Raw genomic sequence first — 115343 nt, forward strand, 5'->3', positions numbered from 1 at the left:
AAAATCTAATGCGAACACAAAAGGCATGGCAAGAAGGACAAATGTTTGCCTTACTGCCAGCTAATGCCATACTCGACATCTTCCCCGCAGATAGTCCTGTAACCGCTACTTATATGCAGATGGTTACAGAAGAGGAAAGAAGAAATGGTATCATATATAAAGTACAAGGGTTCAATATACTAATTCGCTCATCTGTATTCACAATGACTGAGAGTAAAGAATTTAAAGGGTTTGGCTCTGTGGTAAACAATAGCGATTCTGAAGCCGCTATTTTCTGGAACAAAAACATGGTAGAAAAAGCCTATGGAGATATAGAAACTTTCGACAGAGAGAGAGACCCTCAATATTACGGGGATATTTACTCGTTCCTTGTGAGAATGGGAGGAAGAGCCAAGAGAAAGGATTTTGAAGGCGTTGCGGTACTAAAACAAGCTAACGCTTAATAATAACCAATTGCAGGGATTATTCCCTTAGTCCCTGCATTTAAAAACTAATAACCTATGAGAACTATTAAGTATATCGTTTTGCATTGTACGGCAACTTCTCAAACAACCACCATTGAAAGTATTAAAGGCTTTTGGAGAGAAAAACTTGGGTGGAAAAATGTAGGCTATCACTACATTATTAAACCCGACGGGGAAATCGTCCAGCTTGCGGATTTAAATACCATTACTAATGGGGTAAAAGGGCATAACCGATATAGTGTTCATATTGCATATATCGGTGGCGTGGAAAAAGGAAAGGCGGTTGATAACCGAACCTTGCAACAGAAAGCCTCGCAAGTAAAACTTTTAAGAGAGCTACAAGCGAAATTTCCAACCGCAGAAATTCTCGGACATCGGGATTTATCGCCTGACTTGAATGGTGACGGGATTATCTCCCCTCACGAGTGGACGAAAGAATGCCCCAGTTTTGACACAAGAAAGTGGCTTAAAGAAATCAATTTTTAATTATGAAAACGCACCTACCACAACCTTTTGAACAAGAAGACATAAGGAAAGACCCTAAAGCGGTTGTGATAGGACTTTTAATAGGCTTGCTTCTAATGTTCGGTAGTGTGATAGGTGTATTATTCAATCGGCGAGAAGAGGTAGATGAAAATTGTAAAGACAGGATATTCAAACTATACGACACTATTCTAGTTGAAAGAAATAAACGAATATACTTCTATGAACGGATGATTTTCTACCAAAAAGAAAACAAACGACTGCAAAAACAGGACAGCCTAATAAAAAGCAATACAGAACCGCTAATCAACAAAATTTACAAATATGAAAAGTAAAATTTTTATCATCATTTTATCTCTACTCCTTGGTTTTAGTGTGTTTTTACACATTCAAAGAGAACGGGCAATTGGCAAACAAGAGCAACAAATTTCGGAGCTTATAGAGCATTCGTATAAAAATGAAATTATAAATCATTATTACCGAGATAGCATTAAGCACACGGTATTCAAAGAGAAAGTCGTGGAGACCACGAATGAGAAGCAACTCGCTATCGGCAAAACCTACGCAGATAGCCTAGAGCAAGCACTTAAAATGTCCATCAAAAAGATAGACCAAGTAAGTAAGATAAATGCCGAGCTAATAGCTCGCTTGCAACTGCGTGAGTTTACTCAGCCTAATGGCGATAAGGTATTAACCCATAAAGATAAATACCTCAATCTAAACTATTATCCACAAACGGATAGTATAGATTTCAGATACAATATTAGGCTGAATGAAGCCCGCTACAAAGACCGAAAATGGCTATTCGGGAAAACCAACTACTACATAGATGTTTTTTCTGATGACCCGAGGGTACATATTAACGGACTGAAAAGCTACCGCATTAGGGGACAGCCCTTACCTCGCTGGGGGCTAGGCGTACACGCTGGCTACGGAATATCCATAAACAATGGGATATTCAAGACTACGCCCGTCATAGGGCTAGGTATCAATTATAATTTAATCAACTTTTAAAAAAATAAACATCGTGAGCAAATTAAAATCAATAACAATCGCATCAAGTATTGCCGAATTTGCAAAAGCAGAGGCAGAAAAGATTTTTAAAAATTATCCCGAGTTAGAAGAAGTTTATATTACCTCAGATTTGCAAGGTTTCAAAGAACTTGAAAAGGCGGAAAACCAAGCGACTTACCTAACGGATAAAAAGGTGCATTACTTCCAGCGAAAAGACCTTAGTCAGCCGTCTGAAATTGTAAAAATTGATGTTGAACCGACGGATATTCCAAAAATTTTAGATGAGGAAAATTCGGACGACAACGCACCGCAAGACACGGATTTAGATAATACCAAAGACACGGCAACTAAAACCGAAGAACAGGAAAGAGCCGAGCTAATGGCAAAATATGAAGCCAAGCACGGAAAGAAAGCCCCGCATAATATTGGACTTGAAAAGTTAAGAGCTTCAGTAGAAGACTAATTTAAAAACTATTTAAAAATCATTTAAAACTAATAACATGGCAGAAAAAGCATTATATGGTCTTAAGACTATCAAAATTGGAGATGTAGTAAACGAAAACTACAATGCCACAGGACAATGCTCTCACGGCGTTTAAAACTTATAGAGATAGCTTTGAGATGACGGAAGAAGAAGGCTCTTTGTCTGAAGAATTTTGCGACCAAAGCGATGAACCTATAGTTATATTTCAGGAAAAAGGAAAGCGAGATATAAAAGTAAGTACCTACAATTATACGGCTGAATTTATCAAATCTGTAAAGGGCGGTACAGTATTATCAGGCGAATGGAAAGAGGGCGACAATACCGCAATTTTCAAAGCATTACAAATCGAAGCAGACACGGGACATCTCATCAAATGCCCTAAGACACAGGTTTTTGCACGACTAAACTTAAAACTAAAGAAAAAAGAAGTCGCATTACTTGAAATTACCTTTAAACCATTAGCAAAAATTTCAATCAAACAACCTGCATAATGGAGCAATTCACAGAAATTAAAGCAGCTAAACTATTATTGAAAAGGGGCGTGGAGTTAATGCTCCCTGCTCCTTTTTTTCTCAGGCTGTTTGGCAAAAAGCAAATCAAACTAACGCTAAAAACGCCCACTTTGCAAAGTCAGTTGGCTATATCAGAAGCGTTTTTGCAAACAGGTATTTTCCTCAAAGAAGACGAAATTTCTATGCAAAAAGCGTTGGAAATTCTATCCAATCACGGCGTACGCATCACGGAAATCGTGGCAATGGCTATCCGAAACGAAACCAAAATAAACTGGAAAGTTCGCTGGCTGGCTAAGCGATTAAGAAAAAACATAAACACAGAGGAAATGTCCTATTTATTTAGTCTTTTGGTGGCATTTAGCGGTGTGCAGGATTTTACAAATACTATCAGGTTGATACAGGAGACGAGGATAACGAAACCCATGAACCTGAGTCCGACGGAGAAAACGAGTTAAAAAGCGATAGCTTTCATAGCGTTTTTGGGTTTGTAGGCTATTGTTGCCACAAACTACACATGAGTAAAAAGGAAGTCCTGCAAAGCACTTTTGCCGAATTAAATATGATGCTGACTGATGCTCCAAAGGTTCAATATAAGAAAAAAGAACCTAAAAGGCTAAAAAACATTAACGAGTTAGCCGAGTGGCTGGGAGCGGAAGAAATAGAAACAGAATAACGATGAGTGATTTAGAGCCTATAAAATTAGATTTTACCGTGAATAATAGCGTCGTCTTTGAAGAATTTGCAAAGATGGTTAAGGCTGCACAGGAGCAAACTAAAAGTGTGGATAATGCTCAGTCAAAATTTAAAGAGTATATCAACACGCAATTGTCGGCATCGGGAGCTTTGTCTCAATCTGCCCAATTGACCGATGCTCAAACCAAAGCCCTCCAACGCCACGCTGAAACGATAGATTATTTGAAAGGTCAAATCGCTAATACTTTTGACCCTACGCAGTTAGGTGTGTATAATTATCAACTAAGCCAAGCCCAACAGGCTATTAATTCTATATTAGAATCGGCAAATAATAAAGCGGCGTTGATAGACACTGCCGAAATGGAAAAAGCGAACCAAAAACTCCAAGAGGCTGAGCGATTATTAGACCAAATTTCGGATAAAACATTCACACCCCCGTTTGCTTCTCCCGAAGAGTTGGAAGTGCTTAGCACGGAAATCAACAACGCTAACGACGAGTTGGAACAATTGGGCATTGTGATAGATTTTATCTCGGCGAAAATGGGAACCATGGACAGTGGTTCTCAGGCGTTCAAAGATTTAGAGAAAGACATTGCAACAGCAAACCAAATGCTTGGAAGACTGCCTCAATCGTACGACACGGCAGGCAATAGCATTGACCAAATGACCGATGTTCTCAAAGAGTTTCAAAATCAACTCAACGCTGAAACTGACCCCGAAAAAATAAAGATTCTCAATCAAAATATAGAGAATTTAGAAAACAGTATCAAAAAGCTGAAAAATGCAGGAAAAGAGGGTTTTGATGACTTTGGGAATAAGCTGGAAGAAAACAGAGAAAAGGCGGTCAGTCTCCAAACGGAACTGGAGAATTTAGTGCAATCTATGGCACGCCTCCGTATGGCAGGAAAGCAAAAATCCGACGAATATGAGGCATTGAAAAGTAGAGCCATAGAAGCAAGAGCAGCTATTGCCTCTACAAACCAAGAAATCAACGCCTCGGCATCTTCAACAAGTGGTTTAGACACTTTGATAAGAGCAACCTCTGCTGTAGCTTCGGGGTATTCTTTAGCTCAAAGTACAGCCGCCTTATTTGGTGCAGAAAACGAAGAAGTAGAGCAAAGTATTATGAAAATTACCGCTGCAATGTCTGCTCTTCAGTCATTACAGCAGATACAAGCAGAACTAAAAAAGTCTGATAGTCTTGCTACTATAGCACAGACGAAAGCTCAAGGTTTATACACGGCGGTAGTCGGGAGCAGTACAGGTGCTTTGAAAATTTTTCGTATTGCTTTAGCGAGTACAGGGATAGGTTTAATAATCATTCTCCTAGCTTCGCTGGTTGCAAATTGGGATAAAGTCACAGCAAGTATTAAAAAATCGTTTCCTGCCCTTAATAGCTTCGGGGATAAACTGGATAATATGAAAGCCTATGTTATGGGCTTTCTCAATGCCTTTTTGTCTCTGTCAAAAACGGTGCTAGATACTCTTTTAAAAATTAAAAATGTCGGTTTTAAAGGAGCTTTAAACAATCTTAAAAATGCAAAATCGGAAGCAGAAAAAGCATTTGAGAATGGCAAACAGAATAGCTTAAACGCATCGGCACAAGACAAGAAAAATGCTCAGCTTGAAAAAAGTTTAGAAATATACGATAAGGAAACCGAAAGACTAGAACACTTAACAGGTAAAAAACAGTATGATAGAAGAGAAAAATCTATCAAAGCTCAACTAAGACTTGTTGATAAAGGTTCTAAGGAAGAGGCAGAACTTATCCATAAAAAAAATCTGTTGCTGGCAGATAAGGAAAAAGAACGAAACGACGAGGCTAAAAAACAAGCGGACAAAAGACAGAAAGAGGCAGAAAAAGCAGCTAAAAAAGCCGAGCAATTGGCAAGACAAGAAGCCGAAGCGAGAAAATCGGCGTTAAATAGTATTGCCCAAGCTGAACGGGAATATCAAAAGTCCCGTATGATAGCTACGGATAAAGAAATCGCCGATATACAAGATAAATACGCCAAACTTCGAGCCGAAGCCCAAAAAGCAAAACTTGGGGCAATGGATATGATGCGTATTGATAACCTAGAAAAAGCAGAAACCAAAAGCGTAACCGAGAAACATGCCAATGAGCAATTTTTCAAAGAACTAGAAGAGCAAAAAGAATTGTTCGCAGCTTATGAGGTATTTAAAACCAAAGTAGGCAAAGAAGAGGCAGACAAACGCTATCAAAATGAATTGTTGGCGTTCGAGAATTACGGTGCTTTGCTAGATGCGGAAATGGAAAAAATAAAAGCATTAGGCGATGCTTTGACGCCTGAACAATTCCAAAAGTTAGAAAAGCTACAAAGTGAAAAGAAATCGTACGACAAAGACAAAAACAAAGAAGCGGAGCAAAAGTACGCAGAGGCTTACAATTCCCTATTGTCGTTTGATGACAAACGCCGAGCGATAGATAAGAAATATCAACAAGATAAGGTTCTATTGACCCAAATTACAGATGAGAAAGTAAGACAGGCTAAGTTAGCAGAGCTGGAGTTTCAGAAAAAGGCTGCATTAGATGCTGTGAATACAGAGGCGTACGATAGAGAAACTATCATGCAACGCCTCTCTGAAAATCTGATGGGCATTACTAGAAGAGAGCTAAACAGTAGAATAGCCTCGCTAGAGGAATATTTGGAGAAAGCAGGAGACCATTTAGACGAAACCCAAAAAGAGTTTGTGCAAAACGAACTTAAAAAAGCTAAAGCGGTAAGAGCGACCACCGATGTCGGCGTAGAGGAAAAAGTACTGTTGCAAGAAAAAGAAGCGATACTCAAACGCATTACTGATTTACAATCTAAAGGCATTACCAATGTATCCGATGAGCTGAAACAACTCGAAGAGGTCAATATGAAATTAAAGGATATTCTCGCTAAGAAATTTGCGAAAGTATCCGAGGTTGCAGGGCAGTTAGGTGGAGCTTTTTCAGAGCTAGGTGGAGCATTGAAAGAATATGATGAGGGACTTGGCGACACGGTAGAAACCATGGGAGAACTCCTTAATGTAGCGAGTGATGTTGCGGGAGCATTGGCGGACTTTGCTTCGGGACCCCAAGGGATTGTTAGTGGTATTATGAAAACCATCAAAGCCATTACCTCTATATTTTCTATTGGTGCAAAAGCACGAGAGAGTGAAAGAAAAGCCCAAGAGCAAATTAAAAAATATCATGATGAGATTTTTCAGTCGCAACTGAATTATAATTCTGAATTAAGAAAACGGGTTGCCGAAGAGGTAAAGCTGAACGACCTATACAAATCCCGAGTTACAAATATCCGAGAGGAGTTGGAAGCCAATCGAAAAAATGCGGAGAGTATAAAAAAAGACCAAGAAGCGGTTTTTAAAAGGCTTTTGAATGCCAGAACGGTTACAGGTATGCACACGGAAAAATACGGTGGTTTTCTAGGTATTGGTAGAAAAACTAGAGCCGTAGAAGAAACTAGCAGTGTTGCAAAACTGCTAGGGATAGGAAAATGGGTAGAAAAAGAAATTGTCAAAATAGCAGGTTGGTCTTTAAAAATAAAAGTGTTTGAACCTGGAGAAGTTGAACTTACAGATAAAATATTTAAGGATTTAGAAAAACTCAATGCCGAAAAACCGCTCACAGGTGATGCCAAAACAGCCTACGAGCAATTAAAAAAATTGCGAGATGAGTACGGTTCAATTGAGGCAGCCGATAGAGAATTAAAAAAACAACTCCGAGAAGCTATAACAGGTACTACTGCAGACAGCCTAGCCGATAGTATCAAACAGGGCATAGCTTCGGGAAAAAAGTCTTTTGCAGATTTTGCGGACGATATTGAGGGCTTTTTACGAAATGCCGTTTTAGCAGGTTTAGAAACCGATGTGTTTAGAAAGAAAACACAGGAGCTACACGAAGTAATGGAAGAAATGTTACAAGATGGCGTAATTACATCGGAAGAAAGAGAGCGATTTAATCAGCTTTATATGGCAATGGTTGAAGAGCAAAGGCAAAAAGTAGAAATACTTAACCAAGCAGGTATTGGTGTTATTAAAGACCAAGAGCGTCTAAATTCTTTACAAGGAGCCATAAAAGGGGCTTCACAGGAAAGTATAGATATTCTTTCGGGGCATTTCGCAGGCGTAAGGCTTCATGTGATAGAAATAGTTAAAATGATGAAATCTAACGGTACCAGCGGACTGGAAAAGCTATCAAAGCTGATAGAAATACAAATGAATATTGAAAGAAACACCCGAAAAACAGCAGAAAATACGGAAAAGCTGCACGATATAGATGAGGGTATTTCTAAGGTAGAAAAAGCAATCAAAGGCAACGGCAACGATGCTAAAGGTTTAGGGTTTTAAAATAGTTTAAAATGGATTTTAAAGATAAATTAAACAACATTCTTCTCAGTAATATAGGCGTGGTCATTATGACAGGCACAGAGGAATTGCTCGCTTTTCCCGAAAGAAAAGAAGTAATGGAGAATGATTGGGCAGAAGAAAACGGCGGAGATTATGACCTCTCTTCTCCTAAATTTAAAGACAAAGAGGTAACGCTTAAAATGGCAATTTTAGCAGATGATAATGTTCAGTTTTGGCAGTATTATAACACACTATTTGCCGAGTTGAAAAAAGAGGGGGAATTGTCGCTCTATGTCTTTGACCACGACCAAACCTACAAGGTGTTTTATAAAAAGTCTGGAAACTTTAAAAAAGTTTTAAAACGCCTTAAAAATGTAGAAAAAGTGTTTGTGAAATTTGATTTAACCTTTAAAGTTTTGTTCTGATGTTCATAGTTACGAGAAATAATAGCATCGTTGCACCAATAAAAGCGAAAGGTACAGTTGTCGAAAAATTATTTGGTGAGGAAACTGTTACGATGGATTTTAGCCTGCCTCATTTCGTTCTTTTCCGCATAGGCGATGCCGTGGAGGTTTATGGCAAAACTTATTACATCTCACAGGAGCCTGTGGTTAATAAAAAAAGCACAAAGGAGTATGTTTATAGTTTAGTCTTTAACGGCGAAAAATATCGCCTTGCCGAAGTACAATATTTTTTCTATGATGAAAACAACGAACTTAATATTTCGGAATTTTCTATCACGGCAACCGCTCAAAAAATGGTAGAGCTTTTAGTGGCTAATGCCAACCGAACGCAAACAGGCTGGAGCGTTGGAAGGATAGACAGCACCGAAACTAAAACAATAGATTTCAGCGATTATAATTGCCTCGCAGCTCTTACCCGTATAGCGGAGGATTTTGGTTTGGAGTTTTGGGTAGATGCAGATAAGTCTATCCATTTAGAGGAAAGAAAAAAGGTGTCTGGTTACACTTTGGAATATGGCAAAAGCAAAGGACTGAAAGGTATTACCCGAAATCCTTACACAGAGAGTAGCTTAGTTACTCGTCTGTATGCAAGAGGTTCTTCCCGAAATATCCCGAAGAACTACCGCAATGGGCAAAAAGTCCTGCGTATGCCAGTGCCTTTTTTGGAAAAAAATACCGATAAATATGGGATTATAGAACATACACAACCTTTTGAGGATATTTACCCAAAGCGTGTGGGCACCGTTACACAAGTATATGCAGATAACCCTTTAAAGTTCTCGGATAGCACTTTAGATTTTGATTTAAACGAATATAACGAATACGGAAATACTATAATACAAAAGGGTATATCGGCAAAAGTTATCTTTCAAACGGGCGATTTAGCAGGGTACACTTTGGAGGTTAAAGAGTACGGTTTTGATAGTGCAAGCAAAACATTCACACTGCTAAAAAATCAAGATGAAAAGTCTTTTGATATTCCAAGCGATACTTTCCGTCCGCAAGTGGGCGATAAGTATATTATCATTGACATTGCGATGTCTAAATCTTATGTAGATAATGCAGAGCAAGAGCTCCAAGCTGCTGCACAAGAATATTTAGATAAAAATAGCAAACAGCGATTTATCTATGCTGTAGAACCTGACCCTATTTATCTGAAAAAAATAAATTTCAATTTGAAGCTGGGACATACCATACAGTTTAAAGATTCAGATTTTGGATTAGATGATGATATTAGAGTAATCAGCATTACCCGAGATATTAACAACCCTTACGATATTAGTTTTGAAATAGCGGAACAAGCAACTATCACGCAAATTGTAAGAAATTACATCGAAAAAGAAAAAGCCCAAACGGCAATCAAAAAACAACAAAAGTACAATGCCGAAATGGCTCGCCGTTCTTTTTTGTTTGCCGAAGAAATTAAAAACAATGTGTTTGACAATGAGGGGTATTTTGATGCTCAAAAGATAAAGCCTTTAAGCATAGAAACGGGTATGCTTTCGGTGGGTTCTCGTATGCAACAGTTTTCGCTTCCAAATATTGCTCTAAGTATTACGAGCGACAATAAACGCCTACACAACACAGCGGGGCAAATGGTGCATCTAACGATAGACCCAAATGCCCCGAGGACTTGGAATTTAGCGGAAAATACGACGGTTCAGTTTAGCGACAATTTCAATTTTATTTATATCAAGGCGGACAAAATAGGTTCTAATGCAACCATAGTCGTAACCGAACAAAAAATCCTATTTGATAGCGACCCTATATTTTATTTTTTCTTGGCTGGCAATGTATCGTCAATTATTAACGGCGTTAGGCGTATCAAAACCAGTTACGGCTACACGCAAATAACACCTAGCGAAATAACCACGGGACGAATAACTAGCCCAAACGGTAGTAACTACATAGACCTAAAACAAGACGGTATAGAAATAAACGCCAAAGTTACTTTTGCGAGTAATAGCCCTGCGATAAAACAAGTAGTAGATGCTGTAAGTGTAGGAGGCGTAAACCTAGCTCGCAATACTGAATTTAAAAACGGTGGAGAACATTGGAGCAAAGGGTATCCACAAGCAGAGTTTCTACCTAATGAAAGGAGCGTTAAAATAACCTCGATAGATGGACAAGTTTACAATCAAATAGACCAAAATATAAAATGTGAGAAAAACACAGAATATACAATATCAGCCTTTGTTAAGGGGATAGGTTCAGCTTTTTTCTACGCATTAGAAATGAAAGAGAACGGCACTCATACGACTGTTTATTCTGATAATTACAGAGAGTTCCCTGTTAATTCAGAATATAAATATGTGAACTTTACGATAAGTACACAGTCTGACACTGCCTATTTCATCTTTATACTCAGAGCGTTTAGCAACAATACAGTTTGGTTTAAAGATGTAAAAGTAGAAAAAGGTAATAAAGCGACCGATTGGTCGCCCAATCCTAAAGATATAGAAGCTGAAATAATTACAATCGCAGAAGCAAAATCTAATTTAGCGAGAATACAAGCAGAGGCTCATGCTGACAATATAGTAACCGCCGAAGAACAAGCGAGAATAAACGAAGCTAAGGCGAAATTAGAGGAAGCAAAAGCTCACGCACAAGCATTGGTTACAACTCATAGAAACGAGGTTATCAGTAAGTTTGATAGCCTTGGTACAATGGCGTGGGAAAATTATATCGAAAAGGCAATGCTCGGCAACACAATTGTGCAAGGAGGCTATATCAAAACAGAGTTACTAAACGCTTCGGCAATAGTGAGTAACGGCGGAGGAGCCACAACATCTCAACTTAATAATGCTATCAATGGAGTAATTGTTGGTGGTCGAAATCTAGCTCGCAATACTGAATTTAAAAACGGTGGAGAACATTGGAGCAAAGGGTATCCACAAGCAGAGTTTCTACCTAATGAAAGAGCAGTTAAGATAACCTCAATAGATGGACAAGATTACAATCAAATAGACCAAAATATAAAATGTGAGAAAAACACAGAATATACAATATCAGCCTTTGTTAAGGGGATAGGTTCTGCCTTTTTCTACGCATTAGAAATGAAAGAAAATGGTACTTATACGGCTGTTTATTCTGATAATTACAGAGTATTTCCTATAAATTCAGAATACAAATATGTAAAATTTACAATAAGGACACAGTCTGACACTGCTTATTTCATCTTTATACTAAGAGCATTTAGCAACAATACAGTTTGGTTTAAAGATGTAAAAGTGGAAAAAGGTAATAAAGCGACCGATTGGTCGCCCAATCCACAGGATATAGAAACTCTATTTGCTAACCTTCAACAAGGGATAAGCAATATGCAAACCTCTTTGTCTGATGTAAAGACTAAAACAGACAACTTCGCTTCTATTCAAGGCGGGTTGATGATGGCTAATTTAATGAGTGTAGGAAGCAACCAAGCTAATCAAAACGCTTTTATTTCGGGAATAACCGACGAGGGAGCAATGAGCGTCAGGTTTGGAGCAGGTAGCAATTATGCCAATAAGCATAACGCTCCATTTAGGGTGCTAGATAATGGTAAAATGATAGCCAAAGATGCAGATATTACAGGGAGAATAACAGCCACAGGGGGGAATATAGGAGATTGGGAAATAAACGGCTCTTCTTTTAGGTCTTCTAGTATTGGAAGCAACGACTCGTGGGCTCAATATTCGAGTTACGCATTTTTTTCTCCAGAAACTTTTTTAATCAGAAAAAATGGCTCGGAGCGAGGAGAAACTAAAGAAGTGATGATGGGTATTACATCTAGTATATCCACGGGGTCAGAAGGAGCTGCTGCTGCAATAAAAAGCAACATTAAAAAAACTCAATACGACTTTGACAGAGATAATGTGGCACTAAGACTAGAGGCTAAAAATGGGGTTACAAATACCGCTTTAGATATTTTGAATGGAGATATTCGTGTGGGTGGAGAGGTAGGATATACAGGAGAATTATTTTTGGGGGGAGTATGGCTTACCATTAGAAAAGGTATAATAACAAATTATTCATAATAATAACTTTTAAAAACAATAAAACTATGAAAACAAAACAATTACAAAAGGTAAATGAGAGCGTGGCTACCACCCTAATGGAGACTATTGGGGAAAAGCAAATTTACTACCAATATGGAACGGATTACAACAACAAAACTCCTCAATCCGTCAATTTCACAACCCAATTACAAGATGGGAAGACCTTATCGGGAACCTACTCTAAAGGTGGTGGATTGTCCCTGAATGGGCAAGGCGTAAATAATGTAGAAGATTTGCAGGTAGTCAATACCGCCTTTGCCACTATCTTAGAAATAATAAACGGCTTTGAAGTTTCAGAAGAAGAAGTAAAAGATGGTGGTAGTCAATAAATATTTAGTACCGAGAGGGTACACCGCAATGGCGGTGTTTCCTTTCATCTTTCTGAAAAATAAGGAGTATCAAAAAAACAAGTACCTCCTAAACCACGAGAGAATACATCTAAGACAGCAATTAGAGTTACTGATTTTGCCTTTTTTCGTTTGGTATGGGCTAAACTACCTATGGAACTTAATAAAGTACAAGAACCATAGAGAAGCCTATCGGAATATCATATTTGAACAAGAGGCTTATGAGAATCAAAACGATTTAGAGTATTTGAAAAACCGAAAACTTTGGCAATTTTTAAAGTTGTTTTAAAAAGGTTTTAAAACGTCGAGGGTGGAAAGAATATCCGCCTTACAACAAAGGCGAGTATCCAATTGAATGGATAAGAGACAAAGAAAAAATAAAGAAAAACCTAATCAAAATGATAGAGGAAATTTAAACACTATTCAAACGGAACTTAAAATAAAGATAAAAAATAGGCTCTAATGTAATCATCAGAGCTTTATTTTTTTTTGGACATTTCGTTTGAAAAAAATGTATTTTTCGTTTTGCCGATTATATAAGTGTTATTTCTTGTCCGTTATCTTTGAGTTTAAATACTCTCTTTAATTCTGTCGTTAATAACATAATTTCTATTTTTTAAGGTTAATTATTCCGTTGCAAATAAGTCGGGTTGAAAGAGTGCTGTAAGCTCCTTTCTACGCTTTCTAATCTTTTCAGCATATTCGGGATATTCTTCCACACTTGGCAACTTTGTCCACGCTTCTCTCGGTTTTCCTTGTTCTGCAAGTTCCTCTACCTTTTCCATAAGTTCCTTGTATTTCTTATCTCGCTTTTCTTTCTCTTTCTTTTCCTTATCTGCTTTTTCCTTTTCCATTGCCGATTGCCTTTGAGCTTCTTCTTGTGCCTTTAAGTAACTCTCCATATTTACCATAAGTTTTGAGGTGCTTTCAATTGGCGGTGTAATGGTTGCAAAAAACTGCTCGTCCAATTCTTCGGCTGTACCTTTGATTGTTAGCGGTGGGATAAGGTGCTTCGCCTTATCGCCACACGCATCATTGTTCAATAATATGGATATTACTATGTTTTCAGTATCTTTTTTAATCGTTAGATTGAGTGTCCCCTCAATTTCTAATCCTGCTATTTGTTTAAAAAAATTTGTATTCATTGTTTCTAAATTTTAAATTACTTTGTACTCTTCAATCATATATTCTACTTCTTCGTCAAACCCTTGTGTTTGCTTCTTATTTTTAAGCATATACAAATCGGATTTTGATAGTTCTTTGCGGTATCTCTCCCTGCTAATTTCAGCAATTAATTCAATGGCTTTTTGAAAGTTGTCCGTAACATATTCTATTGTCTTACTTTCATTGCTGTGCCATTTGTCGGTTGTGAAAATGATATATGCGTTTTTCATATTATTGAGGTTTCTAAGTGGGTTATTTTATCTATTGGATACCCTTTGTCTGTGAATTGGTAATTTTCTTCCGCAAACATTTGTATAATGTATTCATCAGCGGTTAATCTTTCGTATTCTTTTTGTAGTTCTTTGTATAAATGTTGGTTCAAATCATTTAAAACACTTTCCACCCATTTCAATAGTTTTTCAACTTGATACTCAATGTGTGGGTATTCCTTACTATCATCGTTAAAAGTGTACTCCCAATCAAAGTGCAGATAATAATATCGGTGTCTGTTATAGGTCTTAAAATAAATATCTATATATCCGTTTTGGATAAGATTAAGCACTCTTTTATCCATATCCAAAACATCAAAATTAAACTCTTGATTGGGGGCATAATCTTTCCATTTTTCAGCTTTAACGGCTTGTATAAATTTCCTTATATCAAGTATGTTACACGCAAAACTACTTCCGTCGCCTTGTGAATAGAAACCACTGAAAAAGATTTCGGACGGATTTATATCAATCTCCAATATTGAGCATATCACCACAAAATCAAAGTAAGTATTTTGCCACCACCAATGGCTATCGACCTCTTTGTATCGGTACTTGTCTAATACCTGCTCTTGGACTTCTTTGTCTAACTCCTCGTATTTGTAAATTTGTATCGTGATTGTGTTCATAATTTTACTCTTTAACTGTTCAAAATTTTTGTTAATTCCATTTCAGCTGTCCAAAATTCCTCGCCCGTATGCTTCCCGTGAGCGGTATAGTATATATTTCCATATCGGTCAAGTTTCAATCGGTAACAATTTAAAGTGCTTTGAGGGGCTGAAAATTGTTCTTGTTCTTCATTCTCTAACTCCACAAAAGTCCAATCCGTATCACCTAATAAACTCTCTAAATTTGAGGTTGGTTCTTCTGTTAGTTTCGGTTGTGTGGTCTTGTAAAAATCCACAAAGGTATCTCGGTAATTAACCGACAAAAAACAATCATCATTCTCTATATTGTCCAACACTTTAAGGCGTTGGGCTTGTTGCTCTTTCCACCCTTGCGAAATAGTTATAATCGCAAAGTCGCAACTATCCCACTCGCTGCCTGTGTAGGCTCTTACTAAAATATGCCTTGTTGGTGTGTGTGATTTTTTCATTGCTTTATGGTTTATAAAGGCGGTTACTATGATATAACCGCCTTTGGGTTAGTATTTAATTTTTCGTTATCCTCTGTTAGTTGTAACTAAACATCTCGGCTCCGTGTTCTGCAAAAACATTACAAAGGTCAAAGGCTTTTTGTCCTCTGCTTTGTGCAGTTCCGCCCATTACTAAGGATTTTAATTTGCTTTCATCGTCCTTGTAATTACATACATTTTGATAGTACCCAGTAACGGCGTTGTATGCACCGAACAAAGTTCCTTTCGTGGTTTCCATTTGTTGGCTATCGCTGACCATTGCATACATAAAAGCATCATCTACGGTATTTTTAAACACGGTTGATAGTTCATCGGTGTTACCTTTTTTCAAGTGTTCTAAGGTTTCTTTATTAGGACACAAAGCCAATTCTATTAACTTTCGTACTTCTCGGTCGTTTACTCGGATTTTTGCCCACTCGTTAAATGTTCCCTCTAATCGGTCGCTTAACTTATTGGCTAATCCCATAACCTTGTGAGCGTTGGCTAATCGCTGTTTTGCCCCTGATGTATGACGGATACGAACCACATTATTCATATTTTTAAATGCAGCGTTCAGCGTATTTTGACACACTATTCGGATAGGCGTAAAGGCGGCTGTAATACTTCCACTTCCATCGTGGCTTGTGGTTAAAAAAATGTACTTTTCAGTTACATCATCACCATTGCCCACTCGGATATAACTTGGTAATTTGGCGGTTATAAAAATCTTCTCGCCTTTGCCTAAAGCCCCAGCGGTTTCGTACAAAATTCCATTGCCACCTCCGACAATCTCATCGAAAAAGGCGAATGCCTCGTGGTTTTGTACGACTTGGTAGTCTTTACCTACTACGCCCAAAATCTCATTGTTATCATCTCGCATCGTGGCAAAGGCGTTCGGCACTTCGATTTCGCTGTCGTAAAACTCTATTCCCTGCTCGGTGGTTTTCAATCCCTTACCCTTAGTGTATAAAGGCTCTTTGCTGACTTCAAAGTCTAATCCTGCGTGTCTTATCGCTTCTGCACTTGTTGGGTGTTCGCTTACGATTTGCCCCAATCCGTGCCACGCTTTTTCCTTTACGCTGAAAAAACTGTACTTTCCTGTTCTGCTGTTGTAATTAATGTTATGTGCCATTGTTCTAAAATTTAAATGTTCTTAAATTGTTTTGTTCGTCTGTTAATTAAAATGGTAAATCGTCTTCGGTTTCCTCCAACGGTTGTGGTGTTCCCTGTCCGTTAGTTGTTTCCGTGTTCTGTCTTTGTCCACTTGCGTGTAACTTGATTTTTGAGGTGTGAAAATTAAGCCCCGCTTTGGGTTCTCCGTCCTTGCTAAGCCACGCCCTTGCACTCACTCGCCCAGTGAGTTCAACCAAAGCTCCTTTGGTTAATATCTTGGCTACATTTGTACCTTGCCAATACGCACAATCAAAAAAAGCAGTCTGTTGTATGTCTTCGCCTTGTTTGTTACGATAGTGATTGTTTACGGCGATTGAAAAGTTTACTACTTTTCTGTCGTTAGGAAGGGCTTTCACCTCCGCATCTCTTGTTAATCGTCCTGTGATGTTCATTTTGTTTAATTTTAATTGTTAATTACTCGTTTGTTACGCTCTGCCCACGCTTTGCTCTCTTGCCAGGCTGTGTTGAAATTTTTTATTATTCGGTAATGAGAGGAAGAGCTGTTTCGTTTAAAATCCATTACTAATAAATCTACTTTTGTATGTTTCATATTGACCTTTTTTTTATTCGTCTAAAGAGCCGGAATATGCTGGTTTCGTTTCGAGGGCTTATAAAAAGTAGTGTTTAGCCTCCACAAGGTTTTTCAAAAAAATACGCTCCTTGGAGGAAGATTTTTTTGAAAACCCGTAGGGCTTGACCTTGTGGAGGCGTTAAGAACACGGAAATACTTTTGCCCTTCGAGTACGAAACCAGCATTACGGCTATTTAACTCTCGAAAAAAAAGGTGGAAATAGGAAGTGAAATACAAAAGACAAATTCGGTAATGGGTACAATCGAAAGGATAAGCTCTGCATCGATTACCGAATATTTTTTTATTACTAAGACTCGTTGTGCATTTTAAATAATACTGATTTTTAGATGATTTAATTTTCTTTGGAAGATAAATTTATTGATATATTGAATAACCGTTGCGGCGGTTATTTTACTGATTATCCTTGTTTTAAAGCCTTCAAAAGTTTTAGCATTGTTTCTTTTAATCATAAATTGGTCGCAAAGTTGAGAGAAAAATGTCTCAATTCGTTTTCGCTTTTTCTTGTACAATGAAAATTGAGGAATATAATCTTTCTGATTACTTCTCATTGGTGTATCTAATTTAATATTAGCATAGTTAAATAAATCTATTTGAACTTTTGCTGATAAATAGCCTCTATCTCCAATTAAAGTACAGTTTCGCATTTGCTCACCACTATCTTTTAAATAGTGGATGTCGTGAACGGATGCAGGGCTTATATCAAAATTCTTAATCACACCATTTAAAGAACATACTGCGTGTAGTTTATAGCCATAGAAATATAATTTCTGTGAAGCACAATAACCATATGTTGGTGAAGAATAGGATTGCTCTTTACAAATTTTTGAACGAGTAGAACGAGCGTTTTCACAAACTTTCATTGGCATGCTATCAACGATAAAAATATCTTCAAACTCATTGAACTCCATCGAAATACGCTGTCTAATTTGCTCTGTTTGTAGGGATAGTCTTCGTTTTCGCTTATTGTAAACACTTCTTTCAATTTTGTTTATCAGAGAGTTTGGCAATTTTCTAAATAACTGTAATTCGCTATCAATACTCAAGTATTCAGCAGTAATATTAAGGCTTATGACTTCTAAATCGCTCATTTTAGGTGTTCTTCTCTGATAACTAATCAGTTGATTTTCTGAAAAAAGTCCTAAAACTTCCAAAATTCTTTCATATATTTGCTCTAAGTTGTTCATTTATATCGTTTTATAGCAAAAACAATATACTGATTTTCAGTCTAATAAACAACTCTTGTTTTTTTCATTTCATAATGCACAACGGGTTACTAAGGTTTATTTCTAAATAAAATTACCGCTACAAAACAGGAAAAAAGGGAATGTTTTGTAGCGGTAGTTAGGGTAAGTATAAAAATTCTTGGTAGCTCTTATAGGGTTTTTCACAGGAAAATCATAATAATGTGCTACTAAGAATAAAACACATCATTTTTAAGTATAACTCAAAGATAAATTCTGCAACTTTTGTGAAGCTAACTCCATATCTTTACTAATCTTTGTATTTGTAATTTTTGCATAAATTTCTGTGGTATGAATATGTTTATGTCCAAGCATTTTACTGATACTTTCTATTGGAATATCTTCAGTCAGCATCAAGGTGGCAAAGCTATGTCTTGCCCAATGGAAGGTAATGGGTTTATCTCGAAAAATTCCACATTCATTCATAATTATTTTGAGATATTTATTACAGGTACTATTACTCGGTACGGGAAGTAATGCACCATTTTTTCCTAAGCCTTCATACTTCTTTAAAATCATTTCTGGAATTTCCAATACTCGGACATTACAAGGTATTTTTGATTTTTGTCGTCGTTTGATGAGCCACTTATGACCATCAAAGAACTCTTGCAAATGGACAGAACTAAGTTGGTATATATCAATATATGAAAAACCTGTAAAACAACTAAAAAGGGCTAAATCCCTAACTAATTCTATGAGCTTTTTCATTCTTTCAGAAAAATCATCACAAGGTGTGTATTCAATGAGTTTTATAATCTCTGATTTTAAGAGATAACCTCTATCTTTTGGTACAAGTGTATTTTTATAGTGCCGAAAAGGATTAACAATAATAATGTTGTCATTTAAAGCTCTTTTTATGGTTCGTAAAAGCGGTCCCATATTACCATAAATACTATTGTGGTCTAACCCTCTCTCTATTCTAAGATAATAGTCATAATCATCAATAAAGGTTTTGTCAAGCTCTATCAATTCTATATCGTCTCTGTGAAGTTTTTCTTTAAGAAATCGTTCTAAATTTCCATAGGCATTTTTATGAGTATTATAACTTCCTGGGGCTCTCAATTTCTTCTCAACTTTGAGTTCAAAATCTTTGAGTAAACCCTGAAAGCATTTTAATAAGGTGTGCCCCGAATGTTCTCTGCCTAAATATCTATCTTTTACTTTTTTTGCAGTTACATACCCCTCGTATTTTAGCATATCGCTATAAATATTCTGGATATTGGTTTCAATGGCTTTTAATTTTTTGTTGATTTACTTAGCTTCGTCGGTTTTTCCGCAAACCTGACTGTTTTGCAAATCCAACGAAGGAGATAAACTCAACTTGGTAGAAAAGGGTTCATTTTTTCCGTTAATGGTAATCCTTGCCATAATGGGAATAGTTCCATCGGCTTTCGGATTTTTTCTTTTTAGGTAAAACAATACTGTGAATGTTGTTCTTTTGGTCTGTTTCATCACTCCATATTTTATAGTTACTAAATTAGTTTCTATTGAGTAACAATGAAAGATGAAATTTTACGCAAATTACTGAAATATAACCTCTTTAATGAAAAACTTTCTATACAAATCAAGTAACTGATAAGTAACTCAACTTTGTCATTTGAGGTCAAATCTCAGTAAATCACAGTCTGCAAGTTAAAGGTAAATAAACAATTAATCTCTTATTTTACAACTAATTATGATTTTTTTTTCATAATTTTGCTTTTTGACTAAATGTTTATTTTAAATTTTAGATAAAAGTGTTCTAAAGTTTACTTTATCATCTATAATTTTTCTTAGGTCTTCCACAGATACTCTTTCTTGTTTCATTGTATCTCTTTCTCTAAGAGTTACTGTATTATCATTAAGTGAATCATGGTCTACAGTAATGCAGAAAGGTGTACCTATGGCATCTTGTCTTCTGTAGCGCTTACCAATACTATCTTTTTCTTCAAAGATAACATTAAAGTCGTACTTTAATTCGTTGAAGATTTTTTCTGCAAATTCTGGCAGCCCGTCTTTTTTAACTAATGGCAAAATAGCCGCTTTTACAGGAGCTAGAGCTGGAGGTAAAGACAATACTGTTCTTGTAGAACCATCTTCTAAGGCCTCTTCTTTAAGAGAGCTAGAGAACACTGCTAGGAACATTCTATCTAATCCCACAGAAGTTTCTACCACATAAGGCACATAGCTTTCGCTTCTTTCTGGGTCAAAATATTGCAATTTTCTACCAGAGAATTTCTCGTGTGCAGAAAGGTCAAAGTCTGTTCTTGAGTGGATACCTTCCAACTCTTTAAATCCGAATGGGAACTTAAATTCTATGTCTGCTGCTGCATTAGCATAATGAGCTAGTTTTTCGTGGTCATGGAACTTGTAATTTTCCGTACCTAATCCAAGTGCCAAATGCCAATTAAGTCGTTTTTGTTTCCATTCTTCGTAGAATGACAATTCTGTCCCTGGAGCTACAAAAAATTGCATTTCCATTTGTTCAAACTCTCTCATACGGAAGATAAATTGCCTCGCTACAATTTCATTTCTAAACGCCTTTCCGATTTGAGCAATCCCAAAAGGTAGCTTATGTCTAGAAGTTTTCTGTACATTAGAGAAGTTTACGAAAATACCTTGTGCTGTCTCTGGTCTTAGGTAAAGCTCCATGGCGTTTTCTGCGGAAGCTCCTAGTTTAGTCCCAAACATTAGGTTAAACTGTCTTACTTCTGTCCAGTTTTTAGAGCCAGTATCAGGGTCTGCTATTTCTAGCTCTTCTATAAGGGCTTTAACATCAGCTAAATCATTATTATCAAGAGATTTAGCCATTCTAGTAAGAATACTTTTCTGTCTTTCTCTGTATTCTAGAACTCTAGGGTTGGTATTTACAAATTGTTCCTCGTCAAAATCAGCACCAAATCTTTTTTTTGTTTTGGCTATTTCTTTCTGCGCCTTATCTTCTAATTTTGCACAATAGTCTTCTATAAGCACATCGGCTCTAAATCTTTTCTTGGAATCTTTGTTGTCTATCAAAGGGTCGTTGAAAGAGTCCACGTGCCCAGAAGCTTTCCATGTAGTAGGATGCATTAGAATAGCAGAGTCTAACCCAACAATGTTTTCATTAAGTTGAGTCATGGCTTTCCACCAATATTGCTTAATATTATTTTTTAGTTCGGCACCATTTTGCCCATAATCATAAACAGCAGATAGTCCGTCGTATATTTCACTAGACGGAAAAATAAACCCATATTCTTTAGCGTGGGATACCACTTTCTTAAAATCGTCTTCTTGCTTAGCCATAATATTTAGAATATACCTGCAAAAATAACTTTTTTAATTTTAATTTTGAGGTAAAATCAAATTCTATTTGATAAAAATGGATTGATATTTAAAAATGGAAAATAGATTTGGCAATATTCCAAGCAGATTCAAAATGGAGCATATTCTGCTTAATTTCTATCTTTTCTAAATTCATAAAGTTGAAAAGCTGTTCTGTAGGCATATTTCCTACAAGGTCATCTTTAGCCATTGGGCAGCCTCCTATCCCTTTTATAGCTGAATCAAATCGTCTGCAGCCTTTATCATACGCAGCCTTTAGTTTAATGTAAGAATCTTCGTATCTGTTATGAAAATGAGCACCAAAGCTAATATCAGGGTGATTCGCAGGAATTTTATCAAATAAAAGTGTAATGCTTTCCGCAGTGGCTACCCCTGTGGTATCCGAAAGTAATATATTTCTGACTCCTATTTCCGAAAATCGGTTCGCCCAAAAGGCAACATCTTCCCATTTCCAATCTTCTCCGTATGGATTTCCGAATGCCATAGAAAAGTAGAGGTTAAGTGTTTTATTCTCAGATTTTACCATTTCTAAGATGGTTTCCACTTGATTGAATGCTTCCTCTTGATCTTTGTTGGTGTTTCTAAACTGAAAGGTTTCGGATATAGAAAAAGGAAATCCCAAAATGTCTACATTGGCATGAGAAAGTGCCTTTTCTGCCCCTGTTATGTTAGCTACAATAACGGATAGCTTGGTGTTTGATAAAGACTTATCTATATTATCCAGTACTTCCCCAGAGTCCGCCATTTGTGGAATGGCTTTAGGAGAAACAAAGCTACCACAGTCCAACACATCAAACCCTACCTCCATTAAGCTATTAAGGTAATTGATTTTTGTATCTGTTGGAATAAACTCACTCCAACCTTGCATGGCATCTCGTGGACATTCTGTTAGAAACATAATTTTGGTTTAGGAGATAAACTCTAGTTTCCAAATATAATAAAAACTTTTTAAAAGTAAATTTTATTTTAATATTTTGATAATCATTTGTTTATTGTATTTTAGAGTTGGGTTGACTTTCAAGATTACAATGGAATTTTGAAGATATATAATGGTTTTTGTCTGATAATATTTACCTTTGTGTATTATGTTTGAAGATTTTAAACCCACACTAAAAATCCTATTAAGATTTTTATTAGTTTATTTAGTCTTGCTGGGAGTTTATCAGTTTTATTTAAATACTCAAGAAGGTTTAGATGGCTTGTCAATACATATAGCCAACCAATGTACTTTGATACAGAATAACATAGGGTATCCATCACAAGCCATACCTCAACCAGAACATAATACTTTGTGGTATTATGTAGGTGGGGAGTATGTGTCTAGAATGGTGGAAGGTTGTAATGCTGTATCTGTAATAATACTTTTTATAGCATTTATTTTTGCATTTTATAGAGGTTTTAATACTTTTATTTTTGTTTTTGCAGGAGTTATATTTCTGTATATCATAAACATACTTAGGATTGTTGGAATAAATGTAGTGCTACTTGAATATCCATCTTATGGTAAAGCTGCCCATGATTATATATTCCCTGCGATTATTTACGGAAGTGTGGTTTTATTATGGATTATTTGGATTAAATTTTTTGTACTGAAAGATGAAGTTCAAAGGTAATCTTGTATTTGTTATACTCGGTATTATTGGTTTAATAGGGGTTCGTTTTTTAGAAGAAACTCTATTTTATGATCCTTTTTTAATCTATTTCAAAATGATGGATGGAGCCAAAGTATTCCCCGTTTTTCAGTGGGGAAAACTTGTTTTAGGACATCTTTTTAGGCTGATACTTAATCTACTTTTTTCGCTAATCATTGTTTATTTTCTTTTTAAAGATAAAACAAAGACAATGTTAGCTTGTGTTTTAATGTTATTAGTTTTTTTGATTACTTTCCCTATTTATCTCTATCTAGTTTATACAGAATTCGACTCAGGATTGCTTTTAGCTTTTTATGTTCGTAGGTTTGTTATTCAACCTATAATTTTATTGCTCATCATTCCAATGTTTTATTATATGGATGTGAAGAACAAGAATTAAATTACAAAACAAAAAGGCTTATCTAATTTATTACAGATAAGCCTTTTTTATAATTTATAAACTATTCTACATTTTCCACTCGTGTAATTTCAGGAACTTTTTCTTTAACTGTATTTTCTACGCCTAGCTTCATTGTGGAGAAACTTACAGGACACCCAGAGCAGTTACCTAGTAATTTCACATAGACTACAGTGTCTTCTATTTTGATGAGCTCTATATCTCCACCATCTTTATTAAGAAAAGGACGAATACTTTCTAAAGCATTTTCTACTCTTACTTCTATACTATTATTTTCCATCTTTATTTTAACTCTTTAAAAATATAATATGGTAATTAATTTTTTTGGGAACATCCTGCCATAGTAGTTATTTTAACGGCTTCTGTAGGAGGTAGATTTTTATTTCTTTCCACTAAGCTCTCTACCATTTTCTGAGTGGTTTCTGTATAGATTTCTGCAATTTTAGAACCATCTTGCAAAGCTGCTGGCCTTCCTACATCGCCAGCTTCTCTTATACTTTGGATTAGAGGAATTTCGCCCAGTACAGGTATGCCTAAATCTTCCGCCATATATTGTGCTCCTTGTTTACCAAAGATATAATACTTATTATCAGGCAATTCTTCTGGTGTGAAATAAGCCATATTCTCTATTAAACCTAAAACTGGAATATTGATACTTTCCATTTGGAACATTGCAATACCTTTCTTAACATCTGCAAGAGCAATATGTTGTGGGGTGCTTACAATAACAGCTCCTGTTACAGGTACTTCTTGTATGATAGAAAGATGAATATCTCCCGTTCCTGGAGGTAGGTCTATCAATAAGAAATCTAATTCGCCCCAAGCAGCATCTCTTAGCATTTGGTTGAGAGCTTTTGCAGCCATAGGTCCTCTCCATACTACCGCTTGATTAGCTCCAGAAAAATAACCGATGGATAACATTTTAACCCCATAATTTTCAATCGGCTTCATTAGGTTTCTGCCGTTTTCTTCAACAGAAATAGGTTTTTGCCCTTCGGTATCAAACATGGTAGGTACAGATGGGCCATAGATGTCTGCATCTAGTAAACCTACTTTAAAGCCCATTTTGACCAAAGATATTGCAAGGTTAGCAGCTACTGTAGACTTTCCTACACCTCCTTTTCCAGAGGCAATAGCGATGATGTTTTTTATGCCTGGGATTTCCTTACCTTTGATTTGATTAAGCTGAGCTTCCGAAGGTTCAGGAGAAACGATTTTCAACTTTAAAACAATCTCTTCCCCAAACTCAGATGCAAAAGCTTGTTTCATTGCTGCTTCTAGCTTTTTTTTCTCGTGCATTGCTGGAGAATGTGCCGTCATATCAATATAAACATCATTACCCATAACCTGAACATTATTCACCAAGTCATCTACCTCAACCTCTTTTAAAAAAGCTAATACTCTATCTTTTTTTATCATTATTTTCTTTTTAGGAATACAAATTTAAGGATTTATTTTTTGTAAGTGTTTTTCTTTTTATATGTTTTCTGTAGGTGCGTCTAGTTGTCCTTCCCATTTAGAGACAGCGGAAGTTGCTAGTGCATTACCCAGTACATTAGTCATACTTCTTCCCATATCACAAAAATGGTCTATTGGTAATATGAGAGCAATGCCCTCTGGTGGAATTCCGAACATAGAACAGGTAGCTACAATAATTACTAAACTAGCTCTAGGCACACCTGCAATACCTTTGGAAGTAAGCATAAGTACCAAAAGCATCGTGATTTGTTGCCCTATAGACATATCTACTCCATAAATCTGAGCAATAAAGATAGACGCAAAGGTCATATACATCATACTCCCATCCAAATTAAACGAATACCCTAAAGGTAGTATAAAGGAGACTATTCTATTGTTTGCTCCAAACTTTTCTAGTTCTTCTACAAGTTTCGGAAAAACAGCCTCTGAGCTTGTAGTTGAAAATGCAATAAGTAATGGTTCTTTGATTCTCTTTAATAAATCAAACAATCTGTTCCCAAGTATTAAATAACCAACGGCACATAGGACTAGCCAAAGGATACCCAATGCAAAGAAAAAGTCTCTTAAGTAAACTGCATAAACCATAAATATCTCAAAACCATTAGTAGCAACAACTGCGGCAATAGCACCTAGTACTCCCAATGGAGCTACCCACATAATGTAACCCACCATTTTAAGAATGGCATGAGCACAAATATCAAAAGCCTTTATAATTGGTTTAGAATGAGCTTCTCCTAACTGAGAAAGAGCCACCCCAAACATTATTGAAAATACTACGATTTGCAATACTTCATTAGTGGCAAAAGCTTCAAATAAACTTTTAGGAATAATATGCTTTACAAAATCTTCTAGTGAGAAGCCTTTACTGTTATTTACGATTTCTGCCGCCGCACTTGCATCTTGTACTGGGAGTTGAGTTACTTTACCTGGTTCTAGCCAATTTACAAATACAAGCCCTATCATTAGAGAAACTAAAGAAGCCGTTAAAAACCACAACATTGCTTTAGTACCTACTCTACCTATCATTTTTATATCACTCATTTTAGCAATACCCACTACCAAAGTGGTGAATACAAGCGGAGCAATAATCATCTGAACAAGTCTGATAAAAATGGTCCCTAGCAATTTTATGTTTTTGGAAAAGCCTTCTGCACTATCTGGATATTGCAAATGAACAAATCCGCCTAATCCGATTCCTATAATAAGCCCTAGTAATATTGCTATAAAAAGTTTATTTTGTCCTTTCATCTATAATGATTTTTTAGGTTGGAATGCAAATATAAACTTTTTTGGAGACTTAAATTAAAAACCCTTTCTCAGAAATATCTAAGAAAGGGTCATCAAATTATCTAGATTATTTTATCTAAGCTTTAAGGTATCTTGTGTAAGCGTAACCTTCTTCACCATCCTTAGTTTTTACTTTCCACCAATCGTTGGAAGTCATCTCTACTAAAGTTACAGCTTCTCCTTTTGCTGCTTTACCTACAACTTCAGCTTCCGTAGAAGGTTCTTTACGAAGGTTAAGATTAGAGCTTTCTGTGATTACAGTAAGGCTAGCTCCTACTTCTAAACCTTTTACTTGAACATCAATATTGATATCTGAAGCTGTGAAACTTGGGTCAATAGCACCAAGGGCATTCCATACTAAATCTTTAGCTGCTGTAGATTGTGTACTACCACTAATGTATAGAATTCCGTCTTGCTCTTTTACAGATAAGTCTTGTACTCCTGCGTTTTGTGCAGCAGCTACTACACTTGAATATTTATCAGTTAATGACATGGTATTTTAATTATTTTACGGTAAGTTGGTTATTGTATTTTCCTATTTTAAGAGCGTCTACAGACTCTTTTATCTTTCTAGCATCTGAAGAAGATACATTTCCTGTTAGTGTAAGCTCTCCATTTACATCTTCTACTTTCACGCTAGGGAAATCTTTAGTAGCATCTTTTACTTTTTGTAAAACTACGGCATCTACTTGATTTACTGTCACTGCAGGCTCTGGTGTTTCTATGGTAGTCATGTCGTGAACATCTTTAATACCAGGTATTGCTTTTAAAGACGCTATCATTTGGTCTTTTTCTGCTTGACTAGCAAATACACCGCTTAAATGAGCTTGCCCATCTTTTACCTCAACTGAAGCCTGAGGGTTTGCTTTAACTACTTCTGTAGCTTTGGTAGAAAGTTCTGCGTCGTTAGGTTTTTTCTTACACGAAACTGCCGTAAAAGACACTAAAATAGCTAATGCTGCTGTTTGAAAAATTTTTTTCATAAATTTTTAATGATTTTTAAAGTTTGTAAATTATAACAAATTTATACTTAGTTTTGCAAGTGTTATGCCAAAACGAAGATATAACTCCAAAGTTAGAAAAAAAAATAACATAAGCAAGAGAAATAAGAAAAAGATTTACAGGTGGCTGCTACTACTCGTAATGTCTGTAGCTCTTATTGGTACAGGTATTTATATCAAAAATAAAGTCTTTTTCTATTATGCTATGTATTTTAAAAAGCATCAGCATAAGAAACTAGAGAATTCCATTACAGAAACTAAACGAATAAATACTATCATTACTGAGTATCAGGATAAGGTATTTGGTATGGATATATCTCATTATCAAAGAAAAGAAGATATAGAGTGGGATAGCTTAAGCATTGCAAATGATGCTATAAATATTGATTTTATTGTGTTAAGAGCTACAATGGGAAATGGTTCTAAGGACAAACATTTTGAATATTTTTGGACTCAAACAAAAAAATATAATTATACAAGAGGAGCTTATCATTTTTATCGCCCAGATGAGGATCCTGTTTTACAAGCTAATAATTTTTTAGACCAAGTGAAGCTAGAAAAAGGAGATCTTCGTCCTGTGCTAGATATAGAAAAAATACCTAGGAAAAAATCTGTAAAACAGTATAAAGAAGACATAAAGACTTGGCTTAAAATAGTAGAAGAAGCCTACGGAACTAAACCTATTATCTATACCTATTATCATTTTTATAAAGACTATTTAAGAGGTGATTTTGAGGGTTATCCTCTATGGTTAGCTAATTACAATCATGTTTTAGTACCTTCGGAAGAAGATAATTGGTTGTTTTGGCAGTTTACAGAAAAAGGCATTGTAAAAGGCATCAATGTAAAAGTAGATCTCAATGTCTTCAACGGAAATTCTTGGGAGTTTGATAAAATGAAATTAGATTAGATTCAATCAAAAAAAGGAAGGTAACTCCACGGAGTTACCTTCCTTTTTTAATGAAAAACTATATTAGATTAGTGCGTTTTATTATAAGCTAATTCTTACACCCACATTTACAAATCTTGGCATACCTGGTCTATATCCTGAAGGGTTAAGAGAAGATAAATAAGTTTGGTTAAGTAAATTTTGAGCGTTAGTATAAACAGTTGCATTTCTATTTACTTTATAAGAAATAGAAACATCTAGTATGTTCATAGACGGAACTAGGTTAGCTTCTGGTATAGACCCTTGCCAAACCTTATTGCTAAAATCACCTCTGTATCTCCAGATAGCAGAAAGTCTAAAGTTTTTGATGTTAGCTCCTACTTCTATACTTAGTTGTTCTTTAGGAATAAATGGTAGAGCATCACCTTCTTTAATTGTTCCAAATACTTGAGATTGGAAATCTTTCTTAAAGGAAGAATCTACATAAGTATAATTTACAGAAACTGGGAAGTTAATTTCACTATCTTTTCCGCTGATGGTGTATCTTAACTGTGCTTCTATACCTCTTATCAATACTTCTCCTGCATTGTATAAATCGCCTTGTCCTGTGTTGCCACCCATAACATTGGTATCTGCACCTAGTAGGTTAGAATAATCGTTGATATAGCCTATCAATTCAGCGTCTACAAAGTTGTTATTAAATCTTGTTCCTAGTTCGTAGTTCCAGCTTCTTTCTTCTTTTTGTCCTTGCTGAATTCCTGGAGGCGAAAACCCTTTGTGAACACTACCGAATACTTTTAAACCATCATTTATTTTATAAAGTAAGGATAACCCTGGTATCCAAGACTCTACTTTGTTAATCGTAGTTTTTAAATCTTTACCCGTTCTATCTGCATCAGAACGCCCATAGTTTCTTTGTCTTAGAGTGATATTTTCATATCTTACCCCTGCAGTGGCAACAAGAGCTCCAAACTCTTGTTGATATTGAACATAAGATGCTGTAGCATTAGCATCTTCTATTCTATTGTCTTGAGAGCCTGCACTTCCTCGTTTTTTTAGTGCTAAACCTTGTGATGTAGAAAGATATTCATCATCTGCTTGAAAACGGTCTTGGCTGTCGTAGTGGTATCTTGCTCCAAAGCGAACCATACCTGTTTTTCCTAAATGATAATGCCCATTGAACTGAAGTCCTTGTGAAATATAGTCTCTATCATTATGTCTTATATAGATAGTATTATCTGCATTATAAGCTCCTTTTAAAGCTAACATTTCGTTAGAGTTATCAGCCATTTCTAAAGCATTAGAAAGCCCTACTTTGTTACCTCCAGCTTTAACATCATTCACTTTGTACCAATTTCTTGTAACCTCATTTCTATAAGCATCAAAATTTAAGTGAAGTTTTTTGCTAGGTTCTATCTGATAAGATAGCAAATATTGTCGCTGATTGATTTCTATATTATCTAACTCTGATGATAAGTAACGCTGGTAAGCATTTTTATTGAAGTCCTCTTTAGAAATTCCCATATAGGTTTCGTTAGAGTTTTGTCTAGAAGCCTGAAGCTTAAACTGAAGTTTATTAGGGATAGCCGCATCAGAATTATCGTACAACAATTTTATCATACCATCATTAAGTCTGAACCCCGTATTTTTACCATTCGGAAGTTCTTTAAACCCATCTGAGTTATTGGTGAAATATTCTACTAAATATCCGAATTTACCAATTTTATCTCCTACATGAGTATACACTTTATAGGTGTTGAAATTACCGTAAGAAGCATTTAAAAACCCTGAAAATTTATTAGGTACTTGAGTAGAAAGCATATTCATACTCCCTCCGATGGTATTGGGACCATACATAATTTGTCCACTACTTTTAAGAATTTCTACACCAGCCATTCTTCCCATGGTAGGGAAGTAGTAAGCCGCAGGTGCTACATAAGGCGCAGGTGCTGCTAAGACACCGTCTTCCATTAAATTGATAGACGAGCTCCTAAGCGAAGAAGCACCTCTAATAATAATGTTAGGACGCAATCCAAAACCTTCCTCTTCTACCACATGTATCCCTGTTTTACCCATAAGTACACGGTTAGCATCAGAGTAGTTATATTTCTGTAATTCTTTAGTGCCAATATAGGTAAAAGAACTTGCTTTTTCGTTCTTATCTTTATTGGTGAAAATAGTTTGAGATTGAATAACAACCTCATCTATATTTCTAGATTTTATAGAATCAGTTTCCTGAGCGAATGAAGCTACTGAAACTAACATTATAAGAGGTAAAAGTTGTTTTTTCATTATACTTTATTTAGAATTGTTAAAAGTTTTGACAAAGGTATAATATCTGAGTAATTACGCAAAATTTATTTAGGATAATTCTAAATAAAGAAAGTTTGTTGTATTTAATTTATTGAAAATCAATGATTTTTCAACTAATGATTTTTATCATATCTTTATATAACAAGATGGGGCTATCTCACAGAGATAGCCCCATCTTGTTATTTTTAAATAAAATTATTTTACTTCTTTGCAGTAGGTTGAGATAGTTTGTTTAAAGCATCTACTATCTGCATATCTATATTACCTATAGCTACAGGGCTAGCCACTTTACCATCTTTATCTATTACCACAGCACTCGGTAATTTAAATCCATAAATACCAAATTTATCAGCAACTTCAGAGTTCATACCGTTTTTAGCATACAAACTTTCCACTTTTAATCCTTTAAACATAGCGGCTTCAGTCTTTTTGAATTGGTCTTCAGTATCATCTAGATTTATCATTACCAAATTAACCTTACCTCCATATTGAGTTGCAAGTTGCTTTACAGAAGGAGTAAGACTTTCGGATACATAAGGATTCCAAGAAGCATAAAATACTAAAACGCTTGGTTTACCCTCATATTTAGATAAACTCACTTTTTCTCCTTTATTATTAACTAAATCAACGCTAGGAGCTTTCTGCCCAACTTCAATACCTTGTATAGCGAGTTTAACTTTTTCTAACTCTTTTTTTATTTGGCTGTCTTTAATAGACTTATTAACCACTTCCATTACTTGCTTAATTCTTGGGTGTTGAGGTTGCAAATCGTATTGTGTTGCAACGAAAGCAATTAGGTGGTCTTTCGTGTACTGGTCAATATCTTTCTTACCTTCTAGATATTTAACAAAGGCTTCTGTAGTAGAGATTTCTTTGTTTTGAAGCGTATTCATAAAGTTGGTAAAACCTTCTTGATTCTTAATGAGTAGGAAGCTTCTATAAGTAGGCAGAGTTTTTATCCATTTCTTCTCATCTCCTTTTAGACTATCTTGATATTTTGTAAATTCAGCCGAAGGCTTGAAACTAGGGTTTCCAGTAGCCGCACCATGCATAGCCGCATATTGTTCGGTAATCATTAGAAGGGTTACTTTCATCTCGCTTGATTTCCATTCTACCACTTCGGAGTCTGGTTTTGTTTTAGACTTAACCTCTTCTATTTTTTTATCTACATCTGTTTGTATTTTTTTAACTGCTGCAATGAACTCTTTTTCAGACTTAGACATAAGTTGCATATCTATTTTGCTCATGTAGTCCTCTATATAAGATTGCATTTGAGTAAGGAATTCATTGTTTTTTTCGCCATCTCCTAAGATTTTCATTTTTCTAGGAAATTCTGTAGCGTCAGCCGTAATTTTAATATTATCTCCTTTTTTAAGATAAATAAAATTCATCTGCCTTGCATAGGTTATTAGATAGATGCCGCCTTCCTCTATTTTTGGAGTTGCGGAAAAGTTGCCTTTAGCATCTACTCCTATATTCATAATAGGCAACGAACTGGCACTAGATACATTGATGAGTTCTATCCTATCCAAAGGAGAAGCATTTTTAAGCGTTCCCGAAATTTGAACTTCATTTTTAGAACAAGATACCATTAGAATGGCAAAAAGTACTAACAAAAGATATTTTTTCATAGATATAAATGATTATTTTTTACAATCACAAAGGTAGTTAATAAAACTCGGTTAAAAAATAAGTAAAGGAAATTAACATTCATTTTAACAGAATATTATCCTGATTAGTGATTGGGAATTTCAACAAAAAAGATTCACAAAAAGTAAATTAACTATTATTGTATTTGATTATTTTCATAAAATATATTTTTGTAACAATTAAGGATTTAATTTTATGTTTAAAAAATACATTTCCACTATAGCCCTATCGTTATTTGTACACATTGATGCACAAGTATATAAAAACGATTCGTTACGCGGAAGTTTTACTTATCTATTGAAGTCGAAACCTAATAATCTTTATCCTGAAACTCTTTATCAAGAGTTATTTTCTCTTCAAGTTAGTGATAATCGCTCATTTTTTATTAGTGAAAATTTACTAAAGTACGATTCTATTTTTACTAGTGAGATGAATACAGCTATCAGAGATGGTTCAAAATCTATTAATTTTAGTGGTAAGTCATTTCCAAAAACAAATTCTAAATTTCTAGTCGTACAAGAAAATGATAAAACTATTTTCTATGGAACTGTAGGAACTTCTGTTCTTGCTTACCAAGAACCTAAAATCAATAGTTGGAAATTAGTTGATGAAACAAAGATAGTTAACTCTTTTAGCTGTAAAAAAGCTGAGTTAAGATTTAAGGGTAGAGACTGGATTGCTTGGTACTCTACTGAAATTCCTTTCCCTTATGGACCTTATAAGTTTGGAGGGTTACCAGGTCTGATTATAAAAATGACGGACAAAAAAGAAGAGTATGATTTTGAGTTAGTAGAATCATTACCCGGTCGAGATTTAAAAGGAAAGGTAATAGGTATAAACAAAAAACGCTATGATAATTTTATATCTGTTACAAAGCAGGAGTTAGAGGTTGCGAAAGATAGTTTTAGGAAGAACTTATTACAATCAATGAAAAATGATGGTGTTGTTCTCTCACCTGAACAAACCACTGCATTGAGAGAAAAACAAAAAAGAGATAAGTTGGAAAAGAAAGGATACAATCCCATTGAGTTAGAAAATTAGTACATTATTGATAAAAATAAGTCTATTACATTGTAATAGACTTATTTTTTATAAACCTCTTCATCTAGTAGCTTTTGGAAATAATCTTGCAAAAGCTGTCTTTGTTTTTGGGTGAGTTGTGCTTCTGGGTGTTGTGCTACATAGCCTTTTAGTGGCATTTCGTGGCGTTTTATAGTTTCTATACTTCCTTCCAAAGCTCCTTTTTTTAGATACTCATTATAAGTATTCCACACGGAGAAGTTAAGGTGCTTTCTTCCTTCGTTAATATGGTGTTTTATGCTCCAAGATATAGGTGCAATGTAGGCATAGCTAGGGTATTTGGTTTCGTTGGAATGGCAGTCGTAACAAGCTTTTTTTAAAAGCACTTCTACCTCTTTAGGCGTATTTTCCATCCTTACGAAATTATCCTTTTCGTTTACTGGAGGGTTAGTGCGGTCTATTGGGATAAGTTGTATCAGTAACAGACCTAATACAGTCCACAAAGCTATTTTAAATATTTTTCTCATTAGTTTTCTTTCTAGTTGTTTTCGGTTGCTGATACTTCTTGCTTAGGAAGTTCCCAATCTTCTACCAAATCCCATAACTGTCTGGCTTCTATTTTCTTAGGGAAAACAAAGTAATCTTCGGCAGGGGTATTAGTCGTTAAGTCGGCAGTATCCCAAATGCCGTTACCGTTATTATCTACCAAAATTCTTATATAATAAGTATCAGGTTTTAATTCTGTAAATTTATGTTCCGCTTCGGTAGTTTTTCTACTAGATAATATTTTGTTTTGCTGGTCTAGAAGCTCTATCCAAAAGGGAGCAGACGGCTTATTTTTAATCCTTATTGTTACAGAACCATAGTTTTGGGGCGTGTCTGCCTCAAACTCAAAAACATAAGGCTTAACATTAGACTTATAGAAAGAATTTACGCTTTCCTTTGGAATAAACAGACGGTATTTTTTTTCTTTTTGAAAATCACTTTCAATAATGATGGTATTGGGTGAAGTTTCGGCTATTTTTGCTTTAAAAGGTTGTTGATGAGTAGAATCTACCTTTAGTTCCCATTGTTGGGTGTTGAGTTCTTTTAACTCCATATTAGCTGTAATCCTAAATGGGTGATTGGGCGGAAGTAAATGCCCCTCATTATTTTTAAGAGTAAATTCCTCCTTAGGATTGGTACGATAGAATATCTGAACGGTATCTTTTTTAACTTTGGTATCATAACTGAATTTAAGATTAGTCCCTTGGGTGGAGCTTAAATTTTCCTTTTGGGCATCAAACCAAACTCTTACAGAATCTGAAAACTTCTGATGAGAAACTTTATAATCTTGTACCAGACCTGTAATTTCCTTCACTTCTACTTTTTCGGGTTTCCCTTCAAAAAGGAGCAGGAGACCTCCGTCTATGGCTTTTATTTCTTTGTATTTTACTTCTTTTTTAGGTGGATAAAGCGTGAGTTTAAGCCCAGAAATACCTTTAGTAACATTAAGTTCATCTTTAATAAAACCTAGATTTTCTTTGCCTTTATCATATACAGAGTTCATATTCTCATCATCAAAAGTGATGACTTTATACTTGCCTTGAGCCAAATACTCCAACTCAAAATAGCCGTCTTTATCAGCTTTAGTAATGTAGTAAGGTTTTTCTCTAAAATTGATACTATCCGAAGCCTTATAAAGCCCCACTACTATATTAGATTTAGATTGAGCTTCACTGTTAGGAGTAGATAGAGCATTTTGTGCCGTTCCTGCAAGGTAGAGACTATCTAATTTTTCCCCAGTAGAAAAAGCAAAATTAAAATATGGCAAAATATTACCTTCGTTATTATCTACAATGGAATTACCAAAATTAAAACTGTAAGTGGTATTGGCTTGTAGAGTATCTCCCCACTGTATCAATACATATTTGTTGGCAAGATTAGAGGGGATAATCTTCTTTATATTTTTAATAGGAGGCGAAATAATGAGCTGCTTTTGAATATCTTTTAAATTAACATATTCATCAAAATCTAGTCTTAGCTCTCTTATAAGTACAGGCACTTTGGTTCTAGAACTATCTATATTAGCTCCTAAAAAACGAGGGGCTAAAGTGTCCTTATTGCCACCCACAGGAGCACCTACCCTGGCACAAGAGTGTACTATAAAACTAATAATAAGCAGAAAAAAAACTTTTTTCATTTTCTTTTATTTAGGCAAAAGTAAGGTTTTTAAACAAGATGAATGCTTAAAATATTTCTTCGTGAAAGTCTTCTATTTTAGAAACTTCCACAATTTTTATATTGTGTTTTTTCTTTGGTATTTTATTTTGTTTAGAAACAAATATCTTATGATAGCCTAATTTTTCGGCTTCGGAGATGCGTTTTTCTATTTGTGGCACAGGACGAATTTCTCCACTAAGACCAATTTCCCCAGCAAAACAATAATGCTCCGATACTGCAATATCCTCGTTGGAAGATAAGATAGCGGCAACTACAGCCAAATCTAGAGCGGGGTCGTCCGTTTTAATACCTCCAGTAATATTTAAAAATACATCTTTAGCCCCAAGTTGAAAGCCAGAACGTTTCTCCAAAACCGCCAAAAGCATATTGAGCCTTTTAGCATCAAAACCCGTAGAACTTCTCTGTGGTGTACCATACACCGCTGTACTTACGAGGGCTTGTATTTCTAGCAACATAGGGCGGTTACCTTCTAGCGTTACTGCCACCGCATTACCTGAAAACTCTTCGGATTTTTTGGTAATAAGCACTTCCGAAGGATTTTTAATTTCTTTCAATCCTGCTGAAATCATCTCATAAATACCAATCTCCGCAGTAGAACCAAAACGATTTTTATTTGCTCTTAAAAGTCTAAATAAGTGGTTTCTATCACCATCAAAATTAAGAACTACATCTACCATATGCTCCAACACTTTTGGTCCCGCTATTTGTCCATCTTTAGTAATATGTCCCACTAAAAAAACAGGCGTGTTAGTCGCTTTTGCAAATTTTATAACTTCCGAAGCACATTCTCTAATCTGAGACACTGTACCTGGGGAACTCTCCATCACCTGCGAATGTAAGGTTTGTATAGAGTCCACAATCATAAAATCGGGCTGAAGTTTTTTGGCTTCGTGTAAGATTTTCTCTATTGAAGTTTCAGTGTATAAAAAACAATTCGGATTTTGGAATTCCGTTAATCTATCTGCTCTCATTTTGATTTGAGAGGCACTTTCTTCCCCAGAAACATAGAGGATTTTTTTCTTCATTTTAAGGGCTAATTGCAACAGTAATGTAGATTTCCCTATACCTGGTTCGCCTCCGATAAGAGTTACCGAACCTAAAACAATACCGCCACCCAAAACTCTGTTAAGTTCTTCGCTTGGAGTTTTAATGCGTTGTTCAGCTTGTGTTTCTACTTCTATGATATTGATGAGGTGTTGCCTTCCAAAATCTCCTGCATAATTTTTAGAGGTTGTTTTTTCTGCAATCTCTTCCACTAAGGTATTCCATTGTCCACAATTTTGGCATTGCCCGTGCCATTTGGAATGTTGTGAACCACAATTCTGACAATAATATACTGTTTTTAATTTAGCCACTTCTGAATGTCTATTAAAAATGAAACCGCAATTTACAAAATAAATTTTCTTAAATTAGCACAGTGTAGAATATAAATCTAAAGTCAATAAAAATGGAAGCTTTTGTAAATTCAGAAATAAAAAATCATATTGCATATATTACTTTTGGAACGCCTAAAAGCAACTCTTTGCCAGGGCATATTTTAGAACAATTAGCTCAAACTATTTTATCCGAAGGAGCGAAAGAAGAAATAAAGGCAATATTACTTAAATCTCACGGAGAGAAAGCATTTTGTGCAGGTGCGAGCTTTGATGAGCTACTAGAAATTGATAATTTAGAATCTTCTAAAAGATTTTTTGGAGGTTTTGCTAAGGTACTAAATGCTATGAAGAATTGTGGCAAAATAGTAGTTGTAAGAGTTCAGGGTAAGGTTACAGGTGGCGGCGTGGGCATTGCTTGTGCGGCAGACTATTGTTTTGCTACAAAAGAGTCAGCTTTAGCACTTACAGAAATCAATTTAGGTATTGGTCCATTCGTTATTGGTCCATTTGTAGAGCGAAAGATAGGAAAATCACAGTTTTCTGCAATGTCTTTAGATACGGAGTTTAGAAGTGCCGAATGGGCGGAAAGAAATCACATCTACCATAACATTTCGGAAAATATAGCTTCTATGGACGAAAAACTAGATGCGTTTTTGAAACAGTTGTCAGAAAGGAGTGCAGATGCGTTGGCTCTCATTAAAAAAGTCTCTTGGGAAGGTACAGAGCATTTTGATAGTATTTTGCCTGACCGAATTTTAATGAGTGCAAGTCTAGTATTAAAGGCTACTGCAAAAGAAAATATACAAAAGATTAAAGCACGATTAGCTAAAAAATAAAAAAAGCTACCTGCCTAGGGTAGCTTTAAATTTACTATAAGAAAGGTTCTTTACATTCGTTGAACTCTTTTATAAGTCTTTTAAATACTTCATCTACCGAGATAATGTTGTCTATGAGGGCAGAAACTTGTCCTATTTCAAGTTCGCCTTCGTCTAAATCGCCTTCAAACATGCCTTTCTTGGCTCTTGCTCTACCTAGAGCTTGTTTTAGGGTTTCTGTATCCCTTCCATTTTCATAAAGTTTTTCTAGGTCGTGGAAGAATTTGTTTTTTAGCAATCTAACGGGAGCAAGTTCTTTCAAAGTAAGTTGAGTGTCTCCCTCTTTAGCCTCCACTATTTTTTGTTTAAATGCCTCATGAGAACTCGCCTCTGTTGTGGCTGCAAATCTAGAGCCGATTTGTACACCATCTGCTCCAAGTATCATGGCAGCTTTTATCTGTTGTCCTGTGGCGATGCCTCCTGCAGCAATAAGGGGAGTACTGATATGTTTTCTCACATTAGGGATAAGGCAGAAAGTGGTAGTCTCGTCTCTGCCGTTATGTCCACCAGCTTCAAATCCTTCAGCAACAACAGCATCTACACCAGCTTCTTCACATTTTATTGCAAATTTTAGAGAAGAAACCACGTGAGCTACTTTTATACCTTCTTTTTGTAAAGTTTCGGTGTAAGTTTTCGGATTTCCTGCTGAGGTAAATACGATTTTAATCTGCTCTTCCATAATAATATTGATGATTTCATCTAAGTTAGGATAAAGCATAGGAATATTAACGCCAAAAGGCTTATTGGTGGCTTTTTTGCATTTTTGGAGGTGTTCTCTTAAGACATCAGGGTACATACTTCCTGCACCAATCAGTCCGAGACCTCCTGCGTTAGAAACGGCAGAGGCTAACCGCCAACCGCTATGCCATACCATACCACCTTGTATAATAGGGTATTGTATATTGAAAAGTTTTGAAATTCTATTTTTCATATTTGAAAGTTAAGAACTATCGCAAAGATAATGAAAAAAGCTACTTCAATTGAAGTAGCTTTAGTTTTTAAAACCCGTTGTGCATTATGAAATGAAAAAAACAAGAGTTGTTTATTAGACTGAAAATCAGTATATTGTTTTTGCTATAAAACGATATAAATGAACAACATAGAGCAAATATATGAAAGAATTTTGGAAGTTTTAGGACTTTTTTCAGAAAATCAACTGATTAGTTATCAGAGAAGAACACCTAAAATGAGCGATTTAGAAGTCATAAGTCTTAATATTACTGCTGAATACTTGAGTATTGATAGCGAATTACAGTTCTTTAGAAAATTGCCAAACTCTCTGATAAACAAAATTGAAAGAAGTGTTTACAATAAGCGAAAACGAAGACTATCCCTACAAACAGAGCAAATTAGACAGCGTATTTCGATGGAGTTCAATGAGTTTGAAGATATTTTTATCGTTGATAGCATGCCAATGAAAGTTTGTGAAAACGCTCGTTCTACTCGTTCAAAAATTTGTAAAGAGCAATCCTATTCTTCACCAACATATGGTTATTGTGCTTCACAGAAATTATATTTCTATGGCTATAAACTACACGCAGTATGTTCTTTAAATGGTGTGATTAAGAATTTTGATATAAGCCCTGCATCCGTTCACGACATCCACTATTTAAAAGATAGTGGTGAGCAAATGCGAAACTGTACTTTAATTGGAGATAGAGGCTATTTATCAGCAAAAGTTCAAATAGATTTATTTAACTATGCTAATATTAAATTAGATACACCAATGAGAAGTAATCAGAAAGATTATATTCCTCAATTTTCATTGTACAAGAAAAAGCGAAAACGAATTGAGACATTTTTCTCTCAACTTTGCGACCAATTTATGATTAAAAGAAACTATGCTAAAACTTTTGAAGGCTTTAAAACAAGGATAATCAGTAAAATAACCGCCGCAACGGTTATTCAATATATCAATAAATTTATCTTCCAAAGAAAATTAAATCATCTAAAAATCAGTATTATTTAAAATGCACAACGAGTTTTTTAAAATAAAATGTTTAATCTGTTATTTTAAAGTAATGTTGTCTAGCTGCATAGTTGTAGTTACAGTAGTAGTACCAGCATATTCAAAGATGATGTAACCTTTTCCTGTAATAGGGATAGTAAATTCCCCACTGTTTACCCAATCTACTGCGTAGCCATTAACATTCCCTTTTGAGAAAGTAAATTTAGAAGTAATATCTACTAAGTCTGCTTTGTTTACTTCTCCACCAGGAGTGTATTTTGTTGTGTAATATACTTTAAGAGCTTCCCCAGTGTAGTAACCGTCTTTTGTCTGGAAAGAAAGTTTAGAAGTTCCTGTAAATTCAGCAGGAACAATAAAGTAAGCATTTACATTTGTATTAGACTTAAATGAACTTATTTGGATATAGTTGTTGCCACTAAAAGCTTTTTGCTCCCAGAAGCGGTTTTCAAGTACAGAGTAGTTGATGTACTTAGAGTCTGCAATTCTTTTGAAATTGGTAGCTGTAGTAACATTATCAAAAGTTTCTGCTATACTTTTGCTATATACAGGTGCATCACCGCCTAAAACATTTTTAGCACTTACAAATCTATCTTGTTCAAATTTAACATCGTTTAAATCACGGATGTAGAATTGCCATGTAGAGTTATATTTGCTAACAACTACTGTAATGTCTCCGCTCTTGGTAGGTAAAGTAGTTCCTGCGAAGCGTGCAAACCCACTGTTTCTAACGATTACAGAGTTGTCTTGTTTATCTACTAAAGTTCTATCAACGGTTTGGTTATTAACAGCGTCTGCGTAGGTTACCTTACCATCAGCTTCGGCAAACTGTACATTTTTAATAGTAACTAAAGTGTTAATATATTCATCTTTCATAGCATCTGCGATAGAGTTTACCACTCTAGGAGTAATAGTTTTAATATCCATGGTATTACCACCACAAACGCCAGTAATGAAGTTTCTCATGTTACCTTCTGGTATTTGCCCAGTAGGGTTTACATATCCTAATTTAACAACACCTCTGTCTATACCTACAGAAAGACCATTAGCTTTAACTCTTACATGAGATCCTACTGGATAGTCTGTGTATAGAAAAGTTTTATTGATAGCCACTTGGATACCTGCAGTAGGGTTTTCTGGGCTATCTTGTATGGTTAGTTGTTTGTAGAAGTTACCACCTTCGTCAGAAGAAACTACATATCCTTCAAAGATTACAGGAGCATCATTTGTTCCATTAGGAACAACATAATTACTCACGAAGTTAACAGGAGTTGGTGCTAATGCTTTAAAATCTTTAATGGTAATGTTAGCTTCAGCAAACTGATTGCTACATTGGATTGCAGGTGTATCGAATTTGTCGTCTTGCACGCAAGAAGTTAATGCTCCAAAACCAGATAAAGCTATTAACGAAATTTTTAAGTATGTTGTTGTTTTCATTTTTATTGTATTAAAATTGTTAAAAATAAAATTTAGAATCTTACCTGTAGGTTGATAAAATAGTTTCTACCTTGAGTAAAGAAATATCTAGGTGCAAAATTAGGATACTCTCTATCGTAGTCTCTTCTAAAGTCTGCAAAGTTTACATTTCTTGTCTGTTCAAAACCACCAGTAGCATATTTGGTATTGTCAAGCACATTGTTTACGGTAGCACTAACAAGCACATAATACTTACCTAACATCCAAGACTTACCAGCGTTGATATTGAAGAAGTAAGCTACAGGAAGTTTAACTTGAGCACTTACTCGTCTATATTCTTGCTCAGATATACCAGCGTATGGCGTTCCTGTTGCAGGGTTGTTAACAAAGAAATCGGAACGAATTAAAGGTGAAGGGTCAAGGAAGTTATTGCCAAGATAGTTCCAGTTAGCACCTACCCACCAGTATTTTGGAGAGCTATACTTTATTCCTAAAGAGTAAGCCTCTTGAGGAGTGCCTCCTTGTCTAAAGTTTTTAATGTAAGAAGTTCCGTAACTAGTGTATAACTTACCGTTAGGGAATAGCCCAACCGCATCTGAAGCAAAATATACTTCAGGATTGTTAGTATAAGTGTACTTACCGTAGTTTGCGATACCATTAACAGTAATTGTTGGGGTAACTTTAACCTCTACACCTAACTCTCCACCCATGTTTCTACGGTTTACATTAGACATTACTTGGGTTACAAATGCACTTCTAGCACTAGTCGCATTACCTTCGCTGTCTACACCATCTAGCTTGATTCCGTCAGCAAAGAAACGTTGTACATTAGTGTCATTTTGAGTGTCAATAAGGAATGCTGTTGCTCTCACTTTAACAAAAGGAGAGGATACCATGTAACTAATATCATTAGCAGCTACCACAGCACTTCTAATATTAGGTGCAATAGCACTGTTAGCTCTTGCATTGATGAATAAATTGTTTAGGTAAGGAGCTTGAGAATAGTAAGCACCGTTATACACTAAGAAATGTCTACCGTCTAACTTGTAGATTAATTGACCTTTTAAGCCGAAATTCCAGTAGTCTTGGTTTTCGGATTTTCCTAATGCATCTTTGTAAAGATAGTGGTTAAAATGCCCTTCTCTATTATTAGTGATGTAAGCCGCTAGGGCAGATACGAAAATATCAAAATTACCTGTGCTAAATTTCAAAGCAGGGTTTATCTTAGTTTCTTGTCTTCGGAAAGTGTAGTCATAACCTATTTTATCGCCTACTTTTTTATGAGTGTTTTCTTCTCCTTCGTTGAATAAACCTGAAAGTTTAGGTTGGTTAGTAGCAGCAAAAGGATCTCCGTTAAGAGCATATTGTGCTCCAAGTAAATCTTTTACTTCTCTGTATTGGTCTGATGAGTAATTTCTGTAAGAAGCGTTGATGAATAGCTGAGTCTTGTCAGAAAAATTATGAACAAAATGAGTTCCTACATTCCAAACTTTGTCATCATTAACATCATTAACTAGAAAATAAACCGCTTGTTCTCTATTTCTATTAGCGAGGTAAAGCTTATCCCAATTTATTTGAGTGTAATTTTGGTCATTACTTTCCCATCTGTTTTTGGTTATTTCTAGTTGAGCTATGTCGGAGTCGCTAGGGTTAGCTAATCCCGCAAAGTAGCTAGGAAGGTTTCTATAATATAGAGGTGATGGGTTCTGAGCGTTGTACCAATCTAGCCTAGAAGCCTTGTCTTTACCAAATTGGTAGGAAAGAGTAGTCCAAAGTTGAGACTTATTACTTATCTTCCAATAATCAGTAAGTTGCAATATTGGTTGAAATCCTTGTCTTACTCTTTCACTTCTTTTTTCGCCATCTTGCCAGCCCCAGTAAGCGTTGTAGTGTACGCCATTATAATCTATTACTTCTTGGGTATTAGGGCTAGCGGTACTTCTACGATACGGAGAACCTATTAAGTTTAAAGTAAGGGTATGTTTATCATTTACTTTTTTCTCAATTCCTAGGTAAGCTCCATAAGCATCATAAAAAGTACCTTCTTGTATACCTTCCTGTGCCCATCTTCTAGCTCCCATTATGGTAAAAGCCCAACCTTTTTTATTCATTCCAGAAGAATATCTTAAGGAAGTTCTGTTACGATAGTTTCTGTTGGTAAGAGATTGGGTAAATTGGAAACCTTTGCGGTATTCACTTGCTTTCATATTTTTGTAGACCACAGAGCCAATACCTCCAAAAGCGTATTCAGAAGGGGAATGGTTTACTGCAATTTCAGGGTATCTTGTAATTTCATTAAGACCGCCCCAGTTGCCATAATCTACATTACCATTATCAGCATTTTCCATAGAGATACCATTCATCATAACCTCACTTCTTCTACCATCTATACCCCTAGGTCTGAACCAATAGAAACCTAAATCAAAAGCAGCAATATTACTAAACACATCTCTAGAAGATTGTAATAGTCCTAATGTCGCTTGTGAGGAAGATTCGTCCATATTGCTATTGTCGTCCAGTAAAACTACTCCCAATTCTGAGTTTTTAAGGTTGGAAAATAGAGTAATAACTCCCAAATCTTTCCTTTTTTCGTTTTCAAAGACATCAAACTCTAGAACTTTTGTTTCATAATTAGGTTGGGTTACCACCATTTGGTAATGTCCTGGTTTTAAGTCTACAAATTGGAAATATCCAATTTTGTCTGCCTTTACATCGTCATTGGCTTCCCTTAGGTCAGCTACTGCGTTTTCGATGGGTTTTCCATCAGCATCTTTTACATATGCATAGACTGTAGTCTGTGCATAGTAGTAAGATGCGGGTAATAGGCAGAACATAGAGACTAATGATAATTTCTTAATCATAACATTCTTTTTTTCTTAATTTATCTTTTGAATAAAACGATTATTCAATCCACAAAATTAAGTCAATTTTTTGACAAGTTTTGATGAAATTAAGAATTTTTAACATCTGATATTTATCACGAGTATGTGAGATTGCTTTAGGGCAAGGGGTTTGTCCCTAATAATGTTTTATGTATTGTTAATTAAAATTAATTTTAACTTAGTGTTCACTTCAAAATCACTAATTTTGCTCAAAATTAGAATCTAGGTTTAAAAACTTATTTAAAAATAAATGAAAATGAAAAAGATATTTTCTCTCTTAACATTGGGACTTTTTTTAACCAGTTTTTCTCAAACAGGTAAGCTGAGAAGAATGGCAACGGTGGGTTTCTATAATGTGGAAAACCTTTGGGATACCATTCAGTCGGCAGATTATATAGATGGAACGCTGCCGCCTAATCACCCTCGTTTTCATAGAAGTGTGCCAATAGATTCGGTAAAGTATTTGGAGCGTGAGGACTATAAAGGGGAGTGGTCGGACTCTAAACTGGTAGGTAAAAAAGTGGTTCGTTTTCAGGGTTCTTCAGAAGAATTTACACCTAAGAGTGCCAAAAATTACAACACGAGTATTTATAATCAAAAATTAACCAACGCTGCTAGAGTTATTTCCGAGTTAGGAGCTTCGGTTACCAAGACAGCTCCAGTAGTAGTGGGACTTCTTGAGGTGGAGAACCGTCAGGTAGTGGAAGATTTGGTAAAACAACCTGCGTTAAAAAGATACGATTACGGAGTAATTCATTATAACTCTTATGATTATAGAGGTATAGATGTGGCTCTCATTTATCAGAAAAGAAGATTTAGCCCTACTTACAGCACTAAAAAAGAACTCAAAATATACAATGAAGAGGGTAGAAGAGAGTATACTCGTGATTTGTTAGTGGTTTCAGGATATTTAGATGGCGAAAAGGTTGCTTTTTTTGTTAATCACTGGCCATCTAGGAGAGGTGGTGAAGCAGTTTCTCTTCCTAAGAGGAATGCTGCCGCTCAGCTGCTAAGAGAACAGATGGATAGCGTAAGAGCTCTAGATGCTAATACCAAACTAATAGCAATGGGTGACTTTAATGATGACCCTATTAGTAGTAGTTTTAAAAATTATTTAAAAACGGTAGGGAGTGCTAAAGAACTTAGCCCAGAGTATCCTTATTTAAACTTGATGTACCCGCTATTTAAGAAAGGGGTGGCATCTTTGGCATATCGTGATGCTCCCAACTTGTTCGACCAAATAATTGTTTCAGAAAATTTAATCAACCCAAAAGATGCTTCTTATTCTATTTTTAGAACAGAAGTTTATGCACCTGCTTACCTTATCAATAAAGAAGGTAGCTTTAAAGGGTATCCGTTCCGTTCTTGGAATGGGGATAAATTCACGGGAGGATATAGTGACCACTTCCCAGTATTTACTATATTGTCCAAGGAAGTTAATTAGAAAGTTTATAACATATTGCGAAGGAGGTTGTCTTAGTTTAGGGCAACCTCTTTTTTGTTTTCATAAAAACTATTATCTTTAAGGACTAAAAAAATAGGAAACCTATGGATTTGCAATTCAACAAAAATGAAGACCTTAACCGATTGAAGCTTTCAGAAATCAATCAGTTATTAGCTAAAATAAAGAAAGGAGGAGGAGAGAAACGCTTAGAAAAACTCAGAAGTGAGGGTAAAATGACGGCTAGAGAGCGTATAGATTACCTCTTAGATGATAATAAAGATAGTATAGAGATAGGGGCGTTTGCAGGGTTTGAAATGTATGAAGAGCATGGTGGCTGCCCTAGTGCTGGTGTGGTGGTTAAGATAGGATATGTTTCTGGTAAGCAATGTATTGTGGTAGCTAATGATGCTTCGGTAAAGGCTGGGGCGTGGTTTCCAATTACGGGTAAGAAAAATCTTAGAGCTCAAGAAATTGCGATGGAAAACCGTTTGCCTATTATCTATTTGGTAGATTCGGCAGGAGTTTATCTGCCTATGCAAGACGAAATTTTTCCTGATAAAGAGCATTTCGGAAGGATATTTAGAAATAATGCCAAAATGAGTGCTATGGGGATTATTCAAATCTCTGCAGTGATGGGAAGTTGTGTTGCAGGAGGAGCGTATTTACCTATTATGAGTGATGAAGCGATGATTGTAGATAAAACAGGTTCTATATTTTTAGCGGGAAGTTATCTAGTAAAAGCAGCGATAGGAGAAAGTATAGACAACGAAACTTTGGGGGGAGCTACTACGCATTGTTCTATTTCTGGAGTTACCGACTATAAAGCTAAAGATGATAAAGATGCTTTGGATAGAATTAAAAACATAATGAAATCTATCGGAGATTTTGAAAAGGCAGGGTTTGACCGAACGGAAAGCTTTTTGCCAAAAGAAAGTCCTGAAAATATATTTGGTATTATACCTGCAGCTAGATCAGAACAATACGATACTTATGAAATTATAAAATGTCTAGTAGATAAATCGGAGTATGAGGAGTATAAGCCAGATTATGGTAAATCTATTATATGTGCTACGGCAAGAATAGATGGTTGGAGTGTAGGGATTGTAGCTAACCAAAGGAAATTGGTAAAAAGTGGTAAGGGAGAAATGCAGTTCGGAGGTGTTATCTATTCTGATTCTGCGGACAAAGCAACCCGATTTATTGCCAATTGTAACCAAAGGAAAATTCCATTGGTATTTTTGCAAGATGTAACAGGTTTTATGGTAGGGTCTAAATCAGAGCACGGTGGTATTATAAAAGATGGTGCTAAAATGGTAAATGCGGTGTCTAATTCTGTGGTGCCTAAGTTTACCATTATTACAGGTAACTCGTATGGAGCAGGTAACTATGCGATGTGCGGTAAGGCTTACGATCCTCGTCTTATCGTGGCTTGGCCTTGGGCAGACCTTGCGGTAATGGGTGGGGCTCAAGCGGCTAAAGTATTAGCACAAATACAAGAAGCTACACTTAGAAAGAAAGGTAAGGAAATTACCGAAGAAGACCGAAACGAAATTTTACAAGAAATATCTAAAAAATATCAAAAACAAACTGAAGCTACTTATGCAGCTGCAAGGTTGTGGACAGATGCCATCATTAGTCCGTTAGATACTAGAAAATGGATTTCTATGGGGATAGAAGCGGCTAATCATTCGCCTATTACAGAGAAATTTAATTTAGGTGTTATTCAGGTGTAATGAATAAGGAAAAGAAAAAGCTATTTAGAAAAGTAAATACAACTACCTACGGTGTTCGTCATAACTTTGGACAAGATTATAATAGAAGAGATGAAAGTCAACAAGGTGGTAAAGGAAAAATGAAGAGAGGTGTAGAAAGGGGATTAGACTATACGCCGCTCTTTAGATTTTTGCTATCAAAAGTAGGTTCAGATTGGAACAGTGTCTTTAATGAGGCTAAATCACGACTTGATAAAACTGAACCTATCTTTTGGATGGTGGCACTAACGGAGAATGAAAAGCAAGATTTTGTGAGGACAGGAGAGTCTAGTTATTTCTCGGGCTTATTTGTTGATGAAAACAATATTTTGCAAGAATGTACGCCCGAATTAAATAAATCTAATATGCAAAAATTTTGCAATTGTTGTACTCATACTTGTTAATGGTGAGGTGTACTGAATTCATTACTAGATAATTAAGTAATATTTTGTTTGGTTGAATTGATTTTTTGCTTAATTTGGTATCCTGTATCAGTTTGTTTATCAAAGTGAAAAAGCAAATTCTTTTTAGCCTCTTTATAAGTTTTTCATTAGGTGTCTTTTTGCAAGACCTTAATGGGTTCTCGTGGCAACAGCTCAATCTTATAGCTACATTAGGAGTTATTAGCCTTGGGTTAATTTGGTTAAAAGTGGATTGGTTAGTTCGGGGCAGAATATGGTTACTTAATATCTTTTTTCTTTGTTTTGGGGTATTTACTCATTACCTTAATTCGGAAAAATCAGTTTTGCCGAGTGTTTCTAAAAAGGAAGAACTTGTTTTTAAAATTGAACAAAAGCTAAATTCAACGGCTAAAAATAAACGCTATGAAATAACAGCATTTCATCAAAATCAACCTTTTAAAGCAGTTTTATCTGCGCCAAAAGATTTGGAAGAATTGGATTATAAGCACTACTATCAATCTCAACTTAGTTTATATCCGTTGGAGTCTTCCAAGAATAATTACCAGTTTGATTATGCCAAATATCAAGCGAGGAAAGCTGTTTATTATAAGGCTTATGCCAAAGATTTACACAAAGCGCCAAAATCAGAGCTTACTTTCTCCGAAAAAATGAAACAATGGCGACTGGAACTCCTTAGCAATATAGATAAAAACGAAAAACTTTCACAACAAACTAGAGCTTTCCTAAAAGGAATTGTTTTAGCTGATAGAACGGAGGTAGATGCGGAAACTAATACTAATTTTAGGAGAAGTGGTTTAACGCATGTTTTAGCCATTTCTGGGTCGCATATTGCAATTATCTTTGGGGTTATCTATATGCTACTGAGTTTGACTGTGCCAGCAAAATTTAGGACAGGTGTAATATTGTTTAGTTTGGTGTTAATTTGGGTTTTTGCTTGGTTTATCGGTTGGGGGAGTTCTGTTGTTAGGTCTTGTATTATGCTCACTGTTTATTTTGGTTTTGTTCTTTTGCAAAGAAAACCTCAAGTTTTAGACGCTTTAGCCTTAGCAGGGCTGGGTATTCTGATGGTAGATACACAAGAACTATTTTCAGTAGGGTTTCAGTTGAGTTTTTCTGCGGTGTTGGGGATTTATTGGTTTAATAAACCTATCATTCGTCTTTTTCCAAATCCTAGAAACAAAATTCAAAAACTATTACTTTATACTTTTACAATGTCTACAGCGGCACAGCTTGGGACTATGCCTATTGTGATTTATTATTTCCACCAGTATTCGGCGTGGTCTATTTTGGCTAATCTTGTAGTACTTCCTTTAATGGAATTTGTGATTATACTATCGTTTTTAATGACAATCGTTTTTGGTTTAGGAGTTTATTGGAGTTGGTTATCTTTTGCTTATGATTGGCTAATTAAAGCCTTGCTATGGCTGATAGGCTTCTTTGGTAAAATAGAGTTAGGGTATTTTCAAGATATACCGTTGAGTGTTTGGGAGATGGGAGTTTTGGCGGTAAGGCTTTATTTTCTAAGAGAAATATTGGTTCGGTTTAGATGGAGAGGTTTTATGAAGTTGATGTTTTCTGTACTTTTATTTTTCGGGATTAAAATGGGGCTAGATGTTAGAGCTTATCACGATAAAGAAGCGAGGTGGCATAACCATTATCACACTAAGGTATTTTCTGTTTTGGATAAAGGAAAAGTGTATTTTTGGGTGTCAGATAAAGACAATTTAGAAGTGTTAGAAAGTTATCTCATAAAACCTTATGTGATTTCTAAAAGAGCTGAAAGCTATAAAGTAAAGATGATGTCTGAAGAAATAAATGAGGTTATTTTTAATGGAAAAAGATATCCGTCCCAATAGTCTTTATGGTGTGTTAAATATTTTATTTAGAAAGATTATAAACTATGTATTTCTGATGTTTCTCATTTTTAAGAAACTTAACATTTTTTTAACTTTGTGAAAATTTAAAATAATAAACTCAATATGGCAGGTTTAACAAGTTCTACGATTGGTAGAAAGTATGCAATGGCACTATCAGCAATATTTTTGTTAGTGTTTTTAGTGATGCACCTTTCGGTTAATATGCTTTCCGTTTTTAGCGAGAGTGCGTTTAACCAAGCGTCTTATTTTATGGGATACAATCCTTTTGTACAATTTTTAATGCAGCCAATTTTGATTTTTGCTGTGTTTTTTCATTTTGTGATGGGGTTTGTATTAGAGGCTAAAAATAACAAAGCCAGACCTGTGAAATACGCAGTGAATGGTGCTAAGGCTAACTCTTCGTGGATGTCTAGAAATATGATTATTTCTGGAGCAGTTATTTTGGCATTTTTAGCACTTCATATGTATGATTTTTGGGTGCATGAGATGACTTACAAGTACATTCCTGGAGAAGGAGACCCTAGTGATGTTGCTCGTTTTTGGGAAGAATTACACGAGAAGTTTTCTAATCCTATTAGAGTGGCTTTTTATGTGGTTTCTTTTGTGCTTTTAGGGTTACACTTAGCACACGGTTTCCAATCTTCGTTCCAATCTATAGGTGCTAGACACCCTAAGTATACACCTTGTATTATGGCTTTAGGGAAGTGGTATTCTATCCTTATCCCACTAGGTTTTATATTTGTGGCAGTATTTCATTTCGTAACTCAATAAAATTTAGATTTTAAGTTCTTATCATAATTTAAAATTTAAATCATTTAATTTAAAATATCTAAAAATGAGTATATTAGATTCTAAAATTCCAGCAGGTCCATTAGCGGACAAGTGGAAAAATCATAAAAATCACATGAACCTAGTAGCCCCTAACAACCGTGATAAGATAGATGTTATCGTGGTAGGAACAGGGTTGGCAGGTGGTTCTGCTGCTGCTACTTTAGCAGAGCAGGGGTATAATGTGAAAGCATTTTGTTATCAAGATTCTCCTAGAAGAGCTCACTCTATTGCGGCTCAAGGAGGTATTAACGCTGCTAAAAACTATCAGGGAGATGGAGATTCTATCTACCGATTATTCTACGATACTATTAAAGGGGGAGACTACCGTGCTAGAGAGGCTAATGTTTATCGTCTAGCGGAAGTTTCAGCTAATATTATAGACCAATGTGTTTCTCAAGGGGTTCCTTTTGGAAGAGATTACGGAGGTCAGTTAGATAACCGTTCTTTCGGTGGGGTTCAAGTAAAGAGAACTTTCTATGCTAAAGGACAAACAGGTCAGCAGCTTCTATTAGGAGCTTATTCTGCGATGAGTCGTCAGATAGGTAAGGGTAGAATTAAAATGTACAACCGTCATGAAATGATGGAGTTGGTAATTGTTGACGGAAAGGCAAGAGGAATTATTGCAAGAAACTTAGTAACTGGAGAGATAGAAAGACACTCTGCACACGCAGTAGTCATTGCTACTGGAGGTTATGGTAATGTTTATTTCCTTTCTACAAATGCTATGGGGTCTAATTGTTCTGCAGCTTGGAAAATCCATAAGAAAGGAGCTTACTTTGCAAACCCTTGTTTCGTTCAGATACACCCTACTTGTATTCCTGTTCACGGGACACAGCAATCTAAATTGACGTTGATGTCTGAGTCTTTAAGAAACTCTGGTAGAATATGGGTTCCTAAAAAGATAGAAGATGCTGTAGCCATCAGAGAAGGTAAACTAAGACCTGAAAATATCAAAGAAGAAGATAGAGATTATTATTTGGAGAGAAGATATCCAGCGTTTGGTAACTTAGTGCCTCGTGATGTGGCTTCTAGAGCGGCTAAAGAGCGTTGTGATGCTGGTTTTGGTATCGAAAATAACGAAACTAAAGAAGGTGTTTACCTAGACTTCTCTACCGAAATCATAAAGAAAGGTAAGGAAGCGGCTTTAGAAAGAAATCTCCATAATCCTACAGAGCAACAAATCTACGATTTAGGTAAAGCTTGGGTAGAAGAAAAGTACGGAAACTTATTCCAAATGTATGAAAAAATTACAGCGGATAACCCGTACAAAACACCAATGAAGATTTATCCAGCGGTGCACTATTCTATGGGTGGCGTTTGGGTAGATTATAACTTAATGTCTACAATACCAGGTTGTTTCGTGATTGGAGAGGCTAACTTCTCAGACCACGGTGCTAATAGACTTGGAGCTTCTGCTCTAATGCAAGGTTTAGCGGATGGGTACTTCGTATTGCCTTATACAATTGCAGATTATCTTTCTGCGGATATTAGAACGGGGCAAATTCCTACAGATACACCAGCTTTTGAACAAGCAGAGAAAGAGATACAAGAGAAAGTTAATTTCTTCATCAATAATAACGGAACTCACTCTGTAGATTATTTCCACAAAAAATTAGGAAATGTAATGTGGAACAAGGTGGGTATGGCTAGAAACGAGCAAGGTTTGAAGGAAGCTATCCAAGAAATTGAAGAAATTAGAAAAGATTTCTGGCAAAATGTAAGAGTTCCAGGTGAAGCTAACGGTATGAATCCTGAACTAGAAAAGGCATTCCGTGTAGCAGATTTCTTAGAGCTAGGTCAGCTTATGGCAATGGATGCACTTAACAGAAATGAATCTTGCGGAGGACACTTCCGTGAAGAATACTCTACTCCAGACGGAGAAGCACAGAGAGATGATGAGAACTATAAGTATGCCGCAGTTTGGGAATACAAAGGAGAAGACATCAATCAGGAAGTCTTACACAAAGAAGAACTGGTTTACGAGAATATAGAAGTGAAAACAAGAAGTTATAAATAATCTCCAATAAAAACGATAATAAAATGAGTGCAAAAAAAGGATTAAACCTGACTCTAAAAATTTGGAGACAGAAAAATAATAAATCAAAAGGGCAATTTGAAACTTATAAGATTTCTGATGTTTCTCCTGATTCGTCATTCTTGGAGATGTTAGATATGCTCAATGAAAATTTAGTAAACGAAGGTAAAGAGCCTGTTGCTTTTGACCACGACTGCCGTGAGGGTATTTGCGGTATGTGTTCGTTATACATCAATGGTAGAGCTCATGGTCCTGATACAGGGATTACTACCTGCCAGTTACACATGAGAATGTTTAAAGATGGTGAAACTATTCATATAGAGCCATGGAGAAGTGCTGCTTTCCCAGTAATTAAAGACTTGGTAGTAGATAGAAGTGCCTTTGATAGAATTATGGCTGCAGGAGGATTTATCTCTGTAAATACTTCTGGTAACACTACTGATGCTAACAGTATCCCTGTGCCTAAAGAAGATGCAGATAAAGCAATGGATGCAGCGGCTTGTATAGGATGTGGTGCTTGTGTGGCAACGTGTAAAAACGGTTCTGCAATGCTATTTGTGGGAGCTAAAGTATCTCAGTATGCACTATTGCCACAAGGTAGAGTAGAGGCTAAGAGAAGAGTTCTTAAAATGGTAGCAGCTATGGACGAGGAAGGCTTTGGTAACTGTTCTAACACTGGAGCTTGTGAAGTAGAATGTCCTAAAGGAATTTCTCTTGAAAACATTGCAAGAATGAACAGAGAGTTCTTATGTGCAACACTATCTAGTGCAGAATAAGACTTACAGTTTATTAGAATAAAATAAAATCGCTTTTTGTTATGAAAAGCGATTTTTTTATGAGGTTATCTATTATATTTGTTCTGTGGAGCAGTTTTACAGAAAAATCATACATATAGATATGGACGCTTTCTATGCCTCGGTGGAGCAACGAGATTTCCCTGAGCTTGAAGGGAAACCAGTGGTGGTAGGAGGAGGGCATAGAGGAGTTGTGGCGGCTGCAAGTTACGAAGCGAGAAAATACGGTGTGAGGTCAGCGATGTCTAGTGTTGTAGCAAAGAAAAAATGCCCACAGATAATTTTTGTTAAACCTAGATTTCATAGGTATAAAGAAATTTCTGAACAAATAAGAGCCATCTTTTTTGAATATACCGATTTGGTAGAGCCTCTTTCACTAGACGAGGCATATTTAGATGTCACCCATAACAAAAAGGGCATAGATTCGGCTAATCTAATAGCTAAAGAAATAAGACGAAAGATATTTGAAACTACTGGACTTACAGCCTCGGCGGGGATTTCGGTAAATAAATTTTTGGCTAAGGTAGCCTCCGACATCAATAAACCTAACGGACAGAAAACAATTCACCCAACTAAAGTGCTTTCCTTCTTAGAAAATCTTCCCATAGAACGGTTTTATGGGATAGGAAATGTAACGGCAAACAAAATGTACCAACTAGGAATTTACAAAGGCAAAGATTTAAAAGAAAAATCTCTAGAATATTTGGTAACTCACTTTGGAAAAATGGGAGGGCGTTATTATGATATTGTCAGGGGTGTACATAGAAGCGAAGTTAAACCTCATAGGATTGCCAAAAGTGTAGGGGTAGAACATACTTATGCAGACGATATTGATACCGAGAAGGATATAGATAAGCAATTGATGAGATTAGCCCAAGAATTATACAGAAGGATAGAGAAAAAGAAAGTTAAAGGTAAATCATTGACTCTTAAAATAAAGTATAAAGATTTTTCACTTTTTACGCGTTCCAAAACTCAAGATTTGTATTTTGAAACAGAGGAAGAAATATACCAAATTGCTCGCTTTTTGTGGAGTCTTCGTCCTTATGATAAAGCGATTCGGCTTTTAGGGTTATCCTTGTCTAGTTTGAATACGCCGTCTCAGAAAAAAGTTTATGTGCAACTCAAAATTCCATTTAATGATTTGTAATTCAGTTGATTGTTTATATTGATTAGAAGAGGTGATGAATAAGATATTATTGTAGTCTAATTCTTTTTTGTATTTTTGGGGTAAATTATATTAACAATGGCAAAGACTGAAACAACAAGTCCTAACGATGATAAAAAGAAGGCATTAGCAGCCGTATTAGAAAAACTAGATAAAACCTACGGTAAAGGTACCGTTATGAAACTAGGTGATGGTACGGTAGACCATAATATAGAGGTGATTCCGTCAGGTTCTTTAGGGCTAGATTTAGCTTTAGGGGTAGGCGGTTATCCTAAGGGGAGAATAGTAGAAATCTACGGTCCAGAATCTTCTGGTAAAACTACATTAACGCTTCACGCAATTGCGGAAGCTCAAAAAGCAGGGGGAACAGCAGCATTTATAGATGCAGAACATGCTTTTGATATGCACTATGCCGAAAAATTAGGCATCAATCTAGAAGAGCTTATTGTGTCTCAACCAGATAATGGAGAGCAGGCGTTAGAAATTGCAGATAGCCTTATCCGTTCTGGAGGTGTGGATATTGTGGTGGTAGACTCTGTGGCAGCACTTACGCCTAAAGCAGAGATTGATGGAGATATGGGGGATTCTAAAATGGGGCTTCACGCAAGACTAATGTCTCAAGCACTTAGAAAATTAACTTCTTCTATTTCTAAAACAAAATGTACTGTAATTTTCATCAACCAGTTGAGAGATAAAATTGGAGTAATGTTTGGTAGTCTTGAAACAACAACGGGAGGTAACGCTCTTAAATTCTATGCTTCGGTAAGGATAGATATCAGACGTTCGTTGAGTGATACAGGTAAAATTAAAGACAAATCTGGCGAAGTTATAGGAAACCGAACTAAAGTAAAAGTGGTTAAAAACAAAGTAGCTCCACCATTTAAGAGTGCTGAGTTTGATATTATGTATGGGGAAGGTGTGTCTAAAGTTGGTGAGATTTTAGATGTGGCTACAGATTTAGATATTATCCAAAAGAGTGGTTCTTGGTTCAGTTATCAGGATACAAAGCTAGGGCAGGGGCGTGATACGGTGAAAGACCTCATTAAGGATAATCCTGAACTTGCAGAAGAGCTAGAAGCAAAAATCAGAGAAAAATTACAAGCTAAGTAGTATTAAATTAAAATAAAGCTAAAAACTCCGGTAGTAAAATCATCGGAGTTTTTTTATGTTTGATGAGGACTTTATTTAGGATAAATCTTTCATTAAGATTGTCCACATCGTTCATTTATTATAACTTTGCACAAACCTAAACTAATGAGTAAAAAAAATACTAAATACATCTTTGTTACAGGAGGTGTTACATCTTCACTAGGAAAGGGCATTATATCTGCATCACTAGGCTTATTACTAAAATCCAGAGGCTTTAAAGTAACTATTCAAAAGTTAGACCCTTACATCAATATAGATCCAGGTACTCTTAACCCTTATGAACACGGCGAGTGCTATGTAACCGAAGATGGTGCAGAAACCGATTTAGATTTGGGACATTATGAGAGATTTTTGGACGCACCAACTTCTCAAAATAACAATGTAACTACGGGACGTATTTACCAAACCGTTATAGAGAAAGAGAGAAAGGGAGATTTCTTGGGCAAAACAGTGCAAGTAATTCCGCATATTACCAATGAAATTAAACGCAGAATTAAAATCCTTGCTCAAAAGAACTACGATATTATTATCACCGAAATAGGTGGTACTGTGGGAGATATAGAGTCTTTGCCCTACATAGAGTCTGTAAGACAGCTCAAGTGGGAGTTAGGAGAACATAATTCAATGGTAATCCATTTAACGCTTTTGCCTTATTTAGCAGCGAGTGGTGAACTTAAAACTAAACCTTCCCAACATTCCGTGAGACAGCTTATGGAAAGTGGTATTCAGGCAGATGTGCTGGTATGTCGTTCGGAGCATAAAATCCCGAAAGATGTTCGTGCTAAGCTAGCTCAATTTTGTAATGTGCCTAGCGATAATGTGATAGAGTGTATGGATGCTGAAACCATCTATCAAGTTCCAATAGAACTACAGAAACAAAAATTTGATGAGGTGGTTCTAAAAGCTCTAGACCTTAAAAACGATACTGAGGCTGATTTAAAAAGTTGGAAAACATTTTTAAAGAAATATAAAAATCCTAAAAAATCAGTAGAGATAGCATTAGTAGGTAAGTATGTGTCTTTACAAGATTCTTATAAATCTATAGCGGAAGCATTTATACACGCTGGAGCAGATTTGGAGACGGAAGTTAATATCCGTTGGGTATACAGTGGAGATTTAGAGGAAGGAGAGGTTTCAGAAATCCTTAAAGGGGTAGATGCTATGCTGATAGCTCCTGGGTTTGGAGATAGAGGTATAGAAGGTAAAATTCTTGCAGCCCAATATGCAAGAGAACATAAAATTCCTCTTCTAGGAATTTGTTTAGGAATGCAGATTATGACGATTGAATTTGCTAGAAATGTACTGGGCTACGAAAAGGCTAACTCTATGGAGTTTGATACTACTACGGCTTACCCTGTGATTTCCCTAATGGAAGAACAAAAGAATGTAGTGGAAAAAGGTGGTACGATGAGACTTGGAGCTTGGAAATGTACACTTAAATCAGGTTATAAATTGGCGGAGATTTATGATAGCAAAAACATTTCAGAGCGTCATCGTCATCGTTATGAGTTCAATAGTGAATTTAAAAAAGACTATGAAGACAAAGGTCTAGTTCCTACAGGATTCAATCCAGATACAGGCTTAGTGGAAGCATTAGAACTTAACGGGCATCCGTTCTATGTTGGAGTGCAGTATCACCCAGAGTATAAGAGTACTGTAGCAACACCGCACCCATTGTTTAAAGCTTTGGTAAAAGCCGCGGTTGAACATAAAGGGAAGTAATTAAATTAAAAAAACTTAAATTCGCAGTCTGAAAAAAAGGAACATTCCTTTAGTAAAATTTCTAACTGAAAAATATATTTATTGATGATGCAACAGAATAATGGATTAGACAAAAATCAGTTAATTGGTTTTGTGGTATTTACTCTATTTTTATTAGGAGTAATGCTATACTTTCAAAAGCAACAGACTGAGCAGGAGCAACAACAGGTTGCCACAGAGCAGAAGGCGGGAGCTACTAATAATATTGTAAAAGCAACCAATCTTCCTGTTAAAGCTAACGAAATACAAAAAGTAAGTCTTAAAAATGATAAAATCTCGGTAGAGTTTAGTGGACTTGGAGGTCAGATTTCCTCTCTATTGATGAATAATTATAAAGCTTACAATAAGAAAACTAACCAAAATGACTTGCCATTATATCTTATAGAGCGTAATAATTCTTCGTATGGTTTTAAATTTAAAGATAAATCAGGCAAAGAAATTAATACCAAAGATTTGGTGTTTACGCCTCAAGTTAATGGGAATACAGTAACTATGACGAGTGCTTTAAACGGTGGTGCTGTTGTACAGTTTATTTATACTTTAAAAGATTATCAGGTTGATTTTCAAGTGGCGACTAAAGGGTTGTCGTCTATCGTTTCTGGAGGTAAAGCAAGTTTTGTTTGGAATTACACACCTAAAGAACAGGAAAAAGGTAGAGCTCAGGAGCAACAGCATACAGAATTTGTTTATGCTTTTAATAACTATAAAAGCACTGACTATGATGCTAGAACTTCTATGGACGAAACCAAAGAAGTTTTAAATTGGTTAGCGGTTAAACAGCAGTTTTTTACACCTATTATAGAAGCCAAAAACGGGTTTAAAAACTCCACAGGACATCAGGATATGATTGAGGAAGGGGAATATCTTAAGAAATTTGATTTCAACGGAGAGTTGGAAATTACAGGAGGAGAATTTAATCAAAGTTTTTCGTGGTACTTTTTGCCGTTGGATTTAAAATTATTAAAGACTTTTGATAAGAACTTTGATGAAATTATTCCGCTGGGGTGGTCTTTTATAGGAACAATGAACCGTTGGATATTTATCCCGATGTATAATATGATTTCATCTTGGGGAATAGCTGCTGGTTGGGTAATTTTCCTAATGACGATTTTGGTTAAAGTGGTACTTTCTCCAATTATGTACAAACAACATAAGTTGAGTGCAATGATGAAAGTGATTCGTCCTGAAATAGAGGAAGTAAATGCCAAACTCAAAGACGCCGATCCAATGAAGAAGCAACAAGCAGTGATGGAGGTGTATAGAAAGGCTGGTGTTAATCAGTTAGCAGGGTGTTTACCAGCATTGTTACAAATTCCTATATTCTATGCACTATTCCGTTTCTTCCCTAATATGTTAGATTTAAGAGGGAAAGGCTTTTGGTTTGCAACCGATTTAACAGCTTATGATGATTTAATAAAGTTGCCATTCCATATTCCATTTTTGGGAGAGCATATTAGTATTTTTGCTTTGGCTTGTACAGCAGTATTATTGATATATACAGTGATGACGGCAGGTAATATGCAACAACCAACGCAGGAAGGTATGCCTAATATGAAGCCTTTGATGTATATTTTCCCAGTAATGTTCTTATTCTTCTTGAACTCTGCGGCATCAGGATTATCTTGGTATTACTTTGTGTCTAATGGTATCAATATTATCATTATCCTAGTGATTAAGTACTGGATTTTAGATGAAAAAACAATCCATGCACAGATTCAAGCCAACAAAGCGAAGCCTAAAAAGGAAGGAAAGTTCCAAAAAAGGATGCGTGAAATGATGGAAAAAGCTCAAGAACAACAAAGATTGCAGGAGCAACAGAGAGCTAAACGCAAGTAAAAGTAAATTTAGAAATAGTATAAATAACCTCAAAATCATCGATTTTGAGGTTATTTTTTTGTTAACAAATTGTTAAATAAAAAATATGATTTTTATCATATGTTTAATTATAGTCTAATCTGAAAGATTTTCGGTGATATATGGTAGGACCTAGTTTATTAAGCGCCTCTCGGTGTTGTTTAGTAGCATAGCCAAAGTTCTTATTCCAGCCATATTCAGGATACTCTTCATGGAGTTTAATCATAATATGATCTCTATAATTTTTGGCTAAAATAGAAGCTGCAGCAATAGATAAAACCTTAGAATCCCCTTTTATAATACACTCGTGTGGTGTAAAAGGATAGGGTTTAAACCTATTGCCATCTACTAAAATAAGTTCTGGGCGAATGGCTAGTTTGTCCAAAGCAAGATGCATAGCGTGTATACTTGCATTTAGAATATTATGTTCATCAATAAAAGCAGGAGAGAGTTCTGCTATAGCGTAATCTAAAGCATTATTTTTAATATACAAATCAAGTTCATTTCTTGTTTTAAAACTAAGTTTTTTGGAGTCATTGATGAGGTTTTGCTCAAAATTTTCATCTAAAATAACAGCTGCTGCAACCACAGGACCACATAGACATCCTCTCCCAGCTTCATCGCAGCCCGCTTCTATATAATTTTTAGTCCATTTTTTTGCTAATTTCATAAAATTTAATTAAATGTAAAATATGTAATTGTTGATTATACAAAATTAAACTTTTTTTTAAGAAATTTTAACTTACTTATTGTGTATGTTAAGATAATGTTATAAAATTGTTCAGTGAAAAATTTATTTTGATATGAAGAAATTAACAACAAGCGTTTTAGCTGTAGTTCTTACTTCATCTTTTGTAACAGTAGATGCACAGAAGGTAAAGAAAGACTCTGCTAAAACTACCGAAATTGAAGGAGTGGTAATGACTGCTCTGGGGATTAAAAGAGAGAAAAAAGCTATAGGCTACGCGGCTCAAGAAGTAAAAGGCGATGTGATTTCTAGTGCAAATCAACAGAATGCTTTAAGTGCATTATCTGGAAATGTAGCAGGGGTACAAGTAACAGCACCTTCTTCTATGGGAGGTTCTTCTAGAATTTTGGTAAGAGGAGCTGGTTCTGTAACAGGAGATAATAGACCTTTAATTGTGGTAGATGGTGTTCCTTTAGATAATGGAAATTACAATAGCTCTAACGCGCAGAGAGGTGCTGGAGGGAGAGACTATGGTGATGCTACTGCAGATATCAACCCTGATGATATAGAAAGTGTAACTGTTCTAAAAGGTGGACCTGCAGCTGCCTTGTATGGAAATAGAGGGGGTAATGGGGTTATTTTGTATACTACGAAATCCGCAAAAAGAGGAAGAACAGAACTTAATTTCAAAACTGGTATTTCTGTTGAGAAAATTTATCTGTACCCTAATCTCCAAAAACTTTATGGTGGAGGATCTTCGGATACTTTTGAAAAGGTAAATATCAATGGTGTAGATTACAATATTGCAGACTACGCTACTGATGAAAGCTGGGGGCCAAAATATGATGCAAACTTAATGTATTTGCCTTGGTATGCGTTTGACCCAGAATTTAAGAGTGATTACCTAAAATTAGTACCTTGGGTTTCTCCTAAACATGATGTAGATTCATTCTTTAAAACAGGGGTGACTTACTCTAATTCCTTTTCCGTATCAAAATCCTTTAGCGATACTAATGTTAGATTATCTTATTCTAATAACAAAACGGAAGGGATAGTTCCTAATTCTGAATTGAAGAAAAATAATCTTAGTTTTAATTTTAATTCCAAACTATCTGATGATTTAAAAGTAGATGGTGGTTTGAATTATGTACTAACAGAAGGATATAATAGACCAGAACAAGGATATAGCGGTAATTCCGTAGGACAAAAGTTCTTCCAATGGGGGCAACGTCAGCTTGATATGTCTAAGTTAAGAGATTATAAATTAGCTAATGGTACCCAAAGAAGCTGGAATAGATCCTCTTGGGATAATGCTAGACCTGAGTATTCTGATAACCCTTATTGGATTATAAATGAAAATATCTCTACCGATAAGCGTCATCGTTTCTTTGGAAACGTGGGGCTTACTTACAATATTACGGATAAATTATATTTTGTAGGTAAGGCATATGGGGATATGTATACACTTAGAGTAACAGATAGAGTAGCTGTTGGTTCAAAAGAGGAACCTTTTTTCTCTGATATACAAAGAACGCTTTCAGACTATATTTATGAGGGAAGATTACATTTTGATACAAAATTTGCTTCTGATTTTAGTTTAAATTCTTTTATTGGAGCATCAAGAAGAAATGCAAGATATAACTCTGTTTCTGGAACTACTGTAGGTGGATTAGTTCAGGCGAATTATTATTCTTTGGCTAATAGTGTTGAAGTACCGAGAGCTAATAATTATGAATCTTGGAGAAGAACTAATAGTGTATTTGGATTAGTTTCATTAGGGTTTAAAGATATGCTTTTCGTGGAAGCTACTGGTAGAAATGACTGGTTCTCTACTACTAAAGCTCCCGTATTCTATCCATCTATAACAGGAAGTTTCGTGTTCTCTTCATTGTTTAAATCAAGCTGGTTATCTTATGGTAAAATAAGAGCGGGTTGGGCAAAAGCAGGAAATGATACAGACCCTTATAGATTAGAAACTTATGCTGATGTAAGAACTACCTTCCAAGGTAGTCCGAGATATTCTAATCCGAATACATTTAATGATCCTAACTTAAAACCAGAGGTAAAAGTTACAAAAGAAGTAGGGATTGAAATGAGATTATTGAAAAATAGAATAGGATTTGATGTGACGCTTTATGATGCTATTACAGACGATCTCATTACCCCGTTGGCAGTAGATCCAGCAACAGGTTTTGCTTATAAATTCATCAATGGTGGTAGAATGCAGAATAAAGGTATAGAAGCAAGTGTTACAGTTACCCCTATAAAGAGTAGTAACTTCTCTTGGGATATAACTTGGAATTTTGCTAAAAACAACAACAAATTACTAAGTCTATATGAAGATGTTAAGAATTACCAGATTACAACTGCTCCGTTTAGAGCTAAGTTGTATGCTGTAGTAGGAGAAACTTTTGGACAAATTTGGGGAACAGACTATACCTACGATGCCAACGGAAACAAAATTATCAGAGCTGATGGTCTTTATAAAGAATCTAATATAAAATCTTTAGGATCTGTAATTCCAGATTACAATATGGGGTTCAGAAACAATTTCAGATATAAGAACTTTAATCTATCTTTCTTAGTTGATATTCAAAAAGGAGGTAAGTATTTTTCTACTTCCCATATGTGGGGAATGTATTCTGGTATGTTAGAAGAATCTGCTGCTAATGGAATTAGAGAAAACGGAATAGTTCTTAAGGGTGTCTTGGAAGATGGCTCTGTAAATACTAAGAATGTAACAGCTGAGACTTATGCAAAGGCATTCTATAATACGGTAGATGCACAGAACGTATTTGATGCTAGTTATATTAAGCTCAGAGATGTTACTCTTTCCTATGATCTTCCTAAAAATGTTATTGGTCCATTTAAAGGAGTTACTGTTGGAGCTTTTGCAAGAAATCTATTCGCTTGGGGCTTAGATTGGAAAGGTATGGATCCAGAGATGGCTTCTTATGGTAGTGGTAATGTACAAGGTATAGAAGGAGGTTCCCTACCATCTACGAGAACTTATGGTGTTAATTTACAAGTTAAATTTTAATTAAGAACAAAAAATGAAAAAGATAATTTTAGCGATCATTACGCTTTCAGTAATACCTATTACAAATAGCTGTAGACAGGATTTTGAAGCAATTAATACAAGTCCTAACAGTCCGCAGTCTTCTCTATCTTATGCTCTATTTAATAGTGCAAATAAGGAACTAATGGATGGAATGAGAGGTGGTTTTCCATCAGGAAGAGTAGCTCTACCTTGGGTACAATATTCTGCTCAAAGAAACTATACGGAAGAAGATAAATTTCAATATCGTCTTACTAGTGGAGATGCTTTCTGGAATACATTCTACTTAACGGCTCAGGATTACAAAAACATCATTACCTTAAATGAAGATCCTAAAACTAAGGACGAAATGTCCCAATATGGTTCTAATAAAAACCAAATAGCAGCTGCAAGGATTATGCTATCCTATGTATTCTCTAATTTGGTGGATCGTTTTGGTGATGTCCCTTATTATTCTTATGGGAATAAAGATACAGATTTTCAGGCTTTAGATATAAATAATGTAACACCAAAATTTGCATCACAAGAGAAAATCTATGCTGATATTCTAAAGGAATTAAAAGAAGCATCAGAAATGATTGATCTTAACAACCCTGTATTCAATCAAGGAGATGTATTATTTGGTTCACCAGAAAAAATGAAAAAATTTGCAAATTCATTAAGGTTAAGAATTGCTAATAGAGTAAAAGGAGTGGTATCAGGTGCAGATGGACATATTAGGGATGCAATCGCAAGTGGAGTAATGGAATCTAATGACGATAGCGTAGGTTTGAAGTACGAGAACAATAAAACTAATCCTTCGCCTATGTATAGTGCTTTTTTTGTGGATAATAGGGCTGATTTTGGTGTGTCAAATACCTTTGTAGAATTACTAAAAGGAGAAAGAGGAAATTTTGGTTTAGACCCGAGATTACAAAAATACGCTGCTCCAAACAATGTGAGAATTGAGGCGGTAGGTGCTAACTCTTATGCAGAATCTGATGATTTAAGTCTTTATAAAGGTATGCCATACGGACTCCCAGCAAACGGTTGGACTGCTTCTCAGAGAAGTTCTTCATCGTTTTTTAGCTCTAATGTTCTAAAGGCGGATTATACAGAAATGCTTATGGAATATTCAGAAGTTTGTTTCATTCTTTCAGAAGTAAATGGCTGGGATAATGATTGGTATAAAAAAGGAGTGAAAGCTTCTATGGATAAGTGGGGAGTTACTTCAGCTAAATCTACTGCGTTCGTGGCATCTTTACCAGTTGCAAATAAAGCTAATGTGTTGAACCAAAAGTATATAGCTCTATATATGCAGCCACAAGAAGCTTGGAGTGAATATAGAAGAACAGGATACCCTGACACTCTTCTAAAAGTAGGCGAATCTCATGCTCTAAATGCTCCATATAAAACGAAAGTAAATGGTGTAGAAACTACTTATACATCTTATACTTTTAATTCTCTAGTACCTGGACTTACGGACTTGCCAGCGAGGTTATACTATCCAGCACAGCCTCAAACTCTAAATACAGAGAATTATAAAGCGGCCTCTACTGCAATAGGTGGAGATAAAATGGATACTAAGCTAATTTGGGATAAAAACTAAATAAGTTCTTTTCACATTCATAAAAACCACCTTTCGGGGTGGTTTTTTATTTGTGTATATTTGCAGAGTTAAAACAAACAAGTAATGGATATTAAAGAATATATAAAAGAAAGTATTGCTCAAGTTGTAGAGTCTGTATATGGGCTCCAAAATATAACTTTGGAAGTACAAGAAAATAAAACAGATTTTGAGGGAGATTTTACGGTAGTGATATTTCCTTTGGTTAAACAGCTTAAGAAGAGCCCAGATGCATTAGGGCAAGAGATAGGCGAGGCTTTAATAAATTCTAGTGATTTTGTAGAAGGCTTTAATGTAGTTAAAGGTTTTCTTAATCTTAAAGTCAAAAATAAATATTTCATAGAAAGTTTTAAAGCAGAAGAGCGAAACTTTGGAACAGTTACATCGAAGAACCAAACGGTAATGGTGGAGTATTCTTCCCCTAATACTAATAAACCACTCCATTTAGGGCATATTAGAAATATTCTTTTGGGTTATTCAGTCGCTCAAATATTGAAAGAAGCAGGATATGAAGTTATCAAAACTCAAATTGTTAATGATAGAGGAATCCATATTTGTAAGTCTATGTTGGCGTGGGAAAAGTTTGGTAATGGCGAGACTCCTGCTGATTCAGGATTGAAAGGAGATAAACTAGTAGGGAATTACTATGTTAAATTTGACCAAGAATACAAGAAAGAAATCCAACATCTTGTAGAAGATGGCTTAGGAGAAGACGAAGCTAAAAAGCAAGCTCCAATTTTTGTGGAAGCACAAAAGATGCTTCTAGATTGGGAGCAAGAAAATCCTCAGGTGCGTGAGTTGTGGCAGAAGATGAACCAATGGGTTTACGATGGTTTTGGAGAAACATATAAAAGATTAGGCGTTGATTTTGACCAAATCCAATATGAGAGTAATACCTATATATTAGGAAAAGATTTGATACAAGAAGGACTTGCTAAAGGAGTACTGTATCAGAAAGAGGACGGCTCAGTATGGTGTGATTTATCTGACGAAGGTTTAGACCAAAAGCTATTATTGCGTAGTGACGGTACTTCTGTGTATATGACGCAGGATTTAGGAACAGCGGTGGAACGCTTCAAACAAAACGATATACAAAAACTGATTTACACCGTAGGAAACGAGCAAGACTATCACTTCCAAGTGCTATTTAAAATCTTGAAAAAACTAGGCTACGATTGGGCAGAGCATCTGTACCACCTTTCTTATGGAATGGTGGAATTGCCACATGGAAAGATGAAATCAAGAGAGGGAACAGTGGTAGATGCAGACGATTTAATGCAGGAAATGTACCTCACGGCTAAAGAAAAAGCTCAGGAACTAGGGAAGCTGGAACACTTGCCAGAAGAAGATAAGGAGCGTTCTTACGAGATTGTAGGACAGGGAGCTCTTAAGTACTATATGCTTAAAGTGGATCCTAAGAAGAAGATGTTGTTTAATCCAGAGGAGAGTATAGACTTTAATGGTAATACAGGACCATTTATCCAATATACTTATGCGAGAATCCAATCGTTGTTAGAGAAAGCAGGTTATGAACCACAGGATTTAGCAGATGATATAGAAATCAATGCTTATGAAAAAGAGCTTATAACGCATTTGGGTAACTTTAAAACAGTAGTTTCTAAGGCGGCAGAGACGCTTAGTCCAGCACAATTGGCTAATTATATTTATGATTTAGTAAAGTCGTATAACTCTTTTTATCAGAATAATCCTATCCTTAATCAGGAAGATGCAGCGGTTAAAAACTTGCGTTTGAAATTGTCTGCTCTTACTGCGAAAACCATTAAGAGAGGTTTAGAATTACTAGGCATTGGTGTGGTAAATAGAATGTAAATAAGGATTAAAACTAATAATAAAGCCTCACAAATTTGTGAGGCTTTTGTTTTTTAGGCATTCTCTAAAAACTGTTCAAAAGAAGAACTGACCGATACTGTACCGTCTGCTTCTATTTTATTGAGCTTTAATGTTTCTATTTTATTGACGGAACTTTGGTCAAAAGGTTTCTTTACCCTTACATAATTTTCCGTAAAACCGAACATCATACCGTCTTTATTTTCGTGTTCCCAAAGGATAGGCAATGTTTTTCCAAGTTGAGACTGATAAAAAGCCATCTTTTTCTTCTCGGATAGAATCCTAAGCATTTTGTTTCTCTTTTTTCTTTCGGAGATAGGCACTACGCCGTCCATTGCTACGGCTTCGGTATTCTCCCTTTCAGAATAAGTAAAAATGTGGAGGTAAGAGATAGGCAACTCATTTAGGAAATGGTAGGTCTCTAAAAAACGCTCTTCCGTTTCTCCAGGGAAGCCCACTATTACATCTACCCCGATAGCAGCGTTAGGCATTACAGATTTTATGGTGTCTATTCTATCTCTGTACAGCTTAGTGAGGTAGCGGCGTTTCATTCTTTTGAGGAGCTCATCACTACCAGATTGCAACGGAATATGAAAATGAGGCACAAACCTTTTACTTTGGGCAACCAGTTCTATACTTTCATTTTTTAATAAGTTGGGTTCTATAGACGAAATTCTAATACGTTCAATCCCTTCCACTTTGTCCAACTCTGTGATGAGGTCTAGAAAAGTATGCTCGTGTTTCTTATTACCAAATTCTCCTTTGCCATAATCACCAATATTTACTCCTGTTAAAACAATTTCCTTGATGTCTTTAGCCGCAATTTCTTGAGCGTTTTTAATCACATTCTCTATAGTGTCAGACCTAGAAATACCTCGTGCTAGAGGTATGGTGCAGTAAGTACACTTATAGTCGCAGCCGTCTTGTACCTTTAGAAAGGCTCTCGTGCGGTCTCCTATGGAATAAGAACCAATGAAAAAATCGGCTTCTTCTATTTCGCAAGAATGAACGATACCCTTGTTGTGAGTTTTTTCTAAATCTTCTAAATAGCTTAAAATATTGAACTTCTCCTTGGCTCCCAATACCAAATCGACACCCTCTATTTTAGAAATTTCTTCGGGCTTTAGCTGAGCGTAACAACCTACAATCACCACCAATCCTTCGGGGTTGGCTTTCATAGCTCGCTTTACATGTATTTTGCACTCACGGTCGGCATTTTCTGTTACCGAACAGGTATTGATTACATAGACATCGGCTCTGTCATCAAAGCTTACTTTCTGGTAACCCGCATCAGACAGTTGTCTGGCGATGGTGGAAGTTTCAGCGAAATTAAGTTTACAGCCTAAAGTATGGTAAGCCGCTGTTTTAGAATTAGTACTCATGACAAAAATTAAGTCTGCAAATTTAGTGATTTTTATATAGATAAAAACTATCCGTAGCTGGGATACTTTAAGAGAGTAGAGAGGTTTTAACTTGAGATGTGGTAAATTTTTTAGAGAATAAAATCTCTCTAAAAACTTGTGTACTTTAACAAAAGGTTATAAGTTTGCTTCATATTTATGCTGCACCATATCAATTACATACAAGAAAATGCAAAAAAACTACACAAAAATTTGGTACTTCCAAATAATTGTGTAAACACACACACACACATACACACACACACAACAAGTAGTTTCGTGGGTATGTGTCCGATTATTTAGAAAATTACTTAGACTTTTATCGTTAAAACAAAATATTATTCCGCTAACTTTTGTTGGGGGCTTTTCGTGTTTATACTATTCTAATTTTAGCTTTCATCAATATCTACTAAAAGCACCATTGTTTTGTCTTAAAACATGGTCGTTCTTGTTGGGTGCTTTTAGTGTTCAGAAAGGGAGCTTTTGCTTTCTTTCTGCTTTAGCCTTTCCTCTCGTTTTGTGTGTGTTTAGAGAGGGAAGGCGTTTTTTAAGGTTAGAGGTTAGATATGAGAGATTAGATTTTAGATAACCATTGAACATTAACAATTAACCATTAAATACTAGAATTTATGCCAATTAAGTACAAAGTCATTCAGAAAGGGCAACCAGGAGTTGCTGGTGGAGGCGAGAAAAAATATTATGCCTCTGCCAATGTAGTCAGCGAAAAAACTTTAGCAGGTCTGACTAAAGACATTGAGAAAATTTCAACAGTAAGCGGAGCGGACATCAGAGCGGTGTTTTACGCTTTGGTAGATGTGATGCAGTCTTCTCCAGCCGAAGGGCAGATTATCCGTTTAGGCGAACTGGGTAGTATGCGAGTGAGCATCAGTAGCGAGGGTAAAGCTAAGGAAGAGGAAGTAACCTCAGCAGCTATTAAAAATGCAAAGGTGATATTTACCCCAGGTTCTGACCTAAAAAAGATGCTGGCAACGCTAAGCTACGAAAAGCTCTAGCAGAGGGTAATAAAACCGCACGCGTGAAAAAAAAATCCGCAGGCGTGCGGTTGGGCAACCACAGGCGTGCAAATTTAAACGAGACGCTTGCGGTTTTAAGCCTAAAGGAAATCAAGTAAAAAACGGTTACGAGAAAATAAATTATTAACAACTTTAAAATTAAATTTTATGAAAACAGCAGCTACAAAATTAAGTGTACTTGCCTTTTTAGGTTTAGGATTAGCAGCTTACGGACAAAGTGGAAAAGTAGGGGTTAATACCTCCTCACCTAGAGCTACTTTAGATGTTCACCCTAGTGCTACTAACAGTCAAGATAACTCCAAGACTAACGAGGGTATTTTAGCTCCGAAATTAAGTAAAACTCGTGTGGCAAGTATTGAGGCTCCCGTAGAAGGAACTTTAGTCTATGTAATAGATGACGCTACTAAGGTCAATGGGACTATAAATGCCTACACAGGTGCAGACTCTAAAGTAGCTAAAATTACAGAAAAAGGTTATTACTAACCCGTTGTGCATTATGAAATGAAAAAAACAAGAGTTGTTTATTAGACTGAAAATCAGTATATTGTTTTTGCTATAAAACGATATAAATGAACAACATAGAGCAAATATATGAAAGAATTTTGGAAGTTTTAGGACTTTTTTCAGAAAATCAACTGATTAGTTATCAGAGAAGAACACCTAAAATGAGCGATTTAGAAGTCATAAGTCTTAATATTACTGCTGAATACTTGAGTATTGATAGCGAATTACAGTTATTTAGAAAATTGCCAAACTCTCTGATAAACAAAATTGAAAGAAGTGTTTACAATAAGCGAAAACGAAGACTATCCCTACAAACAGAGCAAATTAGACAACGTATTTCGATGGAGTTCAATGAGTTTGAAGATATTTTTATCGTTGATAGCATGCCAATGAAAGTTTGTGAAAACGCTCGTTCTACTCGTTCAAAAATTTGTAAAGAGCAATCCTATTCTTCACCAACATATGGTTATTGTGCTTCACAGAAATTATATTTCTATGGCTATAAACTACACGCAGTATGTTCTTTAAATGGTGTGATTAAGAATTTTGATATAAGCCCTGCATCCGTTCACGACATCCACTATTTAAAAGATATTGGTGAGCAAATGCGAAACTGTACTTTAATTGGAGATAGAGGCTATTTATCAGCAAAAGTTCAAATAGATTTATTTAACTATGCTAATATTAAATTAGATACACCAATGAGAAGTAATCAGAAAGATTATATTCCTCAATTTTCATTGTACAAGAAAAAGCGAAAACGAATTGAGACATTTTTCTCTCAACTTTGCGACCAATTTATGATTAAAAGAAACTATGCTAAAACTTTTGAAGGCTTTAAAACAAGGATAATCAGTAAAATAACCGCCGCAACGGTTATTCAATATATCAATAAATTTATCTTCCAAAGAAAATTAAATCATCTAAAAATCAGTATTATTTAAAATGCACAACGAGTTATTACTATTACAATGGTACGGAGTGGGTGAAAAGTGCATCAGGAAGCCTAGACCAAGAGTGGATACATAATGGCATAGATGCTATTTATGCGAAAAAAGCAAAAGGTAATAACCCTTCTAACATTTTTGAAATATTAGATAATGGCAAGGTTTATATTAATCAGGGAGGAGTCGATTGGACTACACTTGTAAATGATAGCGGGCAGCCTACTTTATCCGCAAATCCAAGAGGAAATAATCTTAACTCTGTTTTTCAAAGTAGTGACATACTCCCTTTAAACACTTTAGGAATTGATTATAACAATAGTGGTGGAAGGGGTTATGTTTTTAATTCATTGACTTCTATATTGAAAGAGAATCATACTACCTCTTCTGATGGAGTGAGTAATTTAAAATCCTACACAGGGTCGTCATATAGTTTGATTAATAACGATTTAACTTCCCGTATACTTAGTCAATCTGCAGTTTTTTTCTCATCTTCAATGGGTAGAAGTTCAACAGGGCGTATTGATGAGTTAAGAGGTGTTCTTGCTCAAGCAAGTAATAATTCTTCTGGACATGGATATGTTATATCAGGTGTTCATTCAGATGCTAGTGTTGGTGGAGAAGTAGGTGCTACCGCAAGAGAATTGAGAGGGGTGTATGGTGCAGGTTATCAGCAATATAATGCTAGTGCAGATATTATTAAAGGAGGTCATTTTTATGGTCTTTCTCGATGGACATCTAACCCAACCGAACAAATTATAGGTGTATATGCTGAAGCTTCAAACAGTAAAGAGAAAGGTCTATACCCTGGTCAAATTGAAGGTACTGCCAATGTAACTAATAGAATGGCAGGAGGGGTTTTTCTATCTACAGCTAGAGCAAATGCAACTTATAATAGTATTTTTGGAACTCATACAGTTAATATCGTTGAGAATGATGCAACTGTGTCAACAGGAATGATAGCTTCGCTTAATAGGAATGAAATTAAAAACACTACCCCTCACAATTTTGTTTTTGGAGGAATGTTTGAAAATGTTTTAGCAGGTACTGGTGTCGTGACTAATTTGTCGGGAGTAGTTTCAAGGTTGTTGTCGCAGAAAGTTAATCAATCGGTTGGTGCTTATATGGCATTTCGTTCGGATCTTGGATCTACAGGAGCTATAAATTTACAAGGATCAATAGATAATTATTATGATTTTTATACATCATCAGCACCTACTCAAGCGAAAAATAAGTATGGCTTTTATATACAAGGAGATAACAAAATAAATTTTTTAGAAGGTTCTCTAGGTGTTGGAACTGCAGCTCCAACCGAAAAACTAGAAGTTGCGGGTAATGTAAAAGCTACAGGCTTTATAGGAGCTAATGCCGCTATCTTCCCAGACTATGTATTCCAAAAGTATTATACAGGTACTTCTAGTCTCAAGGCAGACTATAGCTTTAAAACCCTTAGCCAAGTAGAAGATTTTGTAAAGACCAATGGGCATTTGCCAGGATATAAGTCCGCCGCAGAAATTAAAAAGCAAGGTTATATAGACCTTATGGCAACTCAGCTTACCAATGTAGAGAAGATAGAAGAGCTTTACTTACACCTTTTAGAAAAAGACAAAGAAGTAAAAGCACTCAAAGCAGAAATTACAGAGCTTAAATCTTTAGTAAAAGACCTATTGGCTAAGTAACTTTATAGGTTCAAAACCAAAATTCCCTCCAAATGGAGGGAATTTTATTATTGTAAAAAGGTTAGTGTTAACTGCCTTTTTTTGCCTTTATCATCATTTCTAGGGCGTCCCACATTTCGGCAGGGATTTGTTCTAACATATTAAATTCCCCAGCACCTTGTAGCCATTCGCCACCGTCTATGGTAATTACTTCTCCATTGATGTAAGCCGAGAAATCAGAAACCAAATAAGCCGCAAGGTTTGCCAACTCTTGATGTTCGCCTACTCTTCGTAGAGGAACTTTTTTTCTCATGTCAAACTTCTCAGCAAGATCTCCTGGTAGTAAGCGTTCCCATGCTCCTTTGGTAGGGAAAGGTCCTGGTGCTATCGCGTTAAATCTAATGCCATATTTTGCCCATTCCACAGCAAGGCTTCTTGTCATTGCCAATACACCTGCCTTTGCACAAGCCGAAGGTACTACATAGCCAGAGCCTGTCCAAGAATAAGTGGTAACAATATTAAGTACAGTTCCTTTTTGTTTTTCTTCAATCCAATGCTTGCCAATAGATAGAGTACAGTTTTTAGTTCCTTTTAATACAATATCAATAATGACATCAAAGGCGTTGGCAGATAACCTTTCGGTAGGCGAGATAAAGTTCCCCGCAGCATTATTTACTAAAATATCTATCTTTCCAAAAGTTTTTAGGACTTCCGTTTTCATTGCTTCTACTTCATCGTAATTTCTAACATCACAAGAGAGTGGCAATACTGTACCGCCAGTAGCTTTTTCTAGTTCTGTAGCTGTGTTTTTTAGTTTGTCTAAATCTCTAGAAGTAATGACCACTTTAGCCCCTAATTCTAAGAAATATTTTGACATGGCTTTTCCTAATCCGCTACCACCACCTGTTACAATGGCTACTTTATCTTTAAGAGCATTCTCTTTGAGCATAGAATCTGTATAGTTCATTTTGAATTAAATTTAGGTCTAAAGTTAAATAAAATCTTTTAGAGTAAAGGACAAAAAAAGCCGAAACAATTATGTTTCGACTTCTTTTGCCTTAAGCGGAGGATTAGTCTAGTATCCAAAGATTTCTTCCAAACTTAGCTTTTTAAGTTCGCCTAATTTCTTCATATCTTCTTCTTTAACCTTATCTTTAGATGCTACAATAGCATAGGTGTAAGGTTGGTTAGCAAGATAATTTTGATGGAAATTTTTTAAATCTGCAAAGTTGATTTTATCAACAGTTTGGTAGATAACTTTTCTAATATCCTCTTTTAATCCTAGTCTTTGAGTTTCCAAATAATTAAAGATGATACCGTCTTGTGTAATGCGTTCGGTTTCTATATCTTTTTTGGTTTGTCCTTTAGCTAGGTTAAGGTTTTCTGGAAGTTCTGGGAGCTTGTTAAGTAGCTCGTTCATAGAAGCGGTTGCCTCGTTGAACTTGTCTGACTGGCTACCTACATATCCTAATAAAGTGTACTTCTCTTCTTTTTTGCTTGGCTGAACATAGTAAGCAAAGGTGCTGTAAGCTAAAGCCTTACTCTCTCTAATGGTTTGGAATACAATGGCACCCATACCACCACCAAAGTAATTATTGAATACCTTTACCAAGGCGGTTTTGTTAGGGTCGTAGAGGTCTGTATTTCTAATCCATCTAGTCTCAGCTTGAACCATATCATAATCAGCAAATAAAACTTGATTTTTATCCTGTTTTACTTGTGTAAATACCTTTGCAGGGTTTGGTTTTGCCAAAGTGCTTGGCATCTTATGGAGTTTACTCAATTTGTTTACAAGTACATTTAGTTTTTCAGGACCGTAGTAAATAATGGTTTGCTCGTAGCTGTTGAGTTGTTTAATTCTCGCCACAAGTTCATCAGCGGTGATTTTGTTAAGCTCATCGTCTGAAAGCACATAGTTGAATTTGTTGTCCGCTCCATAAGTAGCATAGCTAGTAAGCCCTTGTAAGATAGCATTTTTGTTAAGTTTAGCATCTTTTCTCCCTTTCATAAGCCTCGCTTTTAGGTTAGTAAGAGCAGTTTCGTCAGGTTTAGCATTAAGAACTAAATCTTCATATAGGCTTACCGCTTGGTCAAAATTTTCTTGTAAACCTTCTATTGTAACGGTGGTGTATTCCTCTCCTGTAGATACTTTAAAGCTACTAGCGATTTTGTAAAACTCTTTAGAAATAGCTTCGGAAGATTTCTTATCTGTTCCTAAAAATTGAATGTATTGTGAAGCGATAGATTGCTTTAAATCGTTAAGACTTCCTATCTTATAACGATACATCAATCTGAAAAGACTATTGTCTTGATTAGGTACATAAAGCACTTCTGCTTGTGCAAGTTTAGATTTTTTAAGGTCTTTGTTGTAGTCTAAAAATACAGGTTTAGAACTATTGCTCGGCATAGAAGCAACTATCTTCACAAAATCACTTTGTTTATCAGCATTAGTTTCTACTGGAGTGATTTCAGGCTTTTCTATCTTGATGCTTTCAGGTTTTTCTCCTTTTCTTTTAAGTACTGCAACATAGTTATTTCCTAAATATTTGTTAGCGAAATCTACCACCTGCTGTTTTGTGATTTTAGAAAGATTGTTAACATAAGCCACTTGGTCTTTCCAATCTAGTTCGGAAGTGAAGGCGTCCATTAGAACGCTAGCACGGTCGCCGTAGTTTTCAGAATCTTTGATTTTCATCTTCTTCATATTATTTACGATAGAAGTGATGAGTTGGTCATCAAAGTTTCCTTTTTTCAAATTATCGATTTCGTTAAGTACCAAATCTTTTACTTCTTCTAAAGATTGTCCAGAGGTAGGTTTAGCACTAATGTAAAGTACACCGTGGTCTATAAGCAAAAAAGAGAACGCTCCTGCGGAAAGAAGTTTTTGTTTTTTTACAAGGTTGAGGTCTAGTAATCCCGCTTTACCATTGGTTAAAATCTGTCCTACCAAATCAGCTAACAGAACATCTTTATCTTTATTGCCTGGAAGGCGGAAGCCCATAGTAAGACCTTCTGCATCAGGACCTACAATTTCTTTAATAATAGGTTGATTGGTAGGTGTTTCTGGAGAGAATGTGTATTTAGGCACAGGGCTGTATTTCATATAACCAAAACTTTGGTCTATTTTCTTAATCACTTCGTCTGGATTAAAATCTCCCGACATAATGATGCCCATATTGTTAGGCACATAGTAAGTGTTAAAGTATTTTCTAATCTCTACTAAAGAAGGGTTTTTAAGGTGTTCCACAGTACCGATAGTGGTTTGCTTACCGTAGTTGTGGTTTTTAAATAAGTTAGCGAAAAGAGTTTCAAAAACTTTACTGCCATCGCTGTCTAGACTTCGGTTTTTCTCTTCATAAACAGCTTCCAACTCAGTATGGAATATCCTTAAAATAGGGTTTCTAAATCTTTCCGCTTGTACCTTTAAATATTTGTCCAATGAACTGCTAGGTACATCATCTGTGTAAACCGTCTGTTCAAAACTTGTAAAGGCATTTGTGTTTTGAGCTCCCATAGCAGACATCATTTTGTCGTACTCGTTGGCAATGGCAAACTTGGCAGCTACTCCAGAAATAGAGTCTATTTTTCGGTAGATGGCTTTTCTTTTAACCTCATCAGTTGTTTTATTGTACTGTTCGTACAACGCATCTATTTTATCAAGCTCTACTTTTTCTTTCGTCCAATCTAACGAACCGTATTTATCAGTACCCTTAAACATCATATGCTCTAGGTAATGAGCTAGGCCTGTGTTGGTAGCAGGGTCTGTTTTACTTCCCGCTTTTATCGCAATGTAGCATTGAATTCTAGGGTCTTTAGGCGTAGGGCTAAGAATTACAGTCAGTCCGTTTTTTAGAGTGTAGAAACGGGCTTTCATTGGGTCGCTGGTAACATACTTGTAGTCGTATCCAGCAGACGAAGCACTTTTCCATTCGTAATTTTGGGCAAATATCCCTAACGATAGGAAAAGCATCAAGAGGATAAATGATTTTTTCAATCTCATAATGAATAATTTAGTTTTATTGTTTTTTTATTAAAGTTTAGTTTCTATCAAATAAAAGTCTTTCTCCGTGTTTAGTAGAGGAAACTTCTCCATTGTGATAAGCTAAATGCCCATTAACAAAGGTATGAGTGATTTTGGAATGAAAAGTTTCGCCTTCTAACGGACTCCAACCACAATGATAAAGTATATTTTCTTTGGAAACTGTTTGTTCAGCGTTTAAATCTACCAAGACTAAATCTGCCTTATAGCCCTCTCTTATAAAGCCTCTCTTTTCTATTTGGAAAATGATGGCTGGATTGTGGCACATCTTCTCCACAATGGTTTCTAGACTTACCTTTCCTTTTTTATGGTACTCTAACATCGTTTGCAAAGAGTGCTGTACAAGAGGTGCTCCCGAAGGACATTGTGTGTAAGGTTTTTGTTTTTCGTCTAAGGTGTGTGGGGCGTGGTCTGTTGCTATCACATCTATTCTACCATCGAGCAGCGCTTCCCATAAGCCGTCTTTATCTTGTTTAGTTTTAACGGCAGGATTCCATTTGATAAGACTACCTTTAGTTTCATAGTCTTCATTAGTAAAATGAAGATGATGTACACAAACTTCTGAAGTTATTTTTTTGTCTTTTAGAGGAGTCATATTATCTAATAATATGGTCTCTTTAGCGGTTGATAAATGGTAAATATGCAGTCTTGCACCTGTTTTTTGAGCGAGTTCTACGGCTTTAGCTGATGAAATAAAACAAGCCTCTTCGCTCCTGATGAGATGGTGGTATTTTACAGGAATATCATCGCCAAATTTGGTTTTGTAGTCTTCTGTATTTTTACGAATGGTAGTTTCGTCTTCACAATGTACACAAATAGGCATCTTAACTTTGGAGAAAATTTCTTCTAAAATTTCTGGATTATCCACCAGCATATTTCCTGTAGAAGAACCTAAGAAAAGTTTTATAGCAGCTACATTTTTAGGATTAGTTTTTAGGACTTCGTCTAAATTGTCATTGGTTCCACCCATAGAAAAAGAGTAGTTGGCGTGAGAAGTTTGCGAAGCTATCTGATATTTATTTTCTAAAAGTTCTTGTGTAATCGCATTAGGAACGGTGTTGGGTTGTTCTATAAAACTCGTAACGCCTCCAGCAACGGCAGCACAGCTTTCAGTTTCAATAGTTCCTTTGTGGGTAAGCCCTGGTTCTCTAAAGTGGACTTGGTCGTCTATTACCCCAGGTAGAAGGTGTAACCCTTTAGTATCTATGATTTGGTAGGCTTCGGTTTCTGATATTGAGGGGGTTATCTTAGTGATTAAACTATTCTCTATAAGAATATCTGATTGAAAAATTTGGTTTTCATTAACGATTTGAGCGTTTTTAATGAGTACTTTCATTTTGGTAAAATTACTTTTTAGGATTCATTAGAGCGTAAATTTATTTATTATTTTATAAATAAACAAAGTATGAACTTAACTTGTTGAAAAAACATAATTACTTTGTTTATCTTTGCTGAGAATTATGGATAAATCACAAAAAATAAAAGTATTATTTAGGCTTAGATCTTTAGAGATGGGAGGTGTGCCACGAGTGGTTTTGGACTTGTTGAGAAACCTTCCTAAGGATAAGTTTGATTTGGCTTTGATGCTTAATTTGTATCAAGGCGAATTGGTCTCCGAAATACCTAAAGATATTAGGCTTATCGTTGTGGAAAAAGGGAGAGAGCAGATGTCTCGAAATGCTTTTGTTCAAAAAATACAACTGGGACTAAGGCGACTGAAACTAGGGTTTTACGATAAATTTCCGGGTTTGTTGTATGCATCTAAAGTAAAGGAAGAATACGATATAGAGGTATCGCCAGGCTATGCAGAATTTGAGATGGTGCTCAACTCACCTAATAAAAAATCCAAAAAAGTAGGGTGGTTTCACACTGATGTTAGCTATGATAAAGATGAGGCAAGGGTAAAAAAACGTATTGATTTGATGAAAAAGTTTGATTGGATGATTTTTGGGGCAGCACAAACTAGACAGGTGATAGAAGATTTGTATGGGGTAACTTACCCAAAAAGTTCAGTTATTTATAATGTTATTAAAATCAATGAAGCGAGAGAAAAAGCAGAGGCTTTTAAATTAGATTTTGATGTCCGTCCGTGCTTTACCTCAATTGGAAGATTGCATAGCAGAAAGGGTTATCATACTTTAATAAAAGTTCATAAACGATTGATAGACGAGGGATTATTGCATTCTATTGCCGTTATAGGTGGAGGAAATGAAATGGAAAATCTGAAAAATCAAGCTAAAGAACTATCCGTAGAAAAAACTTTTTTACTTTTGGATACTCAAAAAAATCCTTGGCCTTATGTTAAAGCATCGGATTATTTTGTGCTACCGTCTCAATCGGAGAGTTATCCACTGACGATAGGCGAAGTTATGGCATTGGGGAAGCCAATCATTTCCACTAATGTAGGAGGCATACCAGAGATGATAGACGATGGGAAAGACGGTGTTTTAGTTAATTATGATGAAAATGAACTCTTTGAAGCGATGAAATCATTCCTTACCAATCCAGAATTGGTGGAGAGAATTAAAAAAGGAACTTTAGGTGCTGATGAAAAGTTTGATGAGAAAAAGATATATGCTCAAGTTACGGAAGTGTTTGAGAGATTGGTAGTTACTAAGTAAATGTAATTAAAAATGAACAACGATATAAAAATTACGATAGTTACGCCAACCTATAACCGAGCTCACACTTTGCCACGGGTGTTTAACTCTTTAAAAAAGCAGAGTTTTTTAGGTTTTAAGTGGTTGATTATGGATGATGGCTCCACCGATAACACTAAGGAAGTGGTGGAAGGATTTAAGGAGGAAAGTCCATTTGAGATAGAGTATTGTTATCAGCCTAATCAGCATAAATTTTTAACGGTGTTAGATGGTATAAAGAAGGTTACTACACCTTATCACATGGTGGTAGACTCTGATGATTCTTATCCTAGTGAAGCTTTGGAAATTCTTCTTAATGAGGTGGAAGGCATTAACAATCCTGACGATTATATTGGTGTTATGGGACTTTCCGTAGATGAAAATGGAGAAATAGTGGGTGATGAGTATCCTCATGGCGGATTTGACGGAAGTATTTTCGATATGCGTTATAAGTACAAGGTTAGAGGAGATAAATTTGGAATTTTTATTACACCAACTTACCATCGCCAAATCCTTGGGAAGAATTATAGCTCCTACAAAGGGAAAGGTTACATTCCACAATCGGTAATTTTTAATGAATATGATGCTAAAGGAATTAAAACAAGGTTTGTTAATAAAGTGGTGAGGGTGTATCATAAAGATGAAGATGACGCTGCCTCTGTTTCCAACACTAGATGGACGGGAAAGAATGTTTATGGTTTAAAGGAAGGACATTTGTCTTTTCTCAACAGCTATGGGGGTGGGTTATTGGCGTATCCTAAAGCATTACTAAGGAATATTGTAGGCTATCAGTACTATTCATTTAAAAATGGCAACTCCCTTAGAAATATTTTGATGGATATTCAACCGTCTTTGATAAAGGTGTTAAGTTGGGGACTTTTACCCTTTAGTTTTTTGTATCATAAAGTGAGATAATTATGGAAGGGAAAGATAAAAAGGTACTATTGGTATACTACAAACTATTTAAACCGGGTGGCGTGGCTAAGGTAATGACCACTTTGGCCAATGAGCTTGTGGCGGAAGGGTATAAGGTAGAAATTCTATTGTTGATGTCGCCCAGACCTAATTTTTATCCATTAAATGAAAATGTCAAAATACATCATATAGATACTTTTTCACATTGGGCTTGGAAAATATGTGAATTTAATGTAAAGTGGCTTAGATTTATTCCTAAAATACAGAACATCAATGCCTATATTTATCATATAGGGGTTTATTTAATGTTAAAAAATTGGTTAGGAAAGAATCATCAGAATTACGATACTATTATCTCTTGTTGGTATAAGTTGTCTTCTTTTATTTCTTTGTGGAGCGGGGTGAGAGAGAGAACTATAGCATGGGAGCATACAGATTTTAATACAGGTGGTTTTTTTTATAAGGGATTTCTGAGAAGGGTTTTTTATAAGAATTTGAAGCAAGTGGTTGTTATTAACCGACCGTCTATGTTACATTATGAACAATTTAATAAGACCAGTTGTATTGCCAATATTATAGGAGAACCTTTTGATAGTAAGAAAAAAATTGGCTTTCAGGAGAAGTTTAATTTGATATCGTATGTGGGTAGGTTAGATAGAGATAAAAATGTTGCTGAATTATTGGAGATCTTATCTCAAGTTAATCTTCATTCGGATTGGAAATTACAAATTGTAGGGGAAGGAGATAAACGAGAAGAGCTAGAAAAATTAGTGAAGAGTAATAATTTAGAGAACAAAGTTTCTTTTTTAGGCAATAGAACGGTGAATGAAATAGAAAGTTTGTTAGAAAGGTCTAAAGTTTTTGTGTTTACTTCCTTGAAAGAAGGTTTGCCTACTGTTTTATTAGAAGCCATGTTTTGTTCAAATGTTTTAGTGGCTTATGATTGTAATTATGGACCGTCAGATATTATCAATAAGAATAATGGTTTTTTAATTCCGCTTAGAAATAAAGATTTATTCAGAGAAAAGCTACAGTATCTATTAGATAGTCCGGCGGATTTAGAGCGTTTATCACACTCCTCCTACAGGGAGGCACAAAAATGGAAAAAAGATAAAATTTTAGAACAATGGAAGAAGATTTTATAAAACTATCAATTATAATCCCAGTATATAATACTCCGGTAAAATACTTGCAAGAATGTTTAGAAAGCATTAGAAATGCTAATATCAATTATAAGTATGAAGTATTAATTATTGATGATGGTTCTACGAATGGAGAAATAATTTCTTTCTTTAGAAACTATAAGCAAGATAATATTGTTACAATTTTATTTCAAGAAAATAAAGGACCATCTTCTGCAAGAAATACAGCAATAAAATCAGTAAAAGGGGAGTATATACTTTTTTTAGATTCAGACCTTGTTACTACCAGAAATTAATAAGGTAATTAAGTTTTTGAATGAAAATTCAAATTATGATGTGGTTTACTGTGACTTGAAAACTTTTGGAGCGTTTACCTATAGTTCAAAAAAAGGCAATTTTTCCAAATTTAAGTTGATGTGTATTGGTAATTTGATGGCTGTAACTAGTCTTTTTAGAAAGAAAGTTTTTGATAAGGTGGGAGGGTTTAATGAGGGTTTGTTTTATGCAGAGGATTGGGATTTTTGGATTAGGATAGCAAGTGCAGGATTTAGGTTTAAATATCTTCCAGAGCCTTTCTTTTTATATAGAAAAATGAATGATGGAGTGTCTCTTTCACAACAAAATTATAATAAAAGAGAAGAAATAAAAAGTTTTATTAAATCTCAATTTGATCCACATAAGGAGATTACAATAGAAGAAGTTAATCTATATGTTTTAAATAACTTTAGAGATAACAAGAAACATATCTGTAAACTTTTAATAATTTTATTTTTTCCTTGGTTATTCAAAGTTTTAAAGAAAAAAGGAATTTATAAAAATGATATTGTAGTAGATTAATTATGCTTTTTAACTCAATAGAATTTGCGATATTTTTACCAATAGTTTTTATACTTTATTGGTTTGTATTTCATAAAAATATAAAGCTACAAAACTTCTTTATAGTAGTTGTAAGTTATATTTTTTATGGTTGGTGGGATTGGCGTTTTCTTTTTCTTATTCTGTTTAGTACAGTGTTGGACTATTCTTTAGGAAGATTACTGGCTTTAGATGAGAAGCCTAAAAAACGAAAGATGTATCTTACCATTAGTGTGATACTCAATTTGGGATTTTTAGGATTTTTTAAGTATTGTAACTTTTTTATAGATAACTTTATAGCAGCATTTACTTTTTTTGGACAAAAACCATCTATTCATACACTTAATATTTTGCTTCCTGTGGGGATTAGTTTTTATACTTTCCAAACATTAAGCTATACTATAGATGTGTATAAGAAGAAACTAGAACCAACCAAAGATTTCATTGCATTTAGTGCCTTTGTGAGCTTTTTCCCGCAGTTGGTAGCGGGACCTATTGAGAGGGCCACACACCTATTGCCTCAATTTTATAAAAAGAGAGAATTTGACTACACTAAGGCGGTGGACGGTATGCGTCAAATCCTTTGGGGGCTTTTTAAGAAAATGGTAATAGCGGATAACTGTGCGGTTTATGCTAATCAGATTTTTGCGAGTTCAGATACCTCTTCGGGAAGTACGTTAGTGCTTGGAGCTCTATTTTTCACCTTTCAAATTTATGGAGATTTTTCTGGTTATTCGGATATTGCCATAGGTACCTCTCGTTTATTTGGGTTTGATTTGATGAAGAACTTCGCTTATCCTTACTTTTCTCGTGATGTAGCAGAATTTTGGAGACGTTGGCATATTTCTCTTTCCACTTGGTTTAGGGATTATCTATATATTCCTTTGGGTGGGAGCAAGGGCGGAAATTGGATGAGAATTAGAAATACTTTCATTATTTTCTTGGTGAGTGGGTTTTGGCACGGAGCCAACTGGACCTTTATTGTTTGGGGATTTCTAAATGCCCTTTTCATAATGCCATCCATTGTACTGAAAACAAATAGAAATAATATAGAAGTGGTGGCTCATGATAAAGTACTCCCTTCTTTAAGGGATGTTTTTAATATGCTTACTACCTTTGGATTGATGGTTTTTGCGTGGATTTTTTTCAGAGCAGAAAGTATGGCTTATGCTGTTTCTTATATTACTAACATATTTCAACCATCATTATTCAGTTTTCCTAGTCTTAATAAGGCGGCATTAGCTACTCTGATTCTAGTTGGCTTTTTATTGATAATGGAATGGCAAGGACGAAGAGGAGAGTTTGCATTAGAAAAATTCTTAACAAACGAAATAAAAGTAGGAATAAAGTATCCACAAAAGCTCACTAATATTGTCTTTTTTAAAATAGGGGGGGGGTAATTTACTGATTGTGAGGTGGTTATTTTATTCTTTTCTCCTTCTTTTAATCGGTCTATTTATGCAGACTAACGAGACACCATTTATTTATTTTCAGTTTTAATAGATATGAAATCATTTATAAAAAAGATTATATTTTTCTCCGTTTTTGGAAGTGTGTTCTATGTAGTAGTTTTGCCAATATGGAGCCAGATAATGCCACCATTTATGGCTAAGAATGTGAGAAACTGTGTGGGGTGCTATGGTCATTTGTTTTCCAGAACCAGAGATGTTGGCAATCTAGAAAAAAGTCCAGATATTTTATTTTTAGGGTCATCACACGCTTATCGAGGTTTTGATACTAGGGTATTTAGTAAAAATGGTATTTCTTCATTTAATTTAGGTTCTAGTTCGCAATCACCTATTAACACGCAGGTGTTACTCAAGCAATATTTGGATAGGATAAAACCTAAAATGATAGTTTACGAAGTGTATGCAGGAACGCTTTCGGCTGATGGTGTAGAGTCTTCTTTGGATATGTTAAGTAACAATAAAATAGATGTTAATGCTATTGAAATGGTACGGCGTACTAGGCACTTAGCAGTTTTTAATACAGCTATTTATGGTTTATATAGACAAATATTAGGTTTAAATAAAACATTTTCTGAACCAAGTATACAGAATGATGATGTTTATGTGCAGGGAGGTGGTTTTGTGGAAACAAAGTTTAGAAAAAATCCAATGCTAGAAGAAGCAAAAGGCAAGTGGGAACTTAACCCTAAACAAATTGAGGCTCTGAAGGAAAACTTAGACTATATTAAGAAAAGAAATATACCCTATATTTTAGTTCAAGCCCCTATTACCAAAAAACTTTATGAGTCTAAAACGAATAACAAATCGGTGGATAGTCTTCTATCAACTATGGGGACTTATAAGAATTTTTATGGCGAATTACCTTTAAACGATACCATAGACTTTTACGATAGTAATCATCTTAACCAAGAGGCGGTCGTTAAGTTTAACGAAAGTTTTATTACTTATTTAAAAACCTTAAAAAGATAGATATGAGTGATAAAAAAAAGAAACTTCTCATTCGTATAGGTTCATTGAGACATGGTGGAGCGGAGAAGGTACTGGTAACTTTTCTTAAAAACCTTCCGCCAGATAAGTATGAGGTGGACTTGTTACTCAATTTATACTCGGGGAAATATCTATCGGAAGTTCCTAGCTGGGTTAATATTTTGTATCTAAACAAAGGAGAAATGATAACCACTAATCGTTTGCAGGATATTCCTCAAAAAGCGTTTAGAGTTATTTATCAAGGAATACTAAAAAAGTTTCCAAAGTTACTTTATCATTTTATTCTCAAAGGTAAAAAGTACGATGTTGAATTAGCTGCCATACACGGTTTTAGAGATGAGGTGTTAAATTCGCCGTTGAAACAATCTAAGAAAATCATCTGGATACATAACGATTTAAGAAAAACCGAATTTCACAACTATACAGATGCTGAAATTAGAAAGTTTTTTGGATATGATAAGATTATGGTCATATCTGAATATATACGGAAAGACTTTGAAAGCCTAGCTCAAAGTGAGGCGGAAAAAAATAAAATTGTTAGGATTTATAATCCACTTGACACGCAGGAAATTCTTAATAAAAGTAAGGTAGAAGAGTTGCCCAAACCGATGCTTCCAACTTTTGTATCCGTTGGTACGGTGTTTCCACAAAAGGGGTTTGATAGACTTCTCAAAGTACACAAAAGGCTCTTAGACGAGGGTTTGCCACATCGTGTACAAATTATAGGAGATGGCTATGATTTTGATAATATTCAAAATCTCAAAACAGAACTTGTGATAGATGATACAGTAGATATGTTAGGCTTTACAGATAACCCATATCCGTATTTCAAAAATGCCGATTTCTATATTTTAAGTTCGAGGTACGAGGGCTATCCTACCGTGTTGTTTGAAGCGATTACTTTGAGAAAGAATATTATCGCAACAGATGTTTCTGGGGTTAGAGAGATGCTCTTAGATGGAGAGCTAGGATTTATTGTAGATAATTCAGAAGAAGGTATTTACCAAGGAATGAAAAAGGCACTTACCAATCCACAGTATTTTCAAACCTATCAAGAAAAACTAAAAGATTACCAAATGCCATTCAATCTTACCAATTCTGTGGAGAAGATAATGCAAATCTTAGATAGTTAGAGCCGCTTTTTTTATTAGGGCGTGCCCCTAGTCCTTGCAGTGGCTTAGGCTCGGGTCGGTCTTCGGGCAGTCGCTATCTTATAAAATCGAAGGCTGATTCCTTTCATTTTTTATAAGATGAGCTCCCACAATGCCTTTCGCCCTCACGCACGGTCTGGATATTATAGAGATATTTCTCTATCTTTGCCATAAGTTTATCAAGCGGACTTAGATGAATTACACTACTATACAAAAAGACTTCTACCGAGAGAGTGGAAAGTGGCTTTCTGGGATTCAGATTTTGAAAAAATGCTTCAGCCCTAATCTGCATTATATTTATTGGTTTCGTAAAGCACAGAAATATAGAAGTACTCCTTTTTTAGGGTTTATTGTACGATTTATTCTTAGGCACTATCAAATAAAATATGGTTTTCAGATTTATCCTGAAACTCAAATAGGCGAAGGTTTTTATTTGGGACATTGGGGAGCGGTGGTTATCAATCCGAAAACCATTATTGGTAAAAATTGCAATATAGCACAAGGGGTTACCATAGGTCAGCAGAACCGAGGCAAAAAGCAGGGCGTGCCTACCATTGGAGATGAAGTTTGGATTGGGGCTAATGCTGTAATTGTGGGTGGGATAACTATAGGGAATAACGTCCTTATAGCCCCTAATGCGTATGTGAATACCGATGTATCTAGTGGTTCTGTAGTTATGGGGAATCCAGCACAAATTATCCCTAACGACCAAGCAACGGAGGGTTATATTAACCATAAAGTTTAATTATAAAAAGTGTTAAAAAATACTTTAATTGGTTCAAAAACATTATATTTGCATAATTCTTGATACCCTAGGGTGTTGACGATAGTTTGAAAATTATTCAAAACGAGGAGACTAATTTTAAAATTTATATATTATGCCAAATTCGTATGAAGTAATTTTCGAAAACAACAAAAAGTGGGTAGAAAGTAAACTGGGTGGAGATGCTGATTTTTTCAAAAATTTAGCTAAAAATCAAACTCCAGATTTTCTTTACATTGGATGTTCGGATAGTAGAGCAACAGCAGAGGAGTTAATGGGAGCTCAGCCGGGCGAAGTGTTTGTTCACAGAAATATAGCTAATGTGGTAAATACTTTAGATATGAGTTCTACAGCAGTTATACAATATGCCGTAGAACATCTTAAAGTAAAGCACATTGTGGTATGTGGGCATTATAACTGTGGAGGTGTAAAAGCTGCTATGTCTTCTCAGGATTTAGGATTGCTTAATCCTTGGTTGAGAACTATTAGAGATGTTTACAGGTTACACCAAGCGGAGCTAGACGCTATCGAAGACGAACATAAGCGTTTCGATAGATTGGTAGAGCTGAATGTTCAGGAGCAATGCATCAATGTAATTAAAATGGCGTGTGTGCAAGAAAGATACATTTTAGAGGAGTTTCCTATTGTACACGGGTGGGTGTTTGATTTAAGAACTGGTAAGTTGATAGATTTGAATCTTGATTTTGCTAAGATGCTTAAAGATATTCAAAAAATCTACAATCTAACAGATTCTGATTGGGTAATGAGTAGAAGAAATAACAAAAATCTAAACCCTTAAAAGTTTTTTAGATGAGGTTTAAAAGTATTTTATTGTTGATGATTTTCCTAAACTTTATGGCGTTACCAAGTATCGCCAAGATGTTTGGTGAAGACATTTCAATAGTTACTTTTACAATCTCTGAAGAAGAAACACAGTCTGGAGAAACCATTTCGTTTTCGGAGAAAATGATTTCGGAAGTTATGAGTTTGCAGGATTTTTCCTTGTTGTCTAGCTATAAATACGCCAGTAGAGTGTTTATAAGTTCTGATGATGCAGCTCTTCTCTCACCGTTCTTATCGGTGCATTATACGCCTCCAGAAGCATAATATTACTACTATCTCTTCTTATCTGAGGAGGTTCAGCTTGATATTTTATCAATTTTTAGTCGTTTGAAATAACGGTAAATTCTCTTAGAGAGGTTATTGGTTATTGTAGAAACGAGAGTTCTAATTATTTCAATATTTAAAATGAAAAAGACATCTTTATTAGGAGGTTTTAAAGAAAACTTTCCTTCAGGACTTGTGGTATTCTTGGTAGCATTACCATTGTGTTTAGGAATTGCATTAGCATCTGGAGCACCGCCGCTTTCTGGTATTATTTCTGGTATTATAGGTGGTATTGTGGTAGGTTATATTAGTAATTCGCATATATCAGTATCAGGACCTGCTGCTGGTTTAACAGCGATTATCCTTACAGCTATTACAGATTTAGGAGCGTTTGAGCTTTTTCTTTGCGCGGGTATTATAGCAGGTGTAATACAGTTGATTTTAGGATTTGTGCGTGCAGGTAGTATTTCTAATTATTTCCCTACTAATGTGATAGAAGGTATGCTTGCTGGTATTGGAGTTATCATTATTATGAAACAAATCCCGCACGCTTTAGGATATGATAGTGATTTTGAAGGAAATGAAACCATTTTTGACAACGGCTATAATCTTGATTCTATATCTAGCTATCTTCAAAATCTTAGCTCATCGGTGCATATGGGGGCAATTATAGTAACATTAGTTTCTCTTGCGATTCTTTTGTTGTGGGACAATGTGGCAGCACTTAGAAAACTTAAAATGTTACCAGGAGCATTAGTGGCGGTAGCGGTAGGTATTTTATTAAATGAGTTTTTCAAGGCTAGTGGAAGCTCTTTAGCGATAAGTGAAGAACATTTAGTTAATCTGCCAGTACCTCAATCTGCTGAAGATTTTAAAAATATGATTGTATTGCCTGATTTTTCAGGATTTACTAACCCCCAAATTTGGGTAGTGGGGGCTACTATAGCTATTGTAGCTTCTATAGAAACATTATTGTGTATTGAAGCAGCAGATAGATTAGATAATAAAAGAAGAATTACAGATACCAACTTAGAGCTTAGAGCTCAAGGGATAGGTAATATGGTGAGTGCTTTCATTGGAGGGCTTCCAATGACTTCAGTAGTAGTTCGTTCTTCTGCTAATGCCAATGCGGGAGCTACATCTAAAGTTTCGGCTATTATACATGGCGTATTGTTGTTAGTTTGTGCAGTATCTATACCTGTTATCCTTAATAAGATACCTTTGGCTACTTTAGCAGCAGTACTTCTTTTAGTAGGATATAAATTAGCAAAACCATCTACAATTGCTCATTTTTGGCACAAAGGGAAGTATCAATTCATTCCTTTCATAGCTACGGTAGTTGCAGTTGTGGCTACAGACTTACTGAAAGGAGTGGGAGTAGGTATGGCGATTTCTATATTCTATATTTTACAAGGGAATATGAAAAGAGCGTACTACTTTAGCCGTGAAGAGTTAGACGAAGCTGATGAAATTACCATAAGATTAGCAGAAGAGGTTTCGTTCCTTAACAAAGCGGCAATCAAGAAGACTTTAAAAAATATAAAACCAAACTCTAAAGTAACTATAGATGCTAGAAATACCTCTTATATTACTACAGATGTATTAGAGTTAATACAAGACTTTGCTAATGTAAGAGCTAAGGAGGAAGATATAGAAGTAGTGTTACTAGGGTTTAGAACATCTTATAAAGATTATGAAAAAGACCAACATTCTCATATAGAGCTTGGTCATGGTAAAGCAATTTAATTTCATTTTATAAGTTTTTCACTAGAGGTTGGGCGTCAGTTTATAAAGCTGAAGCCCAACTTTTATTTTTAATTGTCCTTAAACATAAATCTTGTATCTTTGGGGGCTTTTTTATCTATGAAGAAAATATTAGGGGGGATTTCGTTGTGTTGGTTTAGTTTAACCTTTTATATGGTGGTTACGCTAGTTTTGGTGTTGTTGGTAAAACCCGATGGCTTTTTTCTTATACCAATATTAGAAGGGAGATTTTATTTTTTTGCAGTGTTTTTAGCGGCTTTATTTTTTGATAATCAACTGAAAAACTATCCAAAAATAAAAGTACTGGTAAGCTGGTTGCTAGCCTATGCCTTTTTAGGTATGGTTTATAAGGAGACGGCACAACTCAATCTTATGTTTTTTGATAAAATAGATAGTTGGCTAGTTGAGATAGACCACCTTTTGTTTGGCTTTCAGCCTTCGCTAGAGTTTTCTAAGGTTTTTGATTATCCTTGGTTTAGTGAACTGATGTTCTTAGGGTATTTCTTCTATTACCTAATGCCTCTCATTGTGATGGGAATGCTTTTTAAGTACAAGCCTAATCTATTGGAGTTTTTTGGTTCTTTATTGATAACAGCTTTTGTTATCTATTACACTATTTTTATTTTTGTTCCAGCGGAAGGGCCACAGTTTTATTTCCCATATCCTAGCAATACGGTAGAAGCTTATGGTCTTTTTGGAATGGCAGTAAAACAAATCCAATTGATGGGCGAAGCTCCTACGGCGGCATTTCCTAGCTCTCATGTGGGCGTAAGTGTAGTAGTTCTGATTTGGCTATTTAAACATTACAGAAAATTATTTTTCTTAATATTTCTATTTACATTTATTCTTGTTTTCTCTACGGTGTATATCAAAGCACATTATGCGGTAGATGTTTTGGCGGGAGGAGTTACAGGAGTATTGGTTTACTTGCTTAGTTCAAGTATGACTTTATTTTTTATAAAAAAACGAAAACGATGGAAATCACTATAAAACAAGTAGAAGGGGCTAAAGAGCTTCGTGCTTTTATCTACCTTCCAGAGAAGATACACCATAATCATCAGGAGTGGCTACCGCCTCTCTACATAGATGAAGAGAAGTTTTTTAATCCTAAGAGAAACCCCGCATTTCAGCATAACGACACCATTCTATTATTAGCTTACCAAAATGGAAAAGCAGTTGGTAGAATTATGGGGATTATACCACATGAGTATAACAAAAAACAAAACCTTAAAACAGCAAGATTTAGCTATTTTGAATGTTATGAGGACGAAGCCGTATTCTCGACGTTATTAAAAGAGGTAGAGCAATGGGCGAAGTCTAAAGGTTGCGAAGAGCTTATTGGACCGATGGGATTTTCCGACAAAGAGCCTCAAGGGTTTCTTACCAAAGGATTCTCTGAACCTACGATGATGATTACCAACTCTAGCTTTGAGTATATGTCTAGAATGATTTTGGCTTCGGGGTACAGTTCTTTTGTGGAGTTGTGTCAATATGATGTTCCGCTAACTTCTAAAATTACCGAACGCTACGAGGCTTTTACGGAAAGAATACAAAGCAGAATGAACATCACGGTACATCAGTTCACTTCTACGAAACAGGTGAAGCCTTTTGTGAAGTCGGTGTTTAACCTTATCAATGCTACTTATCAAGAAATCTATGGCTTTACTTCTATTTCAGAGGAAGAAATGGACGAGTTTGCCAACCGTTTTCTCCCATTATTAAATCCTAAGTTAATTAAAATTATTAGCGATGGTTCGGGGAGGGTAGTGGCGTTTGTGATAGCGATGGCAGACCTAAGCCAAGGGATTAAAAAGGCTAAAGGGAGACTGTTGCCATTGGGTTGGTTCCATATTTTGAGAGCGTCTAAAACATCTAAACGATTGGTGCTATTGTTAGGCGGTATTGCACCAGATTATCAAAACAAAGGTCTAGATGCGGTTTTGGCAACGCACCTTTTTGGTTCTGCAATTAAGCTAGGCTTTAGATCGGTAGATAGCCACTTAATTATGAGAGAAAACCACAAGATGCGTGCAGAGATAGAGCGTTTGCCTAACCACAGAATGTACAAGGAGTACACTATCTATAAAAAGGAAATTTAGCGAAGCGGATTACTTTCCATTAAAGCCTGTCATCGCATTTTGGATACCTGCGAAAACAAAAGCTAAAGAAGCCTTAGTAAATTGCTCTAGGCGTTCTGGGAGTTTGCTTTGTTCTTCCTCGGTCCATTTGCCGAGTACATAGTCCACTTGTTTACCTTCGGAGAAATTGGCAGAAATACCAAACCTTAATCTTGGGTAGTTTTGCGTTTGTAGGAGTTCTTGGATATTTTTTAGTCCATTATGTCCTGCGTCTGAGCCTTTCATTTTCATTCTAAGCGTACCGAAAGGCAAGGCTAAATCATCGGTGATGACAAGCAAATTTTCTAGCGGAATGTTCTCTTTTTTTAGCCAAAACTTCACGGCGTTACCGCTTAAATTCATATAGGTGTCGGGTTTTAGTAATATTACTTTTCTGCCCTTATATTTACCCTCTGCTACCCAGCCAAAGTTAGCTGTTTTAAAAGGAGCCTCTATGCTTTCTGCAATTTTTTCTACAACTTTAAAGCCTACATTGTGGCGAGTTTCTGTGTACTCGTCTCCTTTGTTGCCCAGCCCTACGATAAGGTATTTCATGGTTTTACTTTATTTTTAATGCGGTGCAAATTTAGAGTAATAATTGGTTTTAAAAAAGTTTTACTATCTAAGAAAGCTTTTATGAGAAGCAACAAAAAATCCCTCCAGTAGATTTGGAGGGATAAAAAAATTACTTAGACAATAGTGCTTCTATTTTAGATAACCTTTCTTTGAGTTCTTTAATTTCGGCATCTTTAGCTTTTAGGGCTTTGTCTTGCTCTATGCTGTGTAAATAGAGTTCTTCTATCTTCTCTACATTGGTGAGCTGGGTAGCCATAAGGTCTATATAACCTTGTTTTTTAATTTCTGCGGCGGACTTATACCCTGGCAAATGTCCATTAGTCTTTACAAAATCTTCTACTTGGCTTAGGGTTTTAAAGCTATAATCTGCCTTTAGGCTAGAAGTACCTGTATAATACTTTTGGAACACATAGTCTGGGAAGATAGCGGCATTAGTACCTACAAAACCCGTGGCTTTTACATTACCTGCAACTTCTAGTTTTTCGGTAGGAGCTGTAACGCCTATACCTGTTTTACCTTCTATATAATTTGTTTTTTCAGAACCATTGATATAAATACCATACTGATTGGTCGCATTTCTTACATTTCCAGTAGCATAAAAATCATACGAATTAGTTATTGTTCCTGAATAAGTTGAAGTATCACTTCTTGAAAAAAAGCCATAAGAATCAATTATATTACCTGACCCTTTAAGACTTCTAACTGAATAAACTCCTATAAGTTGCTCAATAGGGGCAATATTTTGTTCTAGAGTAGAAAAAAGAGATAAACTTCCATAGGCATTTTTAATAGAACCTGCTGGTTTTTGAATGCTCGTAGCAATGCCGGCTCCACGAATGTCTCTTGTATTTTCTCCTCCTACATCAAAAGTTCTTGCAGCTATAGAGGTTAACTCAAGAGTGTTTCCATTATCTAGCTTCTCCGCGGTAAAACTACCAGTTCGTACAAGCCTTACAGGGATAGAAGTATCTGTAGGAATGATAAGCCTGTGATTTTGTCCTACGAAATTCCCATTAGTTCCGGTGTTACCTTCAATCTTATCAACATTATATATGTAATGTTCCCCCCAGCCTGATATATCTCCATAAATATCATTAGATGTAGGAGAGGAAGAAGAATTTAAAAATATGAAATTACCACTAAGTTCTGAAATGTTTTTAGTCTGTATTTGATTTGTTACACTATTATAATCTTGAAATATAGATTGAGTCTTAGGGTATTTTTGGTAGCTTCCAGTAGGAGTATATTGTACAATATCCTTAATCTCAGAATCTATAAGTCTAATGTTTCCGCTGTTTTGTTTTTGCCAAATATCATCATTGTTTCCTGTACTCTTTACCCACTCTGTACCATTGTAATAGTAATAACCCTTTTCTGTGATTTTAGCTACTTTGGTATCATTACCTGTATAATTGCTTATAGCCCCATTGGTCTTAGTAGAGTCATCTATTACATACACTAGAGTTCCTTCTACAGGAGCTTCGATACTTGCCACACGAGTTTTACTTAATTGGGGAGCTAAAATCCCTTCGTTAGTCTTGGCGTTATCTTGGCTATTGGTTGCATTGGGCTGAACATCTAAAGTAGCTCTAGGTAAGGAGATATTAACCCCTACTTTACCACTTTGCCCATAAACTGCTAAGCCTAAACCTAAAAAGGCGAGTACACTTAATTTTGTAGCTGTTGTTTTCATAATATTTAATTTTAAAAATTGTTAATGATTTTGTTTAATTTTTTCTTTGTTGTTCTTTGGGTTAAAAATTCCCTAGCGTGGCGTTTAGAATTTCCTAACTAGGGAATTAAGATTTCCTAGCTAGGAAATTTTTTGTGGGTGGCTAGGCTTTCTCAAATTTCAGCGTTTGTAGCATCTTTTTAAGGTCAGACCCCGGGGTAAATAGTACTTTTGTGTTTCTAATCGCTGCCGAAGTTACTTCCTCTTCCTTAGCTTTGCCCTCACTGCTAAGGCTCACTCTCATACTGCCGAGTTCGCCTAGTCTTACAATTCGTCCTTCTGATAATGAGGTTTGCATCACATCTACGAGGGCGTAAAGCACCGCTCTAATGTCTGCTCCACTTACGGTGGAAATCTTCTCGATGTCTTTGGTAAGACCTTCTAGAGTCTTCTCTCCTTGATACACAGGCGATGCATAGAATTTTTTGTCGCCTCCACCCGCCACACCTGGCTGGGCTTTCTGAATAGTTTTGTACTTAATTGACATAATCTAGTATTTAATGGTTAATTGTTAATGTTCAATGGTTATCTAAAATCTAATCTCTCATATCTAACTTCTAACCTTAAAAAACGCCTTTCCCCTCTAAACACACACAAAACGAGAGGAAAGGCTAAAACAGAAAGAGCAGAACGCTTCTTCTGAACACTAAAAGCACCCAACAAGAACGACCATGTTTTAAGACAAAACAATGGTGCTTTTAGTAGATATTGATGAAAGCTAAAATTGGAATGGTCTAAACACAAAAAGCCCCCAATAAAAATTGGTGGAACTCTATTTATAATTAACAATAAAGGTTGAAATAATTTTCTAGATAATATAGCACATACCCACGAAACTACCTGTGTGTGTTTACGAAATTATTTGGAACAGCCAAATAATTCTGTAACTTTTTCACATTTTCTTGTATGTCGTTGATAGTGTATTGCATAAAGAAGAGACAAATGTATAAGCTATTTTTTAGATATGCAAATTTTATAAGGTGATAATTTAGAGGATAGAAGGTTTGTGAGGTTTAATAAAAAAATATATCTTTGCAGTTCATTTTGAGTGATATACACTTCTGAAATATAAAATAAGAATACAAAACTCTTATCCTTAGGGATTTAGGGTTTTGTTCTGTTGTATTTCAAGGTATTATCTATCTAATGAGAAAATTGAAAATATTTTGCACTACGCCGTGAAAAGATATACCGGAGTTGCAGTTAGAAAGTTTTTTAGGAAATGATGCCTGAATAGCTTTCTGATATTTTTAAAAAGAGTAACAAAATATTTTTAAACCAACAATCTTCTAAAAGTTTTATGAGTAAATCAAAGACGACACAAAAAGCTCAGGGAAATCAAAGAATTAATTTCTCGTCGGCTAAAGGAAGAGTGGAGACGCCAGACTTTTTGGATATCCAAATTCAATCCTTTAAGGAGTTCTTTCAGCTAGACACACTTCCGGAGCAGAGAGTGAACGAAGGACTTTACAAAACCTTCCAAGAAAATTTCCCAATTACAGATTCTAGAAACCAGTTTGTACTAGAGTTTTTAGATTACTTAGTAGATTCTCCTCGCTATTCTATAGATGAGTGTGTAGAGAGAGGGCTTACTTATTCTGTGCCATTAAAGGCAAGATTAAAATTATACTGTACAGACCCAGAGTACGATGATTTCCAAACGGTAATCCAAGATGTATATCTAGGTACAGTACCTTATATGACGCCTAGTGGTTCATTTATCATCAATGGTGCAGAGCGTGTGGTAGTAACACAGTTGCATAGATCTCCAGGGGTATTCTTCGGGCAGACTTACCACGCTAATGGTACTAAATTATACTATTCTAGAATTATCCCATTTAAAGGGTCTTGGATGGAATTTACTACGGATATCAACAGCGTAATGTACGCTTATATAGACCGTAAGAAAAAATTACCATTAACCACTTTACTTAGAGCTATCGGTTACGAGTCTGATAAGGAAATTCTTCAGATATTCGACTTGGCGGAAGAGGTTAAAGTGTCTAAAGCGGCTCTTAAAAAAGTAGAAGGTAGAACTTTAGCAGCTAGAGTTCTTAATACTTGGTTTGAAGATTTCGTAGATGAAGATACAGGTGAGGTAGTTTCTGTAGAAAGAAACGAAATTATCTTAGATAGAGAAACCGTTCTTGAAAAAGAACATTTAGATTTGATTTTGGAGGCTGGTGTTAAAACCATTTTAATCCACAATGAAAACACTAAGGAGTTCTCCATCATTCAAAATACATTACAAAAAGACCCTACCAACTCAGAAAAAGAAGCGGTAGAGTACATCTATCGTCAGTTGAGAAACGCAGATCCACCTGATGAAGAAACTGCAAGAGGAATTATAGAAAAGTTATTCTTCTCGGAGCAGAGATATTCTTTAGGAGAGGTAGGTCGTTACAGATTGAACAAAAAGCTAGGTCTTAGCGTAGACGAAAGTGTAGAGGTACTTACTAAAGAGGACATCATTAGTATTGTAAAACACTTAATAGAGTTGGCTAACTCTAAAGCAGAGGTAGATGATATAGACCACCTTTCTAACAGAAGAATTAGAACGGTAGGAGAGCAGTTGGCAGGTCAGTTTGGAGTAGGTCTTTCTAGAATTGCAAGAACAATCCGTGAGAGAATGAATGTTCGTGATAACGAATTGTTTAGTCCAACAGATTTAGTTAACGCTAAAACATTAACATCGGTAATTAACTCGTTCTTTGGAACTAACCAGCTTTCTCAGTTTATGGATCAAACCAATCCACTTTCTGAGATTACACATAAGAGAAGATTATCAGCTTTAGGACCTGGTGGTCTTTCTAGAGAAAGAGCAGGTTTTGAGGTTCGAGATGTTCACCATACACACTACGGAAGAATTTGTCCAATTGAGACGCCGGAAGGACCGAACATTGGTTTGATTTCTTCTTTAGGTATTTATGCTAAAATCAATAATTTAGGTTTCATAGAAACGCCTTATCGTAAGGTAGAAAATGGTAAAGTAGATTTAGATGCGGCACCTATATATCTTAACGCAGAAGATGAGGAAGCTAAAATTATTGCTCAAGCGAACGTAGAGCTTGCTGATGATGGTAAGTTTGAAACAGAGAGAATTATTGCTCGTTTAGATGGAGATTACCCAGTGGTAGAACCAGAGCAAGTAGATTTAATAGATGTAGCTCCTAACCAGATTTCTGGTATTTCGGCATCACTTATTCCTTTCCTAGAACACGATGATGCTAACCGTGCCTTGATGGGATCTAACATGATGCGTCAGGCAGTACCATTATTAAAACCTCAAGCACCTATCGTAGGTACAGGTTTAGAAAAGCAAGTGGCTAGAGACTCTAGAATTTTAATCAATGCTGAAGGAACTGGTGTTGTAGAGTATGTAGATGCGGAGAGAATTGTTATAAAATATGATAGAACTGAAGATGAAGATATTGTAAGCTTCGAATCAGCTACTAAAACCTATCATTTAACTAAGTTCAGAAAAACCAACCAATCTACTACTATTACTCTTAAACCTATTGTAAGAGTAGGAGATACAGTAGAAAAAGGACAAGTACTTTGTGATGGTTACGCAACAGAAAACGGAGAGTTAGCATTAGGTAGAAACTTAGTGGTAGCGTTCATGCCTTGGAAAGGGTATAACTTCGAGGATGCGATTGTAATCAACGAAAAAGTAGTTCGTGAGGACTGGTTTACTTCTATCCACGTAGATGAGTATTCTTTAGAGGTAAGAGATACCAAACTAGGTATGGAGGAGCTTACAGCAGATATTCCTAATATCTCTGAAGATGCTACAAAAGACCTAGATGAAAACGGTATGATAAGAATCGGAGCAGAGGTAAAACCTGGTGATATTCTTATCGGTAAAATCACACCTAAAGGAGAGTCTGACCCTACTCCAGAAGAGAAGTTATTAAGAGCTATCTTCGGTGATAAAGCAGGAGATGTAAAAGACGCTTCTTTAAAGGCAGATTCTTCATTAAGAGGGGTAGTGATAGACAAAAAGCTATTCTCTAGAAATATTAAGGATAAGAAGAAGAGAACAGAAGAGAAAATCAAGCTAGAAGAAATAGAAAACCAATATAAAACTAAGTTCAATGAGCTTAGAGCGGTTCTTTTAGATAAATTAAACACTATTGTTAATGGTAAAACATCTCAAGGAGTTAAAAACGACTTAGGAGAAGAAATCATTGGTAAAGGTGCTAAGTTCTCTATGAAACTACTTCAGTCAGTAGAAGATTATGTAAATGTAAGTGGTTCTGACTGGACAGTAGATACAGATAAAAACGAGTTAATTAAGCAATTAATTCACAACTATAAGATTAAGTACAACGATTTACAAGGAGTTAAAAACCGTGAGAAATACGCTATTTCAATCGGAGACGAGCTTCCTTCAGGAATAATTAAGTTGGCTAAAGTTTACATCGCTAAGAAGAGAAAGTTAAATGTAGGAGATAAGATGGCAGGACGTCACGGTAACAAAGGTATCGTATCTAGAATCGTTCGTGAGGAAGATATGCCTTTCTTAGAAGACGGTACGCCAGTAGACATCGTACTTAACCCGCTAGGGGTACCTTCTCGTATGAACATCGGTCAGATTTACGAAACGGTACTTGGTTGGGCAGGTAAGCAATTAGGCTTGAAGTTCGCTACGCCTATTTTTGACGGTGCTAAACTAGACCAAATTACAGAGTACACCGAAAAAGCAGGGCTACCTATCTACGGAAACACTTATCTGTATGATGGTGGTACAGGGGAGAGATTTACTCAGCCAGCTACTGTAGGTGTGATTTATATGTTGAAACTTGGTCACATGGTAGATGATAAGATGCATGCTCGTTCTATTGGACCTTACTCTCTCATCACGCAGCAGCCATTAGGAGGTAAAGCTCAGTTTGGTGGTCAGCGTTTCGGAGAGATGGAGGTTTGGGCACTAGAAGCATTTGGTGCGTCTAACATCTTGAGAGAAATCCTAACAGTGAAGTCAGATGATGTGATTGGTAGAGCTAAAACTTACGAAGCTATTGCGAAAGGAGAGGCAATGCCAGAACCGGGTATTCCAGAATCCTTCAATGTATTGCTTCATGAGTTACAAGGTTTAGGATTAGATGTAAGGTTAGAGGAATAATAGACACGAGATATGAGATACAAGATAAAAGAATACCATCTTCTCTTGGTTCTCGGTTCTCTTAATCTTTAAAAGAAACAAAATGTCAAATAAAAATAAAACAAGTAGATTTAATAAAATCTCGATAGGTTTAGCTTCACCAGAGTCTATTTTACAAGATTCAAGAGGAGAAGTATTAAAACCAGAAACCATTAACTATAGAACGCACAAACCTGAAAGAGACGGGCTTTTCTGTGAGAAAATATTCGGTCCTGTAAAGGATTACGAGTGTGCTTGTGGAAAATATAAGCGTATTCGTTATAAAGGCATTGTCTGCGACCGATGCGGTGTAGAAGTAACGGAGAAAAAAGTGCGTAGAGAGCGTATAGGGCACATCAACTTGGTAGTTCCTGTAGCTCATATTTGGTACTTCCGTTCTTTACCAAATAAGATAGGTTATCTTCTAGGATTGCCATCTAAGAAACTAGATATGATTATCTACTACGAAAGATATGTGGTAATTCAGCAAGGTATCGCTAAAAGATTAGACGGTTCTGATTTCGAGGAAATGGAATTTTTAACCGAGGAAGAATATTTAGATATTTTAGATACACTTCCTACGGAAAATCAATACTTAGATGACTCTGACCCTAATAAGTTTATCGCTAAAATGGGAGCTGAGGCTGTGGAAGAATTGTTAAAGAGAATAGATTTAGATGCTCTTTCTTATGATTTAAGACACAAAGCACACAACGAGACATCTAAGCAAAGAAGAACAGAAGCACTAAAAAGATTATCAGTAGTAGAAGCTCTTAGAGATGCTAATACGAGAATGATTAACCGCCCAGAGTGGATGGTAATGCGTGTACTTCCTGTAATACCACCAGAGTTAAGACCATTAGTGCCACTAGATGGTGGGCGTTTTGCGACATCAGACCTTAACGACCTTTATAGAAGAGTAATTATCAGAAACAATCGTCTTAAGAGACTTCTAGAAATTAAAGCTCCTGAAGTTATCTTAAGAAACGAGAAGCGTATGCTTCAAGAAGCGGTAGATTCTTTATTTGATAATACAAGAAAATCTTCTGCAGTTAAATCTGAGTCTAACAGACCATTAAAATCTCTTTCTGATTCATTAAAAGGTAAGCAAGGGCGTTTCCGTCAGAACTTACTTGGTAAAAGGGTAGACTACTCTGCTCGTTCGGTAATTGTGGTAGGTCCTACTTTACAACTACACGAGTGTGGTATCCCTAAAGATATGGCGGCAGAGCTTTATAAGCCGTTCATCATCAGAAAACTAATCGAAAGAGGTATCGTAAAAACAGTAAAATCTGCGAAAAGAATTATAGATAGAAAAGAACCTGTGGTGTATGACATTCTAGAAAATGTAATGAAAGGTCACCCAGTACTTCTTAACCGTGCCCCTACACTTCACCGTTTAGGTATTCAGGCATTCCAACCTAAAATGATTGAAGGTAAAGCGATACAACTACACCCATTGGTAACTACGGCATTCAATGCCGACTTTGATGGTGACCAGATGGCGGTACACTTACCTTTAGGTCCAGAAGCTATTTTAGAGGCTCAACTTTTAATGTTAGGTTCTCAGAATATCTTGAACCCTGCTAATGGTTCTCCAATTACGGTACCTTCTCAGGACATGGTACTTGGGCTTTATTTTATGACTAAAGAAGCTCATTCTACGGAGGATTATAAAGTGAAGGGAGAAGGTTTAACTTTCTACTCTCCAGAGGAAGTAGAAATTGCCTACAACGAAGGACAAGTAACGCTTAATGCTAAAGTTAAGTGTAAACTTCCTGTGAAGAATGAAAACGGAGAATTAGTAACTAAACTGATTGAAACTACTGTTGGTAGAATTTTATTCAATCAGATAGTACCTGAACAAATAGGATTCATCAATGAACTTTTAACGAAAAAATCGTTAAGAAATGTAATTGGTAGAATCTTAGCAGAAACTGATTTCCCAACTACAGTTCAGTTCTTGGATAGAATGAAAGACTTAGGATACTCTAACGCATTTAAAGGAGGTCTATCGTTCAGCTTAGCTGATATTGTGGTGCCAGAAGAGAAGAAACAAATGATAGCTTCGGCGGTAGAAAGTGTAGATGATATTAAGGCTAACTATAATATGGGTCTTATCACTGATACTGAGCGTTATAACCAAGTAATTGATGTTTGGACAAATACTAACGCTAACCTTACCGAAATGATTATGCAGAGAATGAAGACCGACCAAGGTGGTTTCAATTCTGTATATATGATGCTAGATTCTGGTGCGAGGGGTTCTAAAGAGCAGATTCGTCAGTTATCAGGTATGCGTGGTCTAATGGCAAAACCTCAAAAAGCAGGTTCAGTAGGTGCAGAGATTATCGAAAACCCTATTGTAGCTAACTTTAAAGAGGGGCTTTCTATCCTTGAGTACTTTATCTCTACTCACGGTGCTCGTAAAGGTCTTGCGGATACGGCGCTTAAAACGGCGGATGCTGGTTACTTAACGAGAAGGTTGGTAGATGTAGCTCAAGACGTTATCATTACTGAAGACGATTGTGGTACTCTAAGAGGTGTGGAAGTAACGCCACTTAAAAAGAATGATGAAATAGTAGAGAAATTATCTGAAAGAATTTTAGGTAGAATTTCTTTACATGATATATATGACCCAGAAACAGACGAGTTAATCGTAGAAGCTGATGTTCTTATAGATGAAGAATTAGCTAAGAAGATAGAAGAGGCTGGTATAGAGTCTGTGGAGGTTCGTTCACCTTTAACTTGTGAATCTAAGAGAGGTATCTGTGCTAAATGTTACGGTAGAAACTTAGCTACAGGTAAGATGATTCATATGGGAGAAGCTGTGGGTGTTATTGCAGCACAGTCCATCGGGGAACCTGGTACACAGCTTACCTTGAGAACCTTCCACCAAGGGGGAACAGCGGGTAACGTTTCCGAAAATCCATCTATCGTAGCTAAGAGAGATGGTATCGTAGAAATGGACGAAATTAGAACGGTAACTTCTGAAGATGAAGAAGGAAACCAAGCTGAAATCGTGGTGTCTCGTTCTACCGAATTCCGTTTGGTAGCAGATAATGCTAGCAGAACACCTATAATGGTAGCAAACTTACCTTACGGTTCAATACTTTCTGTAAAACCAGGGGATAAAGTGAAGAAAGGAGACCTTATAGCAAGATGGGATCCGTATAATGCGGTAATCATTGCTGAAACTTCTGGTAAGGTAGAGTACGAAGATATTATCAAAGGCGTGTCTTTCCAATTAGAAATTGACGAACAGACAGGCTTTGAAGAAAAGGTAATCTCTGAATCTAGAAACAAAAAAGCGGTACCTACCCTTAGAGTGGTAGATTCTAAAGGAGTAGAGCAAAAATCTTACAACTTACCTGTGGGAGCTCACTTAATGGTAAATGATGGAGAGAAGATTAAAGCTGGTAAGATTTTAATTAAAATCCCAAGAAAATCTGCAAAAGCAGGGGATATCACGGGAGGTCTTCCTAGAGTAACGGAACTTTTCGAAGCTAGAAATCCTTCTAATCCTGCGGTAGTAACAGAAATTGACGGGGTAGTATCTTACGGAAAAATCAAGAGAGGTAACCGTGAGCTTATCGTAGAGTCTAAATCAGGAGAAATTAAGAAATACTTGGTGAAGTTATCTAACCAAATCTTAGTTCAAGAAAACGACTTCGTAAGAGCAGGTTCTCCATTGTCAGATGGTTCAGTAACGCCTAATGATATTTTAGCAATTAAAGGTCCTACAGCGGTACAAGAATATTTGGTAAACGAAATCCAAGAGGTATACCGTCTACAAGGGGTGAAGATTGATGACAAGCACTTTGAAATCATCGTTCGCCAAATGATGACGAAAGTAGAGATTGTAGATGGTGGAGATACTCAGTTCTTAGAAGGTAGTCTAGAACATAAGCAAGACTTTATCGAAGAGAACGAAAGAGTGTTTGGTATGAAGGTAGTTACCGATCCAGGAGACTCTCAAGAGCTTAAAGCAGGTCAGATGATTACAGCGAGAGAATTAAGAGACGAAAACTCTAAGCTTAAGAGAGAAGACTTAAAACTGGTAGAAGTTCGTGAAGCACTTACGGCTACAGCACACCCTGTTTTACAAGGTATCACAAGAGCGGCTCTACAAACTAAGTCATTTATGTCTGCGGCATCTTTCCAAGAAACTACTAAGGTACTTAACGAAGCAGCGGTATCAGGTAAAGTAGATGAGTTGAATGGTCTTAAAGAAAATGTAATTGTAGGACATAGAATTCCTGCAGGAACGGGGCTTAAAGATTATCAGAACTTTATCGTAGGTTCTAATAAAGAGTTTGAAGATTTAAATTAATTTGAAGAAAAAATTGTTTGAAAGGTAGAAGATATTTGTTATCTTTATACCTTTCAAACTAAATAATAACTAAATAATAATTTTATGGACAACAATCAAAACCAAGATCCAAACAACATTAACATTGAACTTAACGAAATGGTAGCAGCTGGTGTATATGCTAACTTAGCTTTGGTAAACCACTCTCCATCTGAGTTTGTTTTAGATTTCATTCAGTTAATGCCAGGTGTTCAACAAGCTAAAGTAAGATCTAGGGTAATTTTAGCACCATTACATGCTAAAAGAGTTCTAAATGCTTTACAGCAAAATATTGCTAACTATGAGCAACAGTTTGGAGAAATTAAAGAGGTTGAACCTTTTGTATTAGGTGGGAATAATACGCCTCAAGCGTAATAAGTATTTACCTTTAAAATAATTAGAGTCTTATCTCAAATAAAAAGGTAAGACTTTTTTGATTGAAAAATAGAGATATGAATAAATTAACCGTTTTTATCACTTTTTTATTAGTAACAAAAGCTATTGCACAGAATGTAGAAAAAGAAAAGGTTGTAGACAGTGTTGTCATAAGTGCAAGGCAAAAAGTAAAACAAGAAAGAAAGGAATTCTTTAAACAAGCTCAATCTACGGAGATTATATCCGCTTATGAGGTGGAAAGGAATAATCCTCATTTTATAGAGCAATCACTAGGAACAATGGCTGGTGTTCAGGTAGAAAAAAGAACTCAGTTTGGAGGACAAAGAATTGTTCTGAGAGGTTATGGTAACGATCAGAAATTCAATAACTGGGGTGTGAAGTTCTACCTCAATTCGGCTCCAATTACCAATGCTGACGGCGTTACTATTTTAGAAGATATAGATTTTTCTCTTATCAATAATATTGAAGTCGTTAAAGGTCCTGCCTCTACACTTTATGGTGGAGGTACAGGTGGAGCCGTGAGGTTCTATATGCGTCCAGAAACTAAAAAAGGGACTCATTTATCAGAGTCTTTGGCTTTTGGTTCGTTTGGTTTGTTTCAGTCTAATACCAAGGTAGAAACTGTAACGGATAACGCAAATATTATGTTTAACTATGGGCATATAGGGAGTGATGGCTACCGTCCTAGAGGCAATACTAGGAAAAATAACTATGCTTTTATGGGAAACTTTAAGTTGGCTCAAGCCCATAGTTTAATGGTGTATGCGAGTCATAATAATTCCTATGAAGGCGTTACAGGACAAATTTCTCTTCAAGATTATTATGATGGTAAAGACCCTGGCAATGCAGCCTATGCAAGAAAAAATGCAGCAAACCATTTCATAGCCACTAGAACTATTATAGGACATCAATGGAAAATCAATCCTAATGTTACCTATAATACCTCATTATTTTATCATCATTTAGATACTAAGCGAACGGCTGCAGGAGCGGCAGAAAACTCTCAACAACCAAGCTATGGTGTGAGGTCTGAGCTAAAATGGAATTATCCTATTTCTGAAGATTTTAAAAATGAAATGGAAGCAGGTGGAGAATATCTTATTTCTAGAGCTTTAATCTCTAATTATCGTTTTGATGGCAGTTTGGATAAACCAGATTTACAGACTCGACCATTATCTAAAAGAGGTACTTATTTTAAGTATGATAATTATAATTTTTCGGTATTTCTTACCAATAGATTAACCTATCAACCTTTAGACTTATCTCTTCTTTTGGGTGTGAGTGGTAATAAGCAAGGTTATGATAGAACAGATTTGTTGGCTTATCCAGGTTTATTAGATGGTTACAAACAAGATACCTCTTTCAAAAAAGATTTTTCTATGGTTTTAACGCCTCATATAGCGTTACAAAAAAAATGGAAAAATCAATTATTTAATTTAAGCTATAGTGAGGGTTATAACGCACCTACAGCTTCCACAGCATTTGTTTCTGCTACAGGAAAAACTAATGATTTACTCAAAGCAGAGCGTGCTAAAATGTGGGATTTTTCAGTACACGGATTGTTAGGAAAAACGAAATTTGATTATCAAATATCCTTGTTTGATATCAGAGTTCAAGATAAGCTAACACAGCTTTGGGCTAGCGATGGTGCTGGAGATATGTACTCTTACTGGGGGAATACAGGGAATCAGTTCAATAGAGGACTAGAGTTGAGTCTAGGCTACTCTTATACATCTAATAATTTTATAAATAAAGTGTTACCGTATTTTAATCTTTCTAAATATGATTTTAAATATCAGTCTTTTAGTATGTTAGGAGAAGATTATTCAGGTAAAAAGGTGGTAGGCATACCTTCGGTAAAATATTCTTTAGGGTTGGATTTTGATACGCGTTTTGGACTTTATGTTAGAAATACATTTAATTATTTAAGCGATGTTTATACTGATTTTGCCAACGAAATCAATGTAAAAGGTTTTCATCAGTACAATGCCAAGATAGGTTATAAAAAGGAGTTTGGGAAATGGAGTTTAGACGCTTATGTGGCAGGGAATAATTTAACGAATAGAGTCAACTATGCCTTTCTATTTGTAGGGAATGCGATAGGCGACACTGATTTAGGTAATGGCTATCCTGTTGGGGTAACTACAGATGTTAATCCAGGACCTGCGAGAGCTTATTTCTTCGGAGGGACTACCATTAAGTATAGCTTTTAGTAGAATATTCCATATTATTTTTAGAACCGTTTTAGAAGGGAAATGCCCGACTGAAACGGTTTTTTTATGCTATCTTTGCACTCAATTTCAATTTTCTAGAGAATGAATTACATCACTGCTGAAAATCTTACCAAATCTTACGGAATTAAAACTCTATTTCAAGATATTTCTTTTAACATCAATGAAGGAGATAAAATTGCCATTGTTGCCAAAAATGGAAGTGGGAAATCTACCCTTCTAAAAATTATTTTAGGAAAAGAAATTCCAGATAGCGGTTCGGTATTGGTAAATAAAGATATACAAGTGGTGCTTTTTGACCAAGAAATTACTTTCGATGCGGAGGATACCGTGGAAGAATTTATGATGAAGCTAGATTCAGACCCTATAAATGCTGTTAGAAATTACCATCTGTCTTTACAATCTACAGATACAGCGTTTATTGAGAAGGCTCTCGCAGATATGGAAATTCATAAAGCTTGGGATTTAGAAAATGAAATGAAACAAATCCTCTTTCAGCTCAAAATTACAGACCTTAATGCCAAAATGGGAACATTGTCAGGAGGGCAAGTAAAGAGAGTTGCATTGGCAAAATTGCTTACAGAAACTAGGGCTGAACATAAACATACGCTTCTAATTATGGACGAGCCTACCAACCATTTAGATGTGGATATGGTGGAGTGGCTGGAAAATTATCTTTCCAAAGCGAGGATTACTCTTTTATTAGTAACGCACGATAGATACTTTTTAGATAGTGTTTGCGATATAATTTGGGAGATGGAAGACCAGCAACTATACATACATCAAGGGAGCTATGCGACTTATCTAGAAAATAAAATGATTAGGGAAGAAAACTTGCAATCTACCATAGATAAAGCCAATAATCTTTACCGAAAAGAATTGGAATGGATGAGAAGGCAGCCCAAAGCACGAACTACAAAATCTAAAAGTAGAATAGAAGCTTTCTACGAAACAGAAAAGGTCGCTAAGACAGATACTCGAAAAGACAGTTTGGAGCTAGACTTTAAAATGGAACGCTTGGGTAAAAAGATTCTTGAGCTTAGAAATATCAACAAAAAGTATGATGATAAAGTGATATTAAGGGATTTTTCTTATCAGTTTCAACGAGGCGAAAAGGTAGGGATTGTGGGGCAAAATGGAGTGGGTAAATCCACATTACTTAATATTATCCAAGGGTTAGAAAACTATGATAGTGGAGAGATAGAAACAGGAGAAACCATAAAATTTGGTTATTTTTCTCAAAAAGGACTTACCTATAAGGAAGACGAAAGAGTAATTGATTTTATTAAAGAAATATCCGAAAACTTTCCATTAGCCAATGGTAGAACTATTTCTGCGTCGCAATTTTTACGATTATTTTTATTTGATGACCAAGCTCAGTACTCACCCATTTCTAAACTTTCTGGAGGAGAGAAGAGAAGGTTACATTTAATGTATGTGTTGTATCAAAACCCTAACTTTTTAATTTTTGATGAACCTACCAATGATTTGGATTTACCTACCTTAAGCGTTTTGGAAAACTTTTTACAAAACTTTCAAGGTACATTAGCTATAGTATCTCACGATAGATACTTTATGGATAGAGTGGTAGATCATGTTTTGGCATTTGAGGGAGATGGTAAAGTAAGAGATTTTACAGGCAACTTTACGGAATATAGAACCGCTAAAGATTTAGAGCTAAAACAAAATAATAAAGAAAAAGAAAAGGTGGAAATTCCTCAGACAGAAAGAAAAGAGCCTTTACCTAAGAAAAAACTATCTTTTAAAGAACAGAGAGAGCTAGAAGAAATAGAAAAACAATTGCCAAAGCTAGAGGAAGAAAGAGAGACTATACTTGCACAACTCAATGGAGAGACAGATTATGAGAAAGTGGCTAGTCTATCAGAGTTGTTAGAAAAAAACGCCAAAGAGTTAGAGAGAATGGAGATGAGATGGCTAGAATTACAAGAAATATTGTCATAAGAGGTTTTTTGGTATAATTATTGCTCTTAGCATAAGAAATTAATTTAAACTATATTTATGAAAAAATTATTTTTAGGAGCTGTGGTATTTGCAGCAGGATTGTTTGGTACAGCTAACGCACAGATTCAAGAAGGAAACTGGATGGTAGGTGGTCAGGTAGCTAAAATGAGATTTACCAATGGAGTAAATTTAAATCTGACGCCTCAAGTGGGTTACTTTGTGAAAGACAATTGGGCTGTAGGTGCACAGGTAGGTTTAGATGTTGCTAGTGCAGGAGGAGGTACTGGTACTACCACTAATTGGACATTGGGTGGATTTACAAGATATTACTTCGGAAGTAATGAGATTGAAAGCTTACTTAAAAATGGTAGATTCTTCGCAGAAGGTACTGTAGGTTTCGGTGGAATCAATAACAGTGCTGGAAGTACAACTAATGGTGTTAACTTAGGTGTAGGAGCTGGTTACTCTTATTTTATTACTAAAAATGTAAGTTTAGATGCTTTATTAAAATTTGATACCGTAACAGGTGGTGGTAATACAGCAGGTAACGGAAACCTAGGACTTAATGTAGGATTCCAAATTTTCTTACCAACTTCTAAAGTAAAAGCGGCTTTAAAAGATCAATAGTAGAATTCTAAATCTAAAAGATAGAGCGAGAGGATATTTATTATCTTCTCGCTTTTCATATTATTGAATAAAAAATAGAGAAACTTACTAGGTCTATTGTTAAAAAATACCGAAATTTGTATCATAATAAAAGTAAGAAATAAGATGTTTACAGTATTATCAGAAGAGTTTTCATTAGTTACAGAATGGATTAACGATTTAAGAAATGTTTCCGTACAAACGGACAGAATGAAGTTTCGTCGGAATATGGAAAGAGTAGGCGAAATAGCCGCTTTTGAAATTAGTAAACATTTACCTTATAAAGAAGTAGAGATTACCACACCACTAGATAAAATTGTTTCAAGAGAAATAGAAACTCAACCTGTTATTACAACTATTTTGAGAGCGGGTGTGCCTCTGTTTCAAGGCGTGCTAAATTATTTTGATAAAGCAGATTGTGGTTTTGTAGCAGCGTATAGAAAGCACGATGCTAATGACTATTTTAGTATAAAACAAGATTATCTTACTTGTCCTAATATTGAGGGGCGACCACTTATTGTGGCAGACCCAATGCTAGCTACAGGAGCTTCGCTAATCGAAGCTATTAAAGATTTACTTACTAATGGTAATCCTTCACAAATTCATATAGTAGCCGCTATAGCGAGCAAAGAAGGCGTAGAAACTCTTCAAAAAGCATATCCAGAAGCCTATATTTGGGTAGGTGCAGTGGATGAAAAACTGACGGACAAAGGCTACATTACTCCAGGATTAGGAGATGCTGGGGATTTAAGTTACGGAGAAAAATTACAACGATAGGGTTGATTACAAATTTTTAAAAATCTTAACTGATAAAACTTCTGTGTATGAGCTTTTTTCATATGTGGAAGTTTTTTTATCTTTGGGAATAATAAACTTACTTTATGTACAAATTAATAGATGTAGATAACCATTTTGAAGGAAAGCTTCAAATCGCATATATCAATCAGCCAGAATCGTTTAATAGTCTTAATAAGGTTGTTTTAGAAGAGCTATTACACTTTATAAAAGCTTGTGATGCAGATTCTAGTGTACGCTGTATTGCAATTAGCGGTAAAGGTAAGGCGTTTTGTTCTGGTCAGAATTTAAAGGAAGCTTTAGATTATAAAGCAGAAGCCAATGAAGAACGCTTTATCCAAAGGATTGTGATAGATTATTATAATCCGTTAGTGAAGGCTATTGTTTATGCTAAAAAACCAGTAATTGCATTGGTTAATGGTCCTGCAGTTGGTGCAGGAGCAATGTTGGCTCTTATTTGTGATTTTGCAGTGGCATCAGAGTCAGCGTATTTTTCCCTAGCTTTTTCTAATATAGGACTAGTGCCAGATACAGCGGGTACGTATTATTTACCTAAACTTTTAGGGCGTTCCTTAGCGAGTTATTTGGCATTTACAGGGAAGAAATTATCAGCTAAAGAGTCTTTAGAAAGAGGTTTGGTGGCAGATGTTTTTTCAGATGTTACTTTTTCGGAACAATCTTTACAAGTCCTAGAACATATTACTCATCAACCTACTGTAGCATTGGGGCTTACAAAAAAAGCCTTTAATAAATCTTATCAGAATAGTCTATCGGAGCAGTTAGATTTGGAGAGTATTCTCCAGCAAGATGCTGCAGAAACTTGGGATTTTCAAGAGGGGATAGCCGCTTTTTTAGAAAAAAGAAAACCTCAGTATAAAGGTAAGTAAGCATTAAAATTTTTCAATTCATCTTTTATAAGTATATGGTATTATCTATGACAGGCTTTGGGAGAGCCGAAGGTACTTTTGAGAATAAAAAAATAAGTATAGATATTAAATCTGTTAATAGTAAAGGGTTAGATATTAGTCTTAGAATGCCCTCGATATATAGAGGAAAAGAATTTCTGATTAAAAAGATAATTTCGGAAACCATTTTGAGAGGGAAGGTTGATTGTTGCATTAGTATAGAAAGCTTGGTTCAAGAGAGCCAATTGGTACTAAATAAAGAGATAATTCAAAATTATATTACTCAATTTAAAGAGATTGTTTCAGAAGATACGCCAGACTTTGAACTTCTAAAAATGGTGATGAGGTTGCCTGATGCTACAACTTACAATACGGAGGAAATTTCGGATGAAGAATGGGTTTTTATAGAACAATTGTTGTTAGAAGCCATCAATAACTTTACAGAATTTAGAAAAACCGAAGGACAGTCTTTGCAAGAAGAATTACAAAAAAATATTACCAATATTGGTCTGAATTTAGAAAAAGTAACACCATTTGAGGCAGAACGATTGGTTGGTATTAAAGAAAAATATCAGAAAGCGTTGCAAGATTTTGAGAATGTAGACGAGACTAGATTCTACCAAGAGATGGCTTATTATACCGAAAAGTTAGATGTTTCAGAAGAAAAAGTAAGGTTGGCTCAGCATCTTAAATACTATCAAGATACGATGCTTCAAGATGAATTTAATGGTAAGAAATTAGGTTTTATAGCCCAGGAGATAGGGCGAGAAATCAATACATTAGGTTCTAAAGCTAACCACGCAGAAATTCAGAAATTGGTAGTATTGATGAAAGACGATTTGGAAAAAATTAAAGAGCAAACGCTTAATGTATTGTAAACGATAATAAAAAGGTAAAACATTGGATAAAGTTATTATATTTTCGGCACCATCGGGGAGTGGTAAAACCACATTGGTAAAGTATTGTTTAGAGAAATTTTCCAATTTGGAGTTTTCTATATCTGCTACGACAAGACAGCCGAGAGGTGCAGAGCAAGATGGTAAAGATTATCATTTTTTAAGTTTAGAAAAGTTTAAACAACTGATTTCAGAAGAGGCTTTTGTGGAGTACGAAGAAGTCTATACGGATAAATTTTATGGCACATTAAAATCGGAAGTAGAGCGTATTTGGAAATCGGGCAAAACAGTTATTTTTGATGTAGATGTAGTGGGAGGTGTTAATCTTAAAAATATTTTTGGAGAAAAAGCTCTTTCTATATTCATTGCACCGCCAAGTATTGAGGAGCTAAAAAACAGACTTATTTCTAGAGGAACTGATGATGAGGCAACTATTAAAATCAGAGTAGATAAAGCTGCGGAAGAACTTTCTTATCAAGATAAATTTGACAAAATTATCATTAACGATGATTTATCCGTAGCTCAGAAAGAAGTAGAACAAGTGATTCATCAATTTTTAAACTAATGGAAGAAAATAAAAAAAATACCAAGACTAATCTACCAGTTCCAGATTTTTTTAAATATCAAGAGTTTCAGATGCCAGCAGACGACCGTTTAGAAGAAGAAATATTGAGGCTGAAACAGGAAAAACAAATCCCAATATTAGCTCATAGTTTATACGGGGTAGTATTTTTAAAAAAAGTATCAGACGCTTCGGGCAATCTTTTAGAAATAGCAAAAAAAATAGAAGAAAGAAAATGGACAAAAGTTCTATTTTCAGGGACGATGTTCCAAGCAGGGGTTCTTAAAGGTCTATTCCCAAATACTACTTTTTGGATTCCTAAGGAAGTGAGTAAAGATACTTCGGAAGAAGATTTTTATGATATTCTAAGAGAGGTTTACCTTAGTCTTAAGTATGAATATCCAATTGTGGAATTAGAAGACGATTCTCTTTTGGTAGATTATCAAAAATAAAATATTTTATGAGGTCAAAAATTATTTTAGAGGATATTAAAATCTATGCCTACCATGGGGTCTTGCCAGAAGAAAATATTGTAGGTACTTACTACTTAGTTAATTTGGAGTGTGATGTGGATTTATGGAGTGCGGCTCAAACAGATAATTTGGAAGATACCATCAGCTATGCGGAGCTTAATGATATAGTACATCAGGAGATGAATGTTAACTCCAAATTGTTGGAGCATGTGGCAGGACGAATTATTAAAACTATTTTGGCTAAATATCCTCAGATTACGCATATTAAGGTTAAAATTACCAAGCAAGCACCACCTATGAGAGGAGAAGTTCAAGGGGCTAGTGTGGTATTAGAGAAAGATAATAAATAATAAAGTTCTTTAAATCATAGGATTAAAATACTTTGTTTGAAAAACTCCATAAAATTTTGAACATATAATATAATTAAGTTATTTTTGAAGAAAAATAAAATATACAAAATGAATACACCAGCAGAACTAAAGTACACTAAAGACCACGAATGGGTAAAAATTGAAGGTAACATAGCTACAGTCGGCATTACAGATTTTGCACAGTCTGAGCTAGGGGATATTGTTTTCGTAGATGTAGATACTGTAGATGAAACTTTGAATTCAGGTGAGGTCTTCGGTAGCGTAGAAGCGGTTAAAACTGTTTCAGACCTTTACTTACCATTAGCAGGAAAAGTAGTGGAGTTCAACGAAGCGTTAGAAGATGAGCCAGAATTGGTAAACACAGACCCTTACGGAAAAGGTTGGATTATAAAACTAGAAATTGCAGAAGGCGTAGACCAATCAGAATTATTATCTTCTGAACAATATCAAGAAGTCATTGGTTAAAAAATACCACCATATTATAAAAATAGTAATGCCCATTTATTGGGCATTACTTACTTATGTTCTTCTCAAACCTGTTGGAGAGCATAAAGACTATTGGTTCCTATTTCAAGGGATAGATAAAGTAGTTCATTTTAGTATATTTTTCGTGTTAGGCTTTCTATTTCGTTGGGCATATCCCAAAGCTAGTGTTTATGCCTACTATTTTATCCTTGTTGCTTACGCTATTCTTACAGAAATTTTTCAGCAAGTTATGGCACTTGGGCGTTCTGCTGAGTGGCTAGACCTTTTAGCAGATACTATAGGCTTGGTGCTAGCTTATTATATATATACTAAAGCTACAAGAAAGTAAAATTTTAAAATAATAAATAGAGAAATTCTTTAAGCTCGGTGAGGTGGTCATCGGGCTTTTTTTGAACGTTAAAATAAAAAACAAAACGACATATTTTGACGATATAAAGTAGTAATATTGCAGATATATAGGATTTTAGCCTGCGTATATAGGTCTGTTTAATAATAAATATTATCTTTGTGCAAACATAAGATAATTATGAAAAGATAATAATTAAAACGACATATAGAGCATAAGATGCTTACCATTATTTCATTCGGTTAAATCTGGTACATTTAAACAAAGAGATGAAGTATAATGGGCAAAGGCATGGTTGCTCCCTTTCACAGGGACGCAGGCTGTTTTTTCCTATTTTCATCTCAGGTTTACCAGAACCCAACCGAATAATATGGACAAAAGCAAGTGCTGTGTCCTTTTTGTTTTCATCAAAACCAATAAAAAAATAAGATTATGGCAACTCGTTGTGCATTTTAAATAATACTGATTTTTAGATGATTTAATTTTCTTTGGAAGATAAATTTATTGATATATTGAATAACCGTTGCGGCGGTTATTTTACTGATTATCCTTGTTTTAAAGCCTTCAAAAGTTTTAGCATAGTTTCTTTTAATCATAAATTGGTCGCAAAGTTGAGAGAAAAATGTCTCAATTCGTTTTCGCTTTTTCTTGTACAATGAAAATTGAGGAATATAATCTTTCTGATTACTTCTCATTGGTGTATCTAATTTAATATTAGCATAGTTAAATAAATCTATTTGAACTTTTGCTGATAAATAGCCTCTATCTCCAATTAAAGTACAGTTTCGCATTTGCTCACCACTATCTTTTAAATAGTGGATGTCGTGAACGGATGCAGGGCTTATATCAAAATTCTTAATCACACCATTTAAAGAACATACTGCGTGTAGTTTATAGCCATAGAAATATAATTTCTGTGAAGCACAATAACCATATGTTGGTGAAGAATAGGATTGCTCTTTACAAATTTTTGAACGAGTAGAACGAGCGTTTTCACAAACTTTCATTGGCATGCTATCAACGATAAAAATATCTTCAAACTCATTGAACTCCATCGAAATACGCTGTCTAATTTGCTCTGTTTGTAGGGATAGTCTTCGTTTTCGCTTATTGTAAACACTTCTTTCAATTTTGTTTATCAGAGAGTTTGGCAATTTTCTAAATAACTGTAATTCGCTATCAATACTCAAGTATTCAGCAGTAATATTAAGACTTATGACTTCTAAATCGCTCATTTTAGGTGTTCTTCTCTGATAACTAATCAGTTGATTTTCTGAAAAAAGTCCTAAAACTTCCAAAATTCTTTCATATATTTGCTCTAAGTTGTTCATTTATATCGTTTTATAGCAAAAACAATATACTTATTTTCAGTCTAATAAACAACTCTTGTTTTTTTCATTTCATAATGCACAACGGGTTAGTTTTAGACATAATCTAAAAATTGTCACATATTATAAGGTAGAATATATATCTAGATTATGTTCAATTTTTTTTCATTTTGCAAATCAGTCGATTATATATGATGGATAAAAAAATGTTATAAAACATTTGGAGTTAATGACAAAGAATTTATATTTTTGCAGCCTCGATATGAGAGAGTAGGAGTGGATTGATTAGTTTAAATGCTTAGTAGTAATAAGCCTTAAGAATAAGGAGGAGTATTGCGAGGGGGTGTTTATCGGTGTTGAGAAAAAATATTTAAAATTTTTTCAAAAACATTTGGTCAATTAAAAAAAACTTTTTACTTTTGCGCTCGCAAATCGGAACTGAGAAAATCGGTGAGAGATTTAGCGAGAAGAATAGAGGACATTGAAAGATACTATAACAACCAAGTAAGGAAAAAACCAAAGCGTAACAAAACTTTGAGTGAGACGGGAAAAACATACAATGGAGAGTTTGATCCTGGCTCAGGATGAACGCTAGCGGGAGGCCTAACACATGCAAGCCGAGCGGTAGAGTATCTTCGGATACTTGAGAGCGGCGTACGGGTGCGGAACACGTGTGCAACCTGCCTTTATCTGAGGGATAGCCTTTCGAAAGGGAGATTAATACCTCATAATATACTGATTGGCATCAATTAGTATTGAAAGCTCCGGCGGATAGAGATGGGCACGCGCAAGATTAGATAGTTGGTGAGGTAACGGCTCACCAAGTCAATGATCTTTAGGGGGCCTGAGAGGGTGATCCCCCACACTGGTACTGAGACACGGACCAGACTCCTACGGGAGGCAGCAGTGAGGAATATTGGACAATGGGTGCAAGCCTGATCCAGCCATCCCGCGTGAAGGACGACGGCCCTATGGGTTGTAAACTTCTTTTGTACAGGGATAAACCTACCCTCGTGAGGGTAGCTGAAGGTACTGTACGAATAAGCACCGGCTAACTCCGTGCCAGCAGCCGCGGTAATACGGAGGGTGCAAGCGTTATCCGGATTTATTGGGTTTAAAGGGTCCGCAGGCGGGCTAGTAAGTCAGTGGTGAAAGCCTACAGCTTAACTGTAGAACTGCCGTTGATACTGCTAGTCTTGAGTATAGTTGAGGTAGCTGGAATGAGTAGTGTAGCG

The 115343-nt window shown here is 35.6% G+C and carries 98 protein-coding genes, 1 rRNA gene and 1 pseudogene (2 of these 100 cut by a window edge); 66 read left to right on the top strand and 34 right to left on the bottom strand.

Annotation, left to right across the window (positions count from 1 at the left end):
• From VIX88_RS10430 to VIX88_RS10490, 13 genes are all read left to right on the top strand, one after another.
• Nucleotides 1-443: the 3' end of a hypothetical protein gene (locus tag VIX88_RS10430; RefSeq protein ID WP_064969423.1), read on the top strand. Its footprint begins 499 nt before the window's first position; the window shows 443 of its 942 coding nt (coding positions 500-942); its start codon lies off the left edge, out of view; its stop codon occupies nucleotides 441-443.
• A 57-nt stretch (nucleotides 444-500) separates the two neighbouring features.
• Nucleotides 501-950 carry an N-acetylmuramoyl-L-alanine amidase gene (locus tag VIX88_RS10435; RefSeq protein ID WP_064969424.1) on the top strand — a complete coding sequence of 150 codons (450 nt, stop codon included), beginning with the start codon at nucleotides 501-503 and terminating at the stop codon, nucleotides 948-950.
• A 2-nt stretch (nucleotides 951-952) separates the two neighbouring features.
• A complete protein-coding gene (locus VIX88_RS10440) occupies nucleotides 953-1282 on the top strand; it encodes a hypothetical protein (RefSeq protein WP_049589140.1) in 330 nt (109 codons plus the stop codon).
• Nucleotides 1272-1961 (top strand): DUF6808 domain-containing protein, encoded by a 690-nt coding sequence (locus VIX88_RS10445; RefSeq protein ID WP_064969425.1) that lies wholly within the window; start codon nucleotides 1272-1274, stop codon nucleotides 1959-1961. The genes VIX88_RS10440 and VIX88_RS10445 overlap by 11 nt, the downstream gene beginning before the upstream one ends.
• Nucleotides 1962-1974: 13 nt before the next feature.
• Nucleotides 1975-2424, top strand: a complete 450-nt coding sequence (locus tag VIX88_RS10450) for a hypothetical protein (protein WP_064968226.1) — start codon at nucleotides 1975-1977, stop codon at nucleotides 2422-2424.
• 104 nt (nucleotides 2425-2528) lie between these two features.
• Nucleotides 2529-2936: a hypothetical protein gene (locus VIX88_RS10455; protein WP_237190299.1), complete on the top strand. Its 408-nt coding sequence runs from the start codon at nucleotides 2529-2531 to the stop codon at nucleotides 2934-2936.
• Entirely contained in the window at nucleotides 2936-3412 is a 477-nt protein-coding gene (locus tag VIX88_RS10460; RefSeq protein WP_064969427.1) for a hypothetical protein, read from the top strand. The genes VIX88_RS10455 and VIX88_RS10460 overlap by 1 nt, the downstream gene beginning before the upstream one ends.
• 59 nt (nucleotides 3413-3471) lie before the next feature.
• On the top strand, nucleotides 3472-3630 hold the full coding sequence (locus VIX88_RS10465) for a hypothetical protein (RefSeq protein WP_153937581.1): 159 nt from the start codon (nucleotides 3472-3474) through the stop codon (nucleotides 3628-3630).
• A gap of 2 nt (nucleotides 3631-3632) precedes the next feature.
• Nucleotides 3633-8006 carry a hypothetical protein gene (locus VIX88_RS10470; RefSeq protein ID WP_237190301.1) on the top strand — a complete coding sequence of 1458 codons (4374 nt, stop codon included), beginning with the start codon at nucleotides 3633-3635 and terminating at the stop codon, nucleotides 8004-8006.
• An 11-nt stretch (nucleotides 8007-8017) separates the two neighbouring features.
• Nucleotides 8018-8431, top strand: coding sequence for a hypothetical protein (locus VIX88_RS10475; protein WP_014938808.1), 414 nt, complete (start codon nucleotides 8018-8020; stop codon nucleotides 8429-8431).
• Nucleotides 8431-12486 (top strand): phage tail protein, encoded by a 4056-nt coding sequence (locus VIX88_RS10480; RefSeq protein ID WP_237190303.1) that lies wholly within the window; start codon nucleotides 8431-8433, stop codon nucleotides 12484-12486. The genes VIX88_RS10475 and VIX88_RS10480 overlap by 1 nt, the downstream gene beginning before the upstream one ends.
• A gap of 26 nt (nucleotides 12487-12512) precedes the next feature.
• Complete coding sequence (locus tag VIX88_RS10485; RefSeq protein ID WP_154212635.1) at nucleotides 12513-12836, top strand: hypothetical protein; 324 nt, start codon at nucleotides 12513-12515, stop codon at nucleotides 12834-12836.
• Nucleotides 12820-13143 (top strand): hypothetical protein, encoded by a 324-nt coding sequence (locus VIX88_RS10490; protein ID WP_214193857.1) that lies wholly within the window; start codon nucleotides 12820-12822, stop codon nucleotides 13141-13143. Before VIX88_RS10485 ends, VIX88_RS10490 begins: the two co-directional genes overlap by 17 nt.
• 337 nt (nucleotides 13144-13480) lie before the next feature.
• On the opposite strand, the gene VIX88_RS10495 is transcribed toward VIX88_RS10490, so the two are convergent.
• The 12 genes from VIX88_RS10495 to VIX88_RS10550 all read right to left on the bottom strand — a co-directional run bounded on the left by VIX88_RS10495 (nucleotide 13481) and on the right by VIX88_RS10550 (nucleotide 22605).
• Nucleotides 13481-13999 carry a PRTRC system protein E gene (locus VIX88_RS10495; RefSeq protein ID WP_064971113.1) on the bottom strand — a complete coding sequence of 173 codons (519 nt, stop codon included), beginning with the start codon at nucleotides 13997-13999 and terminating at the stop codon, nucleotides 13481-13483.
• A gap of 12 nt (nucleotides 14000-14011) precedes the next feature.
• Nucleotides 14012-14248, bottom strand: coding sequence for a hypothetical protein (locus VIX88_RS10500; RefSeq protein WP_064971114.1), 237 nt, complete (start codon nucleotides 14246-14248; stop codon nucleotides 14012-14014).
• Entirely contained in the window at nucleotides 14245-14916 is a 672-nt protein-coding gene (locus VIX88_RS10505) for a hypothetical protein (RefSeq protein WP_064971115.1), read from the bottom strand. The genes VIX88_RS10500 and VIX88_RS10505 overlap by 4 nt, the downstream gene beginning before the upstream one ends.
• Before the next feature lie 11 nt (nucleotides 14917-14927).
• Nucleotides 14928-15383: a hypothetical protein gene (locus tag VIX88_RS10510; protein WP_064971116.1), complete on the bottom strand. Its 456-nt coding sequence runs from the start codon at nucleotides 15381-15383 to the stop codon at nucleotides 14928-14930.
• 76 nt (nucleotides 15384-15459) lie between these two features.
• Nucleotides 15460-16533 (bottom strand): DUF932 domain-containing protein, encoded by a 1074-nt coding sequence (locus VIX88_RS10515; protein ID WP_064971117.1) that lies wholly within the window; start codon nucleotides 16531-16533, stop codon nucleotides 15460-15462.
• Nucleotides 16534-16579: 46 nt separating this feature from the next.
• Nucleotides 16580-16966, bottom strand: a complete 387-nt coding sequence (locus VIX88_RS10520) for a single-stranded DNA-binding protein (protein WP_064971118.1) — start codon at nucleotides 16964-16966, stop codon at nucleotides 16580-16582.
• 11 nt (nucleotides 16967-16977) lie between these two features.
• A complete protein-coding gene (locus VIX88_RS10525; RefSeq protein WP_154212774.1) occupies nucleotides 16978-17124 on the bottom strand; it encodes a hypothetical protein in 147 nt (48 codons plus the stop codon).
• Between the two features lie 347 nt (nucleotides 17125-17471).
• Nucleotides 17472-18350 carry an IS982-like element ISRa1 family transposase gene (locus VIX88_RS10530; protein WP_127919925.1) on the bottom strand — a complete coding sequence of 293 codons (879 nt, stop codon included), beginning with the start codon at nucleotides 18348-18350 and terminating at the stop codon, nucleotides 17472-17474.
• Between the two features lie 249 nt (nucleotides 18351-18599).
• Complete coding sequence (locus VIX88_RS10535; RefSeq protein WP_237190305.1) at nucleotides 18600-19604, bottom strand: site-specific integrase; 1005 nt, start codon at nucleotides 19602-19604, stop codon at nucleotides 18600-18602.
• 54 nt (nucleotides 19605-19658) lie between these two features.
• Nucleotides 19659-19859, bottom strand: a complete 201-nt coding sequence (locus tag VIX88_RS10540) for an Arm DNA-binding domain-containing protein (RefSeq protein WP_237190307.1) — start codon at nucleotides 19857-19859, stop codon at nucleotides 19659-19661.
• A gap of 267 nt (nucleotides 19860-20126) precedes the next feature.
• Entirely contained in the window at nucleotides 20127-21668 is a 1542-nt protein-coding gene (locus VIX88_RS10545; RefSeq protein WP_214193859.1) for a glycine--tRNA ligase, read from the bottom strand.
• 88 nt (nucleotides 21669-21756) lie between these two features.
• Nucleotides 21757-22605: a hydroxymethylglutaryl-CoA lyase gene (locus VIX88_RS10550; protein WP_064970586.1), complete on the bottom strand. Its 849-nt coding sequence runs from the start codon at nucleotides 22603-22605 to the stop codon at nucleotides 21757-21759.
• Nucleotides 22606-22792: 187 nt separating this feature from the next.
• On the opposite strand from VIX88_RS10550, the gene xrtF reads away from it, so the two are divergent.
• Both xrtF and VIX88_RS10560 read left to right on the top strand, forming a co-directional pair.
• A complete protein-coding gene (gene xrtF / locus VIX88_RS10555) occupies nucleotides 22793-23320 on the top strand; it encodes an exosortase family protein XrtF (RefSeq protein WP_154469457.1) in 528 nt (175 codons plus the stop codon).
• On the top strand, nucleotides 23304-23738 hold the full coding sequence (locus VIX88_RS10560; RefSeq protein ID WP_004918183.1) for an exosortase F system-associated membrane protein: 435 nt from the start codon (nucleotides 23304-23306) through the stop codon (nucleotides 23736-23738). Before xrtF ends, VIX88_RS10560 begins: the two co-directional genes overlap by 17 nt.
• 61 nt (nucleotides 23739-23799) lie before the next feature.
• Here the strand turns inward: VIX88_RS10560 and VIX88_RS10565 are convergent, their stop codons facing one another.
• The 5 genes from VIX88_RS10565 to VIX88_RS10585 all read right to left on the bottom strand — a co-directional run bounded on the left by VIX88_RS10565 (nucleotide 23800) and on the right by VIX88_RS10585 (nucleotide 27505).
• Nucleotides 23800-24036 (bottom strand): NifU family protein, encoded by a 237-nt coding sequence (locus VIX88_RS10565; protein ID WP_014938027.1) that lies wholly within the window; start codon nucleotides 24034-24036, stop codon nucleotides 23800-23802.
• A 35-nt stretch (nucleotides 24037-24071) separates the two neighbouring features.
• Entirely contained in the window at nucleotides 24072-25175 is a 1104-nt protein-coding gene (locus VIX88_RS10570; RefSeq protein WP_107046496.1) for an Mrp/NBP35 family ATP-binding protein, read from the bottom strand.
• A gap of 57 nt (nucleotides 25176-25232) precedes the next feature.
• Nucleotides 25233-26483 (bottom strand): dicarboxylate/amino acid:cation symporter, encoded by a 1251-nt coding sequence (locus VIX88_RS10575; RefSeq protein ID WP_004918175.1) that lies wholly within the window; start codon nucleotides 26481-26483, stop codon nucleotides 25233-25235.
• 115 nt (nucleotides 26484-26598) lie between these two features.
• Entirely contained in the window at nucleotides 26599-27015 is a 417-nt protein-coding gene (locus tag VIX88_RS10580) for an SH3 domain-containing protein (RefSeq protein ID WP_107046495.1), read from the bottom strand.
• A gap of 10 nt (nucleotides 27016-27025) precedes the next feature.
• Complete coding sequence (locus VIX88_RS10585; protein WP_014938024.1) at nucleotides 27026-27505, bottom strand: BON domain-containing protein; 480 nt, start codon at nucleotides 27503-27505, stop codon at nucleotides 27026-27028.
• A gap of 64 nt (nucleotides 27506-27569) precedes the next feature.
• Here VIX88_RS10585 and VIX88_RS10590 point away from each other — a divergent pair, with 64 nt between their 5' ends.
• Nucleotides 27570-28433 (top strand): glycoside hydrolase family 25 protein, encoded by an 864-nt coding sequence (locus VIX88_RS10590; protein WP_374099867.1) that lies wholly within the window; start codon nucleotides 27570-27572, stop codon nucleotides 28431-28433.
• Between the two features lie 81 nt (nucleotides 28434-28514).
• On the opposite strand, the gene VIX88_RS10595 is transcribed toward VIX88_RS10590, so the two are convergent.
• Nucleotides 28515-30704 (bottom strand): TonB-dependent receptor family protein, encoded by a 2190-nt coding sequence (locus VIX88_RS10595; protein WP_214193860.1) that lies wholly within the window; start codon nucleotides 30702-30704, stop codon nucleotides 28515-28517.
• Between the two features lie 221 nt (nucleotides 30705-30925).
• Nucleotides 30926-32356, bottom strand: a complete 1431-nt coding sequence (locus tag VIX88_RS10600; protein ID WP_064970600.1) for a TlpA family protein disulfide reductase — start codon at nucleotides 32354-32356, stop codon at nucleotides 30926-30928.
• 214 nt (nucleotides 32357-32570) lie between these two features.
• Here VIX88_RS10600 and VIX88_RS10605 point away from each other — a divergent pair, with 214 nt between their 5' ends.
• Entirely contained in the window at nucleotides 32571-33416 is an 846-nt protein-coding gene (locus tag VIX88_RS10605; protein ID WP_064970602.1) for a GLPGLI family protein, read from the top strand.
• A gap of 41 nt (nucleotides 33417-33457) precedes the next feature.
• On the opposite strand, the gene VIX88_RS10610 is transcribed toward VIX88_RS10605, so the two are convergent.
• Genes VIX88_RS10610 through radA form a run of 3 tightly spaced genes read right to left on the bottom strand, consistent with a single transcriptional unit; the run spans nucleotide 33458 to nucleotide 36973 of the window.
• Nucleotides 33458-33922, bottom strand: coding sequence for a heme-binding domain-containing protein (locus VIX88_RS10610; RefSeq protein ID WP_064970605.1), 465 nt, complete (start codon nucleotides 33920-33922; stop codon nucleotides 33458-33460).
• A gap of 11 nt (nucleotides 33923-33933) precedes the next feature.
• Nucleotides 33934-35577, bottom strand: a complete 1644-nt coding sequence (locus VIX88_RS10615; protein ID WP_064970607.1) for an Ig-like domain-containing protein — start codon at nucleotides 35575-35577, stop codon at nucleotides 33934-33936.
• A 46-nt stretch (nucleotides 35578-35623) separates the two neighbouring features.
• Nucleotides 35624-36973, bottom strand: a complete 1350-nt coding sequence (radA, locus tag VIX88_RS10620) for a DNA repair protein RadA (protein ID WP_064970609.1) — start codon at nucleotides 36971-36973, stop codon at nucleotides 35624-35626.
• A gap of 92 nt (nucleotides 36974-37065) precedes the next feature.
• Between radA and VIX88_RS10625 the strand changes: the two genes are divergently transcribed.
• A complete protein-coding gene (locus tag VIX88_RS10625) occupies nucleotides 37066-37830 on the top strand; it encodes an enoyl-CoA hydratase/isomerase family protein (RefSeq protein WP_064970611.1) in 765 nt (254 codons plus the stop codon).
• A gap of 34 nt (nucleotides 37831-37864) precedes the next feature.
• On the opposite strand, the gene VIX88_RS10630 is transcribed toward VIX88_RS10625, so the two are convergent.
• Entirely contained in the window at nucleotides 37865-38800 is a 936-nt protein-coding gene (locus tag VIX88_RS10630) for an NAD(P)H-dependent flavin oxidoreductase (protein WP_064970613.1), read from the bottom strand.
• A gap of 159 nt (nucleotides 38801-38959) precedes the next feature.
• Between VIX88_RS10630 and VIX88_RS10635 the strand changes: the two genes are divergently transcribed.
• Nucleotides 38960-39838, top strand: coding sequence for an IS982-like element ISRa1 family transposase (locus tag VIX88_RS10635; RefSeq protein ID WP_214193991.1), 879 nt, complete (start codon nucleotides 38960-38962; stop codon nucleotides 39836-39838).
• A gap of 39 nt (nucleotides 39839-39877) precedes the next feature.
• Here the strand turns inward: VIX88_RS10635 and VIX88_RS10640 are convergent, their stop codons facing one another.
• The gene (locus VIX88_RS10640; protein ID WP_064970357.1) at nucleotides 39878-41272 is read right to left on the bottom strand and encodes a DUF5689 domain-containing protein; all 1395 of its coding nucleotides are present in this window, start codon (nucleotides 41270-41272) and stop codon (nucleotides 39878-39880) included.
• Between the two features lie 32 nt (nucleotides 41273-41304).
• Nucleotides 41305-44112, bottom strand: a complete 2808-nt coding sequence (locus VIX88_RS10645; RefSeq protein WP_064970356.1) for a carboxypeptidase-like regulatory domain-containing protein — start codon at nucleotides 44110-44112, stop codon at nucleotides 41305-41307.
• 271 nt (nucleotides 44113-44383) lie between these two features.
• Here VIX88_RS10645 and VIX88_RS10650 point away from each other — a divergent pair, with 271 nt between their 5' ends.
• From VIX88_RS10650 to yidC, 11 genes are all read left to right on the top strand, one after another.
• The gene (locus tag VIX88_RS10650; RefSeq protein WP_064964479.1) at nucleotides 44384-45577 is read left to right on the top strand and encodes an endonuclease/exonuclease/phosphatase family protein; all 1194 of its coding nucleotides are present in this window, start codon (nucleotides 44384-44386) and stop codon (nucleotides 45575-45577) included.
• Between the two features lie 104 nt (nucleotides 45578-45681).
• Nucleotides 45682-47310, top strand: a complete 1629-nt coding sequence (locus VIX88_RS10655) for an acyl-CoA carboxylase subunit beta (RefSeq protein WP_064970355.1) — start codon at nucleotides 45682-45684, stop codon at nucleotides 47308-47310.
• On the top strand, nucleotides 47310-47732 hold the full coding sequence (locus VIX88_RS10660) for a hypothetical protein (RefSeq protein ID WP_064970354.1): 423 nt from the start codon (nucleotides 47310-47312) through the stop codon (nucleotides 47730-47732). Before VIX88_RS10655 ends, VIX88_RS10660 begins: the two co-directional genes overlap by 1 nt.
• Nucleotides 47733-47836: 104 nt before the next feature.
• Complete coding sequence (locus VIX88_RS10665; protein WP_229578695.1) at nucleotides 47837-49606, top strand: ComEC/Rec2 family competence protein; 1770 nt, start codon at nucleotides 47837-47839, stop codon at nucleotides 49604-49606.
• A gap of 123 nt (nucleotides 49607-49729) precedes the next feature.
• On the top strand, nucleotides 49730-50398 hold the full coding sequence (locus VIX88_RS10670) for a succinate dehydrogenase cytochrome b subunit (RefSeq protein WP_004918227.1): 669 nt from the start codon (nucleotides 49730-49732) through the stop codon (nucleotides 50396-50398).
• Between the two features lie 64 nt (nucleotides 50399-50462).
• Nucleotides 50463-52475 (top strand): fumarate reductase/succinate dehydrogenase flavoprotein subunit, encoded by a 2013-nt coding sequence (locus tag VIX88_RS10675; protein ID WP_064970352.1) that lies wholly within the window; start codon nucleotides 50463-50465, stop codon nucleotides 52473-52475.
• Nucleotides 52476-52498: 23 nt separating this feature from the next.
• Nucleotides 52499-53269 carry a succinate dehydrogenase/fumarate reductase iron-sulfur subunit gene (locus VIX88_RS10680; RefSeq protein ID WP_004918231.1) on the top strand — a complete coding sequence of 257 codons (771 nt, stop codon included), beginning with the start codon at nucleotides 52499-52501 and terminating at the stop codon, nucleotides 53267-53269.
• A gap of 85 nt (nucleotides 53270-53354) precedes the next feature.
• A complete protein-coding gene (dinB, locus tag VIX88_RS10685) occupies nucleotides 53355-54437 on the top strand; it encodes a DNA polymerase IV (protein ID WP_064970351.1) in 1083 nt (360 codons plus the stop codon).
• Between the two features lie 96 nt (nucleotides 54438-54533).
• Complete coding sequence (gene recA, locus VIX88_RS10690) at nucleotides 54534-55565, top strand: recombinase RecA (protein ID WP_109475228.1); 1032 nt, start codon at nucleotides 54534-54536, stop codon at nucleotides 55563-55565.
• A gap of 144 nt (nucleotides 55566-55709) precedes the next feature.
• Nucleotides 55710-57326, top strand: coding sequence for a CTP synthase (locus tag VIX88_RS10695; RefSeq protein ID WP_064970349.1), 1617 nt, complete (start codon nucleotides 55710-55712; stop codon nucleotides 57324-57326).
• An 84-nt stretch (nucleotides 57327-57410) separates the two neighbouring features.
• Nucleotides 57411-59201, top strand: coding sequence for a membrane protein insertase YidC (gene yidC, locus VIX88_RS10700; protein ID WP_064970348.1), 1791 nt, complete (start codon nucleotides 57411-57413; stop codon nucleotides 59199-59201).
• A gap of 103 nt (nucleotides 59202-59304) precedes the next feature.
• Here the strand turns inward: yidC and VIX88_RS10705 are convergent, their stop codons facing one another.
• A complete protein-coding gene (locus VIX88_RS10705; protein WP_064970347.1) occupies nucleotides 59305-59889 on the bottom strand; it encodes a ribonuclease HII in 585 nt (194 codons plus the stop codon).
• A gap of 133 nt (nucleotides 59890-60022) precedes the next feature.
• On the opposite strand from VIX88_RS10705, the gene VIX88_RS10710 reads away from it, so the two are divergent.
• From VIX88_RS10710 to argS, 3 genes are all read left to right on the top strand, one after another.
• Nucleotides 60023-62947, top strand: a complete 2925-nt coding sequence (locus VIX88_RS10710; protein WP_214193865.1) for a SusC/RagA family TonB-linked outer membrane protein — start codon at nucleotides 60023-60025, stop codon at nucleotides 62945-62947.
• A 13-nt stretch (nucleotides 62948-62960) separates the two neighbouring features.
• Nucleotides 62961-64553 (top strand): SusD/RagB family nutrient-binding outer membrane lipoprotein, encoded by a 1593-nt coding sequence (locus VIX88_RS10715; RefSeq protein WP_064970345.1) that lies wholly within the window; start codon nucleotides 62961-62963, stop codon nucleotides 64551-64553.
• Nucleotides 64554-64637: 84 nt separating this feature from the next.
• Entirely contained in the window at nucleotides 64638-66401 is a 1764-nt protein-coding gene (gene argS / locus VIX88_RS10720; protein ID WP_064970344.1) for an arginine--tRNA ligase, read from the top strand.
• Between the two features lie 53 nt (nucleotides 66402-66454).
• Here the strand turns inward: argS and mtaB are convergent, their stop codons facing one another.
• Nucleotides 66455-67801, bottom strand: a complete 1347-nt coding sequence (gene mtaB / locus VIX88_RS10725; RefSeq protein ID WP_064970343.1) for a tRNA (N(6)-L-threonylcarbamoyladenosine(37)-C(2))-methylthiotransferase MtaB — start codon at nucleotides 67799-67801, stop codon at nucleotides 66455-66457.
• 647 nt (nucleotides 67802-68448) lie between these two features.
• Between mtaB and VIX88_RS10730 the strand changes: the two genes are divergently transcribed.
• From VIX88_RS10730 to VIX88_RS10745, 4 genes are all read left to right on the top strand, one after another.
• On the top strand, nucleotides 68449-68832 hold the full coding sequence (locus VIX88_RS10730; protein ID WP_214193866.1) for an HU family DNA-binding protein: 384 nt from the start codon (nucleotides 68449-68451) through the stop codon (nucleotides 68830-68832).
• A gap of 168 nt (nucleotides 68833-69000) precedes the next feature.
• Nucleotides 69001-69336, top strand: coding sequence for a hypothetical protein (locus VIX88_RS10735; RefSeq protein WP_064970341.1), 336 nt, complete (start codon nucleotides 69001-69003; stop codon nucleotides 69334-69336).
• An 86-nt stretch (nucleotides 69337-69422) separates the two neighbouring features.
• Entirely contained in the window at nucleotides 69423-70301 is an 879-nt protein-coding gene (locus tag VIX88_RS10740; RefSeq protein WP_127919822.1) for an IS982-like element ISRa1 family transposase, read from the top strand.
• A 41-nt stretch (nucleotides 70302-70342) separates the two neighbouring features.
• Complete coding sequence (locus VIX88_RS10745) at nucleotides 70343-71980, top strand: hypothetical protein (protein ID WP_214193867.1); 1638 nt, start codon at nucleotides 70343-70345, stop codon at nucleotides 71978-71980.
• Between the two features lie 67 nt (nucleotides 71981-72047).
• Here VIX88_RS10745 and VIX88_RS10750 read toward each other — a convergent pair whose 3' ends face one another.
• From VIX88_RS10750 to VIX88_RS10760, 3 genes are all read right to left on the bottom strand, one after another.
• The gene (locus VIX88_RS10750) at nucleotides 72048-72926 is read right to left on the bottom strand and encodes an SDR family oxidoreductase (protein WP_064969675.1); all 879 of its coding nucleotides are present in this window, start codon (nucleotides 72924-72926) and stop codon (nucleotides 72048-72050) included.
• Nucleotides 72927-73034: 108 nt separating this feature from the next.
• The gene (locus VIX88_RS10755; RefSeq protein ID WP_064969673.1) at nucleotides 73035-75959 is read right to left on the bottom strand and encodes a M16 family metallopeptidase; all 2925 of its coding nucleotides are present in this window, start codon (nucleotides 75957-75959) and stop codon (nucleotides 73035-73037) included.
• A 37-nt stretch (nucleotides 75960-75996) separates the two neighbouring features.
• A complete protein-coding gene (locus VIX88_RS10760) occupies nucleotides 75997-77334 on the bottom strand; it encodes a dihydroorotase (protein WP_064969670.1) in 1338 nt (445 codons plus the stop codon).
• 124 nt (nucleotides 77335-77458) lie between these two features.
• Here VIX88_RS10760 and VIX88_RS10765 point away from each other — a divergent pair, with 124 nt between their 5' ends.
• The 14 genes and pseudogenes from VIX88_RS10765 (at nucleotide 77459) to VIX88_RS10830 (ending at nucleotide 90889) form a co-directional block, all read left to right on the top strand.
• The gene (locus tag VIX88_RS10765; RefSeq protein ID WP_064969668.1) at nucleotides 77459-78619 is read left to right on the top strand and encodes a glycosyltransferase; all 1161 of its coding nucleotides are present in this window, start codon (nucleotides 77459-77461) and stop codon (nucleotides 78617-78619) included.
• 12 nt (nucleotides 78620-78631) lie between these two features.
• Nucleotides 78632-79552, top strand: coding sequence for a glycosyltransferase family A protein (locus VIX88_RS10770; protein ID WP_064969666.1), 921 nt, complete (start codon nucleotides 78632-78634; stop codon nucleotides 79550-79552).
• A 2-nt stretch (nucleotides 79553-79554) separates the two neighbouring features.
• Nucleotides 79555-80697, top strand: coding sequence for a glycosyltransferase (locus VIX88_RS10775; RefSeq protein WP_064969664.1), 1143 nt, complete (start codon nucleotides 79555-79557; stop codon nucleotides 80695-80697).
• Nucleotides 80679-80990: a glycosyltransferase family 2 protein gene (locus VIX88_RS10780; RefSeq protein ID WP_064969662.1), complete on the top strand. Its 312-nt coding sequence runs from the start codon at nucleotides 80679-80681 to the stop codon at nucleotides 80988-80990. The genes VIX88_RS10775 and VIX88_RS10780 overlap by 19 nt, the downstream gene beginning before the upstream one ends.
• Complete coding sequence (locus tag VIX88_RS10785; protein ID WP_064969660.1) at nucleotides 80971-81531, top strand: glycosyltransferase family 2 protein; 561 nt, start codon at nucleotides 80971-80973, stop codon at nucleotides 81529-81531. The genes VIX88_RS10780 and VIX88_RS10785 overlap by 20 nt, the downstream gene beginning before the upstream one ends.
• A gap of 2 nt (nucleotides 81532-81533) precedes the next feature.
• Nucleotides 81534-83049: pseudogene (locus VIX88_RS10790) on the top strand (MBOAT family O-acyltransferase).
• Between the two features lie 5 nt (nucleotides 83050-83054).
• Nucleotides 83055-83987: a hypothetical protein gene (locus VIX88_RS10795; protein WP_014411271.1), complete on the top strand. Its 933-nt coding sequence runs from the start codon at nucleotides 83055-83057 to the stop codon at nucleotides 83985-83987.
• Between the two features lie 2 nt (nucleotides 83988-83989).
• Entirely contained in the window at nucleotides 83990-85138 is a 1149-nt protein-coding gene (locus tag VIX88_RS10800) for a glycosyltransferase (protein ID WP_064969656.1), read from the top strand.
• A gap of 211 nt (nucleotides 85139-85349) precedes the next feature.
• A complete protein-coding gene (locus tag VIX88_RS10805; protein WP_064969654.1) occupies nucleotides 85350-85901 on the top strand; it encodes a serine O-acetyltransferase in 552 nt (183 codons plus the stop codon).
• Nucleotides 85902-86034: 133 nt separating this feature from the next.
• Nucleotides 86035-86718, top strand: coding sequence for a carbonic anhydrase (locus VIX88_RS10810; RefSeq protein WP_014937977.1), 684 nt, complete (start codon nucleotides 86035-86037; stop codon nucleotides 86716-86718).
• 11 nt (nucleotides 86719-86729) lie between these two features.
• The gene (locus VIX88_RS10815) at nucleotides 86730-87026 is read left to right on the top strand and encodes a hypothetical protein (RefSeq protein ID WP_004917413.1); all 297 of its coding nucleotides are present in this window, start codon (nucleotides 86730-86732) and stop codon (nucleotides 87024-87026) included.
• A 141-nt stretch (nucleotides 87027-87167) separates the two neighbouring features.
• The gene (locus tag VIX88_RS10820; protein ID WP_014937979.1) at nucleotides 87168-88772 is read left to right on the top strand and encodes a SulP family inorganic anion transporter; all 1605 of its coding nucleotides are present in this window, start codon (nucleotides 87168-87170) and stop codon (nucleotides 88770-88772) included.
• 117 nt (nucleotides 88773-88889) lie between these two features.
• A complete protein-coding gene (locus tag VIX88_RS10825; protein ID WP_237190309.1) occupies nucleotides 88890-89780 on the top strand; it encodes a phosphatase PAP2 family protein in 891 nt (296 codons plus the stop codon).
• Nucleotides 89765-90889 (top strand): hypothetical protein, encoded by a 1125-nt coding sequence (locus tag VIX88_RS10830; RefSeq protein WP_214193872.1) that lies wholly within the window; start codon nucleotides 89765-89767, stop codon nucleotides 90887-90889. The genes VIX88_RS10825 and VIX88_RS10830 overlap by 16 nt, the downstream gene beginning before the upstream one ends.
• A 9-nt stretch (nucleotides 90890-90898) precedes the next feature.
• Here VIX88_RS10830 and pth read toward each other — a convergent pair whose 3' ends face one another.
• The 3 genes from pth to VIX88_RS10845 form a co-directional block, all read right to left on the bottom strand.
• Nucleotides 90899-91462 carry an aminoacyl-tRNA hydrolase gene (gene pth / locus VIX88_RS10835; RefSeq protein ID WP_014937982.1) on the bottom strand — a complete coding sequence of 188 codons (564 nt, stop codon included), beginning with the start codon at nucleotides 91460-91462 and terminating at the stop codon, nucleotides 90899-90901.
• Between the two features lie 130 nt (nucleotides 91463-91592).
• Nucleotides 91593-93176 carry a hypothetical protein gene (locus VIX88_RS10840; RefSeq protein ID WP_214193873.1) on the bottom strand — a complete coding sequence of 528 codons (1584 nt, stop codon included), beginning with the start codon at nucleotides 93174-93176 and terminating at the stop codon, nucleotides 91593-91595.
• 142 nt (nucleotides 93177-93318) lie between these two features.
• Complete coding sequence (locus VIX88_RS10845; RefSeq protein WP_064970198.1) at nucleotides 93319-93702, bottom strand: HU family DNA-binding protein; 384 nt, start codon at nucleotides 93700-93702, stop codon at nucleotides 93319-93321.
• Between the two features lie 813 nt (nucleotides 93703-94515).
• Here VIX88_RS10845 and rpoB point away from each other — a divergent pair.
• From rpoB to VIX88_RS10915, 14 genes are all read left to right on the top strand, one after another.
• Nucleotides 94516-98343 (top strand): DNA-directed RNA polymerase subunit beta, encoded by a 3828-nt coding sequence (rpoB, locus tag VIX88_RS10850; RefSeq protein ID WP_038693483.1) that lies wholly within the window; start codon nucleotides 94516-94518, stop codon nucleotides 98341-98343.
• An 82-nt stretch (nucleotides 98344-98425) separates the two neighbouring features.
• The gene (rpoC, locus tag VIX88_RS10855; protein WP_222535156.1) at nucleotides 98426-102694 is read left to right on the top strand and encodes a DNA-directed RNA polymerase subunit beta'; all 4269 of its coding nucleotides are present in this window, start codon (nucleotides 98426-98428) and stop codon (nucleotides 102692-102694) included.
• A gap of 84 nt (nucleotides 102695-102778) precedes the next feature.
• Nucleotides 102779-103087, top strand: coding sequence for a DUF3467 domain-containing protein (locus tag VIX88_RS10860; RefSeq protein ID WP_004916801.1), 309 nt, complete (start codon nucleotides 102779-102781; stop codon nucleotides 103085-103087).
• 77 nt (nucleotides 103088-103164) lie between these two features.
• The gene (locus tag VIX88_RS10865; RefSeq protein ID WP_064969647.1) at nucleotides 103165-105321 is read left to right on the top strand and encodes a TonB-dependent receptor; all 2157 of its coding nucleotides are present in this window, start codon (nucleotides 103165-103167) and stop codon (nucleotides 105319-105321) included.
• Nucleotides 105322-105423: 102 nt separating this feature from the next.
• Nucleotides 105424-107301 carry an ABC-F family ATP-binding cassette domain-containing protein gene (locus tag VIX88_RS10870; protein ID WP_064969645.1) on the top strand — a complete coding sequence of 626 codons (1878 nt, stop codon included), beginning with the start codon at nucleotides 105424-105426 and terminating at the stop codon, nucleotides 107299-107301.
• A gap of 57 nt (nucleotides 107302-107358) precedes the next feature.
• Nucleotides 107359-107928: a hypothetical protein gene (locus VIX88_RS10875; protein WP_064969643.1), complete on the top strand. Its 570-nt coding sequence runs from the start codon at nucleotides 107359-107361 to the stop codon at nucleotides 107926-107928.
• A gap of 144 nt (nucleotides 107929-108072) precedes the next feature.
• On the top strand, nucleotides 108073-108723 hold the full coding sequence (gene upp, locus VIX88_RS10880; protein ID WP_064970840.1) for a uracil phosphoribosyltransferase: 651 nt from the start codon (nucleotides 108073-108075) through the stop codon (nucleotides 108721-108723).
• Nucleotides 108724-108827: 104 nt separating this feature from the next.
• Nucleotides 108828-109628: an enoyl-CoA hydratase/isomerase family protein gene (locus VIX88_RS10885; protein WP_064970838.1), complete on the top strand. Its 801-nt coding sequence runs from the start codon at nucleotides 108828-108830 to the stop codon at nucleotides 109626-109628.
• A 47-nt stretch (nucleotides 109629-109675) separates the two neighbouring features.
• Nucleotides 109676-110524, top strand: a complete 849-nt coding sequence (locus VIX88_RS10890; protein ID WP_079208543.1) for a YicC/YloC family endoribonuclease — start codon at nucleotides 109676-109678, stop codon at nucleotides 110522-110524.
• Nucleotides 110525-110546: 22 nt separating this feature from the next.
• Nucleotides 110547-111107: a guanylate kinase gene (gene gmk / locus VIX88_RS10895; protein ID WP_064969636.1), complete on the top strand. Its 561-nt coding sequence runs from the start codon at nucleotides 110547-110549 to the stop codon at nucleotides 111105-111107.
• Nucleotides 111107-111556, top strand: coding sequence for a quinolinate synthase NadA (locus VIX88_RS10900; RefSeq protein ID WP_064969634.1), 450 nt, complete (start codon nucleotides 111107-111109; stop codon nucleotides 111554-111556). Before gmk ends, VIX88_RS10900 begins: the two co-directional genes overlap by 1 nt.
• An 8-nt stretch (nucleotides 111557-111564) precedes the next feature.
• Complete coding sequence (gene folB / locus VIX88_RS10905) at nucleotides 111565-111927, top strand: dihydroneopterin aldolase (protein ID WP_064969632.1); 363 nt, start codon at nucleotides 111565-111567, stop codon at nucleotides 111925-111927.
• A 108-nt stretch (nucleotides 111928-112035) separates the two neighbouring features.
• Complete coding sequence (gcvH, locus tag VIX88_RS10910; protein ID WP_004916832.1) at nucleotides 112036-112413, top strand: glycine cleavage system protein GcvH; 378 nt, start codon at nucleotides 112036-112038, stop codon at nucleotides 112411-112413.
• Nucleotides 112414-112441: 28 nt separating this feature from the next.
• Nucleotides 112442-112762 (top strand): VanZ family protein, encoded by a 321-nt coding sequence (locus VIX88_RS10915; protein WP_064969630.1) that lies wholly within the window; start codon nucleotides 112442-112444, stop codon nucleotides 112760-112762.
• A 470-nt stretch (nucleotides 112763-113232) separates the two neighbouring features.
• Here VIX88_RS10915 and VIX88_RS10920 read toward each other — a convergent pair whose 3' ends face one another.
• The gene (locus VIX88_RS10920) at nucleotides 113233-114111 is read right to left on the bottom strand and encodes an IS982-like element ISRa1 family transposase (RefSeq protein ID WP_127919813.1); all 879 of its coding nucleotides are present in this window, start codon (nucleotides 114109-114111) and stop codon (nucleotides 113233-113235) included.
• A 553-nt stretch (nucleotides 114112-114664) separates the two neighbouring features.
• Between VIX88_RS10920 and VIX88_RS10925 the strand changes: the two genes are divergently transcribed.
• Nucleotides 114665-115343, top strand: a 16S ribosomal RNA gene (locus VIX88_RS10925); it runs 838 nt beyond the window's last position.

The sequence above is a fragment of the Riemerella anatipestifer genome (assembly GCF_035666175.1).
Taxonomy (GTDB): Bacteria; Bacteroidota; Bacteroidia; order Flavobacteriales; family Weeksellaceae; genus Riemerella; species Riemerella anatipestifer_D.

Coding starts and splice junctions, on each gene's coding strand:
- VIX88_RS10435 (WP_064969424.1), top strand. CDS start 501: ATGAGAACTATTAAGTATATCGTTTTGCATTGTACGGCAACTTCTCAA.
- VIX88_RS10440 (WP_049589140.1), top strand. CDS start 953: ATGAAAACGCACCTACCACAACCTTTTGAACAAGAAGACATAAGGAAA.
- VIX88_RS10445 (WP_064969425.1), top strand. CDS start 1,272: ATGAAAAGTAAAATTTTTATCATCATTTTATCTCTACTCCTTGGTTTT.
- VIX88_RS10455 (WP_237190299.1), top strand. CDS start 2,529: ATGCCACAGGACAATGCTCTCACGGCGTTTAAAACTTATAGAGATAGC.
- VIX88_RS10460 (WP_064969427.1), top strand. CDS start 2,936: ATGGAGCAATTCACAGAAATTAAAGCAGCTAAACTATTATTGAAAAGG.
- VIX88_RS10465 (WP_153937581.1), top strand. CDS start 3,472: ATGAGTAAAAAGGAAGTCCTGCAAAGCACTTTTGCCGAATTAAATATG.
- VIX88_RS10470 (WP_237190301.1), top strand. CDS start 3,633: ATGAGTGATTTAGAGCCTATAAAATTAGATTTTACCGTGAATAATAGC.
- VIX88_RS10475 (WP_014938808.1), top strand. CDS start 8,018: ATGGATTTTAAAGATAAATTAAACAACATTCTTCTCAGTAATATAGGC.
- VIX88_RS10480 (WP_237190303.1), top strand. CDS start 8,431: ATGTTCATAGTTACGAGAAATAATAGCATCGTTGCACCAATAAAAGCG.
- VIX88_RS10485 (WP_154212635.1), top strand. CDS start 12,513: ATGAAAACAAAACAATTACAAAAGGTAAATGAGAGCGTGGCTACCACC.
- VIX88_RS10490 (WP_214193857.1), top strand. CDS start 12,820: ATGGTGGTAGTCAATAAATATTTAGTACCGAGAGGGTACACCGCAATG.
- VIX88_RS10495 (WP_064971113.1), bottom strand. CDS start 13,999: ATGAATACAAATTTTTTTAAACAAATAGCAGGATTAGAAATTGAGGGG.
- VIX88_RS10500 (WP_064971114.1), bottom strand. CDS start 14,248: ATGAAAAACGCATATATCATTTTCACAACCGACAAATGGCACAGCAAT.
- VIX88_RS10505 (WP_064971115.1), bottom strand. CDS start 14,916: ATGAACACAATCACGATACAAATTTACAAATACGAGGAGTTAGACAAA.
- VIX88_RS10510 (WP_064971116.1), bottom strand. CDS start 15,383: ATGAAAAAATCACACACACCAACAAGGCATATTTTAGTAAGAGCCTAC.
- VIX88_RS10515 (WP_064971117.1), bottom strand. CDS start 16,533: ATGGCACATAACATTAATTACAACAGCAGAACAGGAAAGTACAGTTTT.
- VIX88_RS10520 (WP_064971118.1), bottom strand. CDS start 16,966: ATGAACATCACAGGACGATTAACAAGAGATGCGGAGGTGAAAGCCCTT.
- VIX88_RS10525 (WP_154212774.1), bottom strand. CDS start 17,124: ATGAAACATACAAAAGTAGATTTATTAGTAATGGATTTTAAACGAAAC.
- VIX88_RS10530 (WP_127919925.1), bottom strand. CDS start 18,350: ATGAACAACTTAGAGCAAATATATGAAAGAATTTTGGAAGTTTTAGGA.
- VIX88_RS10535 (WP_237190305.1), bottom strand. CDS start 19,604: ATGCTAAAATACGAGGGGTATGTAACTGCAAAAAAAGTAAAAGATAGA.
- VIX88_RS10540 (WP_237190307.1), bottom strand. CDS start 19,859: ATGAAACAGACCAAAAGAACAACATTCACAGTATTGTTTTACCTAAAA.
- VIX88_RS10545 (WP_214193859.1), bottom strand. CDS start 21,668: ATGGCTAAGCAAGAAGACGATTTTAAGAAAGTGGTATCCCACGCTAAA.
- VIX88_RS10550 (WP_064970586.1), bottom strand. CDS start 22,605: ATGTTTCTAACAGAATGTCCACGAGATGCCATGCAAGGTTGGAGTGAG.
- xrtF (WP_154469457.1), top strand. CDS start 22,793: ATGTTTGAAGATTTTAAACCCACACTAAAAATCCTATTAAGATTTTTA.
- VIX88_RS10560 (WP_004918183.1), top strand. CDS start 23,304: ATGAAGTTCAAAGGTAATCTTGTATTTGTTATACTCGGTATTATTGGT.
- VIX88_RS10565 (WP_014938027.1), bottom strand. CDS start 24,036: ATGGAAAATAATAGTATAGAAGTAAGAGTAGAAAATGCTTTAGAAAGT.
- VIX88_RS10570 (WP_107046496.1), bottom strand. CDS start 25,175: ATGATAAAAAAAGATAGAGTATTAGCTTTTTTAAAAGAGGTTGAGGTA.
- VIX88_RS10575 (WP_004918175.1), bottom strand. CDS start 26,483: ATGAAAGGACAAAATAAACTTTTTATAGCAATATTACTAGGGCTTATT.
- VIX88_RS10580 (WP_107046495.1), bottom strand. CDS start 27,015: ATGTCATTAACTGATAAATATTCAAGTGTAGTAGCTGCTGCACAAAAC.
- VIX88_RS10585 (WP_014938024.1), bottom strand. CDS start 27,505: ATGAAAAAAATTTTTCAAACAGCAGCATTAGCTATTTTAGTGTCTTTT.
- VIX88_RS10590 (WP_374099867.1), top strand. CDS start 27,570: ATGCCAAAACGAAGATATAACTCCAAAGTTAGAAAAAAAAATAACATA.
- VIX88_RS10595 (WP_214193860.1), bottom strand. CDS start 30,704: ATGAAAAAACAACTTTTACCTCTTATAATGTTAGTTTCAGTAGCTTCA.
- VIX88_RS10600 (WP_064970600.1), bottom strand. CDS start 32,356: ATGAAAAAATATCTTTTGTTAGTACTTTTTGCCATTCTAATGGTATCT.
- VIX88_RS10605 (WP_064970602.1), top strand. CDS start 32,571: ATGTTTAAAAAATACATTTCCACTATAGCCCTATCGTTATTTGTACAC.
- VIX88_RS10610 (WP_064970605.1), bottom strand. CDS start 33,922: ATGAGAAAAATATTTAAAATAGCTTTGTGGACTGTATTAGGTCTGTTA.
- VIX88_RS10615 (WP_064970607.1), bottom strand. CDS start 35,577: ATGAAAAAAGTTTTTTTTCTGCTTATTATTAGTTTTATAGTACACTCT.
- VIX88_RS10625 (WP_064970611.1), top strand. CDS start 37,066: ATGGAAGCTTTTGTAAATTCAGAAATAAAAAATCATATTGCATATATT.
- VIX88_RS10630 (WP_064970613.1), bottom strand. CDS start 38,800: ATGAAAAATAGAATTTCAAAACTTTTCAATATACAATACCCTATTATA.
- VIX88_RS10635 (WP_214193991.1), top strand. CDS start 38,960: ATGAACAACATAGAGCAAATATATGAAAGAATTTTGGAAGTTTTAGGA.
- VIX88_RS10640 (WP_064970357.1), bottom strand. CDS start 41,272: ATGAAAACAACAACATACTTAAAAATTTCGTTAATAGCTTTATCTGGT.
- VIX88_RS10645 (WP_064970356.1), bottom strand. CDS start 44,112: ATGATTAAGAAATTATCATTAGTCTCTATGTTCTGCCTATTACCCGCA.
- VIX88_RS10650 (WP_064964479.1), top strand. CDS start 44,384: ATGAAAATGAAAAAGATATTTTCTCTCTTAACATTGGGACTTTTTTTA.
- VIX88_RS10655 (WP_064970355.1), top strand. CDS start 45,682: ATGGATTTGCAATTCAACAAAAATGAAGACCTTAACCGATTGAAGCTT.
- VIX88_RS10660 (WP_064970354.1), top strand. CDS start 47,310: ATGAATAAGGAAAAGAAAAAGCTATTTAGAAAAGTAAATACAACTACC.
- VIX88_RS10670 (WP_004918227.1), top strand. CDS start 49,730: ATGGCAGGTTTAACAAGTTCTACGATTGGTAGAAAGTATGCAATGGCA.
- VIX88_RS10675 (WP_064970352.1), top strand. CDS start 50,463: ATGAGTATATTAGATTCTAAAATTCCAGCAGGTCCATTAGCGGACAAG.
- VIX88_RS10680 (WP_004918231.1), top strand. CDS start 52,499: ATGAGTGCAAAAAAAGGATTAAACCTGACTCTAAAAATTTGGAGACAG.
- recA (WP_109475228.1), top strand. CDS start 54,534: ATGGCAAAGACTGAAACAACAAGTCCTAACGATGATAAAAAGAAGGCA.
- VIX88_RS10695 (WP_064970349.1), top strand. CDS start 55,710: ATGAGTAAAAAAAATACTAAATACATCTTTGTTACAGGAGGTGTTACA.
- yidC (WP_064970348.1), top strand. CDS start 57,411: ATGATGCAACAGAATAATGGATTAGACAAAAATCAGTTAATTGGTTTT.
- VIX88_RS10705 (WP_064970347.1), bottom strand. CDS start 59,889: ATGAAATTAGCAAAAAAATGGACTAAAAATTATATAGAAGCGGGCTGC.
- VIX88_RS10710 (WP_214193865.1), top strand. CDS start 60,023: ATGAAGAAATTAACAACAAGCGTTTTAGCTGTAGTTCTTACTTCATCT.
- VIX88_RS10715 (WP_064970345.1), top strand. CDS start 62,961: ATGAAAAAGATAATTTTAGCGATCATTACGCTTTCAGTAATACCTATT.
- argS (WP_064970344.1), top strand. CDS start 64,638: ATGGATATTAAAGAATATATAAAAGAAAGTATTGCTCAAGTTGTAGAG.
- mtaB (WP_064970343.1), bottom strand. CDS start 67,801: ATGAGTACTAATTCTAAAACAGCGGCTTACCATACTTTAGGCTGTAAA.
- VIX88_RS10730 (WP_214193866.1), top strand. CDS start 68,449: ATGCCAATTAAGTACAAAGTCATTCAGAAAGGGCAACCAGGAGTTGCT.
- VIX88_RS10735 (WP_064970341.1), top strand. CDS start 69,001: ATGAAAACAGCAGCTACAAAATTAAGTGTACTTGCCTTTTTAGGTTTA.
- VIX88_RS10740 (WP_127919822.1), top strand. CDS start 69,423: ATGAACAACATAGAGCAAATATATGAAAGAATTTTGGAAGTTTTAGGA.
- VIX88_RS10750 (WP_064969675.1), bottom strand. CDS start 72,926: ATGAACTATACAGATTCTATGCTCAAAGAGAATGCTCTTAAAGATAAA.
- VIX88_RS10755 (WP_064969673.1), bottom strand. CDS start 75,959: ATGAGATTGAAAAAATCATTTATCCTCTTGATGCTTTTCCTATCGTTA.
- VIX88_RS10760 (WP_064969670.1), bottom strand. CDS start 77,334: ATGAAAGTACTCATTAAAAACGCTCAAATCGTTAATGAAAACCAAATT.
- VIX88_RS10765 (WP_064969668.1), top strand. CDS start 77,459: ATGGATAAATCACAAAAAATAAAAGTATTATTTAGGCTTAGATCTTTA.
- VIX88_RS10770 (WP_064969666.1), top strand. CDS start 78,632: ATGAACAACGATATAAAAATTACGATAGTTACGCCAACCTATAACCGA.
- VIX88_RS10775 (WP_064969664.1), top strand. CDS start 79,555: ATGGAAGGGAAAGATAAAAAGGTACTATTGGTATACTACAAACTATTT.
- VIX88_RS10780 (WP_064969662.1), top strand. CDS start 80,679: ATGGAAGAAGATTTTATAAAACTATCAATTATAATCCCAGTATATAAT.
- VIX88_RS10795 (WP_014411271.1), top strand. CDS start 83,055: ATGAAATCATTTATAAAAAAGATTATATTTTTCTCCGTTTTTGGAAGT.
- VIX88_RS10800 (WP_064969656.1), top strand. CDS start 83,990: ATGAGTGATAAAAAAAAGAAACTTCTCATTCGTATAGGTTCATTGAGA.
- VIX88_RS10805 (WP_064969654.1), top strand. CDS start 85,350: ATGAATTACACTACTATACAAAAAGACTTCTACCGAGAGAGTGGAAAG.
- VIX88_RS10810 (WP_014937977.1), top strand. CDS start 86,035: ATGCCAAATTCGTATGAAGTAATTTTCGAAAACAACAAAAAGTGGGTA.
- VIX88_RS10815 (WP_004917413.1), top strand. CDS start 86,730: ATGAGGTTTAAAAGTATTTTATTGTTGATGATTTTCCTAAACTTTATG.
- VIX88_RS10820 (WP_014937979.1), top strand. CDS start 87,168: ATGAAAAAGACATCTTTATTAGGAGGTTTTAAAGAAAACTTTCCTTCA.
- VIX88_RS10825 (WP_237190309.1), top strand. CDS start 88,890: ATGAAGAAAATATTAGGGGGGATTTCGTTGTGTTGGTTTAGTTTAACC.
- VIX88_RS10830 (WP_214193872.1), top strand. CDS start 89,765: ATGGAAATCACTATAAAACAAGTAGAAGGGGCTAAAGAGCTTCGTGCT.
- pth (WP_014937982.1), bottom strand. CDS start 91,462: ATGAAATACCTTATCGTAGGGCTGGGCAACAAAGGAGACGAGTACACA.
- VIX88_RS10840 (WP_214193873.1), bottom strand. CDS start 93,176: ATGAAAACAACAGCTACAAAATTAAGTGTACTCGCCTTTTTAGGTTTA.
- VIX88_RS10845 (WP_064970198.1), bottom strand. CDS start 93,702: ATGTCAATTAAGTACAAAACTATTCAGAAAGCCCAGCCAGGTGTGGCG.
- rpoB (WP_038693483.1), top strand. CDS start 94,516: ATGAGTAAATCAAAGACGACACAAAAAGCTCAGGGAAATCAAAGAATT.
- rpoC (WP_222535156.1), top strand. CDS start 98,426: ATGTCAAATAAAAATAAAACAAGTAGATTTAATAAAATCTCGATAGGT.
- VIX88_RS10860 (WP_004916801.1), top strand. CDS start 102,779: ATGGACAACAATCAAAACCAAGATCCAAACAACATTAACATTGAACTT.
- VIX88_RS10865 (WP_064969647.1), top strand. CDS start 103,165: ATGAATAAATTAACCGTTTTTATCACTTTTTTATTAGTAACAAAAGCT.
- VIX88_RS10870 (WP_064969645.1), top strand. CDS start 105,424: ATGAATTACATCACTGCTGAAAATCTTACCAAATCTTACGGAATTAAA.
- VIX88_RS10875 (WP_064969643.1), top strand. CDS start 107,359: ATGAAAAAATTATTTTTAGGAGCTGTGGTATTTGCAGCAGGATTGTTT.
- upp (WP_064970840.1), top strand. CDS start 108,073: ATGTTTACAGTATTATCAGAAGAGTTTTCATTAGTTACAGAATGGATT.
- VIX88_RS10885 (WP_064970838.1), top strand. CDS start 108,828: ATGTACAAATTAATAGATGTAGATAACCATTTTGAAGGAAAGCTTCAA.
- VIX88_RS10890 (WP_079208543.1), top strand. CDS start 109,676: ATGACAGGCTTTGGGAGAGCCGAAGGTACTTTTGAGAATAAAAAAATA.
- VIX88_RS10900 (WP_064969634.1), top strand. CDS start 111,107: ATGGAAGAAAATAAAAAAAATACCAAGACTAATCTACCAGTTCCAGAT.
- folB (WP_064969632.1), top strand. CDS start 111,565: ATGAGGTCAAAAATTATTTTAGAGGATATTAAAATCTATGCCTACCAT.
- gcvH (WP_004916832.1), top strand. CDS start 112,036: ATGAATACACCAGCAGAACTAAAGTACACTAAAGACCACGAATGGGTA.
- VIX88_RS10915 (WP_064969630.1), top strand. CDS start 112,442: ATGCCCATTTATTGGGCATTACTTACTTATGTTCTTCTCAAACCTGTT.
- VIX88_RS10920 (WP_127919813.1), bottom strand. CDS start 114,111: ATGAACAACTTAGAGCAAATATATGAAAGAATTTTGGAAGTTTTAGGA.